Source organism: Campylobacter novaezeelandiae (assembly GCF_004323845.1).
In the GTDB taxonomy this organism is placed as follows: Bacteria; Campylobacterota; Campylobacteria; order Campylobacterales; family Campylobacteraceae; genus Campylobacter_D; species Campylobacter_D novaezeelandiae.
The window spans coordinates 1-115,343 of sequence record NZ_QPGR01000006.1; the positions used below are offsets into that span (position 1 = coordinate 1).

General features: G+C 26.6%; 120 protein-coding genes, 2 tRNA genes, 1 pseudogene and 1 riboswitch (1 of these 124 running past the window's edge). Of the genes and pseudogenes, 89 read left to right on the plus strand and 34 right to left on the minus strand.

All coding sequences use genetic code 11. The features are described 5' to 3' along the window. Window positions 1-228 precede the first annotated feature (228 nt). Window positions 229-317: riboswitch (TPP riboswitch) on the plus strand. Both pnuC and DU473_RS03700 read left to right on the plus strand, forming a co-directional pair. After that, complete coding sequence (gene pnuC / locus DU473_RS03695; RefSeq protein ID WP_166683078.1) at window positions 310-990, plus strand: nicotinamide riboside transporter PnuC; 681 nt, start codon at window positions 310-312, stop codon at window positions 988-990. Its footprint overlaps the riboswitch before it by 8 nt. After that, window positions 968-1,588: a thiamine diphosphokinase gene (locus tag DU473_RS03700; RefSeq protein ID WP_131186541.1), complete on the plus strand. Its 621-nt coding sequence runs from the start codon at window positions 968-970 to the stop codon at window positions 1,586-1,588. The genes pnuC and DU473_RS03700 overlap by 23 nt, the downstream gene beginning before the upstream one ends. An 8-nt stretch (window positions 1,589-1,596) precedes the next feature. Here the strand turns inward: DU473_RS03700 and DU473_RS03705 are convergent. Beyond that, window positions 1,597-1,682: transfer RNA gene (locus DU473_RS03705), tRNA-Leu, on the minus strand. A 45-nt stretch (window positions 1,683-1,727) separates the two neighbouring features. After that, window positions 1,728-2,063 (minus strand): F0F1 ATP synthase subunit C, encoded by a 336-nt coding sequence (locus DU473_RS03710; RefSeq protein WP_131162962.1) that lies wholly within the window; start codon window positions 2,061-2,063, stop codon window positions 1,728-1,730. Between the two features lie 211 nt (window positions 2,064-2,274). On the opposite strand from DU473_RS03710, the gene DU473_RS03715 reads away from it, so the two are divergent. The 4 genes from DU473_RS03715 to pckA are packed head-to-tail and all read left to right on the plus strand — an operon-like array spanning window position 2,275 to window position 8,350. Continuing rightward, on the plus strand, window positions 2,275-3,615 hold the full coding sequence (locus DU473_RS03715; protein ID WP_131162963.1) for a sodium-dependent transporter: 1,341 nt from the start codon (window positions 2,275-2,277) through the stop codon (window positions 3,613-3,615). A gap of 3 nt (window positions 3,616-3,618) precedes the next feature. Then, complete coding sequence (locus DU473_RS03720) at window positions 3,619-4,947, plus strand: sodium-dependent transporter (RefSeq protein WP_131162964.1); 1,329 nt, start codon at window positions 3,619-3,621, stop codon at window positions 4,945-4,947. 33 nt (window positions 4,948-4,980) lie between these two features. Then, window positions 4,981-6,759: a biotin/lipoyl-containing protein gene (locus DU473_RS03725; RefSeq protein ID WP_131162965.1), complete on the plus strand. Its 1,779-nt coding sequence runs from the start codon at window positions 4,981-4,983 to the stop codon at window positions 6,757-6,759. A gap of 19 nt (window positions 6,760-6,778) precedes the next feature. Then, the gene (gene pckA, locus DU473_RS03730) at window positions 6,779-8,350 is read left to right on the plus strand and encodes a phosphoenolpyruvate carboxykinase (ATP) (RefSeq protein ID WP_131162966.1); all 1,572 of its coding nucleotides are present in this window, start codon (window positions 6,779-6,781) and stop codon (window positions 8,348-8,350) included. A 33-nt stretch (window positions 8,351-8,383) separates the two neighbouring features. On the opposite strand, the gene DU473_RS03735 is transcribed toward pckA, so the two are convergent. Next, window positions 8,384-8,701 carry a histidine triad nucleotide-binding protein gene (locus tag DU473_RS03735; RefSeq protein ID WP_131186542.1) on the minus strand — a complete coding sequence of 106 codons (318 nt, stop codon included), beginning with the start codon at window positions 8,699-8,701 and terminating at the stop codon, window positions 8,384-8,386. A gap of 116 nt (window positions 8,702-8,817) precedes the next feature. Here DU473_RS03735 and pheS point away from each other — a divergent pair, with 116 nt between their 5' ends. From pheS to abc-f, 7 genes are all read left to right on the plus strand, one after another. Beyond that, window positions 8,818-9,810, plus strand: a complete 993-nt coding sequence (gene pheS / locus DU473_RS03740; RefSeq protein WP_131162968.1) for a phenylalanine--tRNA ligase subunit alpha — start codon at window positions 8,818-8,820, stop codon at window positions 9,808-9,810. Next, window positions 9,807-12,128 carry a phenylalanine--tRNA ligase subunit beta gene (gene pheT, locus DU473_RS03745; protein ID WP_131162969.1) on the plus strand — a complete coding sequence of 774 codons (2,322 nt, stop codon included), beginning with the start codon at window positions 9,807-9,809 and terminating at the stop codon, window positions 12,126-12,128. Before pheS ends, pheT begins: the two co-directional genes overlap by 4 nt. Then, on the plus strand, window positions 12,125-13,405 hold the full coding sequence (gene aroA, locus DU473_RS03750; RefSeq protein ID WP_131186543.1) for a 3-phosphoshikimate 1-carboxyvinyltransferase: 1,281 nt from the start codon (window positions 12,125-12,127) through the stop codon (window positions 13,403-13,405). Before pheT ends, aroA begins: the two co-directional genes overlap by 4 nt. After that, on the plus strand, window positions 13,395-14,228 hold the full coding sequence (locus DU473_RS03755; RefSeq protein WP_131162971.1) for a 4-hydroxy-3-methylbut-2-enyl diphosphate reductase: 834 nt from the start codon (window positions 13,395-13,397) through the stop codon (window positions 14,226-14,228). Before aroA ends, DU473_RS03755 begins: the two co-directional genes overlap by 11 nt. A 92-nt stretch (window positions 14,229-14,320) precedes the next feature. After that, entirely contained in the window at window positions 14,321-15,988 is a 1,668-nt protein-coding gene (locus tag DU473_RS03760; protein WP_131186544.1) for a 30S ribosomal protein S1, read from the plus strand. Beyond that, on the plus strand, window positions 15,988-16,470 hold the full coding sequence (locus DU473_RS03765; RefSeq protein ID WP_131162973.1) for a hypothetical protein: 483 nt from the start codon (window positions 15,988-15,990) through the stop codon (window positions 16,468-16,470). Before DU473_RS03760 ends, DU473_RS03765 begins: the two co-directional genes overlap by 1 nt. Before the next feature lie 21 nt (window positions 16,471-16,491). Then, window positions 16,492-18,408, plus strand: coding sequence for a ribosomal protection-like ABC-F family protein (gene abc-f / locus DU473_RS03770; RefSeq protein ID WP_131186545.1), 1,917 nt, complete (start codon window positions 16,492-16,494; stop codon window positions 18,406-18,408). Here the strand turns inward: abc-f and DU473_RS03775 are convergent. Then, window positions 18,405-18,572 (minus strand): molybdenum cofactor biosynthesis protein, encoded by a 168-nt coding sequence (locus DU473_RS03775; protein ID WP_131162975.1) that lies wholly within the window; start codon window positions 18,570-18,572, stop codon window positions 18,405-18,407. The two genes, abc-f and DU473_RS03775, sit on opposite strands and share 4 nt — an antisense overlap. An 80-nt stretch (window positions 18,573-18,652) precedes the next feature. On the opposite strand from DU473_RS03775, the gene DU473_RS03780 reads away from it, so the two are divergent. From DU473_RS03780 to DU473_RS03795, 4 genes are read left to right on the plus strand one after another with little or no spacing between them, the layout of a single operon-like run. Continuing rightward, window positions 18,653-19,840, plus strand: coding sequence for a M48 family metallopeptidase (locus DU473_RS03780; RefSeq protein ID WP_131162976.1), 1,188 nt, complete (start codon window positions 18,653-18,655; stop codon window positions 19,838-19,840). After that, entirely contained in the window at window positions 19,837-20,643 is an 807-nt protein-coding gene (prmC, locus tag DU473_RS03785; protein WP_131162977.1) for a peptide chain release factor N(5)-glutamine methyltransferase, read from the plus strand. The genes DU473_RS03780 and prmC overlap by 4 nt, the downstream gene beginning before the upstream one ends. After that, on the plus strand, window positions 20,640-21,116 hold the full coding sequence (locus tag DU473_RS03790) for a DUF4149 domain-containing protein (RefSeq protein ID WP_131165898.1): 477 nt from the start codon (window positions 20,640-20,642) through the stop codon (window positions 21,114-21,116). The genes prmC and DU473_RS03790 overlap by 4 nt, the downstream gene beginning before the upstream one ends. A 30-nt stretch (window positions 21,117-21,146) precedes the next feature. Continuing rightward, window positions 21,147-21,896, plus strand: coding sequence for a flagellin (locus DU473_RS03795; RefSeq protein WP_131186546.1), 750 nt, complete (start codon window positions 21,147-21,149; stop codon window positions 21,894-21,896). 18 nt (window positions 21,897-21,914) lie between these two features. Here DU473_RS03795 and DU473_RS03800 read toward each other — a convergent pair whose 3' ends face one another. Genes DU473_RS03800 through DU473_RS03810 form a run of 3 tightly spaced genes read right to left on the minus strand, consistent with a single transcriptional unit; the run spans window position 21,915 to window position 23,424 of the window. Next, entirely contained in the window at window positions 21,915-22,538 is a 624-nt protein-coding gene (locus tag DU473_RS03800) for a YggS family pyridoxal phosphate-dependent enzyme (RefSeq protein ID WP_131186547.1), read from the minus strand. After that, window positions 22,538-22,828, minus strand: coding sequence for a hypothetical protein (locus DU473_RS03805; protein ID WP_131165900.1), 291 nt, complete (start codon window positions 22,826-22,828; stop codon window positions 22,538-22,540). Before DU473_RS03805 ends, DU473_RS03800 begins: the two co-directional genes overlap by 1 nt. Then, entirely contained in the window at window positions 22,825-23,424 is a 600-nt protein-coding gene (locus tag DU473_RS03810) for an MBL fold metallo-hydrolase (RefSeq protein ID WP_131162982.1), read from the minus strand. The genes DU473_RS03805 and DU473_RS03810 overlap by 4 nt, the downstream gene beginning before the upstream one ends. A 61-nt stretch (window positions 23,425-23,485) precedes the next feature. Here DU473_RS03810 and DU473_RS03815 point away from each other — a divergent pair, with 61 nt between their 5' ends. The 7 genes from DU473_RS03815 to DU473_RS03845 are packed head-to-tail and all read left to right on the plus strand — an operon-like array spanning window position 23,486 to window position 28,816. Then, the gene (locus tag DU473_RS03815; protein ID WP_131162983.1) at window positions 23,486-24,232 is read left to right on the plus strand and encodes an NAD+ synthase; all 747 of its coding nucleotides are present in this window, start codon (window positions 23,486-23,488) and stop codon (window positions 24,230-24,232) included. After that, window positions 24,219-25,130: a tetraacyldisaccharide 4'-kinase gene (locus tag DU473_RS03820; protein WP_131186548.1), complete on the plus strand. Its 912-nt coding sequence runs from the start codon at window positions 24,219-24,221 to the stop codon at window positions 25,128-25,130. Before DU473_RS03815 ends, DU473_RS03820 begins: the two co-directional genes overlap by 14 nt. Then, window positions 25,117-26,520, plus strand: coding sequence for a threonine synthase (gene thrC, locus DU473_RS03825; RefSeq protein WP_131186549.1), 1,404 nt, complete (start codon window positions 25,117-25,119; stop codon window positions 26,518-26,520). The genes DU473_RS03820 and thrC overlap by 14 nt, the downstream gene beginning before the upstream one ends. Further along, window positions 26,517-27,236, plus strand: coding sequence for a 3-deoxy-manno-octulosonate cytidylyltransferase (gene kdsB / locus DU473_RS03830; RefSeq protein WP_131165905.1), 720 nt, complete (start codon window positions 26,517-26,519; stop codon window positions 27,234-27,236). The genes thrC and kdsB overlap by 4 nt, the downstream gene beginning before the upstream one ends. Further along, entirely contained in the window at window positions 27,226-27,666 is a 441-nt protein-coding gene (aac(6'), locus tag DU473_RS03835) for an aminoglycoside 6'-N-acetyltransferase (RefSeq protein WP_262867963.1), read from the plus strand. Before kdsB ends, aac(6') begins: the two co-directional genes overlap by 11 nt. Window positions 27,667-27,683: 17 nt before the next feature. Further along, complete coding sequence (locus DU473_RS03840; RefSeq protein WP_131165907.1) at window positions 27,684-28,394, plus strand: class I SAM-dependent methyltransferase; 711 nt, start codon at window positions 27,684-27,686, stop codon at window positions 28,392-28,394. A gap of 44 nt (window positions 28,395-28,438) precedes the next feature. Further along, window positions 28,439-28,816, plus strand: coding sequence for a TM2 domain-containing protein (locus tag DU473_RS03845; protein ID WP_131162989.1), 378 nt, complete (start codon window positions 28,439-28,441; stop codon window positions 28,814-28,816). Between the two features lie 17 nt (window positions 28,817-28,833). Here the strand turns inward: DU473_RS03845 and pyrC are convergent, their stop codons facing one another. The 4 genes from pyrC to DU473_RS03865 are packed head-to-tail and all read right to left on the minus strand — an operon-like array spanning window position 28,834 to window position 31,996. Further along, entirely contained in the window at window positions 28,834-29,841 is a 1,008-nt protein-coding gene (pyrC, locus tag DU473_RS03850; protein WP_131162990.1) for a dihydroorotase, read from the minus strand. Between the two features lie 48 nt (window positions 29,842-29,889). After that, window positions 29,890-30,123, minus strand: a complete 234-nt coding sequence (locus tag DU473_RS03855; RefSeq protein ID WP_131162991.1) for a replication/maintenance protein RepL — start codon at window positions 30,121-30,123, stop codon at window positions 29,890-29,892. After that, window positions 30,120-30,476 carry a diacylglycerol kinase gene (locus tag DU473_RS03860; protein ID WP_131162992.1) on the minus strand — a complete coding sequence of 119 codons (357 nt, stop codon included), beginning with the start codon at window positions 30,474-30,476 and terminating at the stop codon, window positions 30,120-30,122. Before DU473_RS03860 ends, DU473_RS03855 begins: the two co-directional genes overlap by 4 nt. Beyond that, window positions 30,473-31,996, minus strand: a complete 1,524-nt coding sequence (locus DU473_RS03865; protein WP_131186551.1) for a phosphoethanolamine transferase — start codon at window positions 31,994-31,996, stop codon at window positions 30,473-30,475. The genes DU473_RS03860 and DU473_RS03865 overlap by 4 nt, the downstream gene beginning before the upstream one ends. Window positions 31,997-32,100: 104 nt before the next feature. Here DU473_RS03865 and DU473_RS03870 point away from each other — a divergent pair, with 104 nt between their 5' ends. Then, entirely contained in the window at window positions 32,101-32,859 is a 759-nt protein-coding gene (locus DU473_RS03870; RefSeq protein ID WP_131162994.1) for an exodeoxyribonuclease III, read from the plus strand. On the opposite strand, the gene DU473_RS03875 is transcribed toward DU473_RS03870, so the two are convergent. Then, a complete protein-coding gene (locus tag DU473_RS03875) occupies window positions 32,856-33,419 on the minus strand; it encodes a manganese efflux pump MntP (RefSeq protein ID WP_131162995.1) in 564 nt (187 codons plus the stop codon). The two genes, DU473_RS03870 and DU473_RS03875, sit on opposite strands and share 4 nt — an antisense overlap. A gap of 125 nt (window positions 33,420-33,544) precedes the next feature. Here DU473_RS03875 and DU473_RS03880 point away from each other — a divergent pair. From DU473_RS03880 to DU473_RS03895, 4 genes are all read left to right on the plus strand, one after another. After that, window positions 33,545-33,619, plus strand: a tRNA-Glu gene (locus DU473_RS03880). 89 nt (window positions 33,620-33,708) lie between these two features. After that, window positions 33,709-34,533 (plus strand): UTP--glucose-1-phosphate uridylyltransferase GalU, encoded by an 825-nt coding sequence (gene galU / locus DU473_RS03885; protein ID WP_131165909.1) that lies wholly within the window; start codon window positions 33,709-33,711, stop codon window positions 34,531-34,533. After that, complete coding sequence (locus tag DU473_RS03890; protein WP_131165910.1) at window positions 34,527-35,750, plus strand: glucose-6-phosphate isomerase; 1,224 nt, start codon at window positions 34,527-34,529, stop codon at window positions 35,748-35,750. The genes galU and DU473_RS03890 overlap by 7 nt, the downstream gene beginning before the upstream one ends. A gap of 120 nt (window positions 35,751-35,870) precedes the next feature. Continuing rightward, the gene (locus DU473_RS03895) at window positions 35,871-36,338 is read left to right on the plus strand and encodes a Dps family protein (RefSeq protein ID WP_131162998.1); all 468 of its coding nucleotides are present in this window, start codon (window positions 35,871-35,873) and stop codon (window positions 36,336-36,338) included. A 32-nt stretch (window positions 36,339-36,370) separates the two neighbouring features. On the opposite strand, the gene DU473_RS03900 is transcribed toward DU473_RS03895, so the two are convergent. Both DU473_RS03900 and DU473_RS03905 read right to left on the minus strand, forming a co-directional pair. Continuing rightward, complete coding sequence (locus tag DU473_RS03900; RefSeq protein ID WP_131162999.1) at window positions 36,371-37,531, minus strand: tetrahydrodipicolinate N-succinyltransferase N-terminal domain-containing protein; 1,161 nt, start codon at window positions 37,529-37,531, stop codon at window positions 36,371-36,373. 18 nt (window positions 37,532-37,549) lie between these two features. Further along, window positions 37,550-38,653 carry an Mrp/NBP35 family ATP-binding protein gene (locus DU473_RS03905; RefSeq protein ID WP_131186552.1) on the minus strand — a complete coding sequence of 368 codons (1,104 nt, stop codon included), beginning with the start codon at window positions 38,651-38,653 and terminating at the stop codon, window positions 37,550-37,552. A gap of 119 nt (window positions 38,654-38,772) precedes the next feature. Between DU473_RS03905 and DU473_RS03910 the strand changes: the two genes are divergently transcribed. From DU473_RS03910 to DU473_RS03940, 7 genes are all read left to right on the plus strand, one after another. Then, window positions 38,773-39,885, plus strand: coding sequence for a bifunctional 2-C-methyl-D-erythritol 4-phosphate cytidylyltransferase/2-C-methyl-D-erythritol 2,4-cyclodiphosphate synthase (locus tag DU473_RS03910; protein ID WP_131165912.1), 1,113 nt, complete (start codon window positions 38,773-38,775; stop codon window positions 39,883-39,885). Further along, window positions 39,885-40,775, plus strand: a complete 891-nt coding sequence (locus DU473_RS03915) for a DNA-binding transcriptional response regulator (RefSeq protein WP_131186553.1) — start codon at window positions 39,885-39,887, stop codon at window positions 40,773-40,775. The genes DU473_RS03910 and DU473_RS03915 overlap by 1 nt, the downstream gene beginning before the upstream one ends. After that, window positions 40,753-41,919: a sulfate adenylyltransferase gene (locus DU473_RS03920; protein ID WP_131163003.1), complete on the plus strand. Its 1,167-nt coding sequence runs from the start codon at window positions 40,753-40,755 to the stop codon at window positions 41,917-41,919. Before DU473_RS03915 ends, DU473_RS03920 begins: the two co-directional genes overlap by 23 nt. Window positions 41,920-41,921: 2 nt before the next feature. After that, entirely contained in the window at window positions 41,922-42,413 is a 492-nt protein-coding gene (locus tag DU473_RS03925; RefSeq protein ID WP_131163004.1) for a phosphatidylglycerophosphatase A family protein, read from the plus strand. Window positions 42,414-42,496: 83 nt separating this feature from the next. Further along, entirely contained in the window at window positions 42,497-42,760 is a 264-nt protein-coding gene (rpsT, locus tag DU473_RS03930) for a 30S ribosomal protein S20 (RefSeq protein ID WP_131163005.1), read from the plus strand. Between the two features lie 6 nt (window positions 42,761-42,766). Continuing rightward, window positions 42,767-43,834, plus strand: coding sequence for a peptide chain release factor 1 (gene prfA, locus DU473_RS03935; RefSeq protein WP_131186554.1), 1,068 nt, complete (start codon window positions 42,767-42,769; stop codon window positions 43,832-43,834). Window positions 43,835-43,839: 5 nt separating this feature from the next. Further along, on the plus strand, window positions 43,840-44,868 hold the full coding sequence (locus DU473_RS03940) for an ATP-binding protein (RefSeq protein ID WP_131165916.1): 1,029 nt from the start codon (window positions 43,840-43,842) through the stop codon (window positions 44,866-44,868). On the opposite strand, the gene DU473_RS03945 is transcribed toward DU473_RS03940, so the two are convergent. From DU473_RS03945 to coaE, 3 genes are read right to left on the minus strand one after another with little or no spacing between them, the layout of a single operon-like run. Next, window positions 44,836-45,567 carry a glucosaminidase domain-containing protein gene (locus tag DU473_RS03945; protein WP_316328899.1) on the minus strand — a complete coding sequence of 244 codons (732 nt, stop codon included), beginning with the start codon at window positions 45,565-45,567 and terminating at the stop codon, window positions 44,836-44,838. The genes DU473_RS03940 and DU473_RS03945 overlap by 33 nt on opposite strands. Next, entirely contained in the window at window positions 45,542-46,291 is a 750-nt protein-coding gene (dapF, locus tag DU473_RS03950; protein WP_131163008.1) for a diaminopimelate epimerase, read from the minus strand. The genes DU473_RS03945 and dapF overlap by 26 nt, the downstream gene beginning before the upstream one ends. Then, window positions 46,278-46,895: a dephospho-CoA kinase gene (coaE, locus tag DU473_RS03955; protein ID WP_131163009.1), complete on the minus strand. Its 618-nt coding sequence runs from the start codon at window positions 46,893-46,895 to the stop codon at window positions 46,278-46,280. Before coaE ends, dapF begins: the two co-directional genes overlap by 14 nt. A 60-nt stretch (window positions 46,896-46,955) precedes the next feature. Here coaE and purM point away from each other — a divergent pair, with 60 nt between their 5' ends. After that, entirely contained in the window at window positions 46,956-47,945 is a 990-nt protein-coding gene (gene purM / locus DU473_RS03960) for a phosphoribosylformylglycinamidine cyclo-ligase (RefSeq protein ID WP_131163010.1), read from the plus strand. Between the two features lie 196 nt (window positions 47,946-48,141). Here purM and DU473_RS03965 read toward each other — a convergent pair whose 3' ends face one another. The 5 genes from DU473_RS03965 to moaC are packed head-to-tail and all read right to left on the minus strand — an operon-like array spanning window position 48,142 to window position 52,366. Then, window positions 48,142-49,323, minus strand: a complete 1,182-nt coding sequence (locus tag DU473_RS03965; protein ID WP_131186555.1) for a replication-associated recombination protein A — start codon at window positions 49,321-49,323, stop codon at window positions 48,142-48,144. Next, a complete protein-coding gene (locus tag DU473_RS03970) occupies window positions 49,320-50,489 on the minus strand; it encodes a DUF945 family protein (protein ID WP_131186556.1) in 1,170 nt (389 codons plus the stop codon). Before DU473_RS03970 ends, DU473_RS03965 begins: the two co-directional genes overlap by 4 nt. A gap of 12 nt (window positions 50,490-50,501) precedes the next feature. Next, complete coding sequence (locus DU473_RS03975; protein ID WP_131186557.1) at window positions 50,502-51,638, minus strand: hypothetical protein; 1,137 nt, start codon at window positions 51,636-51,638, stop codon at window positions 50,502-50,504. 13 nt (window positions 51,639-51,651) lie between these two features. Further along, a complete protein-coding gene (locus DU473_RS03980; protein WP_131186558.1) occupies window positions 51,652-51,915 on the minus strand; it encodes an HP0495 family protein in 264 nt (87 codons plus the stop codon). Next, window positions 51,893-52,366, minus strand: a complete 474-nt coding sequence (gene moaC / locus DU473_RS03985) for a cyclic pyranopterin monophosphate synthase MoaC (protein ID WP_131186559.1) — start codon at window positions 52,364-52,366, stop codon at window positions 51,893-51,895. The genes DU473_RS03980 and moaC overlap by 23 nt, the downstream gene beginning before the upstream one ends. An 89-nt stretch (window positions 52,367-52,455) precedes the next feature. On the opposite strand from moaC, the gene DU473_RS03990 reads away from it, so the two are divergent. After that, window positions 52,456-52,602: a highly acidic protein gene (locus DU473_RS03990; protein WP_131163016.1), complete on the plus strand. Its 147-nt coding sequence runs from the start codon at window positions 52,456-52,458 to the stop codon at window positions 52,600-52,602. Here the strand turns inward: DU473_RS03990 and cheQ are convergent. The 4 genes from cheQ to rpmI form a co-directional block, all read right to left on the minus strand. Next, window positions 52,599-53,078 carry a cheVAW transcriptional regulator CheQ gene (cheQ, locus tag DU473_RS03995; protein ID WP_131163017.1) on the minus strand — a complete coding sequence of 160 codons (480 nt, stop codon included), beginning with the start codon at window positions 53,076-53,078 and terminating at the stop codon, window positions 52,599-52,601. The genes DU473_RS03990 and cheQ overlap by 4 nt on opposite strands. 4 nt (window positions 53,079-53,082) lie before the next feature. After that, window positions 53,083-53,952, minus strand: a complete 870-nt coding sequence (gene cheP, locus DU473_RS04000; protein WP_131186560.1) for a cheVAW transcriptional regulator CheP — start codon at window positions 53,950-53,952, stop codon at window positions 53,083-53,085. 144 nt (window positions 53,953-54,096) lie between these two features. Then, complete coding sequence (rplT, locus tag DU473_RS04005) at window positions 54,097-54,453, minus strand: 50S ribosomal protein L20 (protein WP_131163019.1); 357 nt, start codon at window positions 54,451-54,453, stop codon at window positions 54,097-54,099. An 81-nt stretch (window positions 54,454-54,534) separates the two neighbouring features. Next, on the minus strand, window positions 54,535-54,726 hold the full coding sequence (gene rpmI, locus DU473_RS04010) for a 50S ribosomal protein L35 (protein ID WP_002862434.1): 192 nt from the start codon (window positions 54,724-54,726) through the stop codon (window positions 54,535-54,537). 136 nt (window positions 54,727-54,862) lie between these two features. On the opposite strand from rpmI, the gene DU473_RS04015 reads away from it, so the two are divergent. The 4 genes and pseudogenes from DU473_RS04015 to DU473_RS08530 form a co-directional block, all read left to right on the plus strand. Beyond that, window positions 54,863-56,017, plus strand: a complete 1,155-nt coding sequence (locus DU473_RS04015; protein ID WP_131163020.1) for a Cj0814-related protein — start codon at window positions 54,863-54,865, stop codon at window positions 56,015-56,017. Window positions 56,018-56,116: 99 nt separating this feature from the next. Next, window positions 56,117-57,298 (plus strand): NifS family cysteine desulfurase, encoded by a 1,182-nt coding sequence (locus DU473_RS04020; protein WP_131163021.1) that lies wholly within the window; start codon window positions 56,117-56,119, stop codon window positions 57,296-57,298. A gap of 12 nt (window positions 57,299-57,310) precedes the next feature. Beyond that, on the plus strand, window positions 57,311-58,282 hold the full coding sequence (locus tag DU473_RS04025; protein ID WP_131163022.1) for an iron-sulfur cluster assembly scaffold protein: 972 nt from the start codon (window positions 57,311-57,313) through the stop codon (window positions 58,280-58,282). Window positions 58,283-58,338: 56 nt separating this feature from the next. Next, window positions 58,339-59,270 (plus strand): annotated as a pseudogene (locus DU473_RS08530) (type I restriction endonuclease); the annotation flags it as partial. A gap of 35 nt (window positions 59,271-59,305) precedes the next feature. On the opposite strand, the gene DU473_RS04035 reads toward DU473_RS08530, so the two are convergent. The 3 genes from DU473_RS04035 to DU473_RS04045 are packed head-to-tail and all read right to left on the minus strand — an operon-like array spanning window position 59,306 to window position 61,418. Next, window positions 59,306-59,815, minus strand: a complete 510-nt coding sequence (locus DU473_RS04035; RefSeq protein ID WP_131163023.1) for a DUF2393 family protein — start codon at window positions 59,813-59,815, stop codon at window positions 59,306-59,308. After that, complete coding sequence (locus DU473_RS04040) at window positions 59,815-60,339, minus strand: DUF2393 family protein (RefSeq protein WP_131186561.1); 525 nt, start codon at window positions 60,337-60,339, stop codon at window positions 59,815-59,817. Before DU473_RS04040 ends, DU473_RS04035 begins: the two co-directional genes overlap by 1 nt. A 14-nt stretch (window positions 60,340-60,353) precedes the next feature. Then, complete coding sequence (locus tag DU473_RS04045; RefSeq protein WP_131163025.1) at window positions 60,354-61,418, minus strand: prohibitin family protein; 1,065 nt, start codon at window positions 61,416-61,418, stop codon at window positions 60,354-60,356. Between the two features lie 153 nt (window positions 61,419-61,571). On the opposite strand from DU473_RS04045, the gene DU473_RS04050 reads away from it, so the two are divergent. The 8 genes from DU473_RS04050 (at window position 61,572) to mreC (ending at window position 67,623) form a co-directional block, all read left to right on the plus strand. Beyond that, window positions 61,572-61,778, plus strand: a complete 207-nt coding sequence (locus DU473_RS04050) for a tautomerase family protein (RefSeq protein WP_131163026.1) — start codon at window positions 61,572-61,574, stop codon at window positions 61,776-61,778. Further along, entirely contained in the window at window positions 61,771-62,229 is a 459-nt protein-coding gene (bcp, locus tag DU473_RS04055) for a thioredoxin-dependent thiol peroxidase (protein WP_131163027.1), read from the plus strand. Before DU473_RS04050 ends, bcp begins: the two co-directional genes overlap by 8 nt. Window positions 62,230-62,231: 2 nt before the next feature. Further along, window positions 62,232-63,305 (plus strand): epoxyqueuosine reductase QueH, encoded by a 1,074-nt coding sequence (locus DU473_RS04060; RefSeq protein WP_131163028.1) that lies wholly within the window; start codon window positions 62,232-62,234, stop codon window positions 63,303-63,305. 82 nt (window positions 63,306-63,387) lie between these two features. Further along, entirely contained in the window at window positions 63,388-63,828 is a 441-nt protein-coding gene (gene fabZ, locus DU473_RS04065) for a 3-hydroxyacyl-ACP dehydratase FabZ (RefSeq protein WP_131163029.1), read from the plus strand. Next, entirely contained in the window at window positions 63,825-64,619 is a 795-nt protein-coding gene (gene lpxA, locus DU473_RS04070; protein ID WP_131163030.1) for an acyl-ACP--UDP-N-acetylglucosamine O-acyltransferase, read from the plus strand. The genes fabZ and lpxA overlap by 4 nt, the downstream gene beginning before the upstream one ends. Beyond that, window positions 64,612-65,847, plus strand: coding sequence for an ATP-dependent Clp protease ATP-binding subunit ClpX (gene clpX, locus DU473_RS04075; RefSeq protein WP_131165931.1), 1,236 nt, complete (start codon window positions 64,612-64,614; stop codon window positions 65,845-65,847). Before lpxA ends, clpX begins: the two co-directional genes overlap by 8 nt. Further along, a complete protein-coding gene (locus DU473_RS04080) occupies window positions 65,844-66,884 on the plus strand; it encodes a rod shape-determining protein (RefSeq protein ID WP_131163032.1) in 1,041 nt (346 codons plus the stop codon). Before clpX ends, DU473_RS04080 begins: the two co-directional genes overlap by 4 nt. Further along, window positions 66,874-67,623 (plus strand): rod shape-determining protein MreC, encoded by a 750-nt coding sequence (gene mreC / locus DU473_RS04085; protein WP_131186562.1) that lies wholly within the window; start codon window positions 66,874-66,876, stop codon window positions 67,621-67,623. Before DU473_RS04080 ends, mreC begins: the two co-directional genes overlap by 11 nt. Here the strand turns inward: mreC and prfB are convergent. Continuing rightward, window positions 67,618-68,718, minus strand: coding sequence for a peptide chain release factor 2 (prfB, locus tag DU473_RS04090; RefSeq protein WP_131163034.1), 1,101 nt, complete (start codon window positions 68,716-68,718; stop codon window positions 67,618-67,620). The genes mreC and prfB overlap by 6 nt on opposite strands. A gap of 136 nt (window positions 68,719-68,854) precedes the next feature. Beyond that, window positions 68,855-70,489: a DUF8374 domain-containing protein gene (locus DU473_RS08445; protein ID WP_131186563.1), complete on the minus strand. Its 1,635-nt coding sequence runs from the start codon at window positions 70,487-70,489 to the stop codon at window positions 68,855-68,857. Window positions 70,490-70,564: 75 nt separating this feature from the next. Here DU473_RS08445 and rimO point away from each other — a divergent pair, with 75 nt between their 5' ends. Together rimO and tilS are read left to right on the plus strand one after the other, a co-directional pair. Further along, window positions 70,565-71,881: a 30S ribosomal protein S12 methylthiotransferase RimO gene (gene rimO, locus DU473_RS04100; RefSeq protein ID WP_131186564.1), complete on the plus strand. Its 1,317-nt coding sequence runs from the start codon at window positions 70,565-70,567 to the stop codon at window positions 71,879-71,881. Next, window positions 71,871-72,842 carry a tRNA lysidine(34) synthetase TilS gene (tilS, locus tag DU473_RS04105; RefSeq protein ID WP_131186565.1) on the plus strand — a complete coding sequence of 324 codons (972 nt, stop codon included), beginning with the start codon at window positions 71,871-71,873 and terminating at the stop codon, window positions 72,840-72,842. The genes rimO and tilS overlap by 11 nt, the downstream gene beginning before the upstream one ends. Here the strand turns inward: tilS and DU473_RS04110 are convergent. After that, window positions 72,819-73,532, minus strand: coding sequence for an EI24 domain-containing protein (locus DU473_RS04110; protein WP_131186566.1), 714 nt, complete (start codon window positions 73,530-73,532; stop codon window positions 72,819-72,821). The genes tilS and DU473_RS04110 overlap by 24 nt on opposite strands. After that, window positions 73,532-74,218 carry a dUTPase gene (gene dut, locus DU473_RS04115; RefSeq protein WP_131163039.1) on the minus strand — a complete coding sequence of 229 codons (687 nt, stop codon included), beginning with the start codon at window positions 74,216-74,218 and terminating at the stop codon, window positions 73,532-73,534. The genes DU473_RS04110 and dut overlap by 1 nt, the downstream gene beginning before the upstream one ends. Before the next feature lie 67 nt (window positions 74,219-74,285). On the opposite strand from dut, the gene DU473_RS04120 reads away from it, so the two are divergent. Further along, entirely contained in the window at window positions 74,286-75,683 is a 1,398-nt protein-coding gene (locus DU473_RS04120; protein ID WP_131186567.1) for a hypothetical protein, read from the plus strand. An 11-nt stretch (window positions 75,684-75,694) separates the two neighbouring features. Further along, a complete protein-coding gene (locus tag DU473_RS04125; RefSeq protein WP_498365876.1) occupies window positions 75,695-76,045 on the plus strand; it encodes a DUF8374 domain-containing protein in 351 nt (116 codons plus the stop codon). 101 nt (window positions 76,046-76,146) lie between these two features. Here the strand turns inward: DU473_RS04125 and ciaI are convergent, their stop codons facing one another. Then, window positions 76,147-76,707, minus strand: coding sequence for an intracellular survival protein CiaI (gene ciaI / locus DU473_RS04130; RefSeq protein ID WP_131186569.1), 561 nt, complete (start codon window positions 76,705-76,707; stop codon window positions 76,147-76,149). Window positions 76,708-76,778: 71 nt separating this feature from the next. On the opposite strand from ciaI, the gene DU473_RS04135 reads away from it, so the two are divergent. The 35 genes from DU473_RS04135 to neuB form a co-directional block, all read left to right on the plus strand. Beyond that, window positions 76,779-77,186 (plus strand): hypothetical protein, encoded by a 408-nt coding sequence (locus DU473_RS04135; RefSeq protein WP_131186570.1) that lies wholly within the window; start codon window positions 76,779-76,781, stop codon window positions 77,184-77,186. A gap of 52 nt (window positions 77,187-77,238) precedes the next feature. Next, window positions 77,239-78,021 (plus strand): capsule polysaccharide transporter KpsM, encoded by a 783-nt coding sequence (gene kpsM, locus DU473_RS04140; protein ID WP_131163043.1) that lies wholly within the window; start codon window positions 77,239-77,241, stop codon window positions 78,019-78,021. Next, window positions 78,018-78,680 carry an ABC transporter ATP-binding protein gene (locus DU473_RS04145; RefSeq protein WP_131163044.1) on the plus strand — a complete coding sequence of 221 codons (663 nt, stop codon included), beginning with the start codon at window positions 78,018-78,020 and terminating at the stop codon, window positions 78,678-78,680. The genes kpsM and DU473_RS04145 overlap by 4 nt, the downstream gene beginning before the upstream one ends. Beyond that, window positions 78,680-79,798: a KpsE/RkpR family capsule polysaccharide export protein gene (locus DU473_RS04150; protein WP_131163045.1), complete on the plus strand. Its 1,119-nt coding sequence runs from the start codon at window positions 78,680-78,682 to the stop codon at window positions 79,796-79,798. The genes DU473_RS04145 and DU473_RS04150 overlap by 1 nt, the downstream gene beginning before the upstream one ends. 1 nt (window position 79,799) lies before the next feature. Further along, complete coding sequence (locus DU473_RS04155; protein WP_131186571.1) at window positions 79,800-81,461, plus strand: polysaccharide biosynthesis/export family protein; 1,662 nt, start codon at window positions 79,800-79,802, stop codon at window positions 81,459-81,461. Between the two features lie 8 nt (window positions 81,462-81,469). Beyond that, complete coding sequence (locus tag DU473_RS04160) at window positions 81,470-82,420, plus strand: KpsF/GutQ family sugar-phosphate isomerase (protein WP_131186572.1); 951 nt, start codon at window positions 81,470-81,472, stop codon at window positions 82,418-82,420. Next, window positions 82,420-84,042: a sugar transferase gene (locus DU473_RS04165; protein ID WP_131186573.1), complete on the plus strand. Its 1,623-nt coding sequence runs from the start codon at window positions 82,420-82,422 to the stop codon at window positions 84,040-84,042. Before DU473_RS04160 ends, DU473_RS04165 begins: the two co-directional genes overlap by 1 nt. Continuing rightward, the gene (locus DU473_RS04170; RefSeq protein WP_131186574.1) at window positions 84,039-85,217 is read left to right on the plus strand and encodes a nucleotide sugar dehydrogenase; all 1,179 of its coding nucleotides are present in this window, start codon (window positions 84,039-84,041) and stop codon (window positions 85,215-85,217) included. Before DU473_RS04165 ends, DU473_RS04170 begins: the two co-directional genes overlap by 4 nt. A 6-nt stretch (window positions 85,218-85,223) precedes the next feature. After that, entirely contained in the window at window positions 85,224-86,420 is a 1,197-nt protein-coding gene (locus DU473_RS04175) for a glycosyltransferase family 2 protein (protein ID WP_131163050.1), read from the plus strand. Window positions 86,421-86,457: 37 nt separating this feature from the next. After that, on the plus strand, window positions 86,458-87,555 hold the full coding sequence (gene glf, locus DU473_RS04180; protein ID WP_131163051.1) for a UDP-galactopyranose mutase: 1,098 nt from the start codon (window positions 86,458-86,460) through the stop codon (window positions 87,553-87,555). A gap of 1 nt (window position 87,556) precedes the next feature. After that, entirely contained in the window at window positions 87,557-89,830 is a 2,274-nt protein-coding gene (locus DU473_RS04185) for an ATP-grasp fold amidoligase family protein (RefSeq protein ID WP_131186575.1), read from the plus strand. After that, the gene (locus DU473_RS04190; RefSeq protein WP_131186576.1) at window positions 89,817-90,929 is read left to right on the plus strand and encodes a pyridoxal phosphate-dependent aminotransferase; all 1,113 of its coding nucleotides are present in this window, start codon (window positions 89,817-89,819) and stop codon (window positions 90,927-90,929) included. Before DU473_RS04185 ends, DU473_RS04190 begins: the two co-directional genes overlap by 14 nt. A 9-nt stretch (window positions 90,930-90,938) precedes the next feature. Beyond that, the gene (locus DU473_RS04195) at window positions 90,939-91,580 is read left to right on the plus strand and encodes an HAD-IB family hydrolase (protein ID WP_131163054.1); all 642 of its coding nucleotides are present in this window, start codon (window positions 90,939-90,941) and stop codon (window positions 91,578-91,580) included. Beyond that, window positions 91,577-92,941 carry a glycosyltransferase family 2 protein gene (locus DU473_RS04200; RefSeq protein WP_131186577.1) on the plus strand — a complete coding sequence of 455 codons (1,365 nt, stop codon included), beginning with the start codon at window positions 91,577-91,579 and terminating at the stop codon, window positions 92,939-92,941. The genes DU473_RS04195 and DU473_RS04200 overlap by 4 nt, the downstream gene beginning before the upstream one ends. Window positions 92,942-92,988: 47 nt before the next feature. After that, entirely contained in the window at window positions 92,989-93,795 is an 807-nt protein-coding gene (locus DU473_RS04205; RefSeq protein ID WP_131186578.1) for an ATP-grasp fold amidoligase family protein, read from the plus strand. Between the two features lie 56 nt (window positions 93,796-93,851). After that, window positions 93,852-94,898 (plus strand): radical SAM protein, encoded by a 1,047-nt coding sequence (locus DU473_RS04210; RefSeq protein WP_131186579.1) that lies wholly within the window; start codon window positions 93,852-93,854, stop codon window positions 94,896-94,898. Between the two features lie 2 nt (window positions 94,899-94,900). Continuing rightward, complete coding sequence (locus tag DU473_RS04215; RefSeq protein WP_131186580.1) at window positions 94,901-97,984, plus strand: HAD-IA family hydrolase; 3,084 nt, start codon at window positions 94,901-94,903, stop codon at window positions 97,982-97,984. A gap of 29 nt (window positions 97,985-98,013) precedes the next feature. Further along, the gene (locus tag DU473_RS04220) at window positions 98,014-99,744 is read left to right on the plus strand and encodes a DUF8374 domain-containing protein (protein ID WP_131186581.1); all 1,731 of its coding nucleotides are present in this window, start codon (window positions 98,014-98,016) and stop codon (window positions 99,742-99,744) included. Window positions 99,745-99,866: 122 nt separating this feature from the next. After that, window positions 99,867-100,415, plus strand: a complete 549-nt coding sequence (locus DU473_RS04225) for a dTDP-4-dehydrorhamnose 3,5-epimerase family protein (protein ID WP_131186582.1) — start codon at window positions 99,867-99,869, stop codon at window positions 100,413-100,415. Continuing rightward, complete coding sequence (locus DU473_RS04230) at window positions 100,415-101,338, plus strand: FkbM family methyltransferase (RefSeq protein WP_131186583.1); 924 nt, start codon at window positions 100,415-100,417, stop codon at window positions 101,336-101,338. The genes DU473_RS04225 and DU473_RS04230 overlap by 1 nt, the downstream gene beginning before the upstream one ends. A gap of 10 nt (window positions 101,339-101,348) precedes the next feature. After that, complete coding sequence (locus tag DU473_RS04235) at window positions 101,349-102,413, plus strand: GDP-L-fucose synthase family protein (RefSeq protein WP_131186584.1); 1,065 nt, start codon at window positions 101,349-101,351, stop codon at window positions 102,411-102,413. Window positions 102,414-102,484: 71 nt separating this feature from the next. Beyond that, a complete protein-coding gene (locus DU473_RS04240) occupies window positions 102,485-103,027 on the plus strand; it encodes a dTDP-4-dehydrorhamnose 3,5-epimerase family protein (RefSeq protein WP_131186585.1) in 543 nt (180 codons plus the stop codon). Beyond that, complete coding sequence (locus DU473_RS04245; RefSeq protein ID WP_131186586.1) at window positions 103,027-104,088, plus strand: GDP-L-fucose synthase family protein; 1,062 nt, start codon at window positions 103,027-103,029, stop codon at window positions 104,086-104,088. The genes DU473_RS04240 and DU473_RS04245 overlap by 1 nt, the downstream gene beginning before the upstream one ends. Window positions 104,089-104,223: 135 nt before the next feature. Further along, on the plus strand, window positions 104,224-105,258 hold the full coding sequence (locus DU473_RS04250) for a GDP-mannose 4,6-dehydratase (protein WP_131186587.1): 1,035 nt from the start codon (window positions 104,224-104,226) through the stop codon (window positions 105,256-105,258). A 23-nt stretch (window positions 105,259-105,281) separates the two neighbouring features. Continuing rightward, window positions 105,282-106,220, plus strand: a complete 939-nt coding sequence (locus DU473_RS04255) for a GDP-D-glycero-alpha-D-manno-heptose dehydrogenase (protein ID WP_131186588.1) — start codon at window positions 105,282-105,284, stop codon at window positions 106,218-106,220. A gap of 9 nt (window positions 106,221-106,229) precedes the next feature. Beyond that, window positions 106,230-107,060, plus strand: a complete 831-nt coding sequence (locus DU473_RS04260) for an FkbM family methyltransferase (RefSeq protein ID WP_131186589.1) — start codon at window positions 106,230-106,232, stop codon at window positions 107,058-107,060. 50 nt (window positions 107,061-107,110) lie between these two features. Further along, the gene (gene hddA, locus DU473_RS04265) at window positions 107,111-108,133 is read left to right on the plus strand and encodes a D-glycero-D-manno-heptose 7-phosphate kinase (RefSeq protein ID WP_131186590.1); all 1,023 of its coding nucleotides are present in this window, start codon (window positions 107,111-107,113) and stop codon (window positions 108,131-108,133) included. Beyond that, window positions 108,121-109,383: a class I SAM-dependent methyltransferase gene (locus DU473_RS04270; protein WP_131186591.1), complete on the plus strand. Its 1,263-nt coding sequence runs from the start codon at window positions 108,121-108,123 to the stop codon at window positions 109,381-109,383. The genes hddA and DU473_RS04270 overlap by 13 nt, the downstream gene beginning before the upstream one ends. Further along, entirely contained in the window at window positions 109,377-109,964 is a 588-nt protein-coding gene (gene gmhA2, locus DU473_RS04275) for a D-sedoheptulose 7-phosphate isomerase (protein ID WP_131186592.1), read from the plus strand. The genes DU473_RS04270 and gmhA2 overlap by 7 nt, the downstream gene beginning before the upstream one ends. Continuing rightward, a complete protein-coding gene (hddC, locus tag DU473_RS04280) occupies window positions 109,961-110,647 on the plus strand; it encodes a D-glycero-D-manno-heptose 1-phosphate guanosyltransferase (protein WP_131186593.1) in 687 nt (228 codons plus the stop codon). The genes gmhA2 and hddC overlap by 4 nt, the downstream gene beginning before the upstream one ends. A gap of 47 nt (window positions 110,648-110,694) precedes the next feature. Beyond that, on the plus strand, window positions 110,695-111,417 hold the full coding sequence (locus DU473_RS04285) for a class I SAM-dependent methyltransferase (RefSeq protein ID WP_131186594.1): 723 nt from the start codon (window positions 110,695-110,697) through the stop codon (window positions 111,415-111,417). Next, window positions 111,410-112,141, plus strand: a complete 732-nt coding sequence (locus tag DU473_RS04290; RefSeq protein WP_131186595.1) for a class I SAM-dependent methyltransferase — start codon at window positions 111,410-111,412, stop codon at window positions 112,139-112,141. Before DU473_RS04285 ends, DU473_RS04290 begins: the two co-directional genes overlap by 8 nt. Then, window positions 112,138-113,118 (plus strand): hypothetical protein, encoded by a 981-nt coding sequence (locus DU473_RS04295; protein WP_131186596.1) that lies wholly within the window; start codon window positions 112,138-112,140, stop codon window positions 113,116-113,118. The genes DU473_RS04290 and DU473_RS04295 overlap by 4 nt, the downstream gene beginning before the upstream one ends. Before the next feature lie 47 nt (window positions 113,119-113,165). Next, a complete protein-coding gene (locus DU473_RS04300; RefSeq protein ID WP_131186597.1) occupies window positions 113,166-114,287 on the plus strand; it encodes an N-acetyl sugar amidotransferase in 1,122 nt (373 codons plus the stop codon). A gap of 257 nt (window positions 114,288-114,544) precedes the next feature. After that, window positions 114,545-115,343, plus strand: the 5' portion of a protein-coding gene (gene neuB, locus DU473_RS04305) for an N-acetylneuraminate synthase (RefSeq protein ID WP_131186598.1). The gene runs 206 nt beyond the window's last position; 799 of the gene's 1,005 nt are visible here — the first part of the coding sequence; its start codon is at window positions 114,545-114,547; its stop codon lies off the right edge, out of view.

A 115,343-nucleotide genomic window follows, 5' to 3' on the forward strand; every position in this document is an offset into this window, starting at 1 on the left:
AGCATTTTATTTGATAATAAAGAGAGATATTTTGATTTTATGTTAATAAGTGGAGCTAGTGTTAATGATATTATTAAAATATTAGATGATTTTAAAATGATTAAAAGGGTGAAGGGGTGAAAATGGAGAATATTGTCTTTTGTTCAAGTTTAACTTTATAATTGAAATATTTTAATGTTTTATTAAAATATAATTTTTTACAATATTTTAAATTGTTAAAGTTATTTTGTTATATCCAAGGGGTGCTTTAGGGCTGAGATAATACCCTTAGAACTTGTAAGATAATGCTTACGCAAGGAAAGGATAATTTTGTTAAAAGCTCAATTACATAGTTTATCTTTTAAATTTTACTTCTCGTTATTAGTGACTTTAATTTTTGTTACTACGCTAAGTTTAATCATTAATGCAGACACTTTAAATATTTTTACTGCTATATGCGGGATTATTTATGCATTTTTTGCTGGTGCTAAAAAATTGATATGTTTTATTTTTGGCATTATGTATTCTATTTGTTATATTTATATAGCTTATAAAACTAATTTATATGGCGATGTTATGTTAAATCTTATTTATTTACCTATGAATGTATTGGGTATTATACATTGGAAAAATCATCAAAATAAAAATAATATTGTAAATATTAGAAGTTTAAATTTTAAAAATATGATCATTTGTTTAGCGATAGTTTTATTTTTAACAATTTTATATGGGATTTTTTTAGAAAAAATTAACACCATGTTTGCATATTTTAATAGTTTTGCCGTTATTGCTCAAATTGTTGCATTTTATTTGCAAGTAAAACGATATATTCAAAATTATTTATTAGTTACTTTGGCTAATATTACAAATGTTTTTATTTGGTTTTTAATTTTTGAACATTCTAAAGAAAATATTGCCCAACTTCTAAATATGATTATTTTTTTAATTATTGGTTTGTATTATTATTTTACATGGAAAAAGAGTTATAATGAAAGCTTATATAATTGCTAATGGTACTTTTCCCAAAAAGAAATTTTTAATTAATGAACTAAAAAATGCCCCTTTTGTTATAGTTTGCGATGGTGCAATAAAGCATATTGATCGTTTAAATATTAGAGTAGATGTAATTATAGGTGATTTAGATAGCATTGATAAAAAGTTAAAAGAAAAATATTTTAAAAAAATCGTTTATGTTCCAGATCAAATGAGCAATGACTTATCTAAAGCTTTTTATTATGGTTTAAATTTGGGTTTTGATGAATTTATAATTTTAGGTGCTACTGGCAAAAGAGAAGATCATACTTTAGGAAATATTTCTTTATTGCTTTTATATACTAAATCTTGTAAAAATATTATTATGAAAAGTGATTATGGCGAATTTGAAGTTGTTAAAACTCCTTGTAAGATTTCTAGCGTTAAAGGGCAGCAAATTTCTATATTTTGCTTTGATTCACGTATAAAAATTAGTTCAAAAAATCTTAAATATCCTCTTAAAGAATTATCGTTACCACTTTTAGCTAGTGCTACATTAAATGAAGCTTTAGAAGATAATTTTTACATTAGAACAAATAAGATTTGCGAGTTATTGATTTATAAAAAATATTTATAATTTTTAAATGGTGCGGTTAGCGAGATTTGAACTCGCACATGCAAGGCATACTACCCCCTCAAGATAGCGTGTCTACCAATTCCACCATAACCGCTTTAAGAATAAAAGCTTCTAAAAATCTAGAAGCTTAATTTTAATTTTATAGGAAAGGATTTCCGTAAAGAAGTAGCAAAGCAATTACTAAAGCATAAATAACTTGTGCTTCAATCATTGCGAGCGCAATAAACATTGTAGTCATTAATTTAGACCCAAGTCCAGGATTTCTAGCTGTTCCAGCTATTGTTGCTGCTGCTGTATTTCCCATACCTATGGCACCACCTAAAGCAGCAACCCCAACTCCTAAACCAGCTGCTAAAACTGAGAAAGCTTTAATCCATACATCCATAGTTGCCTGTATATTAAGTTGAGAAGTAGTGTTTGTTTCAGCAAAAGCCACTGCTGTTAAAGCACACAATAAAAAAACAGTTTTTTTCATAAGTGATTATCCTTATTTAAATTATTAAAAAATACTTAAATCATAATTTCGGCTTGCGTATCCCTACTTTTAAATGATAAAGCATATTTTAAACTGAAATTATATAATCATTTAACTTTATTTTTATTGAAAATTGACTATCTCAATAAAAATTAAACTTTTTTTTGCTTTAATACTTAAATAAAAATAAATATTAAACGAAGGTTGTATTTTGAGTTCTAAATTTTCAAAAATAGGTTTTATATTAGCTGTAGCAGGATCAGCTGTTGGTCTTGGAAATGCATGGAAATTCCCAACTTTGGTTGGACAAAATGGGGGTTCGGCTTTTGTTCTTTTGTATCTTATTTTAACTCTTGGGGTTGGTTTTGTTATTTTTCTTGCTGAATTGGCTCTTGGTAAACTAAGTGAAAAAGATCCAGTAAATGCTTATAGAACATTAGCCCCTAAACATAAAAAAGCATGGTCTTTTGCTGGTTTTACTATGATAGCTAATATTTTAATTGCTTCTTTTTACAGTGTGATTATTGGCTGGATTTTAAAATATGTTTTTTTAAGTATTACTTTTGAGTTACCTTTTGATATTAATTCTGCAAAAGATCAATTTAATGAATTATTGCATAAAGATTTTTTGAGTCAATTAATCTGTTTTACTCTGGTATTTTTTGTTATTTTTTATATAGTTTCTAAAGGTGTTAAAAATGGAATTGAGAAGTTAAATATTTGGATGATGCCAACTTTATTTATTTTGCTTATTATGATGCTAGTTTATACAATGAGTAAAGATGGTTTTTATATGGCAGCTAAATTTTTATTTGTTCCTGATTTTTCAAAAATTTCCGTTTCTGCTGTTTTGGAAGCTTTAGGAATGGCTTTTTTTAGTCTTTCTTTAGGAGTTGGAACTATAATCACTTATTCTGCTAGTTTACCCGATAAAACAAATTTTATTACTAGCACTTTAAATATTATTTTTATTAATATTTTAGTAGGTATTTTAATGGGGCTTATAGTTTTTACTTTTATTTTTGAATTCAGTGCAGATCCAGCCGCAAGTGGTCCTGGTTTGATTTTTATTTCTTTATCAACTTTGTTTTCTAAATTAGGCATTATAGGCTCTATTTTTGCTGTTGCTTTTTTTATATCTTTAATTTTTGCTGGAATAACTTCTGCAATTTCTATGATAGAACCTTTTGCTTTTTATCTTATCAATACTTATGAGATGAGTCGTAAAAAAGCTCTTATAATAATTGGATTTATTGTATATATTTTAGGTATTTTTTGTATCTTATCTTATCTTAGTTTTACTCATGGATATTTTAGCTTTTTTGGAATGAGTTTTTTTGATATATTGGATTCTTTATCAAGTAAGATTATTATGCCTCTTGGTGGAATTTTAGTAGCTATTTTTGTTGGCTTTATCATGAAGAAAGAGGGTTTAAAAATTCTTTTTAAACCTTATATGAGAGGAATTTATTTTGAGCTTTGGTATGTATTTTTGCGTTTTATTTCTCCTCTAGCTGTGATTATTATCATGATTAGTATATTTATTAGATAAATTATGAGAAATTATTTTAGCAAAATAGGTTTTGTTTTAGTAGTAGCTGGTGGTGCAATAGGTCTTGGAAATGCATGGAAATTTCCAACTTTGAGTGCAGAAAATGGGGGTTTTATTTTTGTACTTTTATATTTACTTTTCACTTTAACAATAGGTTTTAGTGTTTTTTTAGCAGAGATTGCTATGGGGAGGTTAAGCAAGAGTGATTTGGCAAATGCTTATTCAAGTCTTGCTATTAAATATCCTGAAAAATGGCGTTATGCTGGGTTGTTTATGCTTGGGGGAATTTTTGTTCTTTCTTTTTATCTTATGATTATGGGATGGGTTTTAAAATATACTGTGACAAGTATATTTTATTTACCTATGAATTTAGAAGAAGCAAAATTTGATTTTACATATTTAATTAGTGAAAATTTAAGTATTTCTGTATTATTTTATTCTTTGTCTTTTTTCTTAACTTTATTTATTGTTTCTAAAGGTTTAATAAAAGGGATTGAAAAGCTTAATATTATTATTATGCCTAGTCTTTTTTTGATGTTAATTTTGATGTTAATTTTTTGTATGAAATTTGATAATGGGTTTATTAAAGCTTTGAATTATCTTTTTTATCCTAATTTTTCTAATTTTAGTTTTCAGTCCGTTTTAAAGGCTTTAGGACTTGCTTTTTTTACTCTTTGTCTTGGTATTGGTTGTATTGTAACTTATTCAGCAGCTTTAAATGAGAAAACAAATTTTATTAAAAGTTCAATTTTAATTATATTAATAAATCTTTTAATTTCATTGATGATGGGGCTTATAGTCTTTACTTTTATTTTTGAATTTGGAGCAAATCCTCACTCTCAAGGTGCTAGTTTGGTTTTTATTTCCTTAATAAGCCTATTTAAGCAGCTTGGAATTTTTGGTTATTTTTTGGCTTTTGGATTTTTTTTAGCTTTATTTTTTGCTGGGATTACTTCAGCGGTTTCTATGATAGAGCCTCTTGTTTTTTATATAATAAATAATTACAAAATAACACGCGTAAAAGCATTAATCTTTGTAGGATTTATTGTTTATATTTTAGGAATACTTTGTATCTTATCTCTTAATAAAAATTTTTCTTTTTTAAAAGTTAATTTTTTTGAGGTTTTGGATAATTTTACTTCAAATTTTTTATTACCTTTAGGAGCAATAGCAAGTTCTATTTTTGTTGGTTTTTTTATGGATAAAAAAAGGATTTATAAAGTTTTTTGTAAATTTCTAAATAAAAAAGTTTTTTTATTTTGGTTATTTTTTATTTGTTTTATTTCGCCTTTGGCAATAATTTTTATCATGTGTTATCAAATTTTTGTATAATGCTTGAGAATTTAGACTTTTAGGAAAAAACGTATGGCTAAAAAATTTATAGATATAATGGATACAACTTTTAGAGACGGTTTTCAGTCAATTTATGGGGCAAGAGTTTTAATGAATGATTTTTTTCCGGCGTTAGAAGCTGCAAAAGAAGCGGGAATTACTCATTTTGAATTTGGCGGCGGAGCAAGATTTCAAAGTTTATATTTTTATTTAAATGAAGATGCTTTTTTAATGATGGATAAATTTAGAGAAATTGTTGGAAAAGAAGCAAATTTGCAAACTTTATCAAGAGGGGTTAATACTGTCGCTTTAGAAACAGCAAGTAGAGAAATAATTGATTTGCATGCTAAATTATTTGCCAAACATGGAACCACAACGATAAGAAATTTTGATGCTTTAAATGATGTTAATAATCTTAAATTTAGTGCAGAATGTATAAATAAATACGGATTAAAACATGAAGTAGCTATAACTTTAATGGATTTACCACCAGGTTGCAAAGGAACCCATGATGTTCCTTTTTATGAAAGAATTTTAAGAGAAATTTTAAAAGAACAAATTCCTTTTTCAAGTGTTTGCTTTAAAGATGCTAGCGGAACTTCAAATCCAAATAAAATTTATGAAACGATTAAAATGGCTAAAAAAATATTGCCACAAGGAACGCATATAAGATTTCATACTCACGAGAGTGCAGGAGTTAGTGTTGCTTGTTATTTAGCAGCTTTAGAAGCTGGTGTAGATGGCATAGATTTAGCAGCAGCACCAGTAAGTGGAGGAACTTCCCAGCCTGATATTTTAACCATGCTTCATGCTGTAAAAGGCAAGGATTATGATTTGGGTGGTTTAAATGAGGAAAAAGTTTTACAATATGAAGAAATTTTAAAAGATTGTTTAAGAGAATATTTTTTACCCCCTGAAGCTTCTATGACAAATCCTCTTATTTTATTTTCTCCTATGCCAGGAGGTGCATTAACGGCTAACACTCAAATGATGAGAGATAATAATGTTTTAAATAAACTTCCTGAGGTAATTAAATCAATGCAAGAGGTTGTAGAAAAAGGAGGATTTGGAACTTCTGTTACACCTGTTTCGCAATTTTATTTTCAACAAGCTTTTAATAATGTAATTTTTGGCCCTTGGAAAAAAATTGCTCCTGGTTATGGTAAAATGGTTCTTGGATATTTTGGAAAAACTCCAGTTAAACCAGATGATGAGATTGTAAAACTTGCTTCAGAGCAGCTAAATTTAGAACCAACTACAAAATTGGCCATTGATCTAGCTGATGAAGATGAAACAAAAAGCATAGCTTATATTAAAGAAATTTTAAAAGAACATAATATTGAGCAAAGCGAAGAAAATATTTTTATTGTAGCGGCTTGTAAAGAAAAAGGTATAGCTTTCTTAAAAGGTGAAGCTAAAGTTAATATTCGAAAAATACAAGATGAATTGCCTAAAAGTTTGTCATTAAAACAAAATAAATTTGAAGTTTTGGTTAATGGAAATAAATATGATGTTGAAATTAATCCAAAAGATGATAAAGATTTAATTGTTAAAGAAAAAAAAGAAGCTAATTTAAACACACAAAATAATTTTAATAGTGAAAAAGTAATATCTTCTGAAATTTCTGGAAATGTTTTTAAAATTTGCGTTAAAGAAGGAGAAGAAGTTAAAGCAGGGCAAAAGATAATGATTTTAGAAGCTATGAAAATGGAAATGGATATTAATTCTCCAAAAGATGGAATTATTGAGAAAATTTTTGTATCATTAGGTGATAGTGTGAGCGAAGGTCAAATTATTGTAAGTTTTAGATAAAAATTTTTAAGGAAAAGTCATGAAAAATTTTGATGCATTGGGTTTAGAAAATATAAAAGTGTTTTATAATTTAAGTTATGAAGAGTTAAATGAACATGAAAAAAACAATCAAGAAGGAGAAAGTTGTTTTAATGACACTTTTTGTGTTGATACGGGAATATTTACAGGACGTAGTCCTAAAGATAAATATTTTGTTAAACAAGATCCTTCTCAAAAATATATTTCTTGGGGAAAAATTAATCAGCCTATTAGCAAAGAATTATTTGAAAAACTTTTAAAAAAAGCTAAAAAACAATTAAGTGGAAAAAATGTTTATATTCAAGATGCTTATTGTGGGGCTTCTTTAAATTCTAGAAAAAGTGTTCGTTTTGTTACTGAATTTGCTTGGCAAGCGCACTTTGTAAAAAATATGTTTATAAGACCTACTAAAGAAGAATTAGAAAATTTTAATCCCGATTTTATTGTTTATAATGCTTGTAAGTGCATTAATGAAGATTTTAAAAAAGATGGTTTAAATTCAGAAGTTTTTGTTGTTTTCAATATAGAAGAAAACATAGCGATTATTGGAGGAACTTACTATGGCGGAGAAATGAAAAAAGGAATTTTTTCTATGATGAATTATTGGCTTCCGCTTGAAAATAAACTTTCTATGCATTGTAGTGCTAATGTAGGAAAAGATGGAGATGTGGCTTTATTTTTTGGATTAAGTGGTACAGGAAAAACCACACTTTCAACGGATCCTAATAGACAATTAATAGGTGATGATGAACACGGTTGGGATGATGAGGGAATTTTTAATTTTGAAGGCGGATGTTATGCTAAAACGATTAATCTAGATCCAAATAATGAGCCTGAAATTTATGCAGCTATTAAGAAAAATGCCCTTTTGGAGAATGTTGTCTTAAGAGATGATAAGAGTGTTGATTATGCAGATTCTTCAAAAACTGAAAATACTAGAGTTTCTTATCCAATTGAACATATTAAAAACCATAAAAAAGATTTAAAGGCTTCTCATCCTAAAAATATTATTTTCTTAACAGCTGATGCTTTTGGAGTTTTACCTCCTGTTAGCAAATTGAATAAAGAACAAGCTATGTATTATTTTTTAAGTGGTTATACAGCAAAAGTAGCAGGAACAGAGCGTGGAATTACTGAGCCACAAGCAACTTTTTCAGCTTGTTTTGGTGAACCTTTTATGCCTCTTCATCCAACTGTTTATGCAAGATTATTAGGAGAAAAGATAGATACACATAATGTTAATGTGTATTTAATAAACACTGGTTGGAGTGGTGGAAAATATGGAGTTGGTAAAAGAATGAGTATAAAAGCTACTAGAGCTTGTATTAATGCTATTTTAGATGGAAGTATTAATCAATGCGAATTTGAAAATTTTGATATTTTTAATTTATTGATACCCAAGTCTTTAAATGGTGTTGAAACTATGCTTTTAAATCCTATTAATACTTGGAGTAACAAAGAAGAATATATTGATATAAGAAATAAGCTGGCTATAATGTTTATAGAAAATTTTAAACGTTATGAAGATGTAAAAGAAGGGATAGAATATAGTAAATTCGGTCCTAAGTTATAATTTTTGCAAAAGTAATTTTACTTTTGCAAAAATTTAAAAACCACCCAACATATGAAAATGAAGATGAAAAACTTCTTGACCACTATTTTTTCCACAGTTTGTTAAAAGCTTATAACCTTTTTTATCAAGTTCTAACAGTATTGCTAATTCTTGTATAAAAGAAGTCATTTTTGCCATTAAATCAGGGTCAAATTCCTGAAAGTCTTTAAAATGTTTTTTAGGAATAATTAAAATATGTATAGGAGCTTTAGGGTTAATATCATGGAAAGCTAAAAAATTTTCATTTTCTAAGACTTTATTGCAAGGAAGTTCTCCATCAACAATTTTTTCAAAAATAGTTTTTTCGTGCATTTTTATCCTTTTTATTTTTCTACAAATTATATCTTAGAATTTTTATTGTGAATTTAAATTTATTTTTATAAAATAAATTTAAATTTTATAAATAATTATGAAAGTAAGGTAACAAATTGCAAGAAATTATTGAACAAATTAAAAAATGTGATAATTTAAATGATCTTGAAAATCTTAGAATTTCAGTTCTTGGAAAAAAAGGCATATTAACACAAAAATTTTCAGAGCTTAAGAATATCGAAGGTGAAGAAAAAAAGGAATTAGCAAGTATATTAAATAAACAAAAAGATGAATTTAATCATTTTTTCTCTTTAAAATTAAAAGAATTAGAAGATTTAGAATTAAATGAAAAAATGAAACAAGATGTTTTAAATTTTACTTATTTTGATGAAAGTGCTACATCAGGGGCATTACATCCAGTTCTTAGCACTATGGATAAGATTATAGAATATTTTTCAAATTTAAATTTTAGCATCGAAAAAGGTCCTTTGATTGAAGAAGATTTTTATAATTTTGAAGCTTTAAATTTGCCAAAATCTCATCCAGCAAGAGATATGCAAGATACTTTTTATTTTGATGATAAAAGACTTTTAAGAACTCAAACTTCTCCTGTGCAAATTAGAACCATGTTAAAGCAAAAACCACCTATTCGTATGATAGCACCTGGTGTTGTTTTTAGAAGAGATTTTGATATAACGCACACTCCTATGTTTCATCAAGTTGAAGCTCTTGTGGTAGAGGAAGGACAAAAAATAAGTTTTGCTCATTTAAAAGGTGTTTTAGAAGACTTTTTGCATTATATGTTTAAGGATATTAATATTAGATTTCGTCCAAGTTTTTTTCCTTTTACAGAGCCCTCTGCAGAAGTTGATATTTCTTGTGTTTTTTGTAAAGGTCAAGGATGTAGAGTTTGTAAAAATACAGGATGGCTTGAGGTTTTAGGTTGTGGTATTGTAGATCCTAATGTGTATAATTTTGTAAATTATAAGAATGTAAGTGGTTATGCTTTTGGGCTTGGTGTTGAAAGATTTGCTATGCTGCTTCATCAAATTCCTGATTTAAGGTCTTTATTTGAAGGAGATTTAAGACTATTGGAGCAATTTAGATGATAATTACAAGAAGTTGGTTAAGTGATTGGCTTGATATAGAAAATAAGAATTTAAGTGAATTGGTTAATACTTTAAATTCTATAGGGATTGAAGTTGCTAATGCTTATAGGCTAAGAGTTTCTGATAAAATTGTTGTAGGTTTTGTTAAAGAAAAAGTTAAACATGAAAATTCTGATAAATTAAGTATTTGTCAAGTTGATGTTGGCAATGAGGTTTTGCAAATCGTGTGTGGAGCTTCTAATGTAGCACAAGGACAATTTGTAGCTGTAGCTTTAATTGGGGCTATAATGCCAAATGGTATGACGATTAATAAAACAAAGCTTAGAGGGGTGGACTCTTATGGTATGCTTTGTTCTTCTGTTGAATTAGGTTTTGCTAAAATCAATGACGGAATTTTAATCTTAGACGAGAGTATAGGCAAATTAGAGTTAGGTCGAGCTTTGAATGAATATAGTGTCTTTAATGATGATTTGATTGAAGTTGAATTAACTCCTAATAGAGGAGATTGTTTAAGTGTTTATGGCATAGCAAGAGATCTAGCAACTGCTTGGGATTTGAATTTAAAAAAACTTCCTGTTTTTAAAGAGGAAGAAAATGTTTTAGGTATTGGTAGAATTTTAAGACTTCAGGCTGAAAAAAATCTTAATAGTTTATTTAATTATAGGGCAATTGAGATTAAGGAAAATATAAAACTTGGACTTTTATATGGTTTAAGATTGGCACAAATTGGGGCTTTAAAAACAAATACAATTGAAAATTTCCTTTTTTATACAACTTATTCTACCGGAGTGCTTTTTAATGCATATAACTTTAATGAATTAAGCAAAGAGAATGAGGATTTAACCTTTAATTTAAGCAAGGAAGCAAATGGCGCTACAAAAGTTTCTTGTAATAATCAAATATTAGGAATTAGCGGTATATATCAGGAAAAAAAGTTAAAATGTGATGTGGAAACAAAAATTATTATTATAGAAGCAAATTACACAGATCCTTTTACAATAGCTAATGCAAAAAATGTTTACAAAGAACAAGATAATGATATTTTTTATAGAAGTTTTAGAGGAAGTGAGCCAAAACTTAATCTAGGAATGGATTTTTTACTTAAGATTTTTAAAACTATTCCAAATATTATTATTTATAGCAGTTCTCAGCAAATTTCTGAAGAAAAAGAGATTCCTAGTATTTCTTTAAATATCGAAACTATAAATAACATTATAGGGCAAGTTGTTGATAAAGATGAGATTTTAAAGATTCTTAAAAAGTTAGGTTTTGAAATTATTTTTTTTGCAGAAGGTTTAGTAAATGTTAAACCTCCTATTCATAGGCCAGATATTAAAAATCTAGCTGATATCTGCGAAGAAGTTGTTAGAATTATAGGAATAGATAATATAAAATCTAAGAATTTAAATTTTGTTGAAAAAAATAGATTAAATTTGGTTTATAAAGATTATAAAAAACTTTTAGATTTCAGATTAAAAGCTGTTAACAATGGTTATTTTGAAAGTTTACATTTTATTTTAGATAATGAGGAAGAATTAAAAGATTTTAATTTTAAACCTATACAATTAACACTAGTAAATCCCATAAATCAAGAGTTAAATACTTTAAGAACTACGCTTTTAAATCATCTTATAAATGCAGCAAGTTTAAATATCAAAAATTCAAAAAAATTAGTTAAACTTTTTGAAAGTGGGGTAGTATTTGATCAAAATAATCAAGAATTAAATCATATGGCTTTTATACATTCAGGATATAAAGAGGAAAGCAAAATTTCTAATAAAGCAAAACCCAATTTAGTAAATTTTTATGATTTTTTACTTGATATTAAAAATATAATAGGAGAATTTAAGCTTATTGCTTCTAATTATACTTTTTTGAGTCCTTATGAACAAGCTGATTTATATGTTGATGGTATTAAAATTGGATTTATAGGAAGATTGCACTTAAAACTTGAAAATGCAAGATCTTTGCTTAAAACTTATGTGTGTGAGTTTGATTTAGATACTATTAATTTAAAAGATAAAAAAGCTAAAATTTATTCTAAATTTCCAAGTATTCATAGGGATTTAAGCATTTTAATTCCAAAGAATTTTTCTTATGATAAAATTAAAACTTATATAGAAAATTTTCATTTTGATATTTTAGAAAACTTTAGAATAGTTGATCTTTATACAGATGAAACTTTGCAAGATAAATATAGTCTTACTATATCTTTTACTTTTAGAGATCAAGAAAAAACTTTAGAAGATAGTGAAGTGGTTTCATGCATGGATAAAATCTTAGAAGGCTTAAAAGATTTGGGTTTAAATTTAAGATGAAAGTTTACCCTTTAGGGTTTTTTAATAAAAAGATAGATGATATTGCGGCTGATAAAAGTATTTCTCAGCGTTTTGCTATATTTTCTTTGCTTTGCAAAGAATCAAGCATAGCTAAAAATTATCTTTTGGCAGAGGATTCTTTGGGAACTTTGGTTATACTTAAAGCTTTGGGAGCTAAAGTTGAGATTGTAAATAATCAAGTTAAGATTATTCCACCTCGTGTTTTACTTACTCCTGATAATATTCTAAATTGTGGTAACTCTGGGACAACAATGCGTTTATTAATAGGATTGTTAAGCGGGGTATCTGGTTTTTTTATTTTAAATGGGGATAATTCTTTAAATAAACGTCCTATGGATAGAATTTGTAGTCCTCTTAAAGAAATAGGAGCAAAAATTTATGGGCGTGAAAATGCAAGTTTTGCTCCGCTTTGCATACAAGGAACAAAGTTAAAATCTTTTGATTTTAAGAGTGAAATTTCTTCAGCTCAGCTTAAAACAGCAATGATTTTAGCAGGATTTCATACAAAATCAACTTCTTTTTATAGGGAAAAAGAATTAAGTAGAAATCATAGTGAAAATATGCTAAAAGCCATGAATGCTCCAATTAGCATAAGTAATGATTGTTTAGAAATTGAAATTAATCCTTTAAAGAAACCTTTAAAAGCTTTAAATATTACCATACCTAATGATCCATCTTCTGCATTTTATTTTGCATTAGCAGCAGTTATATTGCCTAATTCTTCTATTTGTTTAAAGAATGTTTTGCTTAATAAAACCCGCATTGAAGCATATGAAGTTTTAAGAAACATGGGAGCTAAAATTACTTATAAAACTTATAAAAGAGATTTTGAAGATATTGGTGAGATTTATGTTGAAAGTAGTCGATTAAAATGTATAGAAATTAGAGAAAATATTTCTTGGCTTATTGATGAATTGCCAGCTCTTGCTATAGCTTTTATCTTTGCTAAAGGAAAGAGTATTGTAAGAAATGCTAAAGAATTAAGAGTAAAGGAAAGTGATCGCATTAAAAGTATAGTAATAAATTTAAAAAAATGTGGGATTGTAGCAAAAGAATTAGATGATGGTTTTGAAGTTATGTCAGGTTTTCCTAAAAAAGCTAAAATTGAAAGTTTTAATGATCATCGTATAGCAATGGCTTTTGCTATTTTGGGTTTAGTGTGTGGAATTGAAATTAAACAAAGCGAATGTATTAAAACTTCTTTTCCAAATTTCAAAGATATTTTAAAGAGTTTAGGAGCACAAGTTGAAGATTGAATTAGCTGAAAATTATGGTTTTTGTTTTGGAGTAAAAAGAGCAATTAAAAAAGCTGAGCAAATTAAAAATGCTGCAACAATTGGACCTTTAATTCATAACAATGAAGAAATCATGCGTCTTAAAAAAAAATTTAATGTTAAAACACTTAATGATGTTAAAGAGCTTAGCGATGAAAAAAGAGCTATTATAAGAACTCATGGTATTACCAAACAAGATTTAGAAAATTTAAAGCAAAAAGAAATTGAAATTTTTGATGCTACTTGTCCTTTTGTAACAAAGCCTCAGCAAATTTGTGAAAAAATGAGTAAAGATGGTTATGAAGTGGTAATTTTTGGAGATGAAAACCATCCAGAAGTAAAAGGAGTAAAAAGTTATGTAAGTACTAAAGCTTATGTAGTGCTTGATAAAAAAGAGTTGGAAAATATCAATTTTTCTAATAAAATAGCTGTAGTATCTCAAACAACTAAAAAAGTAAAAGATTTTATGGAAATTGTAAATTTTTTAATACTAAAAGTAAGAGAAGTAAGAGTTTTTAATACTATATGTGATGCTACTTTTAAAAATCAAGAAGCTATAGCTAAACTTTCTCAAAAAAGTGATATTGTAATTATAGTAGGAGGAAAAAATTCATCTAATACTAAACAACTTTTTTTGATTGCAAAAAATTATTGTAGTGAGAGTTATTTAATAGAAACTAAAAACGAGTTAGATCGAAGTTGGTTTCAAAATAAAAAATTGTGTGGCATTAGTGCTGGAGCAAGCACTCCTGATTGGATTATTCAAGAAGTTGTGAATGAGATTAGGTCTTTTAATATAGAATAAAAATGTAATTATTTTGTCAAAAAAGAAAAAAATTAGTATTAATTTATAAAAAATAAGATACAATTCATAAATTTAAATTAAAAAGGAACCCAATGACTGAGGCGGATAAAAAAGTTCAAAAAGATGACGAAATTTTTGATGACGAAGATTTTGGACAACTTTTAGAAGCATTTGATAAATCAAATAAAGAGACCATAACAGAAGGTATTATAGTTGGTATTAAAGATAATGAAGTCTTTATAGATATAGGAGAAAAATCAGAAGGAATTTTAGATCTTAGCGAAATTCAAGATGAGAATTCTAATTTATTATTCAAAATCGGCGATAAAATAAAAGTTGCTATCATTGGGTCACGCAATGGAAAATCTTTAATATCTCATAGTAAAGCTTTAAGAAAAGAAAAAGTAATTTGGTTTATTGAGAACTATAAAGAAGACCAAGAGGACATTTTTGAGGTTAAAATTATAGGAAAAAATAAAGGTGGTCTTATAGCTATAAATAAAGATAATGTTGAATTTTTTCTACCTAAATCCCAATATGGTTTCAAAGAAAATGGTAATGTTTTAAACAAAACTTTTAAAGTAAAAATTATCAAGATTGATAAAGAAAATCAAAGTATTGTTATTTCAAGAAAAAAGATTTTAGATGAAGAAAGAAGAAAGAGAAAAGAGACTATTTATAATATCACTCAAACACAAGATCTCATAGAAGGAGTTATTAAAAAAATAACAACTTATGGTATGTTTGTCGATGTTGGAGGAATTGATGGACTTGTTCATTATAGTGAAATTTCATATAAAGGTCCTGTAAATCCAAATCTTTTTTATAAAGAAGGCGATAAGGTTCCAGTTAAAGTGATTAAATATGATAAAGATAAAAAACATCTTTCTTTATCTATTAAAGCGGCTCTACCTGATCCTTGGATGGAAATAAAAGACACCTTGGAAGTTGGAGATACCATTAAAGTTGTAGTATCAAATATAGAATCATATGGAGCTTTTGTTGATTTAGGTAATGATATAGAAGGTTTTTTACATATTAGCGAGATTTCTTGGGATAAAAATATTAAAACCCCAAAAGATTATCTTAGTAAAGGGCAAGAAATTGATGTTGAAGTGATTGAAATAAATCCTGAAGAAAGACGCTTAAGGGTATCCTTAAGAAATTTATTAGCAAAACCTTTTGATAATTTTATCAAAATGCACAAGAGTGGCGATATTATAGAGGGTGAAGTTACTTCAATAACCTCATTTGGAGCTTTTGTTAAATTTGAGTCTATAGAGGGACTTTTACATAATGAAGATGCTTCTTGGAATAGAAATATCAAATGTAAAGATTTGTTTAAAAGTGGAGATAAAATAAAAGTTAAAATAATTAAGATAGATACAGAAAATCAAAAAATATCTTTAAGTACAAAAGAATTAATTCAAAGTCCTGTTCAAAATTATGCTAAAAAACATCAAATTGGAGATATAGTTAAAGGAATTGTTAGAGATGTTAAAGAATTTGGTGTTTTTGTGGAGCTTAGCGAAGAAGTTGATGCTTTAATTCATAAAGAAGATATTAGTATTTCGGATTTTGAGAGGTTGAAAATTGGTGATGAGATTGAAGCAAGTATTGCTTTTATCGATGAAAAAAAGAATAGAATTCGTTTAAGTGTAAAGAATTTATTAAAAATAAAAGAAAGAGAAACTTTAAACGAAATTAATAATAATGATAAAATTACTTTGGGTGATATTATAAAAGATCATTTATCATAATGAAACAGTATTTCCTTATAGGATTTTTAAGTTTTTTTTTAATTATTTTACTTGCTATTGTTTTCTTTTTATTGTGGAGTTTTAAGGCAAATGTCCAATTTATTCCGCAATTTATGCAAGATAATATGACTCAATCAGTCCCTACTAACAATAATCCCACTTGGCAAGAAGAAATTGCCAAGTGGACTTTGAAAGATTATACTCCAGCAGCAGAGCAGTTTAGTATGCATTTTGAAGCTGATACAAGTGATTTTAAAGAAAAAAGTAAATACTATCAGCTAGTGATTAACAAATACGATATTTATTCTATATTTTGTTTAAAGCAAACTTTGAATTTTTTTAATATTGATTATTTTTTGTTAAAGTCAAAAGATAATCCAGAGATTTTTCTAAATACAGACAATAAAACTTTAATTGAAAGTATTATTGAGAAATTAAAAGATTATAAAATTAATGCTAAAGCAAAAGAAATATGGTTATAAAAATTTATTTTAAGGATTTTTTTGGCACTCATAGATTTGATTGATGCATCAAAAAGATTTGATGAAAAAATTATTCTTAATGAAGCTAATTTTAGTATTCATGAGAGTGAAAAAATTGCTATAATTGGAAAAAATGGGCAAGGAAAATCTACTTTTTTAAAAATTATTTTTGGAAAATTACCTTTAGATAGCGGAAGAATTATAAGACAAAATGGAAAAACCATAGCAATGCTTTCTCAACAGGTTAATTTTGAAATTAATTTAAGTGTTAATGAGTTGATTCATAAAGAGCTTAAAGAAATTTATGATACTTTAAAAGAATATGAAAATTTACAAGATCAATTATCCAAAGATCCCTATAATAAAGTTTTATTAAAAAGAATTGATGAGCTTATGAATTTGATTGATAGTAAAGATGCTTGGAATATCGATCAAAAAATTTATGGAATATTAAATGAATTCAAACTTTTAGAATTTAAAGATCAAATGGTTTCATCTTTAAGTGGAGGTGAAATCCGAAGAGTTGGACTTTGTATTCTTTTGCTTAAAAATCCTGATATTCTTCTTTTAGATGAACCAACTAACCATTTAGATGTTTATATGACAAGCTTTTTAGAGGATATGCTTAAAAAATCTAAAATGTGTATTATTTTTATTTCCCATGATAGATATTTTATAGAAGAAATAGCCCATAAATGCGTTGAGGTAGAAAATGGTTGTATTAATGTTTTTGAAGGAGGATATACAAATTATTTAGAAAAAAAATCCCAAATTCTTCAAAGCCTTTCTAAGAGTTATGAAAATTTATTAAAACAACTTAAAAATGAAGAAGAGTGGTTAAAAAGGGGTGTTAAAGCAAGACTTAAGCGCAATCAAGGACGTAAAGAAAGAATTCTAAAAATGAGAGAAGAAGCAAAAAAGAATCCTGGTATTATAAATCGCCTTAAGCTTGAAATTAAAAGGGCAACTCAAATAAATTTAAATCAAAATTTAAACCGAAAAAAAATGCTTTTTGAACTTGATAATATCAGTAAAAGTATAGGAAAAAAGGTTCTTTTTAAGGACTTTAGTACAAGAATTTTGCAAAATGAACGTATAGCAATAGTAGGGAAAAATGGCTGTGGCAAATCAACATTTTTGAAAATTCTTTTAGATCAAGTTTCAAGTGATAGTGGCAAGATTAAAAGAGGAGATATAAAAATTGGATATTTTGACCAAGCAAGAACACTTTTAAATTCAGATAAAACTCTTATTGAAATTTTTTGTCCCAATGGAGGAGATAGAGTTTTGGTTAAAGACAAAAATATCCATATTTATGGTTATTTAAAACAATTTTTATTTCCGAAAGAATTTCTAGATAAACCCGTAAGTGTATTAAGCGGTGGAGAAAAAAACCGAGTTGCCTTAGCTTTACTTTTTACTAAAGAATACGATGTTTTGATTCTAGATGAACCAACAAATGACCTTGATATTTCAACAATTAATATTTTAGAAGAGTATCTTTTGGATTATAAAGGTGCGATTTTATTTGTTTCACATGATAGATATTTTGTTGATAAAATTGCTAATAAAATTTATGCTTTTGAAAAAAATGGCAAGATTAATATAGAGCATATAACTTATACAGAGTATTTAGATAATGAAAGAGAAATTAGCGAAATTGAACAATATGAAAATGAGTTAAAGAAAGAAAATTCAAATTCCAATAAAGAAAAAACAAGCAAAAAATTAAGCTATAAAGAAAATGAAATTTTAAAAACTTATCCTGATAAAATTGAAATTTTAGAAAAAGAAATCAATAGACTTCAAAATTCTTTATCAAATCCTGAATTTTATAAAGAAATAGGTATTGAGAAGCTTTCTAAAGAATTAATACAAGCACAAAATGAACTTAAAATTCTTGAAGAAGATTATTTTAGGGTATTGGAAAAAAGTTAAAATTTATGGTTTTTAATCAATTTACTAAGTGCTTTTGAAAGTAGAATAACGGAGTTTTTATTATGTGCTATGTTAATCATTTTTTGTTTAAAACAATATAATCTATCATCTAAGATGATATCTTTATCTTGTTTTGTTGGAATAATTTTTTTTCTGAAAAGCATATTTTTCCTAATTAACTTTTTTATATAATATTAACTTTTTAATAGTAAAACTGAAATAAAATTATTTAAGGAGTATATAAATGATTTTAATTGCGATTTTATGTTTTTATACTGCAATTTTTTCTTTGATTTCTTACATGCAAATTCAATTTTTAGAAAAGCAAAAATTAAAAAAAGCTTTCATTTTAGACGATGAAGCTTACAAAAATGCAGCAAATATAGCAATTGAAAATGAAAAATTTAAAATATTTTCTAATTTTTATACATTAATTATTAATATGCTTTGGATTGCATTTGGTTTTTTCTATCTTAAAAAAATTCTTATTCATTCTAATTCTATCTTAGAGAATACCTTGTTTTTACTTCTTTTTTTAATCATAACCAGTCTTTTGAATTTGCCACTTAGTTTATATGAAAATTTTGTTAAAAATAAAAAGCAGGGTTTTTCTAATATGACTTTAATGCTTTTTATTAAAGATGGTATAAAATCTTTAATTTTATTAGTAATTTTTGGTTTTTTAATTTTATATGCTTTATTGTTTTTTTATAATTATTTTGGAGCTTTTTGGTGGATAATAGCTTTTATATTTTCTTTTGTGGTTATTTTGATTATAAATGTTATTTATCCTATTTTAATCGCTCCTTTGTTTAATAAAATGCAAAAACTTAACGATGAAAATTTATTAAATCAGATTACAAGTTTAATGCACAAATGTGGTTTTAATGCTAATGGAATTTATGTGATTGATGCAAGTAAAAGGGATAAGCGTTTAAATGCTTATTTTGGAGGTCTTTTTAAAAGTAAAAGAGTTGTTTTATTTGATACGCTTTTAAAAGCTTTAAGTCAAAAAGAGTTATTGGCTGTTTTAGGTCATGAATTGGGACATTTTGTTCATAAAGATATAATCAAATTTTTATTTATTAATGCTTTGGTAATGTTTATTTTATTTTTTCTTTTTGCTAATTTACCAAATTTTGTTTACGAAGAAAGTCATTTAACAGATGTTGATGCTGGAGTATTTTTGCTTTTATTGATTTTTGGCAATGTTTTTAGCTTTATTGTTGCTCCTTTGGTTAATTTATTAAGTAGAAATAATGAATTTAATGCTGATCAATATGGTGCTAAAATGACTTCAAAAGATGATATGAAAAGTGCTTTAATTACTCTTGCAAAAGAAAATAAAGCCTTTGTAAAATCAAGTCGTATTTATACTTTTTTTCATTTAAGTCATCCAAGTATTAGCGATAGACTTAAGGCTTTAGATTGAGGATAAAACAAGCATTAAATTTAGCTAAAGAGTCTTTAAAAGACTATGAAAGTGAAGCTATTTTTATTTTATGTGAATATTTAAAAAAGGATAAAATTTGGCTTTTTTTAAATGAGGATTTAGAATTTGATGAAAAGCCTTATTTTGATTTAATTTCACGTTTTAAAAAAGGAGAGCCTTTTGAATATATTTTTAAAAAGGCTTATTTTTATAATTTAGAATTTTATGTTGAAAATGGAGTATTAATTCCAAGATATGATAGTGAAATTTTACTTACAAGACTCATTGAGCTATGTAAAAAGAATCATTTTGAAAATATCTTGGAAATAGGTTTTGGAAGTGGAATTTTGGGCATTGTTTTAGCCAAAGAATTAAACCTTAAAATCACTGCTTGTGATATTAGTGTTAAGGCTTTAGAGATTGCCAAGAAAAATGCAAAATTTCATAAAGTAGACCATTTAATCAATTTTATTTTATCTGATTTTAGAGATTTAAAAGATAAAAAATTTGATCTTATTTTTTCAAATCCTCCTTATATTAAAAATAATTATAAGCTTGATAAATGGGTTCTTAGTGAACCTAAAGAGGCTTTATTTGGCGGGGAAAAAGGATATGAAGTTTTAAAAGATATTATAGAATTTAGTTTTATTAATAATGTCAAATATTTAGCTTGTGAATTTGGCTATGATCAAAAAGAAATTTTACAGAAACTTTTAAGTAAAAATTTTTATCAAAGTCAGTTTTTTAAAGATGAAAGAGGTTTTAATAGAGCTTTTTTAGCAATTTTAAGGAGAGAACAATGAAAGCTATTAATCTTTTTTTACTCAGTGCGATCGTGGGTATTGAATTGATTCTTGGAGTCGTAGTTGCACCAATTATTTTTTATCCTAAGAATATTATAGGAGAAGGAGTTTTGAGTCATTTTCAAAGTGGATTAATGATGACTCAGATTTTTATACAATTTGGTTATATCTTACTTTTTGTATCATTTTTTAACTTTTTTTATGAATGTTATAGTTTTTTTAAATACAAAATAAAATTTCAAGTTAGATTTTCAAAATTAATACTTTCTTTATTAATTTTAATTTTAGGTTTGTTATTTGTTTTTTATTTTAGTAATTATATAACAGAACAGCAAAAAATTTTAGGCGAACAAGTAATACAAAATGAAGAATTTAAAAGTATGCATTCAGCAAGTGAGGTTGTATTAAAAATTATCATTATAATGCAAGTTATTTTGTTTTTTTTAAGCTTTAAGATAGATAAAAAATACTAAAATAGTATAAATTTAACTAAAGGAGGAACTATGAAAGTCAGTAATACAAATGTAATGCAGCAAAATCATTATTTAGATAGTGCTCAAAAAGCTTCTGAAAAAGCCTTAGGAAACATTGCTGCTGTTAGAGCTATTAGTGGAGTTGATAGTTCTAATTTAGCTATTGCCGATTCTTTAAGATCAAATGCTAGTACTATAGATCAAGGTATTGCTAATGCTTATGATGCTATAGGTGTTTTACAAATAGCTGATGCAAGTTTAAGTAGCATTTCTCAAAGTGCGGATAAATTAAGCGAGCTTTCTGTTAGAATGAATAATGCAGCTTTAAATGATAGTCAAAAATCAATCTTAAGGACTGAAGCATCACGCATTCAAGAATCAATTGAAGATTCTTTTAACAATGCAAGCTATAATGGCAAGAATGTATTTCAAAGTATGGATTTTGTAGTTGGAAGTGGAAGTGAAAATTTTAATTTAAATGCTTTAAATACAAAAAATTTAAGCATTGATGATCCTGAAAGTATTTCAAATTTTAAAGACCAACTTGGAACTTTAAGATCAGAAATTGGATCAGGTATAAATTCTTTAACTTCAAATATTAACTCTAGTGTTCAAAACAGCATTAATGCTAAATCTTCAGAAAGTAATTTATTAAACAATGATTTAGCAAAAAATGTGAATGATTTAAATCAGTCTTATTTAAAAGAAAACGCTTCTGCATTTATAGCAGCACAATCTAATATGATGTTACAAGCTAAACTAGCTAGTTTATTAGGTTAAATAGAGTCTTTTGGGACTCTATTTAAATAAAATACTCCCAAGCCTTACCATATTTGATCCACATTTAATAGCTATTTCAAAATCATTACTCATACCCATAGAGCAAATTGTAGCTTTGTATTTTTTTAAATTTTCATAAATTTTATAAGCTTGTTCAAAATCTTTAGCAATTTGTTTTTTGTCATCACTATGAGAGGCCATGCACATAATTCCGCATAAATTTAAGCGAGGACATTCTTCTTGAATTTGAAGATATTCTTCTAAGGCTTTATCAGGTTGTATTCCTTGTTTAGAGTCTTCTTTTGCTATATTGATTTCAAGTAGAGTATCTAAAGTATAATCTAATTTTTTATCAACTAATTTAGCTATTTTAATTCCATTGCAAGATTGCCATAAATGAGGTTTTTGACGGATTAAAAGATTGATTTTATTGCTTTGAAGATTTCCTATAAAATGCCATTTTATATTTAAATTTTCTTTATCGAGTTCTTCTTTTTTTGTTTTTAAAGCTTGAATACGATTTTCCCCAAATTCTTTAATACCTAGTTTGTAAAAATTTTTAATGGTCACACCATCAACATATTTGCTTGCACCAACTAAACGAATATTTTGTGTAAGTTTTAGTATATTTTCTAAATCCATCAATTCTCTTTTAGTCTCCATCCTAAATAAGCACACGAAAGTGAAAATAAAAAGATAAGATTAAGCTCTAAATTTTTAAAACCAATAAAACTAATAGAAGTAGCACTATATAAAAATCCACCCATAGCACTATACATACAAAGAGTGCTTAAGGTTCCATTTTCTGCCATTTTTTTACAAGGACAAATTTTATAGACTTTCTTCTTTGTTTTATTTTTTAATTTAAGTCCTAGCAATGCAAAACAATTTAAAAAAATAAAAATGTATAATAAAAGAGAATCCAAATTCAATGAAAATACCTTAACCAGCTTGGTAAATGAAGAATCTCTTCTTGTAAAGTACTCTCTTCTCCATGTCCAGGTAAAAGACGAAAATCTTCTTTATAAAGTAGAACTTTTTCTAAACTTTTTTTCATATTTTGAGCATTAGAATAAGGAAAATCCCATCTTCCTATACTCCTATAAAATAAAAAATCTCCACTAAACATTAAATTTTCGCCTTTTACTTCTATCATCGAGCAGCCTGGAGTATGACCAGGTAAAAAATGAAATTTAAAAGTTATGCCATTAATGTCAATGTCATTTTCATTTTCAACTAAAATATCGGCTTTACTTTTTTCAAAACCTTGATTGAAAGGATCTTCAAGAAAAAATGCGTCTAATTTATGAATGTAAATAGGAATATTGAATTTCTTTTTAACTTTGGCATTATCCCATACATGATCGTAATGTCCATGAGTATTTAAAATGGCTATAGGATTTTTAATATTTTTTTCTATAAATTCTAAAGCTCCCATACCAGGATCTATGATAAATTCGCCTTTGTTTGTATTTAAAATATAACAATTTGTTTCATAAGGACCACAAGCTTGTTTAATTATTTGCATTTTAATCCTTCTTGCTTTAAAATTTATTATAATTATACATTATTTTAAAGGTATAAAACTTATGGATTATGAAAAATTAACTCAAAGAATTTATGAATTTATAAAAACAAAGGTTAAAAGTGCGAATGCAAAAGGAGTAGTGCTTGGTTTAAGCGGAGGAATTGATTCAGCATTAGTAGCAACACTTTGCAAGAATGCTTTAAAAACTGATATTTTTGCTCTTTTGATGCCAAGTAAATACTCAAACGAACAAAATTTACAAGATGCTCTTAAACTTTGTAAAAAATTAAATATAGAATATAAAATTATTAAAATTGATAAAATTTTAGCTTCATTTTTAGAGCAAAGTCAGGATACAAACAAAATTAGAATGGGTAATTTATGCGCTAGAATTCGTATGAGCTTGCTTTATGATTATTCTGCATTAAAAGGATATTTGGTTGTTGGAACTTCAAATAAAAGCGAGTTGATGTTAGGCTATGGAACAATTTATGGAGATTTAGCTTGTGCTTTTAACCCTATAGGAAGTCTTTATAAAAGCGAAATTTATAATTTGGCTACATTTTTAAATTTAGATCAAGCCTTTATACAAAAAGCTCCAAGTGCTGATCTTTGGGTAGGGCAAAATGATCAAGAGGATTTAGGTTTTTCTTATGAGGAAATTGATCAAGGCTTAAAAGCTTTAGAATTTAATGATGAAAAGAAAATACTAAAATTGAATCCTGAGCTAATTTCCATGCTTAAAGAAAGAATGGCAAAGAACGCCTTTAAAAGATCTTTACCGGAAATATTTAATGACTTGGCTTGATAGGTATTTTTTTAAACCATCTTTTTGGCAAAAGTGTTTGGCTTTTATCTTGCTTCCTGTAAGTTTTTTATATTCTTTGATGGCTATTTTAAATTTATATTTTAGAAAAAACATAGATTTTAAAAAACCCATTATTAGTGTGGGAAATTTAAGTTTTGGTGGCAATGGAAAAACTCCAATATGCAAAGCTATTGCCAAAGAATTTGAAGGAGTTTTTATCGTGCTTAGAGGATATAAAAGAAAAAGTAAAGGACTTTTTGTTGTAAAAGCCAATAACCAAATTTTATGCGATGTAATGCAAAGTGGCGATGAAGCTATGGAATATGCTTATGAAGAAAATATAAGCGGAGTAATAGTAAGTGAAAATAGAGCAAAAGGTATACAAAAAGCTTTTGATTTAGGAGCTAAAATTATTTTACTTGATGATGCTTTTTCAAAATTTTATATCAAAAAGTTTGATATTTTATTAGAAAGCAAGATAGAGCCTTATTTTAATTTTACTTTGCCAAGTGGAGCTTATAGACTTCCTAAATTTTATAAAAAGAAGGCAAATTTTATTGCAAAAGAGGGTAAAGATTTTTATCGCTACTCTTTTGTAAAGGAAAATCCTAAAGCTATTTTAGTAACAGCTATTGCTAAGCCTTTTAGGCTTTATGAGCATTTTATAAAGGCTAGAGCTTGTTATTTTTTTAATGATCATTATGAATTTAAAAAAGAAGAACTTAAAAAATTACTTGATAAACATCATTGTGATACTTTAATGCTTACTTTTAAAGACTATGTGAAAGTAAAAGATTTTGGTTTTAAGTGTCAAATTATAGAATTAAATATAGAATTAGAAGATAGTTTTAAAAAAGTTTTACAAAACTATTTAAGGAGTTTTAATGCAACTTGTTAGCACAAGAGATGGAAAAAATAAAGTAGATTTTAAAGAAGCCTTAATTAATCCTAGTGCAAAAGATGGAGGACTTTATACTTTTGATGAGATTTTGCCTTTTAATGCTTATAATTTAAAAGATTTAAGTTATGAAGAATTTGCTTTAAAATTTATAGAACAATTTCATTTTGGTTATATTGATTTATTTAAAAAGGCCTTGCAAACCTATAAAGAATTTGATGATAAAACAGCTTTATTTTTAAGAAAAGTAAATGAAAATTTGTTTATCAATGAGCTTTATCATGGCCCAACTCGTGCTTTTAAAGATATGGCTTTGCAACCTTTTGGCGTACTTTTAAATGAATTAAATAAAAATGATAAAATTTTAATTATTTGTGCAACAAGTGGTGATACTGGACCAGCTACTTTAAAAAGTTTTGAAAAATTTCAAAATATTAAGGTTGTTTGCATTTATCCTAAAGATGGCACAAGTGAAATTCAAGCTTTGCAAATGCAAGCTTTAAATAAAAATCACTTAAGAGTTTTTGCAATAGAAGGAAATTTTGATGATGCTCAAAATACTTTAAAAAAGTTATTATTAAAAGATGATTTTAAAAGGATATTGAGCAATTTAGATTTTAAACTTTGTGTAGCAAATTCTATTAATTTTGGAAGAATTTTGTTTCAAATGATTTATCATTACTATGCTTGTGTGAAACTTGATAAAGTATTAGATGTTATAGTTCCAAGTGGTAATTTTGGCAATGCTTTAGCAGCATATTATGCCAAAAAAATGGGAGCTAAAATAGATCGTATTAAAATTGCTACTAATTCTAATGATGTTTTAAGTGATTTTTTCAATCAAGGTATTTATGATATAAGAGAAAGAAGTCTTAAAAAAACTATTTCTCCAGCTATGGATATATTAATTTCTTCAAATATAGAGCGTTTGCTTTTTGATAAATTTAAAGATTTAAGAACCAAAGAATTGATGAATGACTTAAAAGAAAAAAAATATTTTTATTTAAATAAAGATGAACTTGATAGTTTAAAGCAAGATTTTGATGCTTCTTCTTGTTCAGATTTAGAATGTATGAATTTTATTAAAAAATATTCTAAAGATTTTTTAATTGATCCACATACGGCAACTTGTTTTAAACTTTTAGATGAAGATAAAAGTACTCTTATAACTTCAACAGCAGAATGGACAAAATTTACCCCAAGTATATACAAAGCTTTATTTGATCAAGAGTTAAATAATGAAAAAGAAGCTATGCTTGAAATTGCTTTAAAATTTGATTATCAAATAAAACCAGATTTACTTGCTTTATTTGATATAAAAAATGAGAATTTAAAAGCTTATAAGTGTGATGAGCTTGAAAATGAAATTATAGATTGGATAAAACAATGATAATTATACCTGCTAGATTAAAATCAACAAGATTTCCTAAAAAAATTCTTTATAAAATTAATAATGTTCCAATGTTTATAGCAACAGCTCAAAAAATGTCAAAAATTGATGAGGTGATTATAGCTTTAGATGATGAAGAGGTTTTAAAAATTGCTAAAGATTTTGGTTTTAAGGCAGTTTTAACTTCAAAAGATCATGAAAGTGGCACAGATAGGATTAAAGAAGCAAGTGATATTTTAAATTTAAATGAAAATGAAATTATTATCAATGTGCAAGCTGATGAGCCTTTTATAGAGGAAGAAAATATAATTAAATTTAAAGAATTTTGTTCTATGAATTTAAATGAAGATGTTTTTATGGCAAGTTGTTATAAAAATATATCTAAAATTGAAGCTAGTGATCCAAATTTGGTCAAAGTTGTAATTGATAAATTTGATTTTGCCTTATATTTTTCAAGAGCTAAAATTCCTTTTGAAAGAGAAGATTATAATGATTTTAAAGGACACTTAGGAATTTATGGTTATAGGGTTAAATCATTAAAAGAATTTTGTGCATTTAAAAGTTCAAATTTAGAAAAAAGTGAAAAATTAGAACAATTAAGAGCATTAGAAAATGGTAAAAAAATTAAAATGCTTAAAATTGCTACTAAAAGTATAGGCATAGATACTTTAGAGGATTATGAAAAGGCATTAAAAATTTTTGATCATGCACATTAAAAAAGCAAATTTAAGTGATTTACCAATTTTATTACCATTGGCTTTTTTACTTTTTGGTGGTGATAAAAATACTTTAGAACAAGAACTTAAGAAGTTGCTTTGTTCTAAAAATCATATTTTTTTCTTATTGTATGTAGAAAATAAAGAGATTGCTTTTGCATCAGCTTCTTTAAGATTTGATTATGTAGAAGGATCTAAAACATCTCCTGTTGGTTATTTGGAGGCAATTTTTGTTAAAGAAGAATTTAGGAGAAAATCTTATGCAAGTTCTTTATTAAAAGCTTGCCAGTTATGGGCTTTAGAACAAGGAGCTTTAGAATTTGCAAGTGATTGTGAGTCTAAGAATCTTGATAGTATTAAATTTCATCAAGCTATGGGTTTTGATATTGCCAATCATCTTGTTTGTTTTATAAAAAAACTTAAAATTTAATTTTTGATAGGACTAAAATGAATTTATGGGATAAAAAAGCTAAAACTTACGCAAGATATAGTGAGACTTTAAATAAAATTCAGCAAGATAGTTTTGAAGAATTTAAAAAATTGAATATAGATTTTAAAGATAAATTGATGATTGATATAGGTTGTGGAACAGGAGTTTGGACTTTACATTTTGCAAAAGTAGCTAAAGAAATTTTAGCATTAGATAGTTCAAAAATCATGTTAGAAATTTTAAGTCAAGATGCTTTGAATTTGGGCATAAATAATATTAAATATCAGAATTTAAGTTTTGATCTTTTTTATAAAGAAAATCCTCATTTTAGATGTGATATAGCTTTTTTAAGCATGTCTCCTGCTTTGCAAAATGGAATAGATTATAAAAATTTTATGACTTTGGCTCCACTTAGAATTTATCTTGGATGGGCTGATTATAGAAAGAGTGATTTTTTAGATCCTATTTTTAGACATTTTAATACAGAATTTAAAGGATTTTATAAAAAAGATTTAGAAAATTTTTTAATTGAGAAAAATATTAAATTTCATAAGATAATTTTTAATGAGATGCGAGTAGTTCAAAGAAGTCGTGAGGAAGCTATTGAAAATGCTTTGTGGCATTTAGATATGAATGGAGTAAAAACAGATAAAAGGATATTAGAAAATTTTATAAAAGAAGAAGTAAAAGAGCAAATTGAATCAAAAATAAAACTTCTAATTTTTTGAATTTTTAGATATTATAACGCTTTTTATTTTTTAAGGAATGCTTAATGGATGCTAATATTGCTTTAATGATGATTTCTGATAAAATTCCATCACAAAGTTTACCTCTTGTTCAAGAAAAACTCAAAAATTCTAGTGAAGATAAAATTAATAACATTGCAACTTTAAATTTCAAAAGCCATATTGTTGGTTTAATTTTAGGTTTCTTTTTGGGTATTTTTGGAGCCGATCGTTTTTATAAAGGTGATATTAAATTAGGTCTTTTAAAACTTTTAACTTGGATTATAGGTGTGATTACGATTTGGATTTTTATAGGCAGTTTTATTTTGTTTGTATTATGGATTTGGTGTATTGTGGATTATTTTTTAGTGTGGAAAGGCATTAAAAAAGATAATCTTAAAAAAATTTTAACAGCATTAGAATAAATCCTAAATTATATAATTTAGGATTTTACTTGAAATCTTAAATTTTCTCCAGCCATAAAAGGAATAATTTTTTCATTTTCATTTTTATACTCGTTTGGAACCTGCCAATTTTCATTATCTAAAGTAATAATCTTATCCTCTTTAAAACTTAAATTATGGATTTTACAAGCGTTGTCTGATATAAATTTTTGTAAATTTTCTTGATTTGAGTGTTTTTGAAATAATTCAGCTAAAACGCTTAAGGCTATAGGAGCACTAAAAATTCCTGCTGCACAACCACAGCATTCTTTTTCATCTTTTGGATGAGGAGCACTATCGCTTCCAAACATTACTTTTTCATAAGCATTAAAGGCTAATTCACAAAGTGCAGTTTTATCTTCATAAGTTTTAGCAATAGGCTTACAAAAAAGATGAGGTTTCATTTTTCCACCAATGACATCATCTAAAGTAAGTATTAAATGATGCAAGGTGATGGTTGCATATAAATTTTCATAATCTTTTAGTAGTTTGCAAAGTGTCTTAGTGCTTATATGTTCCATTATAATTTTAAGATTTTTAAAATTTTTTGCCAATTTTTCATAAATTTTTGAAAAATTGCTTTCTCTATCCATTACAAAATCATTTGTTTCCCCGTGTACTAATAAAGGAATATTTAAAGCACTCATAGCTTCTAAAGTAGGTTTTAAAGTTTCAATTTCAAAATTTGAAATTCCATTTTCTGAATTTGTGGTGATTCCTGCTGGATAAAGTTTGATAGCAAAAATTTCATCTTTTGCATTTTCTAAAAATTTTTCATCATAATTTTTAAAAAAAAGTGTCATTAAAGGAGTAAAGTGGTTATCATTGCTTACCTTTAAAATACGCTCTTTATAAGCTTTTAATGATTTAATATCACAAAGTGGAGGAACTAAATTAGGCATAATGACAGCTGCACGAAAATCTTTTGTGCTTAAAGGTGCAACAAGTTTTAACATTGATTCATCTCTTAAATGTAAATGCATATCCAAAGGATTTTTAAGCTTCATTTTTACTCCTTGTTATAAATTTTTATAATTATATAAATGAATACATATTTATTCTTTAATATAAAGTTGATAAAAACCATTTTTGAGTTTTTTAAAAACTTTTTTTTCTTCTAAAAATTTAAAAGTTGCAATAATTGTAGGTTTGCTTTGATGAAGTTTTTTTTCAATATCACTTATTTTTATCATAATAAATCCATTATCATCAGCATTTTCACATAAAAATTTTAAAAGTTCATAACGCTTTTTTCCAAAAAGTTCTTTTATCAAATTTTCAAATTTCATAAATATAAATGTCCCAAAATAATTCCCCAAGTAAAAAGAGCCAAAACGATACTAAAAAATACAGCGCTTGAACCATAGTCTTTTGCCATTTTTGCTTTTTCGTGCCATTTGTCTGTTGTTAAATCAACGCAAGATTCAATTGCTGAATTTAATGCTTCTATAATTAAAATAAGCATTAGAACAAAAATTAAAATTAAATGTTCCAACAAAGAAATTGGGAGAAAAAAGCTTATAATAATAGCAGGAATAATAATACCAAGCTCTATACAAAAAGAAGTTTCATTTTTAATAAGACTCCAAATTCCTTCTATAGCATATTTAGTATTTTTAAAAAAATGATATTTTGGTTTCAAGGATTAGCCTTTAAGGAATTATTAAACAAATCATAATTACTTTGATAAACATTGCTTTTTACATTAAAATATCCCAAAAGAGAGCTAAAAAGATTATCTTGAGAAAGTTTTAAATTTTTGTATTTTTCTGCTAATTTTATTAAATTACTATCATTACTCCAAAAAATTAAAGGAATGTGTGTTTGATATTTTGGAGCAAAAGCATAAGGCATTCCATGAAGATATAAACCATTTTCTCCCAAGCTTTCTCCATGATCAGAAATATAAATTAATGAACTTTGAAAATCATTTTTTTCTTTTAAAAGTGTAATAATTTCACTTAAAATAAAGTCTGTATAAAGTAGGGTATTATCGTAAGTATTAATAAGTGCTTCTTGTGAACATTTATCAAGCGTATTGGTATCGCAAGTTGGTAAAAATTTTTTAAATTCTTTAGGATAACGTTTGTAATAAGTCGGTCCATGCGATCCTTGTAAATGCAATACTATAATATTTTGATTTTTGAGATTTTCTAGTTTTTCTTTGAGTGAGTCGAGTAAATTCCCATCATATTGATAAGAATATAATTCTGTTTGTTTAATGCGATCGCAAACTCCCTTGCAACCTCCTGAATTATTATCAATCCAAATAGTATTGATTCCAAGTTTTTGTAAAATATCTAAAGCATTTTCTTGAAATTCGTTGATTGAGAAATCTTCTCTTTTTGAAATGGAAAACATGCAAGGTAAACTTATAGCTGTAGCTGTTCCACACGAGCTTACATTATTAAAAAAGATTACCTTTTCTTTTTTAGTGTAAGCGTTTGTATCATTTATAGTATAACCTCCCAAAGAGTAATTTGCTGCTCTTGCGGTTTCGCCCACTACCAAAATAAGAAGTTTTTTGCTGGTATTATCTTCTATATAAGCATCATTTTCTATGATTTTAAATTTTTCTTTGGCTTTTATATTTTTACTATAGTAGCGCCATAAAGAGTAAATTTGATAAAAAGGGGTGTTATACATTCTAATTTCATTATAATTTCTAAAAAATGGAATATAAGTTTTAGTTAAAGGTAAAAATATACATAAAAATAAAATTAAAGCTAAAAATATACTCATTATTTTAGTAGGAAGTATTTTAGAATTAACTATTTTTAATTTAATAATAAAAATGATTAATATTAAAGAACCTAGAGTTAAAAGGATTAAACGCCAATTTAAGAGTTCTTTGACTTCTTTTATATCTGTTTGCATAGCATTTAAAATCATATCTGAGTCTATTAAAACTCCATAATAATAAATAAAATATATGCTTATTAAAGAACTTAAAATAAAAAATATAGAGAAAAATTTTGTAAGAAATTTAATAAACAATAAAGAAAAAATAGTATGTATCAATAAAAAATACATAACAATGAAAGCCAAAGTAAGCCAAGTATTTTGAATCTTTTCATATACAAAAATAAAAAGATTGAAATTTAAGCAAGTTATTAATAAAGAATTTAATAATACAAATTTAAACCATGAGATTTTTAGCATATTTTCCTTTCAAATTCAAAAATTTATTATAAAAATATTAAATTAACGCATGGCACAAATTGAAAAAATGTGTTATGATTGCACTTTTTATTTTAAGGATAGATATGAAGTTATTATCTTGGAATGTAAATGGTTTAAGAGCTATTTGTGATAAAAATGCATTAGATTGGATCAATGAAGAAAAAATTGATTTTATAGGTTTTCAAGAAATCAAAGCTCATGAAGATAAGTTTCCTAAAAAAATTTATGAATATCCTTTTAAATATATTTATTCTAATTCTGCAAAAAGGCCAGGATATTCTGGAGTTATGAGTCTTTGTAATTTTGAATGCGAAGTAAAAAAATGTGAATTTTTTGATGATGATGAAGGAAGGGTTTTAGAACATCGTTTTAATAATATAGTTCTTTTTAATATTTATTTTCCTAATGGACAAAAAGATGAAGAACGTTTAAATTTTAAAATGAAATTTTATAAAGATTTTTTAATATATCTTGAAAAACTTTTAAATGAAAAAAAAGAAATTATTATTTGTGGCGATGTAAATACTGCACATAAAGAAATAGATCTTACTCATCCAAAAGCAAATTCAAATACTTCAGGATTTTTACCTATAGAAAGAGCTTGGATTGATGATTTGCTTAATATGGGTTTTATTGATACATTTAGAGAAATCAATGGAGATGTCAAAGAAAGATATTCGTGGTGGAGTTATAGAATGAAAGCAAGAGAAAGAAATGTGGGTTGGAGAATTGATTATTTTTTTATTTCCGCTGGTTTAAAAAATAAATTAAAAAATGCTTTTATAAGAGATGATGTGTTTGGCTCAGATCATGCTCCTGTTGGTATTGAGATTGATATTTAATCAAAAAATAGATGCTGAATCAAAATTTTTACCCCAAGCAAGATTAAAACTCCACCTCCTAATAACTCTGCTTTAGAGCTTAGATAAACGCCAAATTGATTACCAATTTTAAGTGCAAAAATACAAAGTATAAAGGTAATAAAACCAATTAAAAAAAGTGCCAATAATAAATTGACTTGTAAAAAAGCAAAACTTACTCCTATGGCAAATGCATCAATACTTGTTGCAATGGCTAAGGAGAGCATGGTTTTAAAATTAAATTCGTTTGCTATATTTTCACAACTTTTATTTTCAAATGATTCTTTAATCATTTTTATGCCAATAAAAGCAAGCAGTATAAAAGCTATCCAATGATCAATTTCTCTAACAAAAGGTTCAAATTCTATCCCTATAATATATCCTAATAAAGGCATTAAAGCTTGAAAGCCACCAAAATAAACTCCTACCAAAAGATAATGTTTTATATTTAATTTTTTAACGCTAAAACCTTTGCATAAAGAGACAGCAAAAGCATCCATTGCCAAAGCAATAGATAGAAAAATTAAACTAAAAATATCCATATTTAACCTTTGTATGATTTGCAAAAATAATGAAATTATAATTTAAAAATATTAATTTATAATTTAATATAATATTAAGAATAATAAATGTATAATTCATTCTTTAAAACTCAATTAAACTGAAAGGCCCATTCGTCTAGCGGTTAGGACATCGCCCTTTCACGGCGGTAACACGAGTTCGAGTCTCGTATGGGTCACCACTTTTTTATAAAATCATACTTTGCTTTCTAAATTAATTTTTAATAAATTCTGTTATAATTTTTCTAATAAAATAAGATAAGGAAAATTTATGCTTCAAACTTGTATTTTTCCAGCAGCTGGTTATGGAACAAGATTTTTACCCGCAACAAAAACTCTTCCAAAAGAAATGTTACCAATTCTTAATAAGCCTCTTATTCATTATGGTGTTGATGAAGCTTTAGAGGCTGGTATGGATAATATGGGATTTGTAACAGGAAGAGGAAAGAGAGCTTTAGAGGATTATTTTGATATTTCATATGAACTCGAACATCAAATTTCAGGAACAAAAAAAGAGTATTTATTAAATGATATAAGATCTTTAATAGATCGTTGTACTTTTACATTTACAAGACAAAATCAAATGAAAGGCTTGGGTGATGCGATTTTAAAAAGCAAACCATTAGTTGGAGATGAGGCTTTTGGGGTGATATTAGCTGATGATTTGTGCGTTAATGAAGAAGGCTTTAATGTAATGTCTCAGATGGTTAAAATTTATGAAAAATATCGTTGCACCATTGTTGCAGTTATGGAAGTACCAAAAGATCAAGTTTCAAATTATGGAATAGTTACTGGAAATAATGTAGAAGATAATTTAGTTATGGTAAATTCTATGATAGAAAAACCAGATATTAATGAAGCTCCAAGTAATTTAGCAATAATAGGAAGATATATTTTAACTCCAGATATTTTTGGTATTTTAGAAAATACTAAAGCTGGAAAAAATGGAGAAATTCAACTTACTGATGCTTTATTAACTCAAGCTTTAAGTGGTATGGTTTTAGCTTATAAATTTCAAGGAAAACGTTTTGATTGTGGGAGTGTTGATGGCTTTGTTGAAGCAACTAATTTTTTCTATAAGAAAAGTTTATGCTAAAAAATACTTTATTTTTTAAGACGACAAAATTTGAGAATATTAGATCTTATGCTAATCGTATTAATGATGAATTTGAAAGTGGTGATATAGGGTATTATCATTTAATTGATACAAGTTTAAAACTTATTGATGAAAGTAAAGAATTTATCAAAGATAAAGAATATATTAAAAATATTATTTTAGTTGGAATGGGCGGATCAAGTTGTGGGGTGAAAGCTCTAAAAGATTTGCTTTTTAATCAAAGTACGAGTTTAAAAAATCTTTATATTATAGATAATACTTCATCTTCTATTTTGATGGAAATTTTAGAATGTATTGATATTAAAGAAAGTCTTTTTTTAATTACAAGTAAAACGGGTAATACTATTGAGGTTATTTCAATTTTTAAAATTATTATTGGATATTTTAATTTAAAATTGAATGAGTTGCAAGATTATTTTATTTTTATTACAGATAAAGATTCAAATCTGCATAAGCAAGCTAAAGATTTAAATATAAAAACTTTTTTTATTCCAAATAATGTTGGAGGACGTTTTAGTATACTTTCGGCTGTAGGTATAGTGCCGTTTTGTTTTTGTGGTTATGATGCAAAAGATCTTTTAAATGGAGCTAGAGCTTGTTTTGAAGATTTTTTTATCCATAAAAAAGATGAAATTTTGCAAAAAGCTTATCATTATTGTACGCATAAAAATGCCAATATTAATGTTTTATTTAGTTATAATGATATTTTTAGAGGTTTTAATGAATGGTATATACAGCTTATTGCTGAGAGTTTGGGCAAAAAACAAGGATACAAAAGAATAGGTTTAACTCCTATTGCTTTAATTGGAGCAAGAGATCAGCATAGTTTTTTGCAACTTATTATGGATGGTCCTAAAAATAAAACTATAACTTTTCTAAAAATAAAAAATCTTAAAAATTCTCCTATCATACCAGATATTAATTTTAAATTTTTAGATTCATCAAGTAATAATATAAAATTACAAGAACTTTTAAATGCTCAGTGTGATGCAACAATGCATGCATTAATTTCTGAAAATCTTAGTGTTGATTTGATTGAAATTGAATATCTTGATCCTTGGCATATAGGGTATTTAATGTATTATTATGAACTTTTTACTTCTGCTTGCGGGATTATGCTAGGAATAAACACTTATGATCAACCTGGTGTTGAAGTTGGAAAGCTTATTTTAAAAAATATATTAAATTCTCGTTAATTTTTTACAGAAAAAGAGTATAATAGAGTAAAGTAAAATTATAATAAAAAATTTTATTTAATAATAATTATTATTTAATAATTTTATGTTATAATTTTAAAAATTAAAAAAGGAGATAAAATGTCAGTAGTAAATCAATTATTACAAATTCAAGCAGATGCACATCATTTATGGATTAAATTTCATAATTATCATTGGAATGTTAAAGGACTTCAGTTTTTTGCAATCCACGAATATACAGAAAAAGCTTATGAAGAAATGGCTGAACTTTTTGATGATTGTGCTGAGAGAGTATTGCAACTTGGAGAAAAAGCTATAGTTTGCAGAAAGACTTTAGTAGAAAAAGCTAAAAGTCCAAAAGTAGATAAAGATTGCTTTACTCCTATTGAAGTGGTTGATCTTATTAAACAAGATTATGAATATCTTTTAGGAGAATTTAAAAAATTAAATGAAGAATCTGAAAAAGTCAATGATACAACTACAGCTGCTTTTGCACAAGAAAAAATTGCTAAATATGAAAAAGATCTTTGGATGTTAAGATCAACTTTACAAAGTTCTTGTCAAACAAGTTCTCAAAGCTGTTGTTAAATAAATAATTTTAAGCAGAGAAATTTCTCTGCTTAATGTAAATCTTCATTAAGTTTTATTGCTTTTTTATTAAATCCTACGATCATAGCCCCGCTAATAGAATCTTGTCTAAAATGAAGTCCATTTAAACCTTGAAGTTCTAATCCTTTATACATATCTTTTGAAAATTCAAAATCTTTATTTACTTTTTGAAGTTTGTCTTTATCCTTAAGCAAGAATTTAGTTCCTTCTAAAACAGCAATTCCAGCATCGACTATACAATTATCTCCTAAAGGTATGCCTGTGACTGAATTTGCCCCTAGAAGACAAGATTTGCCTATGCTAATAGCATTTCCACTTGTTCCACTTAATACACCCAAGATAGAAGCACCACCTCCTATATCAGTACCTTCTCCAACTATTACTGAGGAACTAATACGTCCTTCAACCATACAAGCACCTGTTGTGCCTGAATTAAAATTAACATAGCTTGCACCTGGCATTATAGTTGTTCCTGCTGCTAGATGCGCTCCCATTCTAACTTTAGAACTTTCAAGAATTCTTGTATTTTCTTCTGGGATAATATGAGATAAAAATCTTGGAAATTTATCAACAAAATCAATTTTTGGATATTGATTTTTCATCTTAAGTTTCATTTGATTGACTCTTAAATATTCTAATTCTATAGGTTTATCATCACTCCAAGCAACATTACTTAAAAGACCAAAAGCTCCATTTAAATTTAAAGATCTTAAAGGAACTTTCTTGGTTGAAATAAGATAAAGCTTTAAATAGACACTTTCAACGCTTAAAGGTTCTTTGTCTTCAAAAATACACACAAAAGCATATTCATCATCTTTAAAAGATTCTTTAATAATTTTGAGCAAATCAATATTTTGATGACCTTCTTCTTCTAAAAATGGCTTAAAACAAGAAAGAGCAAATTCAATATCCTCTAATTTTAAGACATTGACAAATTCACTTGCGTTAAAGTCAATCTCTACTCCTCTTTTATTAAAAGCTTCAAACATGATGGCAGCCGAAGCATAATTTTGTTCAAAATTTACAAAAGCAAAATTTGCTTGTAAAATTTTATTTTTATTAATTTGTCCGCGATCAAGTCTTGCGATACCAAAAGCTTTTGGACTTTTATATCCTTGTTTTTGTTCTATTTGTTTTACAAAAAGTAAAAAATCTTCTTTAGAATTTATCATTATTTTTCTCCTTATATTTTAAGAACAGGCATTTTTACCATTTGTTGTAGGTTGGATTTTAGAATTGTTAACTCCACCTTCTTGATTGATTTTTTCTATAAACTGCCAGATTTTTTCAGCTGCTATCATATAGCGTTTTGCACTTAGACTTTCAGGGTGATAGAAACTTATAGGTTTTCCCTCATCTCCTCCTTCTCTAACTATCATTTCTATAGGAATTTGAGCTAAGACCTCGCTATTATAAATTTTTGCTATATTTTCTGCTGTGCCTTTACCAAAAATATCATATTCTTTTCCATTATCAGGGCATAAAAATCCACTCATATTTTCAATAATCCCTGCTATAGGAATGTAAAGTTTATTAAACATATCTAATGCCCTTTTGCTATCATCAAGCGAGACAATTTGAGGAGTGCTTACACAAACTCCAGCAGTTATTGGAATGCTTTGTGCTGAGGTAATTTGAGCATCCCCTGTTCCAGGAGGCATATCAAGAAGAAGCACATCAAGTTCTGGCCAAATAACATCAGATAGAAGTTGTTCTACAGCTTTCATAATCATAGCTCCACGCCACATAAGCCCTTGTCCTTCTTCAATTAAAACACCCATGCTCATCATATAAATTCCATGTGTTAAGATAGGTTTTAATTTTTGCCCAATAACTTCTGGTTGAGTTCCAGTTTCTCCAAGCATTCTTGGAATGTTTGGTCCATAAATATCTGCGTCTAAAAGTCCTACTTTTTTACCCATTTTTGCCATAGAGATAGCTAAATTAACAGCAGTAGTACTTTTGCCTACCCCTCCTTTACCGCTAGAAATCATAATGAAGTTTTTAATTTGAGGAGCTATGTTTTTTCCACTTCTAGAATTACTTTTTTCTTCAGGAATTTTAGGTTGTATGATATTAATTTTTAGCTCTTTTAAATTTAGTTCTTTAAGATGTGTTTCAATATTATCTTTAAGTTCTTTTGCAATTTGAGGGTTTGCAGATACTATTTCAATATCGATGAAAGCTATTTCATCTTCAAAACGTATATTTTTTACAAAACCAAAACTAACAATATCTCTTTCAAAACCAGGATATTTGATGTTTTTAAGTTTTTCTTCAATTTTTTTTAACATTAATTCTCCTTATATTAAAATATTATTCTACTAACAAAAAAATAAAATTTAGCTTTTTATAAGTGTTTAATATGGTAACATATATTAAATTATAATTCTCGCTTAAAAAAGGGAAAGGTATGCTTGATATAAGTTTAATAATACTTGCAGCCGGAGATTCTAGTAGGTTTAATTTAGATGTAAAAAAACAATTTATTCGTTTAAAAAATGACCCTCTTTGGTTGTATGTGACTAAAAATTTAAGTTCTTTATATCATTTCAAAAAAGTTGTTGTTACTTCTGGTAATACTTCTTATATGAAAAAATTTACTTCTCATTATGAAATTGTTGAAGGTGCTAAATCAAGATCTCAATCTTTAAAAAATGCCCTTAAGAAAATTGATAGTGAATTTGTTATGGTTAGTGATGCTGCTAGAGCATTTATTTCTAAGGAATTATTTGAAAGATTGATTAATAATATTAATCATGCAGATTGTATAACTCCTATTTTAAAAGTTGTTGATACTACTTTATTTGATGAAGAAATCTTGCCAAGAGAAAAAATTAAGCTTGTTCAAACTCCTCAAATTTCACGCACTTCTTTGCTTAAAAAAGCTTTAGAAATGGATAAAGAATTTAGCGATGATAGTAGTGCTATTGCTTCAGTGGGTGGAAAAATTTGGTATGTTGAAGGAGAAGAGAGTGCAAGAAAAATCACTTTTAAAGAAGATTTAAAAAAATTAAATTTACCAAAACCAAGTAGCGAAATTTTTTGTGGTAATGGTTTTGATGTGCATGAATTTGGAGAAAATCGCCCTTTACTTTTAGGAGGAGTTAAAATTCATCCTAGCAAGGGTTTAAAAGCTCATAGTGATGGCGATGTTTTAGCACATTCTTTAACTGATGCTTTACTTGGTGCTGCAGCACTTGGAGATATAGGTGAGCTTTTTCCTGATACAAATATGAAATTTAAAGATGCTAATTCTATGGAACTTTTAAAGCAAGCCTATAAAAAGGTTAAAGAAGTAGGATTTGAAATTATAAATACTGATATAACTGTTATAGCACAGGTTCCAAAATTGTTAGATTTTAAACAAGATATTGCAAAAAATATAGCTAAAGTTTTGGAAATAGATGAATTTAGGGTTAATGTAAAAGCTACTACGACAGAAAAGTTGGGTTTTATAGGTAGAGAAGAGGGTATTGCTGTTTTATCTTGTGTAAATTTGAAATATTTTGATTGGACAATATAATGAGAGTTTTAATTGTAGAAAATGAAATTTACTTAGCGCAGAGTATAAGTATGAAATTAAGTGAAATTGGGTATTGGTGTGAAATTATTAATTCTTTTGATGAGTTAAAAGATGAAAAAACTTATGATGTTGTTCTTCTTTCTACAAATACTAGTAATTTTATTAATGCGGTTGAAAAATTTAAATCAAGTATTATAGTTCTTCTTATTTCATATATAAGTACGGATACTGTTTCTGATCCGTTAAAAATGGGAGCTAGTGATTATATTCAAAAACCTTTTATGATGGAGGAATTATTAAGAAAGATTAAACATCATCAAGATTTTAGGAAGCTTCTTGTTTTAAATAATACCTATGAGAGTTATTTTAAATCTCATTTTAAAAATCTAAAAGCCGTTGAATATAATTATAAAAAAATTAAATTTCCTCTCATACTTCAAGCAAATAATCAAAATAATGCTGATTTTTTTGTTTTTAATTATATGAAAAAGTATGATTTAATCTTTTCATATGTTGATCTTTCAGAACTAAGCTCATTAGAAAAAATTTTTAAGCTTATTTCTTATAATAATATTGTGTATATAAGTAATTTTCAAGTTTTAAAAAATACAGACAAAGAAAGGGTTTTAAATTTTATTAAAGATAAAATGGTGATTTTGCATACAAGTACTACACTAGAAAAACCTATGAATTTTGATTATATTGATTTAAAAAATGATGAAAAAAATATTAATAATAATGAAATTTTAACTATTGATGAATATGTAAAATATATAATACTTACTTATCAAAATATTTTTCCAGATACGGATTTATCTAAAAAATTAGGGATTTCGAGAAAGTCTTTATGGGAAAAAAGGAAAAAATATGAAATCAGTAAAAGAAAATAAAAATATAGTTATTAATGCTAACGAATTTAAAATTCTTGCACTCATTAAAGAAGGGATGCTTGGTCCTTATAAATATTTAATGAATGAAGAAGAAAGTGAGGAAATTTCTCGCACAAAAAAATTTAAGGGTCATACTTTTCTTTATCCATTAACCTTTGTTTGCAAATATGATAAAGTTAAGGAAATTTTAAAAAACATTGAATTTGGAGATAAAATTGATCTTATTTTAAATAATCAAATAGTTGGACATATAGTTTTTCATTCCCAATTTAAATATAAAAGTCATTTTACAAGCATTTTTAATTTTAATGAATGTTTTTTAGATGATAAGACCAATGTATGTATTAGCGGAGAATTTGAAATTTACAATTCTCCTATTAAAAGCATTAAGGAGAAATTTTTAAGCATTAAAAATAACCTTAATGCAAAAAAAATCACAGCGATTGTTTCAAGTTTTGATCCTTTGCATAGAGCCCATGAAAGAATTTTTAGGTGGAGTATTGATAAGGCTGATTTAGTAGTGGTTTTTTTGATAGAGTCTTATGAAGAAAATGGACTTGATTTTTCTCTTAAAGAAAAATATTTAAACCAGTTTATAAAAGATTATTTGCCACCTGAACGCATTTTTGTATTTCCTTTGCAAGATACTTATATATTTCATGCCCATTTAAATCCTGGACTTGAAGGAACTATTGCTAAGAATTTAGGTTGTACGAAATTGATTGTAGGACAAAATCATACAGGGCTTGGAATGTTTTATGATTGCAATCAACCTAAAACTATTTTAGATGAATTTGCTAAAGATTACGGTATTGAAGTGATTGTTTTGCCTGAGTTTGTTTTTTGTGATAAGTGTGCTATTATAGTAAGTACAAAATCATGTCCTCATGGTCATCATCATCATATGCATTTTAATAGTAACTCTTTAAAAGAATTATTAAGAGCAGGAATCATTCCACCAGCTATTTTTATGAGAAAGGAAATTTCAAGCATGATTTTAAGTAAACTCTTTCCAAATCGTTTTAAAAATATGCAAAAAATTTATAATGATCTCTTTCCTACTAATGGAATTTTAGAATACAAAAAAGATGAAGAGTTTTATCAAAAACTTTTAGAAGTCCATCAAATGTCTTACATGGTGTAAACATGCAAAAGCTATATTTAACTTTTTTTTACTCTGGTTGTGTCAAAAAAGCTTCTGGAACTTCTGGAACTTTAGCTGCTTTAATTCCTGCGTTTTTTATTTTAAAATATTTAGGAATGCAAACTTTGTTTTTGCTTTCTATACTTATTTTTATTGCTTCAATTCGCATAATTGATGATTATGAAAAACAAAGCGGAATTCATGATGATAAACATATAGTTATTGATGAGGTTGCTGGAGTATTTTTAGCTTTGGCAATTTTTGGAAATACGGTTTTTGCTTTTTTGCTTTCTTTTGTGTTATTTAGGGTGTTTGATATCTTAAAGCCTTCTATTATAGGAGTAGTTGATAAAAAATTTAAAGGAGGCTTAGGAGTAATGCTAGATGATATGTTAGCAGGATTGTTTGCAGGATTATTAAGTGCTGTTATTTATGGAATTTTAAATCATTTTAATTTATTACAATGGGATATTGGTTTAAAAAACTTATTTTAAATTAATTTTAACTTAAATTAATATATTTTTAAATTTATTCTTATATAATTTAAGTTTTAATTTCAAAAAAGGAAGAAAAGCTTATGGCAAACCATAAATCAGCTGAAAAAAGAGCAAGACAAACAATTAAAAAGACAGAAAGAAATAGATTTTACCGCACAAGACTTAAAAACATTACCAAAGCTGTTAGAGTAGCTGTTGAAAATAATGACAAAAATGCTGCAAATGAAGCTTTAAAAGTAGCCAATAAAAGCATACATGCTATGGTTAGTCGTGGTTTTTTAAAAAAACAAACCGCTTCACGTCGCGTAAGTCGTTTGGCACTTTTGGTGAATAAAATTGCATAGATTTTAATGTTAGCTGAGAAATTAGAACCTTTTTTAAAACGCTATGAAGAGCTTAATTCTCTTCTGAGTGATACTGATGTTTTAAAAGATATTAGCAAAATGACACTGCTCTCTAAAGAGCAAAAGAATTTAGAACCTATTGTTGCTAAAATAAAAGAATATTTTAAAATTTTGCAAAATATTGAAGAGAATAAAAAATTATTAAGTGATATAGATTTAGGTGAACTTGCTAAAGAGGAGCTTAAAAATCTAGAAGACTTAAGGCCAAAATTCGAAGAAGAGATAAAAATTCTGCTTTTACCAAAAGATCCCAATGATGAGAGAAATATTTTTCTAGAAATTCGTGCTGGAACAGGCGGAGATGAGGCTTCTTTATTTGTAGGAGATCTTGTTAAAGCTTATGCAAGATATGCTGAAACTCGTGATTATAAACTTGAAATTGTAAGTTCAAGCGAAGGCAGCGTTGGAGGATTTAAAGAAATTATAATGCTTGTTAAAGGCAATGGTGCTTATTCTAGATTAAAATATGAAGGCGGAACCCATCGCGTTCAAAGAGTTCCTCAAACTGAATCACAAGGTAGAGTCCATACTTCAGCAATAACCGTTGCTGTTATGCCCGAAGTTGATGATATAGAAATTGAAATTAATCCTAATGATTTAAAAATTGATGTAATGCGTTCAAGTGGTCATGGCGGGCAAAGTGTTAATACTACTGATAGTGCTGTGCGTATAACTCATATTCCAAGTGGAATAGTTGTAGTAAACCAAGATGGTAAGAGTCAGCATAAAAATAAAGAAAGTGCAATGAAAGTTTTAAAAGCAAGACTTTATGAAATGCAAGAAAATGAACGTTTAGTTAAGGAAAGTGAAGCAAGAAAGTCTCAAGTGGGAAGCGGAGATAGAAGTGAGCGTATTAGAACTTATAATTTTCCGCAAAATAGAATTAGTGATCATCGTATCAACTTAACGCTTTATCGTTTAGATGCAATTATGCAAGATGGACTTTTTGATGAAATAATAGAACCATTAATTGCTCATTATCAGTCTTTATCTTTGCAAGAACAAAATCTTTAATTTTTATGAGGATTTTAAATTTTTTTTATGAAAATCCTCATAAATTTGAGCTAGCCTATGAAAGAAAAGTAAAAATTACTTCTGCATACACACTTCTTAAGGGACCAAAATATTGCGGTAAAAAAACTTTAATTTTTAATTATCTTTCTCAGTTTAAAAGTGATGAAATTTTATTTTTAGATTTAAAAGATTTAAGATTTGAGGAGGAAAGTTTAAATAATTTGCCTTCTTTTTTGCAAAAAAATATAAAAATTAAAATTCTTTGCTTATACAATTTAGAAAATCATATATCTTTAAAAAATATAAATATACCTATTATTTTAAGTACAAATAAAAAAGATTTAAAAATAGAAGGCTTTCAGGAATTGGAGCTTGATTATTTTGATTTTGAAGAATTTCTTAGTATGAGTAAAAATATAACTTCTAATCATTCTTTGGGACTTTTTTTAAATTATGGAAGATCTAATTTAAACAATCAAATGTTAAGGGATAATTTTACGGCATTAGAGCTTGAAATTTTAAAATATCTTGCTTATAATCTTGGAAATCAAATTAGCATTACTAAACTTTTTCAAAATTTAAAAAATAAAATTAAAACTTCAAAAGATAGTGTATATAAAAGTATTAAAAAGCTAGAAAATGAGTATGTTATTTATAAGGTGGAACATGATAGTAAAGCTTTAAAAAAAATTTATTTTCAAGATTTTGCTTTTAAAAATTCTTTTTGTATAGAAAAAGATTTTAAAAAACTTTTTGAAAATCTTATTTTAAATGAATTATTTAAATTTAAAGAAGATATTTATTTTAATAAATTTTTTACTTTTTATTTAAAAAAATCCAAAATAGCCTTTATAGCAAGTCCTACTTTAGATATAGATTTATTAAAACTTAAGGCCAAGAAAATATTGCCAAAGGCACTAGAACTTGACATATTTCATATATTTTTTATTACTCTTTCTAATGAGGAAAATTTTTTTGAGCAAGGAGTTAAATTTGAGATTTTACCTTTTGATAAATGGGCTTTGAGTTTTTAAAGTGTCATATTTTTCAAGCTCATATTTTTCTATGATTTTTTTAATAATCTCTATATAAGCATTTTTATTTTCTGAGTAAGAGTGTAAATTTTCAATAGCTTTGATTCCTGTAATGTTTTTGCCTTGAATGAAACAACTTTGTCTTAACGATCTAAAATCTTCATAGGCAAAATGGCGATTTAAATTAAGAATATAAGAATCAACACTTTCTTGCAAAGAATCAAAAATTCTTATTTTATGTTTTTTTCCTTCTTGTCTTTCATTGGGAATCAAACCTTTTTCTCCCCAGGTCCATTCTCCAAATAAATTATTTGCTTCTCTTGCAAAACGGCTAGTTGCAGTTGCACTTTCAACTAAGGCTTGTGCTATTCCCATGGATTTTGGAATGAGATTAATTTTCTTTTCGTATTCATCTAAATTAAATAAATTATTTATACGATATTTATTTTTAAGTTCAATAAGTTTTTTTAAACCATTTATATCAAGGTTTCTAAAACCTGTTTTAGCCCCTTCATTGATAAAATTCTGAGCAAATTCTCTTTCTTTTAATATATTCTCAAATGAATTATCAAACATTTCATTCATTTTATTGAAAAATATTTCTCTTTGTTCTTCAGGACTTAATTTATAATAGTTTTTTTCAAAACTATCAAATCCATAAAGAAAAATAAAACTAAAGCAAATAATAATTAGCTTCAAAGCAACACCTCACTTTACCTTGAAAAAATATTTCATCATCTTTAAAACTAAAAATTAATTCTTCATTGCTTTTTGGTATTATTTTTACTTCATTATATACTAAAGATTTTAGAAAAGCTAAATAAAAACAAGCTCCCATTCCTGTTCCACAAGCTAAGGTTTCGTTTTCAACTCCTCGTTCAAAGGTTCGCACTTTTATAGTTGATTTATCAATGATTTGAGCATAATTTACATTAGCATTATATTTATCTCTTAAAAATTTAGCTTTTTGAATATCAAATTGATTAATATCATCACAAAAATGCACTAAATGTGGCACACCACTATCACACTCTTGCCAAAGTTTATTTTCAAAAATAAAGGGTTCTTTTATGTATTTTATTTTTCCTAAATTAATACTAACAAGATCATTTTTAATTTGTGCTTTTATAATGCCAGCGCCTGTTAAAAAGTTAATATTTTCTTTTTGATGATTAAAATGATGTGCAAAATGTGCCGCTGCTCTAGCTCCATTACCACACATATCAGCTTTACTGCCATCATTGTTATAAAATTCCCATTCAAAGTCAAGTTTATCATGCTTTAATATGGCTATCATTCCATCTGCACCTATGCCTTCATAACGGTTGCAAAGAGTTTTAGCAAGCATGCTTTTATCTCCTTTTTGATTGGCATTAAATATAATAAAATCATTTCCACTGGCGTAATATTTATAAAATTTCATTTGTTTCCTTAGAAAGTTTTTCAATAAATTTTATACTTTTTTTTTGAAAAATCTCATAAGAGCTTTCATTGGTGATTACAAAATCGGCCAAAGAGACTTTTTTTTCTATGTCCATTAAAGCATTAATTCTTTTTAAAGCTTCTTCTTTGTTTAAATTATCTCTTTGCATGAGTCTTTTTAAACTTAATTCTTTGGAGGTATAAATTAAAATTACTTTACCTAAATTTTTATAAGCCCCGCTTTCAAAAAAAAGCGGAATTTCTATAAAAAAGGGTTTATTTTCTTGTTCTAGAATTTGCATTTGTTCTAAAATTTTAATTCTTATTTTAGGATGAGTAAAATCTTCTAAGATTTTTTTTGCTTGTGGATTTGAAAAGATTATTTTGCCAAGATTTTTTCTATCTATTTTATGATCGTTAATCAAATTTAATTTATCTGTATTAAATGGACTAAAAATTTCTATAAGTTCTTTAGAAAAACTGTCTAAAATTTGATGAGCAATTTTGTCTGCGCTAATGCTTTTAAATCCCATAGAATTAGCAATTTTGATAAAGGAACTTTTTCCACAGGCTATAGAAGCAGTTACAAAAAAAGCATTTTTCATCTTATGCCTTATTAAAATTTATTTCGTTAAAATATCTTTTTCATTCTTAAAGGAAAATAAATGAAAATTTCATATGAAGATGCAGGTGTAAGCGTAGATAAAGGAAATGCTTTTGTAAAGGCAATTAAGCCTTTGGTGAAAGAGACTTTTAATGATAATGTTGTAGGGGATATTGGATCTTTTGCCGGGGCTTTTAGAATGCCAAATGGTTTTAATAAGCCTATTATACTAGGAGCTACAGATGGAGTTGGAACAAAACTACGTCTTGCTATAGAGAGTAAAAGATATGATTTTATAGGTCAAGATTTAGTTGCTATGTGTGTAAATGATCTAATTTGCAATTTTGCCACCCCTTTATTTTTTTTGGATTATTATGCTAGTGCTAAACTTGAAATTGAAGTTGCAAAGGCTGTTATAGCAAGTATTGTTAAAGGATGTAAAGAAGCAAATTGTGCTTTAATAGGCGGAGAGACAGCTGAAATGCCTGGAATGTATGCAAAAAATGATTTTGATTTAGCTGGTTTTGCTGTAGGCATAGCTGAAGAGGATGAGTTAGATAGAATGAAATTTGTTAAAAATGGGGATATTTTATTGGCTTTGCCAAGTTCTGGGCTTCATTCTAATGGGTATTCTTTGGCTAGAAAAGTATTATTTGAAGAATTAAGAATGAATTTTGATGATAAAATAGATGGTAAAAAATTAATTGATATATTATTAGAACCTACGCGTATTTATGTAAAAGATTTTTTAAAATTAAAACCTTTTATCAATGCTTTAGCTCATATAACAGGTGGTGGAATTATAGAAAATTTACCACGAGTTCTGCCAAGAGGTATGGGTGCAGTGATTAGAAAACATTATTTAAAAACCCCTGAAATTTTTTATACCATAGCAGAAGCAGTTGAGGAAGATGAAATGTATAGAAGTTTTAATATGGGAGTAGGTTTAATAATGATTATAGATCCTAAAAATGTAAGCAAAGTATTAGAAAATTCAGATGCTTTTATTATAGGGGAAGTGGTGATTAATGAAGGAGTTATTTTAGAATAAGAAGTATTATTTTAAAACATTAGATAAAATATCGGCCGAGTTTTTAAGGTTTGTAGAAGATTTTTAAAATCATTGTTTGATAGATTAATGAAAATTTTTATTACTATTACCAAAAAATAAGTGAAAATTTGCAATGAAGGTAAAAATTAATTTTTTAAAATCACCATATGAAGTGGTTTATTAATACTAAAAAGTTTTAATTTTTATTTTTTATATTTTTTAAATTTTGCAAAAGTCTTGCCTCATCGCCAAAACCCTTACTTTCATAAAATTTTATATCTTTACTAAGGTATTTTTGTTTAACCCAGCCTCCAAAATCATGAGGATAAAGATAGTTCTTTTTATCCTCATGATTGTTATTTAAAAAATTTGGAATTTCTAAAGCTTTGTTATTTTTTACATAGGTTAAAGCTTGATTGATAGCTTTATAACTTGAATTTGATTTTATGGCACTTGCTAAATATACTACACATTGCGATAAAATGATTCTAGCTTCTGGATAGCCTATATTTTTAACTGCTTGTAAAGTTGAAACTGCTAAATTTAAGGCATTAGGATCAGCATTGCCTATGTCTTCACTTGCAAAAATTACAAGACGTCTTGCTATAAAATCTGCATTTTCTCCACTTTGTATCAATCTAGCCAGATAATAAAGACTAGCATCTACATCACTTCCTCTTAAGCTTTTAATTAAGGCGCTAATTAAAATAAAATGTGTATCTTTTGAATTTGCTCCTTCATTGGAAATGTTATTTTTAAGTTTTTTAAGATTTGTTAAACTAATATGCTTTTCATTTAAAACAAGTGCAAATTCAAGCCAATTTAACATCGATCTTGTATCTGAACTTTGGAGTAATAGTTTTTTTGCGTCCTCATCTATATTAAATTCTAATTCTTTTTGTATTTTTGAAAATAATATATCAAGATCTTTGGCTTTTAAACTTTGAAATTCAAAAAGCATAGAACGACTTCTAATACCTTCACTTAATACAAAATAAGGATTTTCTGTACTTGCTCCTATTATAATACAACGATAATTTTCCATAGGAATTAAAAGTATTTCTTGTTGAATTTTATTAAGACGATGAATTTCATCTATAAAAATAAATGGTTTATAAAGGCTATTTTTATAATTTTCCAATATTTTTCTAAGTTCTTCAAGTTTAAAATTGCCCCCATCAAATTCATAAAAATCAAGTCCAAATTCTTTGGCTACTACTCTTGCAAAACTTGTTTTTCCACAACCTGCTGGACCAAAAAAAATGCTATGAGGAAGTTTTTGCATAGCAATAAATCTTTTAAAGATTTCTACAAGCTCATATTGTCCTAAAACTTCGTCTAAACTTTTAGGACGAAATTTTAAACTTAAATTATTCAATCTAAAGAAATTCCTAAATTTAAATCATTTCCATTAATTTTCATATGAAAATCATTTTCTGTATTATTTAAACTAAAATCCATAACATACTTCCCATTTTTTTGTACAAAATATTCATCAAATCCGCCTATAAAAATAGTGCTAGGAAATAGTTTTGAAATTTTTTCATCACTGGTAATTGTTGCTTTAACTTGATAATCTGTATTATAAGTTTGTATATTTGCATTCATTTTGATTTCTTTCTTATCTTTAAAAAAACTAAATTCTTGCATATTTAAACTAGGATTAAATTTTAAAAATTCTTTTAAATAAATTTCAAGATTTGGTTTTTCTCCTTGATTAAGTTCTTTATTTAAATTTTCTAAAGTTTCTTTTGATATTTGATCTAAAGATAGATTTAATTTAAGATTTTTAATCTCTTCTTTAGAGTTTGGTGTAATTTCATTGGAAATATTGTCAATATTTAAAAATATATTAAAATTTAAGGTATTGTTATCATTTAAATTGATATCCATTCTAGAAATAATATTTGTAAAATTAATTTTATCTATATCAAGATTAGAGATTTTAATTTCTTGTTCGCTTTCATAAAAAGTATTTAAGAATTCATTGATATGAAGAGCGGTATTTATATGATTATTGAAACTTATATTGTCTATTTTAATATGTTCATAAAATGAATCTACAATAATTTGGTCTATATCAAGACTAGTGTTTTTGATTTTGATTTGTTTATCAAATAAGATATTTGCTTTAAGACCTTTAAAAATAAAATTTTCTTTTTTATGATTTAAATTTATATCATTAAAATAAATATTAAAATTTGCATCATTAAATGTTATTTTTGTATTAAATTTGCCAAGAATTTCATCTGAATCAAAAAAAGGATTACTAAAATTACCTTCTATATTTTTAGAAGTGAAAAAATTATTATACATATTTAATTCAACTTTGCTTTTTAAATTCTTATTTAAATTTGTAAATACAATATCATATGTTGCATGAGATTTAAAGAAACCTTGATTAAAATTAATATTTTCAATTTTATAAAATTCTGTATTTTGGGTAATAAGATTAAAAATTTTTTGATTTAACTTGCTTATATAAAAAATATGCGCAAAGTAAGCTATTGTAAGTATCGCTAAAATGCTAATAATTTTTTTCATCTTTCATCCTGGTTATTTTTTTATTAATTTTTTTGCTTTTTCCCAAAGTCTTATACCTAGTTTTTTTGCTTTTTTAGAATTTAAATCATTGTATTTCTCATTGCTTATTTTTTCAAGTTCAAAAATTTCTTGTTTAAATTCATAAATTTTCTTTTGGGCAAGCTTATTAAAATCATTAATTTTTGGATTATTTCTAAGTTCATGAAGATTAAAAATAAGCTGTTCTCTGCTTTCTGAAGCAAAGCGTTTAAGCTTTGCAAATATATTATCTAATTCATTTTCTAGTAAACTTTCAACAATTTTTTTAGAAGGATTATTTTGTTTTTTACTTTCAACTTTTAAAAGATCAATAAAATCATCTTCTATTCGTATCAATTCTTTGCTTTTTATATAAATATCTTCTTTAAAATTTGTATAAGCAAGAGAATTTTTAAATTTCTCTATACTCAAAGCAATGCCTTCTTGGGTTCCTTTAATGCTTCCTAGACATAAATCTTTAGCATAAGCTATAGATTCATTAGCTATTTCAAAAGCAGTGTTTAGTATTATGCTTGATATTTTAAGCATTCTTTCTTTTTCAAAATTCGTTTCACAAATAGCATTATATACAAGATTTTTAGCAATCTCGCTACTTGTTAGTTCTATATCTTCACCTTTTTCAAGTGTGGTTAAAAATGCACTTTCTGCAGTTTCTTTTAAAATTCCTAACATTTCAATATCAAATAAAATTGCATCATTTATATTGCCAAGCAAATCATCTTTATAAGGTGATTGAAGTAAGGTTTTTTCGAATTCTAAAAAATTATTACTAATTTGATTTTTTAGCATATTTTTTTGATTTTCGACCTTTCTTTTGAAAATGGTTAACTTATCAATATAATTATAAAGAATTTTTTCTTCCTCATAAATACTTGCTTTAATAAGAGTTCTTATAAGCAAGGTTACATTTTCATCGTTTAATAGGTTAATTTTTTTAAGAGAATTTAAAAATTCAACTAGAAGTTGGTTAAGAATTTCTTGAGAATTATTTTTATTTCTATCTATTTGCTCTTTTGCTAGATTAAAAACTAATTTTTCAATTAAATTTTCAATATTTTCTTTAGGGGAATTTAAAAGTGAATTTTCAAAAATAATTATAGTATTTTTCATATTAATATTCTTTCTATAAAACAAATTGGGCTTTATTTTTTAATTTTTCAAAAATATTTAAACGGTCCATTTTGCTATCTACATAAACAGAAAGCAAATAACTTTGATATTTTCCATTTTTGCTTGAATTTGTATGTTTAAATTTAAAATCTCTTTGTTTTAGAATATCTATAAAAATTTCTTCTGCTTTTATTTCTGTACGAAAAATAACTTTATAATCCCAATAGGTAGGATAATTTATAATGGGTTCTTGGTTAAGATCTATTATATTCTCCACTTTTACCTCCTTGTTTATGTTCTAAGATAATATTATTAATACACATGGTTTTATCAATAGCTTTAACCATATCATAAATAGTAAGCAAACCAATGCTTACGGCTGTAAGTGCTTCCATTTCAACACCTGTTTTTCCTTCGCACTTTATGCTTACTGATAATTTGAAAGAATATTCTTTTTCATTTTCTACTATATCTGTTTGAATTTTGCTAAGCATTAATGGATGGCACATAGGTATAAGTTCGCTTGTTTTTTTAGCTCCCATAATTGCTGCTATAACTGCGGTTTGCAAAACAGGTCCTTTTTTGACCGCATTTTGTTTTATGGCATTAAAAGCTTCTTTACTCATGGAAATAACTCCACTTGCTATAGCAATTCTTTGAGTAATATCTTTTGCACTTATATCAACCATTTGAGGTTGATTGTTTTTATCTAAATGTGTAATTTTCATAAATATGCCTTAATAAAAATATTAAATTATAACAAAGTGATTAAAAATTTAAGCTAAAATAGCCTATATAATTTATAAGGAGAGAAAAAATGGCTTACGATGAAGAAGAATATTTAGATTATGATGAATTTGAAGAAAGTCAAGATTATGAAGAGCATCAAAAAAATTATAATTATGATGAGGATGATTATGAATACAGCGATGAGGATAAAGATGATTTTTATGAAATGGACTAATAATATCCAACACACATACTCTCAGTGATCTTAATACGCTTTTCAAAAGGGGCTGGGCTAAAAAAATGACATTTTTCTATATAGATAAATTGATGGTAGTCTAGCCCTAAAAAATCATAAAATGCTTTTAAATTAACAAATTTGATTCCATAAATTTCTTTAATTTCTAAAAGTTTATAAATAGAAGAATTATTTTTTTTAACTAGATGTGAAGGGGCTAAAGTTGTAAAAGAACAAAAAGAGCTTGCAAGAACAAAACCGCTTAAGTCGCTACATTGTTTTACAATATGTCTATATTTTTTTAAAATGCAATTTTTATGTAAAAAAATTGTTCTTGTCCCTTGATATTTGGCTATATTAATATTTTTCCAAAATTTATAAGCATTTTTTGAAATATTTGCAATTTTATGAAATTCGGCATTTAAAATATAATCATCTAAGAATTCATTTGGAGGCAAGATGATAGTTTTCATCAATACTTCAATTTTTATTTAAATTTTCTTTTGCTTTAGGGGGTAATTTTGCTAGAAAATTATGCATATTAAAAGAAATTCCTTGAGAATTAGCCTCCTCAAGAAGTGATATAGCAGTTTTAACATTAAAAGGGGAGCTACCATTATATGGGGTAAAAAGATGGTCGATAACTGATAAAGCATAGGATGATTTTTTAACTTTTTCAGAAGCAGAATGCGGAGTGTGAATATAACAGATAGTTTCAACTAAGCTTTCATCGAAATTCCAGCGATGAAGTAAGAAGCCCAAAAATGATATATGATCAACCCCTAAATATTTATTTTCAGCTTCTTTTATGTCGCTTAATCCTGTTTTTTTAAGATATTCTAAAAATTCTTTATCTTTATTATTTTGTATTAAAAAATTAGCAAATATAATCATTCCAAGTCTCAATAATAGAGCACATGGAGCAAGAAGATAAGAGAGTTGTCTGTCTTCTTCATTAAGCCAATTTGCAATAAAAAATATTTCTTCTCTACAAGAATTTAAAAATACTGAAGTATCTAAACCATAAGGAGAAAGGTCAACTTTAAAACTATCTTTAATAGAATCAGCAGTAATAAGATTTTTAATATTTCCAATGCCTAATAAAGTAATAACTTGATTAATAGTTGTGATTTCTCTTGAAAAACCATAATAAGGAGAATTAGCAAGTTTTAAAAGTTTAGCTGTTATTAAAGGATCACTAGAGATTATTTCGGCTACTTTGTTTGTTTCTATGTTAGATCCTGATTTTTCTATATAATTATTAAGCTTTACAATTGTATCTGGTAAAGGAGGAAGAATTTCTACGCTTTTAAGTAAAATCTCATTTATATCTTCATTGCTTGATTGCATTTTTATTCCTTTTCTATGGTTTATAGTTGTAAGTTTTTATTATATCTAAATTTTAATTTACTATTTAGCTATAAATAAATTTATTTTTTAATGAAGATATCTTGTAGTAAAGTTAGAGTCAAATATAAAATTGACTCTAAAAGATTATTTTAAATGTTCTTTGACGTTTTGAACTATTTTTGAAAAAGCATCAGCATCATTCATAGCCAAATTAGCTAGAATTTTTCTATCAAGCTCTATATTTGCCTTTTTTAAGCCGTTAATAAATCTAGAGTAGCTGATATTGTTCAACCTACAAGCAGCGTTAATACGTATAATCCATAAACGACGGAAATCTCTTTTTTTACGACGTCTATCACGATAAGCATAAACTAGACTTCTTTCTAGTTGCTCTTTTGCTTTTCTAAAATGCTTGCGACGACCGCTATAAAAGCCTCTCGCTAGTTTTAAGATTTTTTTATGTCTGCGGCGTCTTACTACACCTGTTTTTACTCTTGCCATATTTATTCCTTTTTACAAATTGGCGTCCAAAATGGATCTTTCCCTTATCTTAGGGGAGTTTAAATGACTTTTGTCAAAAACTTAAATTCCTAACATTTTTTCAACAGCTTTTATATTCGTACTATGAACATATTTTGCTGTTCTAAGATCACGCATTCTTTTTGCAGGTTTTTTTGTCAAAATATGACTTCTAAAAGCAGAGCCTCTTTTGATCTTATTTTTACCTACTTTAAAGCGTTTAACAGCGCTTTTAACGCTTTTCATTTTTGGCATATTTTTCCTTTAAATTTTAAGAATAATGTATGAAATACTAGTGAAAATTTGCTTTTTTTATGCTGAATTTAAAGCTATTAAATTTGGCACAATTTTTGCTTATAAATTTTAGCAATATTTTTGAAAAGAGATTTTTATGTTAGTAGGTTTAGCTAATCCATATCAAAATTTGGCTTTAACTCATTATGAAAAAAGTACATTGTTAAATTTAAATAATAAACAAGAGACTATTGATGTAAATAATGAGTTAAATCCATTTCTTGATTATAAGTTTACTCAGACAACTTATCCAAGTGAATTTGGCTTTAGAATAAATGAGCAGGGTTTTTTTAGCGAAGATTTAAATAGAATTTCTCGTATTCCAGAAGCATATCAAATTCATATTAAAAGTGCAAGAAGTATAGCTAAAGAGATGGTTAGACAAGATGAAAATTTAAATTATAATCAAATAGACTTACCTTATATACTCAATAGCTATTATAGCTCCTTAAAGGCTGTAAATCAAAATTTTGGAGAAAATGACAATAATAGCTTAAGTCGTGATGAAATTTCTAAGCTTATGCAAGGATTTTCAACTGATAATGGGAATTTGCTAGGGCAAGTTAATCGTATATATGAAAATCAAGAAGTATTAAATTTAACCTTAGATAAAAATAAAAATTTAAATACCTTAATGCTTGATAATAAAATCATTAATTTTCATTTTGATAAAGCAATAAATAATACTTCATCAAATGACATTATTAAACCGTATTTAAGCAAGAATTCAGAAGTTTCAAAATCCGGTCTTTTGGTTAATTTTATTTATCAAGATATAAAAAGTAAAAATGAAGAAGAAATAAATTTTTTTATGAAACCTATAAGTCTTGATCTTAACTCTCATAAAAATTTATATAAAATTTTAGAAGGAAAAGAATCCATTGAAGATTATATTAAAGAAAATAATGAGAAAAAAATGAGTTTTGATCTTTATCTTTATGTAAATGGTGTTGATAAAAATACAATCTCTAAAGAAAAGCTTTCTGTATTTTTTCAACAATATATCAACTATCAAAAAGATATGGATTTAAGAGAATTTGCAAATTCTAGTTCTATTTTTAAAATTTATACAGATTCTTTAGTTAAAGAATTTGATACCTTAAAACAAGAGTATCAAAATCAAAATAATAATAAAAATTTATCTCAGATCAATCAAGAAAAAACTCAAAGTTTTAATTATTTTTTAAAGCATAGAGAAAGGCAAGCAAATTTAAATAAAATTTTATATTCTTATATTAATGTAATGTCTTAAATATCTCTATAATTTAAACTAAATTTTATAAAATTGTGTTATTATCAGTTTAAAAGATTAACAGGATAAAAAATATCCTAATTATTTATGAGGAAAAAAATGAAAGTATATTTAGATAATAATGCAACTACTATGCTTGATCCTAATGCTTATGAATTAATGTTGCCGTTTTTTAAGGATATGTATGGCAACCCAAATAGTCTTCATCAATGGGGCTCACAGACTCATCCAGCCTTAAGAGAAGCTATGGATAAGCTTTATGCTGGGCTTGGTGCCAGTGATTTAGATGATATAGTTATCACTTCTTGTGCAACAGAAAGTATTAATTGGGTTTTAAAAAGTGTTTATTTTGATTATATTTTGCATAAAGATCGTAATGAAGTAATTATTTCAAGCGTTGAACATCCAGCTGTTATAGGTGCTGCTATGTTTTTAAAATCTTTAGGAGTAAAAGTAATAGAACTTCCTGTAAATGATGAGGGTGTTTCTACTCTTGAGGACTTAAAAAGTGTTATTAGTGATAAAACCGCATTAGTAAGTGTTATGTGGGCAAATAATGAAACAGGTATGATTTTTCCTATTAAAGAAATGGCCGAGCTTTCTCATCAATATGGAGCTTTATTCCATACAGATGCTACGCAAGCTGTAGGAAAAATTAAAGTAAATTTAAGAGATGTAAATGTTGATTTTGCTTCTTTTTCGGCTCATAAGTTTCATGGTCCTAAAGGAGTTGGCGGACTTTTTATTAAAAAAGGTTTAAAATTAACTCCTTTGTTACACGGAGGAGAGCATATGGGAGGACGTAGAAGCGGAACATTAAATGTAGCTTTTATCGTTGCCATGGCAGAAGCTTTGCGTATTGCAAATACAATGTTGGATTTTGAAAATTCTCATATTAGACGCTTAAGGGATAAATTAGAAGATAAAATTTTATCCATTAAGGATACTTCAGTTATTGGAAGAAGAGAATATAGAGTACCTAATACAATTTTAGCAAGTATAAAAGGAGTTGAAGGAGAAGCAATGCTTTGGGATCTTAATAAAAACGGTATTGCAGCTAGCACAGGATCAGCTTGTGCCAGTGAGGCGCTTGAAAGTAATCCTATAATGGAAGCTATTGGAGCAGAAAATGATTTAGCTCATACAGCCTTAAGACTTTCTTTATCACGTTTTAATACAGAAGAAGAGATTGATTATGTTGCAAGACAAATTGAAAATGCAACACAAAGATTAAGAGCTATCTCTTCTACATACGCTTACAATCCAAATAATTATAAATAGAAGGAAGATATTATGGGAAAAAATAGTTTAATTGGTGGATCAATTTGGGAGGAGTATTCTCAAAAAGTTCAAGATAGAATGAATAATCCAAAACATATGGGTGAATTTAACGAAGAAGATGCCAAAGCTCGTAATGCAAAATTAATTGTTGCAGATTTTGGAGCAGAAAGTTGTGGCGATGCTGTAAGACTTTATTGGCTTGTTGATGAGAAAACAGATATTATTATAGATGCTAAATTTAAAAGTTTTGGTTGTGGGACGGCTATTGCAAGTAGTGATACTATGGTTGAACTTTGTATAGGAAAAAAAGTTGATGAAGCTGTTAAAATTACTAATTTAGATGTTGAATTTGCAATGCGTGATAATCCAGAAACCCCAGCTGTTCCACCGCAAAAAATGCATTGTTCTGTAATGGCTTATGATGTCATTAAACAAGCAGCAGCTCAGTATAAAGGAGTAAATCCAGAAGATTTTGAAGATCAAATTATAGTTTGTGAATGTGCTAGGGTGAGCCTTGGAACAATTAAAGAAGTGATTAAACTTAATGATTTGCATTCTGTTGAAGAAATTACTCAGTTTACAAAAGCAGGAGCATTTTGCAAATCTTGCGTAAAACCAGGTGGACATGAGAGTAGAGAGTATTATTTGGTCGATATTTTGGCACAAACTAGGGCCGAAATGGAAAAAGAAAAACTTCAAGGAAATTTGAAAGATGACATTTCTTTTAATGATATGACTGTCGTAAAACAATTAAAAGCAGTAGAGACTGTTTTAGATAGTGAAATTCGTCCAATGCTACATGGCGATGGTGGAGATTTAGAAGTAATTGATATACAAAAATCAGAAAATGCAACGATCGATGTATATATACGTTATCTTGGTGCTTGTAGTGGATGTTCTAGTGGCAGCGGATCGACACTTTATGCTATAGAAAATATTTTACAAGAAGAATTAAGTCCAAATATACGCGTATTGCCTGTTTGATTTATTTGATTAAAGCTTATATTATAAGCTTTAATTTTTATAAAACTTAAATTTTAAGTTTAGGTTATGATGTTTTTACCCTAGTGTTGTAGTACCAGAATACACTGCAGATATAGGTACAAAAAAAGGTGAAAAGGTTGATTATGCAATTTTTAAAGACTCAAAACCTTTTATTCTTATCGAAGCTAAAAATCATACTGAAAATTTAGATAATCACAATAATCAGCTTATAAGATATTTTAATGCTAGTCCAAGTATAAAATTCGCTATTCTTACTAATGGAATTGAGTATAGATTTTTCACTGATATGGATCAGGTTAATTTAATGGATAAAACTCCTTTTTTTGTAATAAATCTTGAAAAATTAAAGCCTAGAGATATTAAAGATTTAAAACGTTTTATTTGCACAGATTTAAATTTGGATGAAATTTTAAGTATTGCCATGGAAAAAAAGCATTACAGAGGTATACAAGAAATATTTAAAAATGAAATAGAAAATCCAAGTGATGAGTTTACAAGCTTTTTTGCTAAACAAATGACAGAAAAAAGAATGACTAGTGCTGTTTTAGATGAATTTAGAAATTATATAAAAAAATCTTTTAAAGAAATCATTAATGATTTAGCTTATGAGAAAATTACAAGTATTAAAAATAATTTATAAAGTATTAATGATGATGAAAATGAAGAACAAATTGATGAAAATAAAGATATAGTTACTACTGAAGAAGAATTGCAAGGTTTTTATATAGTAAAGTCGATACTAGCACAAGCTAATGTGAGTCTTGATGATATAAGCTATAAAGATACTTTAAGTTATTTTGGAATTTTATATCAAGGTAAGGTTACAAAATGGATATGTAGATTGTATTTTAATACATCTAAAAAATCAATAACTTTTCCAGATGGAATAAATGTTGGCATAGAAAAATTAGAAGATTTATATAATTTAAAAGACGAAATTATTAAAGCTTATGAAAGTAGAAAATAAATGAAAAATCTAAGTTTTAATTTCTTACTTAAAACTTAGATACATTTTAAAGTATTGTAAATTTCTGGATTAGAGAAACTTGGAGGAAAAGGAACAGTCGCTGAAAACTCTTTATAAGTATTGCCTGGCAATTTATCAATAATTTCTATAATATATGATACGGAATCGCTTTTCATTTTTGCTTTTTTCAGATTTTCTTCATAAAAAATGTCTTTATTTGCTTTTTTTCTATCGACCATATTAAGGTAAAGATAGCATTTTTTGATGTCAAATTTGGTTAAATTTTTAACCTTTCCTTTGATGATTAAATTTTCATTTCTTAAATCTCTTGTATAGTTTAATTTTTCAATACTTGCTTTGACAGTAAATTGATTAATTGTAAGAAAAGTTGAGTAAATTAAAAGAGAGCTAAAAATTGTATTAATAGTGTAAAATAATAAAGCACTTTCTTTTTGTTTAACCTTTAAAAAAATAATAATACAAATAAGTATAAAACATAAAAATAAAATGATAAAAGCCAATAAATGAAAAATAGTAAAATGCATTAAAAACACTTTGAATCTAATTTTATAGTATGATTTTCATCATTAAAATTTTCAAAAGTTATTCTTTGAGTCTGAGTTGTATTTTTTTTGAGATTTTTGATTTCTATACTCTTTTTTCTATAAGGTATAAGTTGATTTTTATAATAAAATACTAGATTGCTTTTATCAGAATTTTTATAAATCTTAGCAGTAATTTTGCAAATTTTAAAATTAGTTTTAGCAGTATTGCTAATATCAAAATCAACAACTAAAGAATTAGAACTTTGAATTTTTAATTCTTGAATGATATGTGTTTTGCGGTTTCTTACCTCTAAATCTACAAATTTATAACTATATATGTAAAGGAAAAAACAAACAATAATATCAAAAGCAATAATGACTAAGGCGGTAATAGGTCTATGTTTTAAAAAAAAGCATAAAAGCAATATGCAAATAAAAAGAAAAAATATAAATACAATCAGCATATAATCAACCAAATAAAAATGGTTGATATAAAATAATAAATTTTCTCTTAAGCTTTGCATTTTGCTTTCAATATTTAATTATTAATAGAACTTTGCCTTTTGGCATCTTTTGTATCAACCCAAATATTTGGAACCGCGCCTCCAGGAGTCAAGAAAATTTTGGCATCTTTATTGATTTTTAAAGCCTCATTAAATTCTTTTTGAGTTTCTATTTGTTTAAGTGTTAATAAAGGATTATTTAAGCTATTGGCAATTTCTTTGTTTGAATATGCTTGTGCATCTGCTTCAATTTTAACAGCCATTGCTTTACCTTTAGCACTGATAATAGTTGCATTGGCTTCACCCTCGGCTAAAGCTGCTTTTTTCAAAGCTTCCTGATTAGCTCTTTCTACCTCGTATTTTGTTCTTTCAGCTTCTTGTTTAGCAATTTGAACGCGTTCGATTTGTTCTTTCACTTTAGAAGGAAGTATGATTTCTCTTAGTTGAACTGCACGAAGTTCTACGGGTTCGTTAGGTTGTGCCTCTATAGTCTTTCTAATACCTTCTTCGATTTGAGTAGCTATAGCATTACGATTAGTTGGAAGTTCTTCTGCTGTGTATTTACCTACTACGCTTCTTACCACATCACGTACTACAGGATCGATAATTTTATTTTCCCAGTTTAAGCTCCAAGTAGCAATAGTTTGAGGAACTTGTAAAGGATTTAAGCGATATTGAACAGTTACATCTATAGAAACTGGAAGTCCTCTTGAGTCTAAAACAGAAATACTGTTTTTGTTAATGACACCAGATCCCAAATTTAAATTTTCATTAGTTCCTTCTATGGAGGCATAGTTGATTTGCCTTACTCTAGTATCGATAATGGTAATTTTTTGTATAAAAGGCAAGAAAAAGTGAAGTCCTGGTTCTAAAGGATTAGGATTATATTTACCAGTTGTTGATTTAATCCCCATTTCACCGGAATTTACTATAGCAAAAGGTTTTGCAACGATAATTAGTAATATAATTGCAAGAATGATATAAATTATAGGTGAAAATTTTCCAAAACCTTTAAAATTAAAATCTGGAGTTTTAAAATTTAAGTTTTGTTTATTGTTCTGATTTTTTTTATTGAAATAATCATTTAAATCAGCCGGCATTTTTTTCCTTTCGTAATGTTCTTAAAAATAACTTATCAATCATTAATTTTTATTTTTTTAATGATTTTATAATTTTATCAAAAATATACTAATGAAATTAAAAATTGTAAAATAATTATAATTTTGAGTATTTCAAATTTTTAAGGAGTTTATATGCCTTTAGTTACTATAAAACTTGCAAAACCTGCACTAAGTAAAGAGCAAAAATCTAATTTAATTTCTGATATAACAGAGCTTTTAAGCACTAAATATAACAAGAACAAAGAAAGAGTTGTTGTTGTTTTAGAAGATATTGAAAATTATGATATTGCTTTTGGTGGAAAAAGCGTAGAACAAATTAAAAAGGAAGAAAATGAGTGAATTAAAAATAGGAGATTATGCACCTGCTTTTGAGTTGTTAAATCAAGATGGTATTAAAATTTCTTTAAAAGACTTTATTGGAAAAAAGGTAATTTTATATTTTTATCCAAAGGATAATACTCCAGGTTGCACGATAGAAGCTTGTGATTTTAGTGAGGATTATGAAAAATTTAGTGAAAAAAATGCAGTGATTATCGGTATAAGTCCAGATAGTGTTAAGTCTCATACGAATTTTATACAAAAATATAACTTAAAGCATATTTTATTAAGTGATAGTGAAAAGGAAATTTCAAGAATATATGGAGCATGGGGAATTAAAAAAAATTATGGCAAAGAATATGAGGGAATTATACGATCAACTTTTGTTATAGATGAAAAAGGTAAAATTATTAAAATTTATAAAAATGTTAAAGCCAAAAATCATGCACAAAAAGTTCTTGAAGAGCTTTAATAATGCTTGTTCATATTTGTTGTAGCGTTGATTCTCATTTTTTTTTACAAGAATTAAAAAAATGCTATCCTGATGAAAAGTTGATAACCTTTTTTTATGATCCAAATATCCATCCATATAGTGAATATGAATTAAGATATTTAGATGTAAAAAGGAGTTGCAATAAGCTTAAAATAAAACTTTACAAAGGTAATTATGATTATATTACTTGGCTTAATGCAGTTCGTGGCTATGAAGATGAGCCAGAAAAAGGGGCAAGATGCTCTATTTGTTTTGATTTGAGAATTTTAAAAAGCGTAGAGTTTGCTAAAAAGCTTGGCGAAACAAAATTAACAACAACTCTTCTTACAAGCCCTAAAAAAGATCTAAAACAACTTGAAGAGGCTTTAAATAAACAATGCACGTCTTATGGTATTAAATTTATAGCTCCTGATTTTAGAAAAAATGGTGGAACACAAAGACAATTTGCTTTAGCTAAAAAAGATATGCTTTATCATCAAAATTATTGCGGTTGTATTTATGGACTTAAAAAGCAAAAAGAAAATAAAAATTTTATTGATGAGTTAATGTGTCCTATTACTAAGCAAATTCTTCCTTCTAGTATAGAAGAGAGAATTTCATTGTATAAAAAAGTTTTTAAATTGGAACAAAAAGAAATTGCTTTTAAACTTTCAAGGGAAAAATTTTTAAACTATAGACTTTTAAAAGCTTTAATAAAAATTGATAAAAAAGTTGTTAAAAGTTATATTTTATTTTATTCTCATTTTAAAAATTCTTATACCAAATTTAGTTTGGAAAAAGATTATGAACAAGTTTATATGAGCTTTAAGGATGAAATAAATTTTTGGGATTTTAATTATTTTAATGCCTTATTGAAAAATAAATTTAAAGATTTTAATGAATTGTTAAATAAGCCATTAAAAATTAAACAAGAAATTTCTTTGCGTCAAAGATTATTAGGTACTTATAATCTTTCTCCTATTGTTATTTTAGATAAAATTACCAAAGGACGTTATGAAATTTTAGCTCAAAGTGAAATTTATTTTGATACAAGAGAAAAAATTATTTTAATTTAATATCATTTAAATTTTTATGCTTTTATTAGTATTTTTTTTGTAAAATTCAGTTTTTTTGTAATAAATGTATTGAAGGCTTTTAATGATAAATGTATCACAAATTCAAGAAATTTTACCTCATCGTTACCCTTTTTTATTAGTAGATAAAATTACTGATCTTCAAAAGTCGCAAGTAGTTAAAGGTTATAAAAATATTAGCATTAGCGATCCAGTTTTTTTAGGACATTTTCCAGATCATCCTATTTATCCAGGAGTGCTAATTTTAGAAGGTATGGCACAAACTGGAGGGGTTTTAGCTTTTGAAAGTATGGAAGATAAAGTTGATCCTAAAAGTAAAGTGGTGTATTTTACTGGTATAGACGGAGCTAAATTTAGAAATCCAGTGCGACCTGGAGATAGGCTTGATTATGAAATGAGCGTTGTGAAAAATCGTGGAAATTTATGGATTTTTCAAGGAAAAGCTTTTGTAGATGGTATATTGGTTGCAGAAGCAGAACTTAAAGCAATGATAATTGATAAATGAAAAATATTCATCCAAGCGCAGTTATTGAACAAGGGGCTATTTTAGGTGAAAATGTTATTATAGAACCTTATGCTTATATAGGAAAAAATGTAAAGTTAGGCAATAATGTTACTATAAAACAAGGAGCAAGAGTTTTAGCTCATACTAGTATAGGAGATAACTCTACCATTTTTTCTTATGCTATTGTAGGAGATATTCCTCAAGATATTTCTTACAAAAAAGATGAAATTATAAGCGGTGTTAATATAGGTAAAAATTCAGTTATTAGAGAATTTGTAACAATAAATTCAGGAACGCAAAAAGCAAATGGGTTTACAACTATAGGAGATAACGCTTTTATTATGGCATATTGTCATGTTGCACACGATTGTGTTTTAGGAAATAATATTATTTTGGCTAATAATGCAACTTTAGCAGGACACGTTGAATTAGGGGATTATGTTATTGTTGGTGGTTTAACTCCTATTCATCAATTTGTTAAGGTAGGAGAAGGTTGCATGATAGCCGGCGCGTCTGCACTTTCTCAAGATATAGTTCCTTTTTGTTTAGCTGAAGGAAATCGTGCGAGCATTAGAAGTCTTAATTTGGTAGGAATTAGAAGACGTTTTGATAAAGATGAGGTCGAAAGGTTAAATAGGGCTTATAAATTCTTATTTAATAAAGGCAATATTAAAGAAAATGCACAAGAATTATTAGAAAAAAATTTAAGTGAAAATGTAAATAAAATGTGTCAATTTATTTTAGAAACAAAGCGAGGAATACCTATTTATAAAAGGAAAAATAATGGCTAAGAAATGTAGCTTTTGCGATGAAATAGAGAGTTCACAAAGAAGAATACTCTCAAATGAGCATGATGATGCTTTTATTTGCGAGTATTGTGTTGAGGGAGCCTATAGTTTAATCTTTGGCGAAGAGAAGAATTTAAAAGAGGTAAATCAAAAAGAGGATAATTATTTTAAAGATTTAACTCCAAAAGAATTAAAAGCTTATCTTGATCGTTATGTTATAGGACAAGAAAGAGCCAAAAAAGTTTTTAGTGTTGGAGTTTATAATCATTACAAAAGACTTTTTAAAACACATTTAAGTGAGGATGATACAGAGTTATTTAAATCAAATATTTTATTGATAGGTCCTACAGGAAGTGGTAAAACTCTTCTTGCGCAAACTTTAGCAAAATTCTTAGATGTTCCTATAGCTATTTGTGATGCTACTTCTTTAACTGAAGCAGGATATGTAGGGGAGGATGTTGAAAATATTTTAACAAGATTATTACAAGCTGCTGATGGTGATGTAGAGCGTGCTCAAAAAGGAATAGTTTTTATTGACGAAATTGATAAAATTGCAAGAATGAGTGAAAACAGATCAATTACGCGTGATGTAAGTGGAGAAGGGGTGCAACAAGCTTTGCTTAAAATTATTGAGGGTTCTTTGGTTAATATTCCTCCAAAGGGTGGCAGGAAACATCCAAATCAAGATTTTATCCAAATAGATACTTCTAATATCTTATTTGTTTGCGGTGGTGCTTTTGATGGTATCGAAACAATATTAAAAAGAAAATTAGGCGATAATGTTGTTGGCTTTTTTGATGATAAAAAAGAGAAAAATAAAAATTTAATGGAAAAAATTGAGCCTGATGATCTTGTGCATTTTGGACTTATACCTGAACTTATAGGACGTTTGCATATAATTACTTCCTTAAATGAATTAGACGAGGAAGATATGATAAGGATTTTAACTGAGCCTAAAAATGCTATTATTAAACAATATCAAAAACTTTTTGCCATTGATGGAGTAAGATTAAAATTTGAAGATGATGCTATAAGAGCAATAGCGCATTTAGCCTTAGAAAGAAAAACGGGAGCAAGAGGACTTAGAAGTATTATAGAGGAAATGATGACTGATTTAATGTTTGAACTTCCTGAATATAAAAATTATGATATTATCATCACAAAAGGCGTAGTTTGTGATAATGAAAAAGCTTTGCTAATTAAAAAAACAGATAATAAAGGAAAAGAATGATACTTGATCAACTTATAGGATTTTTTTCTAGCGATATGGGAATAGATCTTGGCACGGCTAATACTTTAGTATTGGTTAAGGATAAAGGTATAGTAATCAATGAGCCTTCCGTGGTAGCAGTTGAGCGTGAAAGATATGGAAGTAAGGCTAAAATTTTAGCTGTAGGAAAAGAAGCTAAAGATATGGTAGGAAAAACCCCAGGTAACATAGAAGCCATTCGTCCTATGAAAGATGGAGTAATAGCTGATTTTGATATGACGGAAAAAATGATTCGTTATTTTATAGAAAAAACTCATCGTAGAAAATCTTTTTTGCGTCCTAGAATTATTATTTCTGTTCCTTATGGTCTAACTCAAGTTGAAAGAAAAGCTGTTAGAGAGAGTGCTTTAAGTGCTGGTGCTAGAGAGGTATTTTTGATAGAAGAACCGATGGCAGCAGCTATTGGAGCAAATTTACCTATACAAGAACCAAAAGGAAACTTAGTTGTAGATATAGGCGGAGGAACTACTGAAATAGGTGTTATTTCTTTAGGTGGTCTGGTTATTTCAAAATCTATTCGCACTGCTGGAGATAAGCTAGATATGAGTATAGTTAATTATGTAAAAGAAAAATATAATTTAATTATAGGTGAAAGAACTGGAGAAGAGATTAAAATCACTATAGGATCAGCTATTCAGCTCATGAAAGAATTATCAATGGTTGTTAAAGGGCGTGATCAAGTAAGCGGATTGTTAAGTCGTATAGAACTTACAAGCGAAGATGTAAGAGAGGCCATAAAAGAACAGCTTAAAGAAATAGCAGATGCTTTAAAAATGGTACTTGAAATGATGCCACCTGATTTAGCTTCAGATATTGTAGAAAATGGAGTTGTTTTAACAGGAGGTGGGGCACTTATTCGAGGACTTGACAAGTATCTAAGTGAGATTGTTCGCCTTCCAGTTTATATAGCTGATGAACCTCTTTTAGCTGTAGCAAAGGGAACAGGTAAAGCTTTGGAGGAAATTTCATTATTACAACAGCTAACTAATGAAGAGTAGAATACGTTATATTTTAATTTTAGCATTTTTAGTTTTTATCTCTTTTTATTATGGAGGAGTTATAAAAAAAAATATTCTTTGGATTAATGATGTAATAATTGGAAATTTTTACAATCTTAAAGAATACATTTATAATAATATTTCAAAACATTTTAATCAAGCAGAACAGATTTCTTACTTAAAAAAAAGAAATCAAGAGCTTGAAAATTCGAGTATATTGGCTACTACTTTTGCCAATGAGCTAAACCGTCTTTTAGAAGATAGAAATTCAACTCAATATTTTCCAAGAATTTCTTTAGTAAGAGCTATATCTTATGTGCAGATTAATGACTATAAAAGAGTATGGCTTGATTTGGTAAAAAATCATGAAAATAAAAATAGAGGCCTTATCTACAAGGGATTTACTGCAGGTATTTCTATAAATAAAGATGGACGCGTTATGGCTTTATTGCAAGGAGATGATCAATGCGTTTTTTCTATTTATATTGGAAAAGATAAAGCTCCTGGATTGATTCAGGGTCGTAATGGAAAAATATATGTTAATTTTATTCCTAAATGGGCCAAAATTAAAATAGGAGATGAAATTCTCACAAGTGGTCTTGATGGGATATTTTTTGCAGGAATTCCAGTTGGAGTGATTACAAAAATTAATGATGAAGATATGTATCAAAGTGCAGAGATAGATCCATATGCTAAGATAAATATCCCGGCATATTTTTATATAGTAGATAATTTATGATTTATTTTTTAAAGCAATTAAAACACCTTCAATTATTTTTTTAATATCTCCATCTAATATATTATCAACTTGGGAAAAAGCTTCATTGGATCGGTTGTCTTTAACTTGTTGATAAGGAAAAAGTACATAAGATCTAATTTGATGTCCCCATCCTATTTCACTTTTTTCGTTTGAATTATTAGCATCTTGTTGTTTCATAAGTTCTAATTCATAGAGCCTTGATTTTAGCATTTTAAAAGCAGTAGCTTTATTTTTATGTTGGCTTCTATCGTTTTGACACTGCACTACAATTCCACTTGGCATATGAGTTATTCTAACAGCTGATTCTGTTTTATTAACATGCTGACCTCCAGCTCCACTTGCTCTATAATAATCAATTCTTATATCTTTTTCTTCAATTTCAATCTCAATATCATCATCAAGTTCTGGACTTACCATAACGCTTGAAAAACTCGTATGACGACGTCCAGCACTATCAAAAGGAGAGGTTCTAACCAGACGATGAATTCCATTTTCAGCTTTTAAATAACCATAAGCATTTTCACCCTTAACTAGAAAACTAACATCTTTAAGTCCTGCCTCATCACCTTCTTGAAAATCCAAAGTTTCAACCTTAAAACCTTCTCTTTCACAAAATCTTAAATACATTCTATAAAGCATACTTGCCCAATCATTACTTTCTGTTCCACCAGCCCCTGGATGAATAGAGACTATGGCGTTTTTATTGTCATTTTCTCCGCTTAAAAGCATAGAAATTTCAAGACTTGTGATAGTATCTTCTAATTTTGAGGCATCATCAAATAAAGATTTTAAAATTTGTTCATCATTTTCGTCATTAGCTAAATCAAAAAGTTCGCTAGCATCATTAACTGCATTGAAAGCATTTTCATAGTTTTTTAACAGATTAGAAATTTTTGTTTTTTCTTTGCCTATAACACCTGCTTGTTTAACATCGCTCCAAAAACTTGGAGAATTTTCTAATTTTTCTATTTCTTCAAGACGTTTTTTTATATCATCTGGTTTTATAATAGAGGCGATATTATTAACTTTATTTTTAAGAGTTTTAATAAGTTCATTAAATTCATAATTATCCATAAAATTCTTTCTTGATATTTATAAAATTTTTATAATTTTATCAAAAAATTAAAAATTTTATTTTAAGTTTTAAATATTTAGTTATTAAATAATACTTGGCAATCGATTTTTTTTAGATAAATAAAATTATCTAAAATTATAATTTATTCTTTTTAAATTCTCTCTTCAACCTAGGCACATCTTTGAATATAAATTTGATATACCCCCCCCCATACCAATTTTTATTAGCCTGTATTAAAGCCTCTCCTAATTTATAAGTAAAACATTCTTTTTCTTTTAAGGCTTCATTGTAATCAGGATAAGTTTCTAAACTAGGCAAGGCTAAGTTTGGATCTTGTTTTATTTTTTCTTCATAGATTTTTTGTTCAAATTTATGTTTATCTTTTATATAAGATAATACATAAGGCATTCTTATGAAGCCAAATATACTTTTTGAATTTTCTATTAAAGCTTGTCCTAATTTATAAGATAAGTGATTATGAATTCTTGCTTTTGCTGAATTTGGATTTATCATAGTAAGTTTAGGCATTATTGCATTTATTTTTATACCCATTTGTTTGGCTAGTTTTTTATTTTGTAATTTTTTAAAGATTAAATCTTGCTCTAGGTTTGCTAATTCTAAGTTCGTTTTTTGGTTAATTTTTAAATTTTGCTGACTTAGATCAGAAATTTGTTTTTGCAAAGGAGCTAATTTTCTTGAATCCATTATGGCGCAATACTCATCAATAATTTCTTTATAAAATTTTATAGGTGGGATTAAATGATTAAAATCATATTCTTTTTTTATTGTTATTTTTTCATAAGCTAGAATTTCAAAATTTGTAGTTTGAGAATAAGGAATATAATCATTTTTAACAAGAAAAAAACTAATAAAATTCATACTAGAATTTAAAAGTGGTTTAAATTTCATATTAGGTTTTATGCTTAAATCATCAAAGTGAGTAAAATTAGTAAAACCAAGATGAGAAAAGTTAATTCCCCATTCTATCTCTTTTTTATTTATAAATTTAAATTTGCCTTTAGAATCCCAAAAATGAATTCCTATAATTTTATAATCATTATATTTTTGATCAATTTCTAATTCATCATTGTGATCTATAAATAAACATTCTTCTTTAAAACTTGAATTTTCTTTGGTGAAGCACTCTTTAGAAAGTTTTTTACTAAAATATTTAGCTTTAATAATTTTAAAAGTAGGATTATCATAAGAAAAATTAATTTTTTTAGGTTTTAAAAACTTATGAAAATTATTTGCTATATTTTCTCCTAAAGTTCTCATAACAAAATCAAAATCATGAGCACCATCTCTTAGGGCTTGAAAAGTATAAAGTAAATTGGTTTTGATATAAAATTCTTGTAAATCTATAACATTGAAACCATATTTATTAGCTAGTTTTTTATGAAAATTATTAATACTTTTTATACATACTTCATTCATCCAAGTTTGAGGAGTGGGAGTTATAAAAACTATAATTTTTTTATTTAAATGAAAAAGCTCTTTATAAAACCAATCAATAATTTCAAAAGAATATTTTAAACTGTTTATATTATTATACATTCCTATATCATGGACATTGGAAGAAGTTATGATTAAATCAGAATTTTTTAAAATTTCATAATTCCTTTTTAATTCATAAAGGTTTTGTAAAGCTGAGGTTCCTCCAAGAGCAAGATTACTTACTTTAAATCCTTTTTTTCTTAAACCTACTTGAATGCCATTAACCATTACAAAAGCACTGCCACCAAGTAAAACTATATTTTTATTTAACATTAAATTTCTCACTAATCTTTGATATAATTTTGGCGTCGGATTATATCAAAAAAAAAAAAAATAAAAGTAGGGAAAATGCCAAAACTTTATCTTTTATCTTTGGGTTGTAATAAAAATTTAGTTGATAGTGAAATTATGCTAGGTCGTTTAAGTGAGTATGAAATTTGTGATGAACCAAATAAAGCAGATGTGATTATTGTTAATACTTGTGGGTTTATTGAAAGTGCTAAAAAAGAAAGTATAGAAGCGATTTTAAATTTACATGAACAAAGAAAGAAAAATTCCCTTTTAGTAGTTACAGGTTGTTTGATGCAACGTTACCGCGAAGAGCTTATGAAAGAACTTCCAGAAGTTGATCTTTTTACAGGCGTAGGTGATTATGAAAGAATTGATGAGATGATACTTAAAAAAACAAATTTATTTTCAAGTTCAACTTATTTGCAAAGTGAAAATTCTAAACGCATTATCACAGGATCAAATTCCCATGCTTTCATAAAAATCGCCGAAGGATGTAATCAAAATTGTTCTTTTTGTGCTATCCCAACTTTTAAGGGCAAACTAAAATCACGTGAAATTTCAAGCATAGTAAAAGAAGTTAAAGATTTAGTAAAAAAAGGTTACAAGGATTTTTCTTTTATCGCTCAGGATACAAGCTCGTATTTATATGATAAAGGGCAAAAAGATGGACTTATTTATTTGATCGAAGAGATAGAAAAGATAGAAGGCATAAAAGCAGCTAGAATTTTATATCTTTATCCTACAAGTGTGAGTAAAACTTTAATACAACGCATTATTGACTCTAAGATTTTTGTGAATTATTTTGATATGCCTTTGCAACATATTAGTGATAATATGCTTAAAGTTATGAGAAGAGGAATGAATTCTGAAAAACTTAAAGAAATATTAACTTTAATGAGAAATGCTAAAGATAGCTTTTTAAGAACAGGTTTTATTGTAGGACATCCTGGCGAAAGTGATGAAGATTTTAATGAGCTTTGTGAATTTGTAAAAGATTTTGATTTTGATAGAATAAGTGTTTTTGCTTATTCTAAAGAAGAGGATACTGCTGCTTTTAATATGGAGCAAATTCCTTTTAAAACTATAAATTCAAGACTTAAAAAAATAGAAAAAATTGTAGATAAAGTGATAAATGAGAGTTTTAAAAAAGAAGTAGGTAAGAGACGCTTAGTGGTTTGCACAGGAGAAAGTAGCGAGGGTGAATTTTTTATTGCTGGAAAAGATTTAAGATGGGATAGGGAAATTGATGGAGAAATCCTTATCAATGAAAGCGAATGTGGAAATTTAGAAATGGGACAAATTTATGAGTGTGAAATTTTACAAAGCGTTGATAAAAAACTTATTGCAAAAGCTTTGAAAAAATATGCAGATTAAAGAGGAAATTTTAGAATTTTTAAGAAAAGGTAAAAATTTATTAGCTTTTTCTTATGGAAGTGATTCTACCGCACTTTTTTATTTTTTGATGCAAGAAAAAATTGAATTTGATCTTGCTATGATCAATTATAAAACAAGAAAAAATAGCGATTTAGAAGAAGATGAAGCTAAAAAACTTGCTTTTAAATTTAATAAACAAATTTTTACTATTTCAGCTCCTTTTTTTAAAAATAATTTCGAGCAAAATGCAAGAGCTTTTCGTTATGATTTTTTTGAAAAGATTTGTTTTAAATATCATTATAATAATCTCATTTTAGCTCATCATTTAAACGATCAACTAGAATGGTTTTTAATGCAGCTTTCGCGTGGAGCAGGGGTGATAGAGCTTTTAGGAATGAGTGAATTTGAAAAATGTAAAAATTATAATCTCTTACGCCCTTTACTCTTTACTTCTAAAAATAAAATTTTAAGCTTTCTAAATAAAGAAAATATCAAATACTTTAATGATGAAAGCAATGAAAATGAAAAATATTTTAGGAATTATATTAGAAAGCATTTTTCAAATGATTTTGTAAAGGAATTTGAAGAAGGTTTAAAAAAAAGTTTTAAATATATTCAAAAAGATAAAGAAAAACTTTTTGATATAGAAAAAATAAAAGAATTTAAAGATCTTTTAATTTGCCCAAGAGATGAAGGCTATATTGCAAAGGCTGTAAAAATTCAAGGAATTGTTTTAAGTGCAGCCCAAAGAAAAGAGGCTTTAAAGGGTGATTGTATTTTAGGTGGAAAAATAGGTGTGGTTTATAAAGATAAAAGTGCTATTGTATTTAAGCACGAAATTTGTGAAAAATTACCTAAAAAATTTAAAGAAGAATGTAGAATTTTTAAAATTCCAAGGCTTTTAAGAGCTTATTTATATAATCATCATATAAGCCCTTCAGATTTTATTTTGCAATTTTAAAATTCTTTGATAACTTAGATGAGTAAGAAAAATTATAAAAAAAACTTGTAAAAATATACCCAAAAGCGGTAAAGTTGAAAGCAAATAAAAACAAAGTGTGCTGAATTTAAACTCTAAAGGAGAGAATTTATTTTGAAAAAAATTAAAATTTTCCCTGTCTAAAACAGAGCTTGTAACATCTAATATTAAAAGTTTATGAAATAGATAATAAAATACAAGATAATAAATAAAAAGATTTATAAAAGGTAAAAATAAAAAAAGAGTACATAGCACAAAAAATGCTATAAATTTTAGAAATATTTTTAAAAATTCAAAAATGATTTTTATAAAAGAAATTTCATTTTTTATTTCATAATGATAATATTTTGAGTTGATTTCTTTAACAATAAAAGGTGTTAAAAAAGATGTGATAAAAAGTGCTAAAAAAACAGAAGCAAAAATAATAACAAGACTAGAAAATAAAATACTTATAATCGCTATAATAACCTGCATAAAATGAAAAGCATAAAGCCATGCCCAAAAAGAATTTTCATCTATACTAAATAAGGTATTAAAATAATTAAATAAGAATGAAAATCCAAAAATAACTAAAATACTTACAAATAAAAAACTAAAAAGAAGTGGAATAAAAGCATATTTTAAAAATTTAATACTTAAAAAATCTTTTAAGGCAAGTTTAAAAATGAGCATTATTTGACTTTTTTATAGTATTCTTCAAGACTTTGATAGATTTCTTTATAATCAAATTTATTCTCTAAAATTTCATTTAAAATTTCGTTATCTTCTTTACCATTCCAATTTTTTTTATAACTTCCTTCTTTATAACCATGTTCTTGTCTAAAGATATTTAAAATGTTTTTACCTATATAAGTTTTATAAAGACTTTCTAAATTTAAACCACACTTAATAGCTAAAGCAAAATAATTTGATAAAAGAGTATATAAGCGTAGATTAAAACCACTACACTCATGAATTAGTAATTCAATGTCATTTAAAATATTATAAGTATCGCTCTCATTAGGCTTCATTTTTTCTTTAGAAAAGTCTTGAAAAATACTTATAGAGCTAATTTCCATAGCAATATTGTTATAATTTTTGTCGTTTTTATACTTTTCAAGTAAAAGACTAAGAATAAAATGCCAAATATCTACTAGTTCAATATGGACATTATTCCAGTCAGTTGATGAGGCGATATTTTTCCAATGCTTCCAAGCAAAGGAGTCTATAAGCTCTGCACATTCCATATAAATACAACGTCTCCAACTTATAAGCTTGCCTTCTTTAGTATAACCATTTTCCCATCCAATACCATTTGTTTCATCATTTAGTTTTTGTTGAAGTTCTAACATATTTTTTAGTATTTCTATTGTCTGCATAATTTTCTTTCTTAAATTTTTATATAATTATACTAAAAAATATATTTTAAATTTTTGAAAGTAAATAATGCAAAAAGAGTTAATTTTAGCCTCAAGAGATGATGGGTTAGGAGAAAGATTAAGAGCTATTTTGAATGCACTTTATATTGCTAAGCGTTTGAATTTTGATTTTGGTTTTATATGGCACCCTTTAAATGCTAGTGAAACTGAAGTAGCTAAAAATAAATTAGCTCCTGTTGTTGTTCCTTGTGTAGACGAAATTTTTTCTAAAGAATTTATACAAAAGTATTCTTATAATGGTATTTTTGAAAATCGTATGGATGAATTTGGCAAATTTAAGAGAAAAAGCATAAATTCTTTAAAAGATACAAAAGTTTTAAATTTCCCAATTCACGCTACACAAAAGCGTCTTGATACAATTTTTAATGATTTAGATACTAAAGAATATAAATTAAATTTGATTAAAATCTGGCAAGAGCTTGATTTTGCTCCTAAAATAAAAGAAATTTTAAAAGAAGCTGAAGAAAAAATTATTAATTTAAAGAAAAATATTGATAATAAGCAGCTTTGTTCTTTGCATATAAGAGTAGGAGATGCTATTTTTTTAAATAAATTTCAAAAACAAATTATAAGACCTAATATTTTTGCAAGAGCTCTTAATTTTACACTTGCTATAGAAATTATTAATAAAGAATTAAAAAATAATAATGCTATTATAGTTTTTAGTGATGATTTATCTTTGCTTGAATGTTTTAAAAATGAACTTCCAAATTTATTAAATCTTAATGAAATACAAAAAAAGAAATTATTTTTTTCTATAGATTTATGTGATAAAAAAGATTATGTTTATAAGGCTTTATATGAAAATGCTTTAATGTCTTGGTCTGATAAAATTTATTATACCAAAACATCAGGTTATGCAAATTTAGCTGTTTTAACTGGTAAATATAAAGAAGATATTGGAATTTATGAGTATTTTAGTGATGAAGAGCAATATAAAATTATTCAAAAATATTTAGATCGAATCAATGTTCATTCTTTTCATAAATCTTTTATTTGTTTTCATGGCTTTAGACTTGCTAAAATTTTAAAAAAATCTTTAGAAGAGATAAAATTTTGGCTTAAAAAAGCCCATTTTTATAATCCAAATAACGATGCCTTTCATCTTTTATGGATAGAAATTCTATTTAAAGAAAAGCAAATTAAAGAAGTAAATGAGTGTATTGAAAATTTACTTATGCAAAGAAAAAATGCCTTTTTAGAGACCTTATTTTGTGGCAATACAAGATATTATTGTGATTTTATATTTGATTATTTTTTTAAGTATGCTAAAAAAGGTTTTGAAAATATTGATTACATTGCAAGCTCAATTGCTTTGAATTTAGGATGCAATGAACTTTTTGAATTTTATTTTAAAGAAATTAAAGATAAATTTCAAACTCCTTTTAATTTTGAAAAAAAATAGGTGCTGAGTTTTTGATGAAAAATCATTTAAACTATAAATTAGGTGAGGCTATGGTAAAAAATTCTTTTACTTTGAAAACTTTACTTAAAAATCCTTTGGATTTATTGATAATATATTTACAGTTTAAAAAAGATAAATTTAAGCATATTAGATCTTTATCTTCTTATAAAGATCATGAAAAGGCTTTAAAATTTGTAAAAGATCATCTTTATTATAAAATAGGTTATGCTTTAATCAAGGCTCAAAAAACTTGGCATAAGGGTGGATATTTTATTTTTATAAAAGAGCTTAAAAAAATTGCGAAAGAATATAAATATAAAAAAGAGGAACGAAAGAATTTAAAGAAAATTTATAATATTTAAGTTATCGTTAATTAAATTTAGAAATTTTTACAAATTTAGATATAGGATTAAAAAATATTTAATATTTTAAACTATAATACTCTTGCCTTAAGGCAAGAGTATTAAGCATAAAGATTAAGATTATTTTCTGTGTTATTTTTATTTTCTTTGGCTATTTCTTGTTGTTTTTCAAGTTGTTTTTTCATTTGTTCTAAAACTTCATCTAAAAGCTTTTTACTATCTTCAAGCATTGAAGTATTTGTTTCTGTGCTTGGAGTTTGATTTTTATTAAGTAAATTTTGCAATTTGTTGGTAAAATTGTTCATAATAGCATTTTGATGATTCTCATCATTTGGAGTTGGTAAGACATTTGCTATTTGCATTGCACTAGTAATAAGTTCTTTTGGGTTTAACTCTCCTACTTTACTTTTGCTTAAGAAATCTTGTATCATTGGTTCAACTTCTTTCATAGCATCTTTGATTTCATTTAAATCATTTTGAGTAAGTTTTGAACCTTCAAAGCTAAAACTAAAACCATATTGACGTTTTAAATTTAAATTTTTACCTTCTTCGTTATTATAGTTTATACTTTGGTTATCATACATAGAAAAAGTAAGATGCTTACCGCTTTTTGTCGTATAATCCATAGAAAAATTTTGACTTTTACTTGCACTAAGTTCCATTTTGAACTCCTTTTATAGTGGACTTTAATTTTAGATCGGATTTTTTTAAATTTATTTTAGTATAATTTTTTATGGATCAAAGAATTATAGATTTTTTACAAAATAATGAAATTTTAAGTTTTGCAATGCAAGATAGCGAAGAAGTTTATATTGCTAATGCTTTTTATGTTTTTGATACTTTTGATTTTTCTTTTATCATCGCTTCTGATCAAAACACCAAACATATAAAACTTTCTATTATTAACCCTTGTGTGGCAGTGAATGTTTATCAAGGTAAAAAAATTGCTTTATTAAAAGGAGTTCAAATAAAGGCTAAATTCATAAATGCTACCAAAGAACAAGAAAAGCTTTATTATCAAAAATTTCCTTTTGCAAAATTTCAAAAAGGTATAAGAATTTATGCTTTATATATTTTATGGACTAAATTCACTGATAATACCTTAATGTTAAATAAAAAAATTGAATTTCAAAGAAATTGATTAACAAAAAATGTATTATAATTTTTTAAAATTTATAAAATAGAGAAAATAGATGTTAAATGTTATTTATGCTCTTTTTTTTAGAGAGTTAAAAACAAGATTTGGTGCAAACAGACATTTGGGATATATTTGGGTTGTAGGGGAGCCCATGTCTGTTATTTTGGTTATTACTATAATTGGAACTCTTATTAGAGAGTATCATCATCAAGTAATGCCAGAAGGAATTTCTATTTTTATGTTTTTAATTTCTGGTATTATGCCCTTTTTTATGTTTAGAAGTATAGCCAATCAACTTATGAATGGCGTAGGGGCAAATTTAGCTTTATTTGCTTATAAACCTGTAAAACCAATTCATGTATTTATTGCTAGGACTTTACTTGAATTTTGTATTTATTTTGTGATTTTTATCGTTATTTTATTTTTTGCGGGTTGGTTTTTTCATTTAAATGTTTTACCAAGACATTTATTAGATGTTGCTTTTTGTATTTTTTTATTGATGTGCTCAGGTTTTGCACTGGGGGTTTGTTTTGCAATTATTCATCATTTTTTTGAACCTTTAAGAACTTTACTTGCTTATTTTAGCATTGTTTTTTATTGGACCTCGGGTATTATTTTCCCTACTTGGCTTATACCTAAACCTTTGCTTGATGTATTTTATTATAATCCTTTGCTTCATATTATGGAGCTTTTAAGGTATAATTTTTTTGATAATTATCCTTTATATGAGGATTGTAATTATGAGTATCCTATTTTTTGTATAGCCATTGTACTTTTTATAGGATTATTTTTTTATTATTACAATAGACAAGCCCTAACAGCAACGAAAAGACAATGATAAAGCTTATAAATTTAACTAAATCTTATCCTTTATTTAATGGTCAAAGGCATTATATTTTTAGAGATTTTACTTTTGAATTTCCTGAAAATTGTAGTATTGGTTTAATGGGCTATAATGGAGCTGGAAAATCAACACTTATGAGACTTTTAAGTGGTGCTGAGCTTCCAGATAGTGGAAAAATTATAACTAATAAAAAGTTATCTTGGCCTTTAGGATTAAATGGTGCTTTTCAGGGTTCTTTAACTGCTAGAGATAATGTTAAATTTGTAGCAAGGGTTTATGGTTATAAAGGAGAAAAACTTAAAGAAAAAATTAAATTTGTAGAAGAATTTGCAGAACTTGGAAAATTCTTTAATGAGCCTATGAAAACTTATTCTTCAGGTATGCAAGCTAGAATTGCTTTTGGACTTAGTATGGCATTTGACTTTGATTATTATTTAATTGATGAAGCTGGAGCAGTTGGAGATCCTAAATTTAGAGAAAAAAGTATAAAACTTTATAGAGAGAAATTAAGCCAATCTAAAGTTATTATGGTTTCTCATAATATTGCCGAAATTAAACAATGGTGTGATAAAATTATTTTTATGGAAAATGGAAAAATTACAGTTTATGATGATATCGAAGAAGGTATAGCTGTTTATCAAGGAAAAGCTTAATGGAAGAAAAGAAAAGTTTATTAGAAAAAATTAAAGATTTAAGTATATTTGATTCTTTTAAAATCGTTTGGTTTTTAATGATTTTTGTTGTGATTTATTATATTTTAATAGCAGCTAATCGTTATGTAACAACTATGAGTTTTGATGTAAGATCAACAAGTAGTGGTAGTATTCAAACAAGTGGAATTTTATCTTTGCTTTCTAGTGCTTCCGTGTCAAATGAGGATATCAAATATTTAAAAGGTTATATTTATTCTTCTGATATGCTTAATTTATTGGAACAAAAAATTAAAATAAAAGAACTCTATGCAGATCAAAATATAGATTTATTTTATAAATTATGGGAATCAAGTTCCAATGAAGCCTTTTTAAGATATTATCAAAATCGTATAAAGATCCATACAGATGATAAAACAGGTCTTTTAAATATCGAAGTAGAAGGTTTTACTCCAGAATCCTCATATTTGATTGCAAAAACAATTATGGAAGAGAGCGAAAAATTTGTAAATGAAGTTTCTCATAAGGCAGCAAGAGATCAAATGATATTTGCAGAAAATGAGGTGGTTAAATTTAAAGAAAGACTTCAAAAGGCACAGAATAATTTAATTTCTTTTCAAAATAAATATGGAGTTTTTGATCCTTTAAAACAGGCTGAAAGTAAGGCGAATTTAATTGCACAAATAGAAGCTAATTTAGCACAAAAAGAAGCTAGACTTTTAACTTTGCAAAGCTATATGAATGATAGTGCCCCAGAAATTATTACTTTAAAGGCTGAAATTGTAGCAATTAAGAAACAACTTAATAAAGAGCAGGCTAAAATTTCATCTAATACCTCAAGTAAAAAGTTAAATGATTTAGCAGCTAAATTTCAAGATCTAACTATAGAAGTAGGCTTTGCAGAAGAAGCTTATAAAACAGCTTTGAAAGCTTATGAGAGTGCTAGAATAGAAGCTCTAAGAAAGATAAAACAATTAGTTGTGATACAAAATCCAAGTAAACCCCAAAGTGCAAAGTATCCAGAAAGGATTTATGACATTGTTACAGCATTTATAGTTTTATCTTTAGCATATGGGATTCTTAAATTTATTAAAATGATTATAGAGGAGCACAAATACTAAAATGAAAAAAATATTTATATTACTTATTTCATTTATTTTTTCTTTTGCAGCAGTAGATATATCTCAAATTGTTGCAAGTGAGAATAATACTCCAGTTTTTGAACAGAATGTATCTTCGGTATATCCTAGGGATATAGAAAATAATTCAAGTACTATTTTAATGGGACAAACAGCTATTCCTCTTGTTTTTGGAGCAGAACTTTTTAATGGAAATTTTAAAAATTTTACTCAAAGGGTTTATAATCCTGATTATAAAATTGCAGTCGGAGATCAAATAAGCTTAAAAATTTGGGGAGCTGTTGAATTTTCTCAAATTTTAGTAGTGGATTCTCAAGGTAATATTTTTATTCCAAAAGTAGGGGCTATTAATTTATTGGGAGTAAAAAATAGTGCTTTAGTTTCTGTGATTAAATCTAAGGTAAGTCGTATTTATAAAAATAATGTTTTTGTTTATGCGGATATGAATGCTTATCAGAATGTTTCTGTTTTTGTTACAGGAAGCGTTAATGCTCCAGGTCTTTATCAAGGATTAAGCTCTGATTCAATTATTCAGTATTTAGATAAAGCACAAGGTATCAATTTAGAATATGGAAGTTTTAGAAATGTGCAAATTTTAAGAAATAATGAAGTAATTAAAAATATAGATTTATATGATTTTCTTCTAAAAGGAAAAATGGAACTTTTTCCTTTTAGAAGTGGAGATGTAATTTTAGTTGGAAATGTTCAAAAATATGCTTTTGTAAGCGGAGATGTTCAAAAACCTTTTCGTTTTGAGCTTGGAGATGATATTAAAACTTTAAGTGATTTAGCTAAAATTGCTGGAGCCAAACCTATAGTAACAAATGCTATTGTAAAAACATACGCAGATGATCACAAGCTTGATGTTCATTCTTATAATAAAATGCAATTTGAAAAAGTTATTTTAAGAACGGGTGATGAGGTTGAATTTCAGCCAGAATATGTTTCGCAAAATATTAGTATATCCATAAAAGGGGAACATGATGGTTTAAGTACTTTGGTGATACGAAGAGGGACTACATTAAAAGATGTTTCAAGGCTTATAAAAGTAAATAGTCAATCAGATATAAACTCTTTGCAAATTTTTAGAAAAAGTGTTGCTAGAACGCAAAAAGAGCTTATCAAGGCACAACTTAAAGAACTTGAAACCTTAGCTTTAACTAGTACTTCTGTTACTCCACAAGGTGCAGCTATACGTGCTCAACAATCAAGAACTATTTTAGAATTTATACAAAGAGCAAAACAGGTAGAACCTAGAGGACAAATTGTTATAGATGATGTGAAAGCTTATGATACTATTACTTTAGAAGATGGAGACATTGTAAATGTCCCAAGTAAAAACAATCTTATTATAGTTCAAGGAGAAGTATCTTTGCCAGGTGCATTTGTTTATACTAAAAAAGAGGATTTAAAATTTTATATAGATCAAGCAGGAGGTTATGGAGATAGGGCAGATACTTCTAAAGTTCTGGTTATAAGAATCAATGGCAAAGCTGAAAAATATCACAATGGCATGAAAATAGAAGCAGGAGATTCTATTTTGGTATTGCCAAAAATAGAAAGTGAAAATTTGCAAATCTTTAGTATGCTTACTCAAATTCTTTATCAAATTGCTATTGCAACTAATGTTGTATTAAAAATATAGGAATAAAAATGTTAAATAGTATTGAAATTGCTAAAGAGGTTTTTAAAACAGAAGCAGAAGCCATTAGACATTTGTCTAAAAATTTAGATGATAATTTTACCAAGGCAATTGTTCTTATATTAAATACTAAGGGTCGTTGCGTTGTTAGTGGAATGGGTAAATCAGGTCATATAGGAGCAAAAATAGCTGCAACTTTAGCAAGTACTGGAACACCTAGTTTTTTTATCCATCCTGGAGAAGCTTTGCATGGTGATTTAGGTATGCTTACTTGTGATGATGTTTTAATTGCTATTTCAAATTCTGGGGAAACTGAAGAGCTTTTGAAAATTGTTCCTGTGATAAAAAGAAGAAAAATTCCTCTTATAGTAATGAGCGGAAATTTAAAATCAACCTTAGCAAAACAAGGAGATATTTGTTTAAATATTTCTATCACCAAAGAAGCTTGTCCTTTAAATCTTGCTCCTATGTCCTCAACAACTGCAACTTTGGTTATGGGAGATGCTTTAGCAGCAGCTTTAATGAAAGCTAGAAATTTTAAACCAGATGATTTTGCACTTTTTCATCCAGGTGGAAGTTTAGGACGTAAGCTTTTAACAAAAGTTAAAGATCTTATGGTTTCAGAGAATCTTCCAATAGTTCATCCTGAAACTGAATTTAATGATCTTGTTAATGTAATGACATCTGGAAAATTAGGGCTTTGTATAGTATTAGAAGATGAAAAGCTTGTTGGTATTATCACTGATGGAGATTTGCGTCGTGCTTTAAAAGCTAGTGATAAACCAAGGTTTGATTTTAGGGCTAAGGAAATTATGAGCACTAATCCTAAATTAGTAGATGCAGATGCTATGGCAAGCGAAGCAGAAGAGATCATGTTAAAATATAAAATTAAAGAAATTATAGTTGGAAAAAAAGAAAAAGTTGTAGGAATTATTCAGCTTTATGCTATAGGAAATGTTTAGTGACCCTTTTGTCTGTTATTATTCCTTTTGGATTAAGCAAAGAGCGTCTTTATATTCAAGATAGAATTTTTGAAAAAATAGAGGATTTTAAAGATTTAAAAGAGATAGAATTTATTTTTGTAGAAGGTTATTCTTCTTTAAAAAATAATTTAAAAGAAAAAATAATTCAAAATAATTACATTTATTTAAAAGATGATTCTCAAATTAATTTTTTTTCACAAGGAAAATGCAGAAATTTGGGCGCTTCTTTTGCTAGCTCTTCTGTTATAATGTTTTTAGATGTAGATTGCTATCTTTCTAAAGAAAGCTTTTTAAAAATTCTTAATTTAATTAAAATAAAAAATATTTCCTTAAATTTAAATGCTTTACTTGTTTTACCTGTTGTTTATCTTACGCAAGAAGCAAGTAACTCCTTAAAAAAACAAGATCAAAGTTTATGGGATAGTTTAATACAAAATGATCTAATAAGCGGAAAAAATACTTATGTTAAATTTTTTGCTCCAAGTTCTACTTCAAGTATAGTAATAAATAAACATACTTTTTTAAAGCTTGGTGGAAATGATGAAAGATTTATAGGTCATAGTTACGAAGATTTTGATCTTTTTGCTAGAATTTTAAAGTCTTGTATTGAATTTGAAAAGATGCCCTCTAATTTAAATTATGATTCTAGAAATTGGAATTTTTATAATTTTGAAGGTTTTAGATCTTGGTTTTCATTGCTTGGTTATGAAGCTTGTTTTTATGGAATTTATATGTATCATTTTTGGCACATAGAACCAAATCAAAATGGTTACATGGATAGAAGACATAGAAATCATAAACTTTTTTATAAGAATTTAAAAAATATGCAAACACATAGTTTAAAACCTTTACAAGTTTTTCAAGCTAAAAATGAAAAAGTTTTAATACTTTTTAAAGATAAAAATTATGATTTTAAAGATGTTAGTATTTATATAGGGGAAATCATTTATAAGAATATAAATGATTTTATAGATAAAGAATTAAAATATGAGCTTTTATTAGATTTTTTACAACAAGAAAAAATTACTAAAGTATTTTTAGATGCAAATATAGAATATAAAATGACTAATATAAAACATTTAGATGTATTTTATTTTCAAAAAGGGATTTTGCCAGATTCTTGGTATTTTTATAAAGACTTACAAAAACACTATGAAAAAAGAGAATGGGATAGAAAATTAAGCAATGAAGAGAAATTGCAAATTTATAATTATTTGCTTACTTTAAGTCATAATGATAAGAAAAATATTAAACAAACAATAGAAAAATTGAATATTGATATGGAAAAAGATTTATTAAATTTTGTTTTTTATCTTAAAAATAAGCTTTATAGTTTTACATATAGAAATGATTTTTTTCAAATTATCTTAGATAAAGAAAGATACTTGATAGCAGAAAAAAATGATAAAAGTTTTTATTGTTTACATTCTTTTATATATAAACCTTATTTATTTGAGTTAAAAAATATACAGTTATTTAGTTTTGTTTATAAAATATTAGGTTTATCTTATTTAAAAGCTAAAATTTCGCAAACCAAATTTTATCGTTTATTGAGAAAATGGTTATTTAATTTTAACTATAAGAAAAAAGGAGTTTTATGAAAATTTTGGTAGTAGGAATAGGTTATGTTGGTCTTGCTAATGCTATACTTTTATCAAGACAATATGATGTTTTATTAGCAGATATAGATGAAAACAAAGTAAAATGCGTCAATAATAATAAATCTCCTATAAATGATGAATTAATTGAAAAATTTTTTAGAGAAAATCCCGATAAATTAAAGGCGGTTTTAGCAGATACTTCACAAGTTTATAAAGATTTTGACTATATAATTATTGCTGTTTCAACAAATTATAATGATACTATTGATTTTTTTGATACAAAGAATATAGAAGATATTTTAAAGAAAATTAAGAACATTAATTCTAATGCTATAGTTATTATTAAAAGTACTATTCCTATAGGATATACAAAAAGAATTAAAAAAGAATTTAAATTTGATAATATAGTTTTTTCACCGGAGTTTTTACGCGAAGGAAGTGCTCTTTATGATTGTCTAAATCCAAGCAGAATGATTATAGGCGATAAAGGGAATTTAGGCAAACAAGTTGCTGAATTATTTTATAAAAGTATTCAAAAAAAGAATCTTAAGACTTTTTTTATGGATTCTGATGAAGCAGAAAGTGTTAAACTCTTCTCAAATACTTACTTAGCTATGCGTATCAGTTTTTTTAATGAAATTGATACTTATGCAAAAAACTATAATTTAAATGTATTAGATATTATTAATGGTGTATGCGCAGATCCTAGAATAGGAGATTATTATAATAATCCAAGTTTTGGTTATGGCGATTATTGTTTACCTAAAGATACGAAACAACTTTTGGCAAATTTTAAAAATATCCCAAATAGTCTAATTAAAGCTATTGTGGAATCAAATGAAGTTAGAAAGAAATTTATAAGCAATTCGATCTTGTCTCGGAATGTAAAAAATATAGGTATTTTTAGACTTATAATGAAGAATAATTCTGATAATTTTAGAAATTCTGTTATCCTAGATATAATTAACTATTTAAAGAAATATAACAATGATTTAAATTTCATTATACATGAACCCTTATTGAAAGATGATAAATTTCAAGGTATTAAAATTGAAAATAATCTTAATAGTTTTATTGAAAAATCAGATTTAATTGTAGCTAATCGTATTAGTCGTGAACTTATAAAAGTAAAATCTAAAATTTTTTCTAGTGACTTATTTTTAACAGATTTGTAATTAAAGATGAAAACTGTTGGTGTGGTTATACCGATATATAACGTAGAAAAATATTTAAGAGAATGTTTAAATAGTGTTATAAATCAGACTTATAAAAAATTAGAAATTATTTTGGTAAATGATGGAAGCACTGATAAGAACTCATTTAATATAGCAAAAGAGTATACTCTTACAGATACAAGAATAACTCTCTTTAATAAAGAGAATGGAGGGCAGAGTACAGCTAGAAATATTGGTATAAAATATTTTAATGGAGAATATAGTTTTAAAAATAGAACTAAAATATTAAAAGAAAATTCTCTAATAGAATTTAATGTGGAAGGTGATAATTCTTATAAAGTATATTCTATGTATAAAAGTCATAAAGCTTTTAAGAATGAAAAAGAACTGAAAGAATTTAAAAATCCAAATATTGATTATATAATTTTTTTAGATTCTGATGATTACTGGAAGGTTAATTGTATTGAAGAATGTATTAAGAGAATGAATGGGGTAGAAATAGTATGGTTTAAAAGTGAACCATACTTTGAAGGGCATTTTAGAAAAAAATGGAGTTCGCTTTTAGAGTTGTACAATTATCAAGAAAGAATTATTACTCCTATTGAATGGTTAAAAAGAAGTATTGAATATAATATAACTAGTTTTTATTTTATTTGGTCTGGAATGATTGATTTTGACTTTTTGAAAAGTTTAAGATTAAAATTTATTGATCGTATTATTCATGAAGACCATCATTTTGGAATGTTATTATTTTTTCAGAGTAATTTAATTTATGTTTTTCCTAGAGAGATGCATATTTATAGAATTAGGCAAAATAGTACAATAAATATATCTAAAGGTTTTAAATATCCCAATCATTTAAAAGATCTTGTAAAAGCTTTTGATAATTATGATACAATTAAGCAATACTATTCTTCTGCAAGTATATTTTTTGTTTTAAATTTAAGTATAATTTTTTTATCTTCTCAAAATAAAAAAGGTGCTGATTTATTTAAAGAAGCTTTTTTTGATCATATGATTGAAAATGCCTTTAAAATATTTTTTATAGACAATGATCCTTGGAAGTTGAAGCCAAGGTTGTCTATTGTTTTGAATAATTATTTTATTTTTTGGAAATTTTTTAAAAATAAAAAACTTTTTTTATTATATAAATACTTTAGAAAAATTACTAAGTTTTTAACAAGAGTATTAATAAAAAAATGATATCATTAAAAATTAAATTCAAAAATTTGGTGTTTTTATGTATGATTATTTAATAGTTGGTAGCGGTTTATTTGGTAGTATTTTTGCATATGAGGCTTCAAAAAAGAATTTAAAGTGTTTAGTTGTAGAAAAAAGATCTCATATAGGCGGGAACTGCTACACTCAAAATTTAGAAGATATTAATGTTCATAAATATGGAGCCCATATTTTCAGAACTTCCAATATTAATATTTGGAATTATATGGAACAGTTTTGCGAGTTTAATCATTTTATAAATTCTCCTATAGCTAATTATAAAGGTTCAATTTATAATTTACCTTTTAATATGAATACTTTTAGTAAATTATGGAATATAAAAACTCCAGACGAAGCAAAACAAATTATTGATAAGCAAAGAGCTATTATTAAGAATAAACCTAAAAATTTAGAAGAGCAAGCTATTTCTTTAGTGGGAACAGATATTTATGAGATTCTTATAAAAGGTTACACCGAAAAACAATGGGGGAGATCTTGCTTGGAACTACCTCCTTCTATTATAAGAAGACTCCCGGTAAGGTATATTTATGATAATAATTATTTTAATGATCCTTACCAAGGTATTCCAAAAGGCGGTTATACGAGAATTTTTAATAAAATGCTAGAAAAGTGTGAAGTTTTGCTTAATACAGACTTTTTAGAAAATAGACAAGAGCTAAAAAGTAAGGCTAAAAAAATTATATTTACCGGAGCAATTGATTCTTATTTTGATTATAGATTTGGAAATTTAGAATATAGAAGTTTAGAATTTAAACATAAAGTTTTAAATATCGAAAATTTTCAAGGAGTTGCTGTTGTTAATTATACAGATAAAAAAACTCCATTTACAAGGATTATAGAGCATAAACATTTTGAATTTTTAACTTGTCCTAAGAGTGTAATTAGTGAAGAATATCCATTAGAATGGCATAAAGGTATGGAGCCTTATTATCCGATTAATGATGAAAAAAATCAGGTTTTATATCAAAAATATCAAGAATTAGCCAAACAAGAAAAAAATATTTATTTTGGTGGAAGACTTGGAGAATATAAATACTATGATATGCAAGATGTGATAAATTCTGCACTTGAATTTTGCAAAAAAGAATTAAAGGACTGAAATGAATTATATTCCCAAAGTTTCTATTATTGTTCCTTCTTTAAATTCTATAGCTTATATTAAAGAATGTATAGACAGTATATTAAATCAAACTTTAAAAGATATAGAAATTCTTTGTATTGATGCCAACTCAACTGATGGAACTTTAGAATTATTGAAAGACTATGAAAAGCAAGATAAAAGACTAAAAGTAATAATATCAGATAAAAAAAGTTATGGTTATCAAATGAATCTTGGCATAAAAGAGGCCAAAGGAGAATATTTAGGAATAGTTGAAAGTGATGATTATATTAAAGAAAATATGTATGAAAGACTCTATGAAGTAGCTAAAGCTCAAGATTTAGAAGTCGTAAAAAGTGATTATTATGTGGTAAAAGATGGAGAGAAAATTTATACAAGATTAACTCATTTATATTATTTATATAATAAATTTCTTTGTTCTGATAATAAATTAATATTCCATTCTCAAAGCATTAATCAAATAGGAATTTATAGCCTAGATTTTATAAAGAAATATCAAATTAAACTTAATGAATCTTTGGGTGCTTCATATCAAGATAATGGACTATGGTTTCAAATTTACACTCAAGTTAATAAAATGTATTTTTTAAATGAAGCATTTTATATGCTAAGAAGAGATAATCCAAATTCTTCTATTTATAGCAAAGAAAAAGTTTATGCTATATGTGAGGAATATGATTATATACGTAACTTTTTAAATGAAAAACCAGAGTTGAATTCATTTTTACCTTATGCGACTTTTTTTCGTTACAGAAACTATATATTTACATTAGATAGAATTGATGATAAATATAAATTAGATTTTATAAAAAGGTTTGCAAAAGATTTTAAAGAAATATTAGAAAAAAATGAGTTAGATTTTACGCTTTTTGAAGAAAGTGATATTCAAAAAATTAAATTTATTATTAAAGATCCGCAAGCATATTACTTAAATTTAAATAATGTATTTGCAGAAAATACCATTTATTTTGGTGCAGCACAAAGGATTAAATCTCAACTTTCTTATAGAATTGGAAGCTTCCTTTTAAGTAAAAGTTTAACTAAGATTGTTAAAATACCTTATGAAGTGGTAAAATATAAATTTGAAAAAAAAGTTTATGATACTTTAGTAAAATTTTATCCCCATTTAAAATTACCTCGACTTGAAGAGTATTTAGATTACAATGAAGCATTAAAAACCAAAGAGCATTTAAGTTATAGGCTTGGAAATGCACTTATAAAAAATCCATTTACTTTTATATTTAAAATAAAAAAAATTTATCGTCAATATAAAAATAGATTTAATTTTTTAAATATTAGATTAGAAGATAATGAATTTTTATTACAGAGACATAGAGATATTTTTGGATATACGCCTGATTTCAAAAATCCAAAAACTTTTAATGAAAAGTTAATTTATAGAATCTTATATGATAGAAGTCCTATATATTCTTTCCTTGCTGATAAACTTAAAATGCGAATTTATGTTAATGAGATTTTAAATAGAGAAAAGAGTAATTATAGTATTTTAGATAAGGATTCGATTTTATTTAAAAAAATCGATGAATTACAAGAAGAACTTTTTAAAACAAATTCTTGTAAATATCTACCAAAACTTTATGCAATATATAAAGATTTATATGAAATTGATTTTTCGAAATTGCCAAATTCTTTTGTTCTAAAAACGAATCATGATTGCGGTGGTTATGTAATAGTAGAGAATAAGCAAAAATTTTTAAGAGATACCAAGGTTTTTTCAGAAGCTATGGAGAAGTTAAAAAAACATTTAAATTGGAATTATTATGATGTGTTTAGAGAATGGCACTATAAAAATATAGAGCCAAGAATTTTTGCTGAAGAACTCTTGTTAGCAGAAAATAAAAAACCTGCAGATACTTATAAATTTCATATTTTTGATAAAAGGAATATGTTAAATAATTATATACAAGTAACAACTGATAGGTTTGATGATTATCAAAGAGTTATATATGATTACAATTGGAAGTTGGCTCCTTTTAATTTTATGTATGAGTTAGAAAATGTAAATGAAATTGCTAAACCAGAATTATTTGATTTAATGATGGATATCTCTTTAAAGCTTTCTTATCCTTTTGATTACGTGCGAGTTGACTTATATCAACCCAATAAGCAGATTTATATCGGAGAGCTTACTTTTACACATGGTGCAGCAGGAGAAAAACTTGTTCCAAACAAATGGGATAAAAAGCTTGGTGATTTATGGAAATTGAAAAGGTTGAGCGATGCTACCAAATAAAAATATACAACAATTATCCCCCTACATTTCAATTCCTCATAAAATATGGAATTTATCTAATAAAAAAAATATATTAAAACTCGATTGGAATGAGGCTAGTATTCCGCCATCTCCTTATGTTATTAAAGCCATTAACAATTTCTTGTCTAATGGACATTTAAATTGGTATCCCAATACTAAAAATCTTGTTTTACTCGATGAATTGGCTAATTATTGTAATCAGAAGGATAGTTCTTATATAGAAATTTTTCCAAGTTCAGATGCAGCACATGAATGTATTCTTGATGTTTTTCTGGAAAAGAATGATAAAGTTTGTATTGTTGCACCTACTTATGATAACTTTAGAGCTAGAGCCAATGATGTAGGAATTCAAACGGTTATTTATCCATTAGATGAAAATTTTGATCTAGATTTTAATAAACTTGAATATTTTATTAAGGATAAAAATATCAAATTATTGTATCTTTGCAATCCAAACAATCCTACAGGAAAAGCTTATAATATAGAAAAGATTAAAGATTTAATTATTAACAATGACAATACAATATTTTTAATTGATGAGGCTTACTATGAATTTTGCAATAAGAGTGTTGAAGATATAGTTTGGCAATGTAAGAATTTAATAATAACAAGGACTTTTTCTAAAGCTTTTGCTTTGGCAAGTTTTAGAATCGGTTATGTTATTTCTCATTATGAAAATATTAAAGCTTTAAATAAATTACGTAATCCTAAAAATATTTCTATGTTATCACAAGTTGCAGCCTTTGCCGCTTTAAAAGACTTAGCTTATACAAAATCTTATGTGAATGAAGTTACTTTAGCAAGAGAAGAATTTTTGTCTTTTCTAAAGCATTTTTCAATAGCTAATAGTGGTGGCGGTGGGTATGAAATGGATTATTATCCCTCTATGGCAAATTTTATACTTATTAAAATAAAAAATGTTTCATTATTTTGTAATTTTTTACAAGAAAGAGATATTTTTATTAGATCTTATTCTCATATTATAAAGGATCATTGTAGAATTAGTATTGGAACAAGGGAGCAAATGAAAATAGTAGCTAAAAATATGCAAGAATTTAATAAGGTGAATAATCATTAAAGGAATATTATGTCTAAAGAAATTTTAGCTTTATTTGATTTTTGCGAAACTATAACAAATTTTCAAACCCTTGATAAATTTTTACCTTTAGCTGGAAAACATAATCCAAATTATGAATACAATAAAAATTTAGAAAGAAGAAATCAATACAAGAAATTAAATTTACCATATCCAAGATATGAGTGGTTAATAGATCTTCCTGTGTCAGTAGCTCAAAGAGTTGCAAAGGAATTTGTATACGATGAGATAATTAAAAATCTTAATCAAAACGTGATGGATAGACTTTTTTATCATCAAGATCAAGGACATACTATAGCTATAGTATCTGGAGGACTTGAACTTTATATAAAAGAGTTTGCTAAGATTTATAATATTAAAAATATTATTGCAGTATCTTTAGAAGAAAAATACACAAAGCTTACTGGCGATATAGCAGGTATTCATACCATGCAAGAAAGAAAACTATATAAACTTTCTTATATGTTGAATTTAAATAATTATGATTTAAAGAATTCTTATGCATATAGCGACTGTGTTAGTGATATACCTCTTTTATCATTAGTTGGAAATCCTTATGTCATTGAATGTGGAAAAGATTTAACATGGGCTAAGATTTTAAATTTTAATATTATTTATAAAGGACTGAAATGAATTATATTCCCAAAGTTTCTATTATTGTTCCTTCTTTAAATTCTATAGCTTATATTAAAGAATGTATAGACAGTATATTAAATCAAACTTTAAAAGATATAGAAATTCTTTGTATTGATGCCAACTCAACTGATGGAACTTTAGAATTATTGAAAGACTATGAAAAGCAAGATAAAAGACTAAAAGTAATAATATCAGATAAAAAAAGTTATGGTTATCAAATGAATCTTGGCATAAAAGAGGCCAAAGGAGAATATTTAGGAATAGTTGAAAGTGATGATTATATTAAAGAAAATATGTATGAAAGACTCTATGAAGTAGCTAAAGCTCAAGATTTAGAAGTCGTAAAAAGTGATTATTATGTGGTAAAAGATGGAGAGAAAATTTATAATAATGTAGTTAATTTAGCTTGCAAAGATCTTTATAATAGTGTAACTAATTGGCAAAAAGACTTTAGAATTTTTTTAGCAACTGATGGAATAAATCAAATCGGTATTTACCGATTGGATTTATTAAGAACAAATCAAATTAAACTTAATGAATCTTTGGGTGCTTCATATCAAGATAATGGACTATGGTTTCAAATTTTTTCTTTTGCAAAGAGTATATATTTTTTAAATGAAGCATTTTATATGCTAAGAAGAGATAATCCAAATTCTTCTGTTTATAGCAAAGAAAAAGTTTATGCTATATGTGAGGAATATGATTATATACGTAACTTTTTAAGAAAATATCCTTTTATAGAAAAAAGTATAGCTCCTGTTTGTGCTTTACATCGTTATGGAAACTATATATGGACTTTAGATAGAATTGATGATAAATATAAATTAGATTTTATAAAAAGGTTTGCAAAAGATTTTAAAGAAATATTAGAAAATAAAGAAGTTGATCATAGGATATTTAGTTTGCATAAAATTGAAGTTATAAATTATATCATTAAGAATCCTAAGATGTTTTATTATGGCTTAATAAACTTACAATCACGGTTTAAAAATCATTTAGTATATAAAATTGGAGACTGTTATTTTAAGGCTAATACTTTTATAAAGCGTTTAAAATTTCCTTTTTCATTGCTCAAAATTTGCCTTTGGCATAATTTTGAGCAAAAAATTTATAAAGGTTTTATTTCTTTTAGACCTGATTTGAAACTTCCTTCTCTTAGTCTGTATAACGAATTTTTAGATCTTATTAAAATACGAGATGAAGCTACTTATCAAATAGGACGCATTATTTTTAAATCTTTAAAACAATGGTATAAAGGAAAACTTTTTATTTTACCTTTTGTTCTTTATAAAAATTCTACAAAAAATAATAAAAAAGAGAATATAGGGGGGGGGGATATGAATATTATAAAAAGCTAAAATCCTCGCAATATCCAAAAGAGTTAAAAAAATGGTTTAAAAGTGTTATGTGTTATGAACTTGATTTAAAAAATCCAAAAACTTTAAATGAAAAAATTCAATGGCTTAAAATTTATGATTCTACCTCTTTAAAAACTAAATATGCAGATAAATATTTAGTAAGAAAGCATATAAAAGAAACAATAGGAGAAAAATATCTTATTCCATTAATAGCGGTTTATGATAAAGCAGATGATATAAATTTTGATATTTTGCCTGATCAATTTGTTATAAAATGCAATCATGGATCTGGTTATGTGATTATTGTAAGAAATAAAGAAGAATTAAATAAAGAAGAAACTATCCAAAAGCTTAATTCTTGGATGAATATTAATTACGCTTTTACTTATGGCTTAGAACTTCATTATAAAAATATAAAGCCAAAAATTTTAATTGAAGAATACATAGAAAATGAAAAACAAGAAAAAATAAATGATTTAGCAAAAAATAGCGGTCTTTATAGTTACTCTTTTTATTGTTTTAACTATAAAGTTAATTTTATATATATTTATAAAGGTGCAGGGAATGAGATAAAAGCAAATTGTTATGATATAAATTTAAATCTTTTGCCTTTTCGTATTAAAAGAGAGAATTTAGAAAAAGATTATAACCCTCCAAAAGAAGAAATTAAAAAAATGATAAAACTTAGCGAAAAACTTGCAAAGGATTTTATCTTTGTTAGAGTGGATTGGTTTTTGCTTAATAATAAAGATATTAAATTTAGTGAATTAACTTTTACTCCTTTTTCTGGGGTTATAGAATTCATTCCAAAAGAATGGGATTTAAAATTAGGAGAAGTATTAAAACTTAACTAATTTATTTAATTTTTTGTTTTAATTTTATATAATCTATCTTTTTAAAGGTAGATTATATGCAAAGATTTAAACAATGGTTTCTTTCTATTATAAAAAATTATAAGAGACAAGAGATAATAAGAGAACGCGCAAACCAACTTGAAACTCGCGCAAACCAACTTGAAACTCGCGCAAACCAACTTGAAACTCGCGCAAACCAACTTGAAACTCGCGCAAACCAACTTGAAACTCGCGCAAACCAACTTGAAACTCGCGCAAACCAAGTATTAGACTTTCATTTAAGAAAGATTACCCCACAAGCATTTTTAGAAGTTGTTGAAATTCATTTAGCAGAGCATTGTAATTTAAATTGTTTTGGTTGTAATCACTTTTCGCAACTTGCTAATGAGGAATTTCCAGATATTTTAAAGTTTGAAGAAGATATGAAAACCCTCGCTAGAATTAGTGAAGGTTTTATTAAAACCTTTAGATTGATGGGAGGAGAGCCTCTTTTAAATCCACAATGTAAAGAATTTATTGAAATTACAAGAAAATATTTTCCAAAAAGTGCCATTTGGCTTGTAACTAATGGAATTTTACTTAATAAACAAAAGGAAGATTTTTGGCTTTCGTGTCAGAAAAATAACGTTGAAATTAGGCCTACAAAATATCCTCTTAATATCAAATGGGAGGAAATTAAAAATTTATGTCAAAAATATCAAGTGTCCTTGGTATTTTTTAATGATGAAAAAACTATAAAAACTTCTTGGAAATTTAGTTTAGATTCTTTAGGAAAATGTGACAATTATAATAGTTTTATAAATTGCTCAATGGCGAATCATTGTATTCAATTTAAAGATGGTAAATTATTTACTTGTCCAATTTCTGCTCATATTGAACATTTTAATAAAAAATTTGTAGGAAAAGATGAAGTAAAAACAATGTTTAAGATTTCTAAATTCGATTATATTGATATTTATGGAGCTAAAAATTATCAAGAAATTTTAACTTTTTTAGCTAAACCTATACCATTTTGTAGATATTGTAAAGTTTTAGAGTGGAAGGAAGTTGGAATTTGGAGAAAAAGTTCTAAAAATATAAATGAATATTTAATGGATAGGTAAAAATGAAAAGAGTTTTATTGATTACACCAGAACTTGAATACACAGGAGCTTTAAATAGTTTTAAAGGAAATTGTAAAGTTTTATTAAATAATGGTTATTTGGTAGATATTTGGAGTTATGTAGAAGGTCCTTATATAAAAGAATTTGATGAGCTTGGTGTTTATGTTGAAATTATAGATGAAGAAATTATTGATGAAAATTTTGTTTTTCAAAGAATTTTTAAATATCAATTAGTGATTGCAAATACTATAGTTGTTTATAAGGCTGTTGAATTAATAAATAATCATGTTCCTTTAGTTTGGTATATTAGAGAGGGTGAAAATTTGCCTGATTTTTTTTGGAAAAAAGGAAGAAAAGAAGCTTTAGAAAATGCTAAAAAACTTTATGTTGTGAGTGAGTATGCTAAGGATTTTATAGTAAAAAATTATAATAAAAATGTTGAAGTTTTGCATGATTATGTTGATGATGTTTTTGATGAATTTAAAGATATTAAAAAGGATAATTCAAAATTAAAATTTTTAACACTTGGCACCATAGAAAAAAGGAAAGGTTACGATGTTTTGCTTGATGCTTTCATTGCTTTGCCTAAAGAGATAAGAGAAAAATGTGAACTTCATTTTGCTGGAAGGTTTTGGGATGGCGGTAAAGAGATTTATCACAAAGTTATAAATCAGGCTAAAAAATATCCTAATATTTTTTATCATAAAGAATTAAGAGATAGACAAAAAATACATACTTTAATTGCAAATTGCGATGTAGTGGTTGTTCCATCAAGGGATGAATCTTGCTCTCTTGTTGCTTTAGAGGGTGCTATGATGGCAAAACCTTTAATACTTACTCAAAATATCGGAGCTAAATATATTTTAAATGAAAATAATGGATATTTGATTAAAACAGGAGATGTTATAGCTTTAAAAGAAGCGTTTATTCAAGCATTTAATGAAAAAGATAGCCTCTATGAAAAGGGTAAAAAAGCAAGAGAGAGTTATCTCCAAACTTCTACATATGAAATTTATGAAAAAAATATTTTAAAAATGATAAAAGATAATATATGTGAAAATTCTTATCTGTATAAAATTAAGCAAAATGATTACTCTCTTTTTTCCTTCGATGTTTTTGATACTTTAATTTCAAGAAAATTTGCTAAACCTGAAGCAGTATTTTTAGTTATGAAGGAAAAATTACAAAAAACGAATTTTCCTAAAATTCTAGTAAAAAATTTTGAAGAAATAAGAATTAAAACTGAGCAATATTTTTATGAATATATTTGTAATACTAAATCTCAAGATGTGAATTTTGAGGAAATTTATAATTTAATAGCATTAAATTTTTCTCTAAACGAAGAACAAAAACAATTTTTAATGAATTTAGAAATTCAAATAGAGTCTGAATGTTTATATCCTATAGATAAAAATATAAATTTAATCAAGTTTTTATTGAAAGAAAATAAAAGAGTTATTTTAATTTCTGATATGTATTTTAATTCTAATACAATTAGACAATTTTTAATACAATTTGATGATATTTTTAAAGATATTCCAATTTATGTTTCTTCGGAATATAAAAGGAAAAAAAATAATGGTAAATTATTTAAAGTAGTATTTGCAAAAGAAAAAATTAGCCCTAAAAAATGGTTGCATTTTGGAGATAATTTTAATGCAGACATTTTGCAAGCTAGAAAATTAGGCATACAAACGTATTTTTATTTTAATAATCTATTGCCTTATGAAGAGTATGCTCTGAATTTAGAACCTAATCATTTAGCCTTACAAGAAATAATTTCTATTGCTAAGAAATTAAGAACACAAAGTGCTTTTAGTAATTTAGAGGAAATAGGAGCTTGTTTTGGAGCACCTATGCTTCTTCCTTATATATTTTGGGTATTAAAAAAAGCAGTTATAAATAAGGTTGAAGTTTTATACTTTATTGCAAGAGATGGTTTTGTTTTGCAAAAAATTGCTGATATTATCATAGATAAAGAGAATTTAAATATACAAACAAAATATTTATATGGTTCAAGAGAATCTTTTAGAGAGCCTTTTGAAAACAATAATAAAGAAAAGATCGAATTAATTTTTAAATACTTAAATCAAGAATTAAATTTAGATAAAAAATTTGCATTTGTAGAGCTTTGCGGTACAGGAAAAACACTTGATTATATTGTTTCATTTGTAGAAGATATGCCAAATTATAAGGATAAAATTTTTGGAAGTTTTTATCTTTTTAGATCCAAATTAGCAAAGACTAAAGCCCCTTCTTTTTTTATGATTCCTTTGAATCAGGTGGGTTCTTTTTATATAGAACTTTTTGCAAGATCTTTGGAAGGACAGGTGATCGGTTTTAAGGAGGAAAATGAATATATAAAACCTATTTGTGATGATTTAGAAGGTAATGCTTTAAAAGCATTTGGTTATGAAGATTATATTAATGGGGTTATTAAATATACAGAATATTTTACAAGCTTTAAAGATTATCAAAATTTATTAACTTCTATGAAATTAACTAAAATTTATCTTGTTTATATTAATAGTAATACTATTGATAAAAAAATAGTTGAAATTTTGGGTAGCACCCCTTTCTTGCTTGATGGAGTTTCAAGTGAAAGAACTATTTTCGCTCCTAGAATAACTAATGAAAATACCAAAAATAAAACTGCTAGTTTTTTATGGTCCGTTTTAAGAAGTGAAAATAAAATCAAGATGCAGTATAGCTTAGAAAATAATTTAAATATAATAGGTGCTGTAAGTATTATAAAATCACATCTTTCTTATAAATTGGGCAATGCTATTTTATTAAATGTCAAAAAACCTTTGGGTATTATAAAATTAATTTTTATTATACCCGTACTTATTATTTCACATAAGGTTGAAAGAAAAATTTATGCTAAAGAACTTGATAAAAAAATGGATCTTGCCATTTATAAGGATTACAATGAAGCTATTTGGGTTAAAAATTTTTTTTCTTATCGACTTGGAGAAACTATATTAAAAACATTTAGAAAGCACAAAATTTTAGCTATTTTTGTTCTGCCTAGTAGTATAATTAAGCTTTATAAAACTAAAATAAAAAAGGATAAAAATGAATAATAACAATCTCTTTTATCGGGGGGGGGGGGATGAAAAAACCTTTAATTATTGCAGGAAGGGATGAGGGTTTTGGCGAGAGAATGAGAGCTTTTTTAAATGCTCTTTATATCTCAAAAAGATTTAATTTGGAATTTGGCTTCGTTTGGCGTGATATTATTGATGCTAACAATGTTTTAGATGATAAAGTAATGATCCCTTATGCAAATCTTCCAACTAAAGAATTTTTATTTAGTAAAGAATTTATTGAAAAATATCATAAATCTAATATGACTTATGTTTATACTACGCCTGTATTTTGGAGTTTATATAAAAAAAGTATCAATAGACTTTTAGAAGAACCTTATGAATATGATTGGGGTTGGTATTCAACTTATGATGATTTATCTTTATTTTTTAATGATGTAAAAGAAGATGAGTATAGACAAGCTTTAAGTTTATGTTGGAAAGAGATAGGATTTTCTGACTCAGTAAAAAAAGTTTTTGATCAAGTTGAAGAAATCGTTAAAGATTTAGGAGATTTTATAGCCGTGCATGTTAGAGCTGGAGATGGTATATATCTTAAAAATTTAAGGGATATTACTTGGGCTATAAGATACAAATGCGTATCTTATGCTTTTGCTATTGATTTAAGTTTGAAATTTTTAAGAGAGGGTAAGAAAGTTTTACTTTTTAGCGATGATTTTAATTTATTAGACACGCTTAAAAAATATATCAAAGGAAATATTGATTGTAAAGAAAATCTTTTAATCGTTTTTGATTTGATAAAAGGTCTATGCAAATATGAGCAAATTATATTTGAAATGTTTTTAATGTCAAAAGCTAAAGAAATATTTGCTTCAGGAACAACTGGGTTTGCAAGGTGTGCAAGTTTTATAGGTGGAAATTTTTTAACTGATATTTATCGGTTTTTTTCAATCAATGAGCAATATGAAACTATTTCAAAATATATAGAGATTAACGATATTCATCCTTTGCAGAAGTCTTTTAGTTATTTTCATTTATATTTACTTGCAGATGAACTTAAAATCTCTTTTAAAATCAAGAAGGAATTCCTAGTAAAAGCCTTGGAAAACGATCCTCAAAATACAAACTCTAAGATCTTTTTAATTAACCTTCTTTTAAAACATCAATATTATGACGAGGCAAATGAGCAATTAAAAATTTATCTTAAAAATGATGAGTTTTTACATGTATTGCTTGATAATCATTTTAATCCAAATTTGCCAAGTGAAATATTTTTAAACTACTTAAAAAAAGATATTTTGAATTATCCTTTTATAGCTAAGGTAGCTTTAATGATCTTTTATAGTTTTTTTAATAAAGAAAGTGTAATAAATAAACATTATCAAAATCTAAGAACTATTATTTTGGAACATTTTTATCAAGTATTTTATGAAAGCAAAAAATTACAACCAATTGGAGCAGTTAAAATTATCCATAATCATCTATCATATAAACTTGGAAAAGCTATGATAGAGAATTCTAAATCGTTTCTTGGATATATAAGGATGCCTTATGTGCTATCTTATATCAAAGAAATGCATAAGCAAGAAAAATTATCGAAGGATTTTCCGCTAGAATACTATTTAGATTATGAACAAGCTTGTAAAGAAAAAAATAGTTTTACTTATAAGTTGGGCGAAATACTTATAAAAGCTGATAAAAATTGGCATAAGGGAGGATATATCAAGTTATATTTTGATATTAAAAATTTAAAAAAAAATTTTAGGTTAAAAGATAAATATTTCAAAAAGACGTAATCTAAAAGCTAAATCATAATTTTTATAGAAAGTTTAAAAATTATGAATATTGTAATATAAATATTTGTTTTAAGGGATTATTGATTTGACTAAAAAGATTAAAGAAAATACAAGGTTTTTTAATGGCAATAGAATTTGATATACAAGAATCAAAAGTTTTAAAAGGGGTGTATATTATTACTCCAAATAAATTTAAAGATTTACGCGGTGAAATTTGGACAGCTTTTACAAGTGAGACCATAGATAAACTTTTGCCAAATGGATTAAAATTTATACACGATAAATTTATACATTCTAAATATAATGTTATTCGTGGTATCCATGGTGATGTAAAAACTTATAAGTTGGCTACTTGTGTTAGCGGAGAAGTTCATCAAGTAGTGGTTGATTGTAGAAAAGATTCTCCAACTTATTTAAAGTATGAAAAATTTATTATCAATCAAGATAATCAACAAATTATCCTTGTTCCAGCAGGATTTGGTAATGCTCATTATGTAAGCTCTAAAGAAGGCGCAGTGTATTATTATAAGTGTGCTTATTTAGGGGAATATGTAGATGCACCCGATCAATTTACTTATGCTTGGAATGATGAGAGAATAAATATTGATTGGCCTACATCTAATCCTATTTTATCAGAACGTGACATTTTAGCAATGAAAAAGGATAAATAATGCAAAATTTAGAAAAACTCTTAGAAAAATTAAATCAAAAACTAGAATATAACAATCAATTAAACTATCAAATTTTAATGTCAAATATAATTACAAATTTGGATATTGATAAAAAAGATAAACAAATTTTACTTTTACTTTTGCAAAATAGAGATAGAAATTTTATCCGTATTAATGATAATGAAGAGATTTATGAAAATATTACTTCATATCTAAAACTTTTTAAACCCCTTGCGCTACCTTTAGAAAAGCTTATTAGAGTAGGTGGAAAAAATGATGGTGGTTATGTAATGCATCAATTTAATGGGGGGGGGGATTGTGTGAAAGCTTTATCTTTAGGTGTTTCTGATTATTCTCCTTGGGATTTAGAAATGGCACAAAAAGGTTTTAAAGTGATAGAGTATGATGGTTCTATAGAAAAAGGTCCTTATAATCATCCAAATATTACCTTTTATAAAAAATTTATAGGTACCAATGATGATGAAAATACCATTACTTTACTACAAGTTTTAAAAGATAATAATCTAGATGAAAAATTACCTAATATTTTGCAGTGTGATATAGAAAATCACGAGTGGGATATGCTTGAAAGTGTTGATATTTCATTGTTATCTAAATATTTTTCACAAATTATTTTTGAATTTCATGGTTTAAATCCTGAAGAAAAAGATGGGGCTCAAAAAAGATTAAGATTGCTTCAAAAAATTAATGAATATTTTGTCCCTATACACACTCATCTTAATAATCATGGAAAAATTTTTTATTCTAAGGGGCTGTTTTGGAGTACTACAGCAGAGGTAAGCTATCTTAGGAAAAACGATGCAAAAGATTATGAAAACACTTATAGAAAAAGTGGGAATTTAATAAAGCTAGATAGTGTAACTTTTTTAAGCAATCCTGAAATACCACTTAGATTTATATAAAGGATAATTAATGCAAAAAGACTCTAAAATTTATATAGCAGGGCATAACGGTCTTGTTGGAAGCGCTATTTTGGATGAGCTAAAATCAGAAAATTTTACAAATTTAATCTACAAAACGCATTCTGAGCTTGATTTAACTGACCAAAAATCGGTGAATGAGTTTTTTGAAAAAGAAAAACCAGAATTTGTTATATTAGCAGCCGCAAAAGCAGGAGGTATAGCTGCTAATAATACTTATCGTGCAGATTTTATTTATGAAAATTTAATGATTGAGACCAATGTAATCCACGCAAGTTTTAAATACAAGGTAAAAAAACTTCTTTTTATCGCTTCTACTACTATTTATCCTAAAAATGCAAATACGCCAACTAATGAAAAACAAATGCTTAGTGGAGATTTGGAATATACTAATAAGCCTTATGCTATAGCCAAAATCGCAGGTCTTATGCTATGCGAGTCTTATAATATCCAATATAATACAAATTTTATTGCCATCACCCCTATAAATCTTTACGGAAATAATGACAAATTTGATCTTGAAAAAGCTCATGTAATGCCTGCTTTACTTAGAAAATTTCATTTAGCAAAACTGCTTGAAAATAACAATGAAAAAGCTCTTTTAAGAGATTTAAATTTAAATTCACTTTCAGAAGCTAAAGCTTATCTTGCAAAATATGGTGTTAATGAAAAAAGCGTTGAAATTTGGGGCGATGGAACTCCAACACGTGAATTTTTACATAGCGAAGATTTGGCTAAAGCAGTAATGTTTGTAATGCAAAATGTTGATTTTAAAGATTTAAAAATAAAAGACAAAGAGATTACAAACACTCATTTAAATGTGGGAGTGAATGAGAATATAAGCATTAAAGAACTAGCTTTTTTAATTAAAGATATTGTGGGATTTAATGGAGATATAGTTTTTAACAAAGATCGTCCAAATGGAGTAATGAATAAACTAACAGATTGTTCTAAAATTAATGCTTTGGGCTGGAAGCATAAAATTAATCTAAAAGAAGGAATAACAATGATGTATGAATGGTATAAAAATACTTATAGCGGGGGGGGGGGATTATAAAAAATTAACTTCTCTTAGTAGACAAAACAATTTAACATTCCAAGCTTCTAAATTCTTAAAAGGAGCTTGAAATGATAGAATTTGAAATCAAAGAATCAAGCATCTTAAAAGGAGTATATATTATTACTCCAAATAAATTTAAAGATTTACGTGGTGAAATTTGGACAGCTTTTACAGAGGAAGATTTGGGAGATATTATTCCAAAAAATATAAAGTTTAAGCATGATAAATTTATCAATTCTTATTTTAATGTATTGCGTGGAATTCATGGTGATGTTAAAACCTATAAACTTGTGACTTGTGTTTATGGAGAGGTGTATCAGGTTGTAGTTGACTGTAGAAAAGATTCTCCAACTTATTTAAAATGGGAAAAATTTATCATCAATCAAGAAAATCAAAAACTTATTTTAATTCCGCCAAATATGGGAAATTCTCATTATGTTAGTTCTAAAAATGCAGTGTATTATTATAAACTTGCTTATGATGGAGAGTATCTTGATGCACCCGATCAATTTACTTATGCTTGGAATGATGAGAGAATAAATATTGATTGGCCTACATCTAATCCTATTTTATCAGAGCGTGATATTTTAGCAATGAAAAAGGATAAATAATGCAAAAAGATTCTAAAATTTATATAGCAGGACATAGAGGAACAGCTGGAAGTGCTTTAGTTGAAAATTTGCAAAAAAGAGGTTTTGATAATCTAATTTTAAAGACAAGAACTGAGCTTGATTTAACCAATCAAAAAGCAGTAAATGAATTTTTTGAAAGAGAAAAACCCGAATTTGTATTTTTATGCGCAGTTTTGCCTTGTGGGGCGGCAAATGTAGCACAAAGGGCAGATTTTATTTATGAAAATTTAATGATACAAAATAATATCATTCATAGTTCTTATTTAAATAAGGTTAAAAAATTGATATTTTTTGGCTCGGGTTATATGTATCCAGAATTTTGTCAAAATCCTTTAAAGGAAGAATATTTATTTAAAGGTGATTTAGAGTATGGAGCTTGTTCTTTTGGCGTGGCAAAAATAGCAGGAGCTATAATGTGCGAATCTTATAATATTCAATATGGTACCAATTTTATTACTTTAGCTTTAAATAATCTTTATGGAACAAGAGCTAATTTTGATTTTGAAAAGTCTAGAGTTTTGCCCGCTTTGCTTAGAAAATTTCATTTGGCGAAGTTATTAGAAATTGGTAATGAAAAAGAACTTTTAAAAGATTTAAATTTAAAAACATTAGATGAAGCTAAGACTTATCTTAGTCGTTATGGAGTGGAAAAAGAAAGTGTTGAAATTTGGGGAAGTGGAAAGGTAAGACGTGAATTTATTCATAGTGATGACTTGGCTGATGCAGCAATTTATGTAATGCAAAATATTGATTTTAAAGATTTATGTAAACATGATGAAAAAAATATCAAGAATACACATATTAATATAGGTACAGGTATTGACTATACAATAAAAGAAGTAGCTTTAATCATAAAAGATATTGTTGGCTTTAAGGGCAATCTAGTTTTCAATACAAATAGACCAGATAGTTCTATGGATAGGCTTATGGATTGTTCTAAAATTAATGCTTTGGGCTGGAAGCATAAAATCGATTTAAAAGAAGGAATAGCAATGATGTATGAATGGTATAAAAATAATTATAAAGAAAATTTATCTTAATGTAGATTTTATATTTTTAAACTTTAAAATTTATATAACAAAATAATTTTTATTGGAATTTGTAAAATTATTTAGATATAAGCAAAATGCAAGTAAAATAAGCTAAAATACTGAGTCGATATTTTTGGAGCGAGCATGAGAAAAACGGCTTTAATAACGGGTTTTACAGGGCAAGTTGGTTCTCAAATGGCAGATTTTTTACTGGCAAATACAGATTATGATGTTCTAGGTATGATGCGTTGGCAAGAACCTATGGACAATATCTATCATTTAAGTGATAGAATTAATAAAAAAGATAGAATTTCCATTTTTTATGCAGATTTAAATGACTATTCTAGTATTCAAAAACTTTTTGAAAGCAGGCGTCCTGATTTTATCTTTCATCTAGCAGCTCAATCTTATCCTAAAACTTCTTTTGAAATTCCTATTGAAACCTTGCAAACCAATATAATAGGTACAGCTAATATTTTAGAAAATATAAGATTATTAAGACAAAAAGATGGATACGATCCAGTAGTACATATTTGTTCTTCAAGTGAAGTTTATGGTAAAGCAAAAGTAGGCATAAAACTTAACGAAGAAACAGCCTTTCATGGAGCAAGTCCTTATAGCATAAGTAAAATCGGGACTGATTATTTGGGAAGATTTTATGGCGAAGCTTATGGAATTCGCACCTTTGTTACCAGAATGGGAACGCATAGTGGCCCAAGAAGAAGTGATGTTTTCTTTGAAAGTACTGTGGCAAAGCAAATTGCTCTTATTGAAGCGGGCTATCAAGAACCAGTCATTAAGGTGGGAAATTTATCTAGTGTAAGAACTTTTCAAGATTGCCGCGATGCTATAAGAGCTTATTATCTACTTTCTCTTGAAAGCGAAAAAGGAAATATTCCTTGCGGTGAAGCTTTTAATATAGCAGGTGAAGAAGCTTTTAAACTTCCTGAAATTATAGATATATTACTAAATTTTAGTGATATGGGGGGGGGTATCGAAATAAAACAAGATGAAGATAGGATGCGCCCTATTGATGCAGACTATCAAATGTTTGATAATAGTAAAATAAAGAGTTTTATCGATTGGAAGGCTGAAATTCCAGTTAAACAAATGTTGAAAGATTTGTTAAATCATTGGAGAGATGAAATAAAAAAAGGCAGAATTCCTTTAAATCGATAAAACCGTCGATTTAAAGGAAAAATATGTTAAAAAAAGTTTTAATTACAGGTGGTGCAGGTTATATAGGTTCGGTTTTAACACCGATTTTACTTCAAAAAGGCTATGAAGTTTGTGTAATTGATAATTTGATGTTTAATCAGATTTCTCTTTTGCCTTGTTTTTATAATAAAAATTTTACTTTTATAAATGGTGATGCTATGGATGAAAATCTTATTAAGCGTGAGGTTGCAAAAGCTGATATCATCATTCCTTTGGCTGCTTTAGTTGGAGCTCCACTTTGCAAAAGAAATCCAAAATTAGCTAAAATGATTAATTATGAAGCTATAAAAATGATAAGTGATTTTGCAAGTCCTTCTCAAATATTTATTTATCCAAATACAAATAGTGGTTATGGTATAGGAGAAAAAGATGCAATGTGCACCGAGGAATCTCCTTTACGCCCTATTTCAGAATACGGAATTGATAAAGTGCATGCAGAACAATATTTACTTGATAAAGGGAATTGTGTAACTTTTCGCTTGGCTACTGTTTTTGGAATTTCACCTAGAATGAGACTTGATTTACTCGTTAATGATTTTACCTATCGTGCGTATAAAGATAAATTCATAGTACTTTTTGAAGAGCATTTTAGACGAAATTATATTCATGTTCGTGATGTAGTTAAAGGATTTATTCATGGAATTGAAAACTACGATAAGATGAAAGGTCAAGCTTATAATATGGGTTTAAGTTCTGCAAATTTGACCAAAAGACAGCTTGCTGAAACAATTAAAAAGTATGTTCCTGATTTTTATATCCATTCAGCTAGCATAGGTGAAGATCCGGATAAAAGGGATTATTTGGTTTCAAATGCAAAACTGGAATCTACTGGTTGGAAACCAGATAATACTTTAGAAGATGGTATTGAAGAGCTTTTAAGGGCATTTAAAATGATGAAAGTCAATCGTTTTGCAAACGTGTAAGGAGAAAAAATGACAAAAGAAAATCTTTTAAATTTACAGGATAAATTAAATAAACTTATATATCAAATTGATAATCATCAACAATCACGTAATGTGGTTGCTGATGTGGAAAGTTTGCTTTCAAATTTACATAATATGAATAAATTTAGCAAGCAAGAAAGTATTTATAATTCTTTGGGTTTAATAAAAGGCGCAATAGCCGATCCTTTTGGACTTGGTAAATTAAATCTTTTACTTGATAATGCTAGAATTCCAAAAAAATACTATGATATTTTTTATAACATGCTTCTTAGGATAGGGGGGGGCACTGTTTGTATTGATTGTGGAGCTCATGCTGGATTAATTAGTGATATTATTTTGCATTGTGGCGGGAAAAGCTATATTTTTGAGCCTAATTTACATTTAAATTTCTTTTTAAATAAAAAATATGAAAATAATAAAAATGCAATTTTATATCAAAAAGCTGTTGGAGTTAAAAATTACATAACAAAATTTTTAATCTTTGAAGACAGAATCTTGTCTCAAGGAAACCGTATTATCTCTAGTAAACAGGATAATAAAACTTCTAAGTCTTATGATGTTCATGTTATAGATCTTTGTGAATTCATAGAAGAACTTTTAAAAAAGAATGAGAGAATTTATTTTTTAAAACTTGATGTTGAAGGATCTGAGTTTGAAATTTTAGAAAAACTTATTCAAAAAAAACTTTATAAGAAAATTACTTATATCGCTTGCGAAATGCATCATTATATGTTTGATGATGGAGAAAAGAAGATGTCAAGGTTGAAAACTTTAATAAAAGAATTTGATGTTAAAAATATTTTAATTGACTGGGTGTGATTAGCTTATTATTTTCTGTTATAATTTTTTAATTTTATATGGGGAAAATTATGAAAAAAATTATTCGATCTCAAACCCCTCTAAGATTAGGTCTTGCAGGGGGTGGAACTGATATAAATTTATATTGTGATAAATATACAGGTTATGTTTTAAATGCTACGATTTCTCTTTATATACATTGCACTCTTATAGAAAGAGATGATAAAAAAATTATTTTTGATTCTCCTGATACTAATGCTTATGCAGAATATGAAAGCAAAGAGAAATTAGACAATGATGAAAATTTAGATATTTTTAAGGCTATTTATAATCGCCTAGTGAAAGATTTTATTAAAAAACCTTTAAGTTTTTCTCTTCATACTTATTCTGATGTGCCAAGTGGAAGCGGTTTAGGCGGAAGTTCAACTTTAGTTGTTGGAGTTATAAAAGCTTTTGCAGAATGGCTTAATTTGCCTTTAGGGGATTATGAAGTAGCAAAACTTGCATATGAAATAGAACGTGAAGATATGGGCATAGTAGGAGGAGCTCAAGATCAATATGCGGCTACTTTTGGCGGCTTTAATTTTATGGAATTTTATGATCAAAAAAAAGTCATAGTTAATCCTTTACGCATTAGAAATTGGATAGTTAGTGAGCTTGAAGCTAGAATGGTGCTTTATTTTACAAATATTACAAGAGAAGCAAAGGATATAGAGGAACATAAAAAAGGAAAATTAGGCAATGAAAAGTCTCTTAAAGCAATGCACAGTATAAAGCAAGATGCTATTGATATGAAAGAGGCTTTATTTAAAGCAGATTTTGAAACTTTAGGATCTATATTGGGTAAATCTTGGAAAAGTAAAAAAATCATTTCAGAAATTGTTAGCAATGATGAGCTTGAGAGAATTTATAATTTAGCCACTCAAAATGGCGCTTATAGTGGCAAAACAAGTGGAGCAGGTGCAGGTGGGTTTATGTTTTTCTTGGTAGATCCTATTAAAAAATATAAGCTTATTGAAGTTTTAAATAAAGAACAAGGTTATGTTCAAGATTTTTCATTTACAAAAGAAGGAGTTAAAACATGGAGAATATAAGATTTAATAGCAGTAACAACGGGGGGGGGGATTGTCCTTTATGTAAAGAAAAGGCAGAATTTAAGCAAATTTTAATGCTAAAAAATGTTTTTTCATCAGGAGATATTTTTGAGTTTGAGGCTATGAAAAAAATAGGTGAAAAGGGTTATGCAAGGGGTGATTGCATTATGGATTTAAGACAGTGTAATCAATGTGGAGTCTTGTATAATTTTGCCTTTGATGTATCAAAAATGCTTAAAGCTTATTCAAATAAGGCTTATTATCAGCAAAAAAATTTTACATCTCGTTTAAATAAAACTCTAATACAAATTAAAGATAAAATCATAAGTCACGCTAAAAAAGATAGTATATTTTTAGAGATAGCTCCAGGGCTTTGTGATTTGCTTTTTGCTCTAGCCAAGGAGGTTAAATTTATTTATAGTGTAGATCCAAGTCATACTTCTTTGATAGCAAAAGATCTTAAAAATGTAATGCATATACAAAGTTTTTTTGAAGCTAAAAAGATAAGGAGTATTTTAAAAGATGAGAAAGTAGATTTTATTGTTTTTAGGCATTTGCTAGAGCATATAGAAAAGCCAAACGAATTTCTAAAAGAAGTGGTAGATTTTTTGGATTTTGGGGGTAAAATTTATTTAGAAGTGCCAAATACTTTAGAAATTTTTAAGCATAAGAAATTTTACGAGTTTTTTCATGATCATGTAAGTTTTTTTGAAGAAAATACTTTAGTCAATGTGCTTTCAAAATTAAACTGTGTATTAATTGATAAGCATTATTTATATGATGAGCAATGGATGGGACTTATTTTTGAAAAAAGATTTGATGTTAAAGAATTAAATTTGGAAGTTAAATTTTTCAATGAAAAAAATTATTTTCAAAGAGAAGTTAAAATGCTAAATGATTTTTTAAAGTCTTTTGAAAATGTAGCTTTTATGGGTGCAGGGATACATTCAAATACGATGCTCGGTTTTATAGATGAAAAAAATTTAGTAAAATTGAAGTATTGTTTTGATTTAAATCCTGAAAAAATAGGAAGATTTTTACAAAATAGCTCTATAAAAATCATTAATGCTTCTAAAGAAAGCTTAAAAGATATAGAGTGTATAATAATGACTATGGCTTTACATGAAAAAGTAGTTTTTGAAAATGAAATTTTAAATTTTAAAAAGCAAGGTTTAGCCCCAAAGCTTAAAGCAGTGATTTTAAGTGCTAAAGAATTAAGGCTTGTAAATTTAAAGGAGAATGGATGTTAGCTTATATAAAAAATCATTTTAAAGAAAGCATAGATACAAAAGAACAAATTTTAAAAGATGAAAATTTATTAGACCTTATTAAAAAAGTAGCTTTAGAAATTATAAAAGCTTATAAAAATGGTAATAAAACTTTATTAGCAGGTAATGGTGGAAGTGCAGCTGATGCACAGCATATTGCAGGAGAGCTTGTAAGTAGATTTTATTTTGATAGACCTGGGCTTGCAAGCATAGCATTAACTACAGATACTAGCATACTTACAGCTATTGGAAATGACTATGGTTATGAGAAAGTTTTTTCAAGACAGCTTGAAGCACAAGGAACAAAAGGGGATATTTTTATAGGAATTTCAACCAGTGGAAATAGTGCAAATATCTTAAAAGCCTTAGAAATTTGTAAAGAAAAAAGAATTATTAGCATTGGCTTAACAGGACAAAGCGGAGGAAAGATGAATGAACTTTGTGATTATTGTATTAAAGTGCCTTCAAGTTGCACCCCACGCATACAAGAATCTCATATTTTAATAGGACATATACTTTGTGCCATAGTAGAAGAGGAGCTTTTTGGAAAAGGTTTTCATTGAAAGCTATTATTCTTTGTGGAGGTTTTGGCACAAGACTTAAGAGTATAGTTAAAGATGTGCCAAAACCAATGGCCCTAATCAATACCAAACCTTTTTTAGAATTTATATTTGAATATCTTAAAACCCAAAATATCAAAGAAGTTATCCTAGCTGTTTCTTACAAATATGAAGTAATAAAAAATCATTTTAAATATAATTTTTTAGATCTAAAAATAGAATATAGCATAGAAGAGGAGCCTTTAGGCACAGGTGGAGCTATTAAACAAGCCTTAAATTTGGCAAATGAAAATTCTTTAGTATTAAATGGTGATACCTTTTTTAATATAGATTTATCTTGTTTAAATTTGGAAGAAAGCAAAATTTGTCTTGCCTTAAAATCAATGCAGGATTTTGATAGATATGGGGCCGTAGAACTTGATAAAGATAATTTTGTAAGTTCTTTTAGAGAAAAACAATTTTTCAAACAAGGACTTATTAATGCAGGAATTTATCTAGTATCTAAGGATATTTTTAAGGATTTTTCTTTAGAGGATAAATTTTCTTTTGAAAATTTTTTACAAGAAAATTTTAAAACTCTAAAAGCTAGAGCTTGTATTTTTGATGATTATTTTATAGATATTGGTGTGCCCGAGGATTATAAAAAATTTTTAGAGGATAGCAAGAGTTTTAAATTTGGTCATTGAACTTATTAATTTATCTAAGATACAATAAAAATTTTTGAAAGGTTGAAATGAAAAAATATGTTTTAAATTCTGAAATCATTCAAGATAAAAGTTTGGGAATGGATATTTGGGAAAACATTTTCTCCAATAAAGAATGGGGAAAATATCCTAGTGAAAATCTAATCCGTTTTATTGCAAGAAATTTTTATAACGTTCAAGATAGAAGTAAAATTAATATTTTAGAATTAGGACTTGGAACAGGTGCTAATCTTTGGTTTTGTGCAAGAGAAGGTTTTAGTGTTAGTGGTATAGAATGGAGTAAAACAGGAGTTGAGCGTTTTAAAAAACGTTTAGAAGATGAAAATTTAAGCAAACAAATCAAAGAAATCAAAATAGGTGATTATGCTCAAAAACTTGATGAATTTGAAAATGAAAGTTTTGATGCTTGGATTGATAGTTATTCTTTAGCTTATAATGATTTTGAAAAAACTAAAAATATCATTGAAAAAGCCATTTCGAAGCTAAAAATTGGAGGTAAATTCTTTTCCATTACCCCTAGTTTTAATAACGAAGGTTTTTATGAGGATGTAAATTTAGCTTATCATACTTGTTTTCCATCTTCTGGGAGTGATGCTTTTACTGGAAATATCAGATATTGTGATGATTTGGATATAGAAAAACTTTATAATGGAAAAAATTATAAAGTGATTAATACTCAAATTTATTCTTTAAAAGAGGAAGGGAAAATAAAAAATGAACTTTTTGTTATAGAGGGTGAAAGATATGGATAATTCAAATTTTTGGGAAAACATTTTCTCCAATAAAGAATGGGGAAAATATCCTAGTGAAAATCTAATCCGTTTTATTGCAAGAAATTTTTATAACGTTCAAGATAGAAGTAAAATTAATATTTTAGAATTAGGACTTGGAACAGGTGCTAATCTTTGGTTTTGTGCAAGAGAAGGTTTTAGTGTTAGTGGTATAGAATGGAGTAAAACAGGAGTTGAGCGTTTTAAAAAACGTTTAGAAGATGAAAATTTAAGCAAACAAATCAAAGAAATCAAAATAGGTGATTATGCTCAAAAACTTGATGAATTTGAAAATGAAAGTTTTGATGCGATTATTGATATAGCCTCTTTGTGTTGTAATGATTTTGAAAAAACTAAAAGTATTTTTGATAAAGCCATTTCGAAGCTAAAGCCTTGTGGAAAATTTCTTTCTATGACCTTGGCTACTGGACTTTTTGGCTATGAAAAAGAAAAAGGTTTAGAGCAGACTCCTGGATATGGCATTTATAAGGGCAATGGAAAGCTTCGTTTTAGCACTTTAAATGAAATAAAAAGCCTTTATAAGCATAAAGATTTTAAAAGAACAAATTTAAGTATGCTTACTTTAGAAGATGTTTTAGAAGATAAAGAGACAAGGATTATTGATAAAATTTTTATTATCGAAGGTGAAAAATACCCTAATGGCGGGGGGGGGGATTTAGATCTTCTAAAGAGGAATGGAAAATGAGCAAGGTAAGTCTTGAAGCTTATCTTGCTTCCAATTTTAATACTCTTAGTTTTAAAGATGATATTTATTTTAGTTTTGATTATGCAAAATTGTATGGAGAAGTTTTTGAATTTGAGTATAAAAAAGACGGATTTGTCTTTAAAACTTTAGGAGTTAAGCAAGAAATTTTAAATTCAGGCTTTTTTGATTTACAAAGTCCTTATGGATATAATGGAATTTATACCAATACTAAAGATGAGGATTTTTTAAACGAAGCCTTTGAAAATTTAAAGCAAAAAGCTTTAAAAGAAAAGATTATAGCTTTTTTTATACGTTTTCATCCTTTTGATGATCATATAAATGCTTATAAAAATAATTTAAATTTTATAAATAAAAATAAAAAAATCATTATAGTTCCCACTGAACAAGATATCACTCTTATACGTAAAAATTACAATCCTCGTATTAAAGCTTATGTGAAAAAAGCGAGAGAAAATTTAAAAATAGATTTTATTAAAATAGATGAAAATAAAGATTTTAAAATACTTTATGAAAAAACAATGCAAAGAAATGACGCAGAAAATTTTTATTTTTTTGATAAAAAATATTTTAATAAATTATATAATTTTAAAGAATATATTGTCTTAAAAGCAAGTTTAAATGAAGAGGTTTTAGCTTTTGCTTCTTTTTTTCTTTGTAAAGATTTTTCTTATTATCATTTAAGTGCCAATTCTTTAAAGGCTAATGCCAATGCTGCGCTTTTGGATTTTTTCTTCGAATATGCAAATAAAAAAGGTTCGAAATTTTGCATACTAGGAGGTGGTGTTAAAGATGATGATACACTTTTTAATTATAAGCAAAAATTTTCTATAGTGGATTCTTATTTTTATATAGGTGGAATTATTTTTAATGTGCCACAATATGAGTATTTTTGTCAAAATTCTAAGAGTGAAAAATTTTTAAAATATCGTTTTATTAACGATTCCCCCCCCCATTAACTCATTTATCCTATGATTATATTTTTTAAATAAAATCAAGGAATATTATGATTTATTGTGATCATTGTGTAATGCCAAATACAAGACCAGGTATTAAATTTTTTAAAGATGCAGAAGGTAAAAATATCTGTTCTGCTTGTATCAATCATAAAAATAAAGAAAAGATTGATTATAAAAAAAGATTTAAAGAGTTAGAAGAATTATGTGATAAATATCGTAGAATGAATGGAAAATTTGAGTATGATTGTGCTATTGCTGTAAGTGGAGGAAAAGACTCTCACTTTCAAGTGCATATCATGAAAGAAAAGTTAGGAATGAATCCTATTTTATTTAGTGTTGAAGATAATTTTACGACTACAAAGGCTGGAAGAAAAAATTTAAGAAATTTAAGTGAGACTTTTGGCTGTCATATTATCAGTTTAAAACCTGATTTAAAAACTCAAAGAAAAATTACTTTAAAAACTTTTGAAAAATATGGAAAACCAACGTGGTTTATTGATAGGCTTATTTATACCTATCCTTTTGCCATGGCTTTGAAATTTAATACGCCTTTATTAGTTTATGGTGAAAATGTAAGTTATGAGTATGGGGGGGGGTATGACCTAGAAACTCCTAGTGCTAAAGATATTTTTTTAAATGGGGTGGCAGAAGATTTGGATTTGAGCGAATTCATAGATGATGAAATCAAAGAGGAAAATCTTCAACTTTTTTTCAAGCCTAATGAAAATGATCTTGCTAAATTAGATCCTATTTATCTTAGTTATTTTATTAAATGGAATTCTTATTCAAATTATATTTTTGCAAAAAGTAGAGGCTTTACAGATTTACAAAATGAATGGGATAGAACTCATTGTGTTGAGAATTTTGATCAAATTGATAGCATAGGTTATATTATTCATGCTTGGATGAAATACCCAAAATTTGGGCATGCTATGGCTAGTGATTATGCGGCTAGACTCATAAGATATGGACTTTTAGATAGAGAAAAAGCTATTAAAATCGTTAAAGAAAGAGATCATAAACTAGATGATAAATGTATAGAAGATTTTTGTTCTTTTGTTGGCATCAATAAAGATCGTTTTTACCGCATTGTTGAGAAGCATTATAATATGGATTTATTTTATAAAAATGAATTTGGAGAATTTAAACTTAAAAACGAAATTTCTTAATAAACTAAAAATAAATAGATTTAAATATATAAATAAATTTAGTTTAAATTTTAAGTTGAAAGTTTTTATATATTAAATCTTTATAAATTTAAAAAAAGAGTGGAATATTTTTTGCTACAATAAAATATTATTTACAAAATAAATATATAAATGAATAAGATAAATTCTTTATAGTGGGTTTAGTTTTTTTTAAAAAAAATGTATTTGTATTTACAATAATAAAAACTAAAATTTATCTTTAGTAATAAAGGCACAAAATGAAAAAAACTCTTATCATTGCAGAAGCAGGGGTAAATCATAACGGAGATTTGAATCTAGCTAAAAAAATGATAGAAATTGCAGCCAAATGCGGAGCTGATTTTGTCAAATTTCAAACTTTTAAAGCCAAAGATTGCGTAAGCATTAATGCAAAAAAAGCCAAATATCAACTTCAAACAACAAATCAAAACGAGAGCCAGTTTGAAATGATAAAAAAATTGGAGCTTGATTTAAAAGCACATCAAATTCTTATAGCTCATGCTAAAGCTCATAATATTTCTTTTCTTTCAACCCCTTTTGATTTAGATAGTATAGAACTTTTGCATTGTCTTGGGCTTGAAATTTTTAAAATTCCAAGTGGAGAAATCACAAATCTTCCTTATCTTAAAGCTATTGCAAGATTAAATAAAAAAATCATACTTTCAACAGGAATGTCAAATTTAGGTGAAATTGAAGCTTGTTTAGACGCACTTTGTAAAAATGGTCAAAAAAGGAACAATATCACTTTAATGCATTGCACAACCGAATATCCCGCTCCCTTTAATGAAGTCAATTTAAAAGCCATGCAAACTTTAAAAAATGCTTTTAATTTAAATGTGGGTTATTCTGATCATACCAAAGGTATAAGTGTAGCTTTAGGTGCTGTAGCTTTAGGTGCTTGTATTATTGAAAAGCATTTTACCTTAGATAAATCAATGAGTGGTCCTGATCATAAAGCAAGTTTAGAACCAAGCGAACTTAAACTCATGTGTCAAAGCATAAAAGAGCTTGATTTAGCTTTAGGCGATGGCATTAAAA

What these genes read in the sequence shown, in the direction of transcription:
- DU473_RS03700 (WP_131186541.1), top strand. Translation starts at nt 968, where the DNA reads ATGAAAGCTTATATAATTGCTAATGGTACTTTTCCCAAAAAGAAATTT.
- DU473_RS03710 (WP_131162962.1), bottom strand. Translation starts at nt 2,063, where the DNA reads ATGAAAAAAACTGTTTTTTTATTGTGTGCTTTAACAGCAGTGGCTTTT.
- DU473_RS03720 (WP_131162964.1), top strand. Translation starts at nt 3,619, where the DNA reads ATGAGAAATTATTTTAGCAAAATAGGTTTTGTTTTAGTAGTAGCTGGT.
- DU473_RS03725 (WP_131162965.1), top strand. Translation starts at nt 4,981, where the DNA reads ATGGCTAAAAAATTTATAGATATAATGGATACAACTTTTAGAGACGGT.
- pckA (WP_131162966.1), top strand. Translation starts at nt 6,779, where the DNA reads ATGAAAAATTTTGATGCATTGGGTTTAGAAAATATAAAAGTGTTTTAT.
- DU473_RS03735 (WP_131186542.1), bottom strand. Translation starts at nt 8,701, where the DNA reads ATGCACGAAAAAACTATTTTTGAAAAAATTGTTGATGGAGAACTTCCT.
- pheT (WP_131162969.1), top strand. Translation starts at nt 9,807, where the DNA reads ATGATAATTACAAGAAGTTGGTTAAGTGATTGGCTTGATATAGAAAAT.
- aroA (WP_131186543.1), top strand. Translation starts at nt 12,125, where the DNA reads ATGAAAGTTTACCCTTTAGGGTTTTTTAATAAAAAGATAGATGATATT.
- DU473_RS03760 (WP_131186544.1), top strand. Translation starts at nt 14,321, where the DNA reads ATGACTGAGGCGGATAAAAAAGTTCAAAAAGATGACGAAATTTTTGAT.
- DU473_RS03765 (WP_131162973.1), top strand. Translation starts at nt 15,988, where the DNA reads ATGAAACAGTATTTCCTTATAGGATTTTTAAGTTTTTTTTTAATTATT.
- DU473_RS03775 (WP_131162975.1), bottom strand. Translation starts at nt 18,572, where the DNA reads ATGCTTTTCAGAAAAAAAATTATTCCAACAAAACAAGATAAAGATATC.
- DU473_RS03780 (WP_131162976.1), top strand. Translation starts at nt 18,653, where the DNA reads ATGATTTTAATTGCGATTTTATGTTTTTATACTGCAATTTTTTCTTTG.
- DU473_RS03790 (WP_131165898.1), top strand. Translation starts at nt 20,640, where the DNA reads ATGAAAGCTATTAATCTTTTTTTACTCAGTGCGATCGTGGGTATTGAA.
- DU473_RS03795 (WP_131186546.1), top strand. Translation starts at nt 21,147, where the DNA reads ATGAAAGTCAGTAATACAAATGTAATGCAGCAAAATCATTATTTAGAT.
- DU473_RS03800 (WP_131186547.1), bottom strand. Translation starts at nt 22,538, where the DNA reads ATGGATTTAGAAAATATACTAAAACTTACACAAAATATTCGTTTAGTT.
- DU473_RS03810 (WP_131162982.1), bottom strand. Translation starts at nt 23,424, where the DNA reads ATGCAAATAATTAAACAAGCTTGTGGTCCTTATGAAACAAATTGTTAT.
- DU473_RS03815 (WP_131162983.1), top strand. Translation starts at nt 23,486, where the DNA reads ATGGATTATGAAAAATTAACTCAAAGAATTTATGAATTTATAAAAACA.
- DU473_RS03820 (WP_131186548.1), top strand. Translation starts at nt 24,219, where the DNA reads ATGACTTGGCTTGATAGGTATTTTTTTAAACCATCTTTTTGGCAAAAG.
- thrC (WP_131186549.1), top strand. Translation starts at nt 25,117, where the DNA reads ATGCAACTTGTTAGCACAAGAGATGGAAAAAATAAAGTAGATTTTAAA.
- kdsB (WP_131165905.1), top strand. Translation starts at nt 26,517, where the DNA reads ATGATAATTATACCTGCTAGATTAAAATCAACAAGATTTCCTAAAAAA.
- DU473_RS03840 (WP_131165907.1), top strand. Translation starts at nt 27,684, where the DNA reads ATGAATTTATGGGATAAAAAAGCTAAAACTTACGCAAGATATAGTGAG.
- DU473_RS03845 (WP_131162989.1), top strand. Translation starts at nt 28,439, where the DNA reads ATGGATGCTAATATTGCTTTAATGATGATTTCTGATAAAATTCCATCA.
- pyrC (WP_131162990.1), bottom strand. Translation starts at nt 29,841, where the DNA reads ATGAAGCTTAAAAATCCTTTGGATATGCATTTACATTTAAGAGATGAA.
- DU473_RS03855 (WP_131162991.1), bottom strand. Translation starts at nt 30,123, where the DNA reads ATGAAATTTGAAAATTTGATAAAAGAACTTTTTGGAAAAAAGCGTTAT.
- DU473_RS03865 (WP_131186551.1), bottom strand. Translation starts at nt 31,996, where the DNA reads ATGCTAAAAATCTCATGGTTTAAATTTGTATTATTAAATTCTTTATTA.
- DU473_RS03870 (WP_131162994.1), top strand. Translation starts at nt 32,101, where the DNA reads ATGAAGTTATTATCTTGGAATGTAAATGGTTTAAGAGCTATTTGTGAT.
- DU473_RS03875 (WP_131162995.1), bottom strand. Translation starts at nt 33,419, where the DNA reads ATGGATATTTTTAGTTTAATTTTTCTATCTATTGCTTTGGCAATGGAT.
- galU (WP_131165909.1), top strand. Translation starts at nt 33,709, where the DNA reads ATGCTTCAAACTTGTATTTTTCCAGCAGCTGGTTATGGAACAAGATTT.
- DU473_RS03890 (WP_131165910.1), top strand. Translation starts at nt 34,527, where the DNA reads ATGCTAAAAAATACTTTATTTTTTAAGACGACAAAATTTGAGAATATT.
- DU473_RS03895 (WP_131162998.1), top strand. Translation starts at nt 35,871, where the DNA reads ATGTCAGTAGTAAATCAATTATTACAAATTCAAGCAGATGCACATCAT.
- DU473_RS03900 (WP_131162999.1), bottom strand. Translation starts at nt 37,531, where the DNA reads ATGATAAATTCTAAAGAAGATTTTTTACTTTTTGTAAAACAAATAGAA.
- DU473_RS03905 (WP_131186552.1), bottom strand. Translation starts at nt 38,653, where the DNA reads ATGTTAAAAAAAATTGAAGAAAAACTTAAAAACATCAAATATCCTGGT.
- DU473_RS03910 (WP_131165912.1), top strand. Translation starts at nt 38,773, where the DNA reads ATGCTTGATATAAGTTTAATAATACTTGCAGCCGGAGATTCTAGTAGG.
- DU473_RS03915 (WP_131186553.1), top strand. Translation starts at nt 39,885, where the DNA reads ATGAGAGTTTTAATTGTAGAAAATGAAATTTACTTAGCGCAGAGTATA.
- DU473_RS03920 (WP_131163003.1), top strand. Translation starts at nt 40,753, where the DNA reads ATGAAATCAGTAAAAGAAAATAAAAATATAGTTATTAATGCTAACGAA.
- DU473_RS03925 (WP_131163004.1), top strand. Translation starts at nt 41,922, where the DNA reads ATGCAAAAGCTATATTTAACTTTTTTTTACTCTGGTTGTGTCAAAAAA.
- rpsT (WP_131163005.1), top strand. Translation starts at nt 42,497, where the DNA reads ATGGCAAACCATAAATCAGCTGAAAAAAGAGCAAGACAAACAATTAAA.
- prfA (WP_131186554.1), top strand. Translation starts at nt 42,767, where the DNA reads ATGTTAGCTGAGAAATTAGAACCTTTTTTAAAACGCTATGAAGAGCTT.
- DU473_RS03940 (WP_131165916.1), top strand. Translation starts at nt 43,840, where the DNA reads ATGAGGATTTTAAATTTTTTTTATGAAAATCCTCATAAATTTGAGCTA.
- dapF (WP_131163008.1), bottom strand. Translation starts at nt 46,291, where the DNA reads ATGAAATTTTATAAATATTACGCCAGTGGAAATGATTTTATTATATTT.
- coaE (WP_131163009.1), bottom strand. Translation starts at nt 46,895, where the DNA reads ATGAAAAATGCTTTTTTTGTAACTGCTTCTATAGCCTGTGGAAAAAGT.
- purM (WP_131163010.1), top strand. Translation starts at nt 46,956, where the DNA reads ATGAAAATTTCATATGAAGATGCAGGTGTAAGCGTAGATAAAGGAAAT.
- DU473_RS03970 (WP_131186556.1), bottom strand. Translation starts at nt 50,489, where the DNA reads ATGAAAAAAATTATTAGCATTTTAGCGATACTTACAATAGCTTACTTT.
- DU473_RS03975 (WP_131186557.1), bottom strand. Translation starts at nt 51,638, where the DNA reads ATGAAAAATACTATAATTATTTTTGAAAATTCACTTTTAAATTCCCCT.
- moaC (WP_131186559.1), bottom strand. Translation starts at nt 52,366, where the DNA reads ATGAAAATTACACATTTAGATAAAAACAATCAACCTCAAATGGTTGAT.
- DU473_RS03990 (WP_131163016.1), top strand. Translation starts at nt 52,456, where the DNA reads ATGGCTTACGATGAAGAAGAATATTTAGATTATGATGAATTTGAAGAA.
- cheP (WP_131186560.1), bottom strand. Translation starts at nt 53,952, where the DNA reads ATGCAATCAAGCAATGAAGATATAAATGAGATTTTACTTAAAAGCGTA.
- rplT (WP_131163019.1), bottom strand. Translation starts at nt 54,453, where the DNA reads ATGGCAAGAGTAAAAACAGGTGTAGTAAGACGCCGCAGACATAAAAAA.
- rpmI (WP_002862434.1), bottom strand. Translation starts at nt 54,726, where the DNA reads ATGCCAAAAATGAAAAGCGTTAAAAGCGCTGTTAAACGCTTTAAAGTA.
- DU473_RS04015 (WP_131163020.1), top strand. Translation starts at nt 54,863, where the DNA reads ATGTTAGTAGGTTTAGCTAATCCATATCAAAATTTGGCTTTAACTCAT.
- DU473_RS04020 (WP_131163021.1), top strand. Translation starts at nt 56,117, where the DNA reads ATGAAAGTATATTTAGATAATAATGCAACTACTATGCTTGATCCTAAT.
- DU473_RS04025 (WP_131163022.1), top strand. Translation starts at nt 57,311, where the DNA reads ATGGGAAAAAATAGTTTAATTGGTGGATCAATTTGGGAGGAGTATTCT.
- DU473_RS04035 (WP_131163023.1), bottom strand. Translation starts at nt 59,815, where the DNA reads ATGCATTTTACTATTTTTCATTTATTGGCTTTTATCATTTTATTTTTA.
- DU473_RS04040 (WP_131186561.1), bottom strand. Translation starts at nt 60,339, where the DNA reads ATGCAAAGCTTAAGAGAAAATTTATTATTTTATATCAACCATTTTTAT.
- DU473_RS04045 (WP_131163025.1), bottom strand. Translation starts at nt 61,418, where the DNA reads ATGCCGGCTGATTTAAATGATTATTTCAATAAAAAAAATCAGAACAAT.
- DU473_RS04050 (WP_131163026.1), top strand. Translation starts at nt 61,572, where the DNA reads ATGCCTTTAGTTACTATAAAACTTGCAAAACCTGCACTAAGTAAAGAG.
- bcp (WP_131163027.1), top strand. Translation starts at nt 61,771, where the DNA reads ATGAGTGAATTAAAAATAGGAGATTATGCACCTGCTTTTGAGTTGTTA.
- DU473_RS04060 (WP_131163028.1), top strand. Translation starts at nt 62,232, where the DNA reads ATGCTTGTTCATATTTGTTGTAGCGTTGATTCTCATTTTTTTTTACAA.
- fabZ (WP_131163029.1), top strand. Translation starts at nt 63,388, where the DNA reads ATGATAAATGTATCACAAATTCAAGAAATTTTACCTCATCGTTACCCT.
- lpxA (WP_131163030.1), top strand. Translation starts at nt 63,825, where the DNA reads ATGAAAAATATTCATCCAAGCGCAGTTATTGAACAAGGGGCTATTTTA.
- clpX (WP_131165931.1), top strand. Translation starts at nt 64,612, where the DNA reads ATGGCTAAGAAATGTAGCTTTTGCGATGAAATAGAGAGTTCACAAAGA.
- DU473_RS04080 (WP_131163032.1), top strand. Translation starts at nt 65,844, where the DNA reads ATGATACTTGATCAACTTATAGGATTTTTTTCTAGCGATATGGGAATA.
- mreC (WP_131186562.1), top strand. Translation starts at nt 66,874, where the DNA reads ATGAAGAGTAGAATACGTTATATTTTAATTTTAGCATTTTTAGTTTTT.
- prfB (WP_131163034.1), bottom strand. Translation starts at nt 68,718, where the DNA reads ATGGATAATTATGAATTTAATGAACTTATTAAAACTCTTAAAAATAAA.
- DU473_RS08445 (WP_131186563.1), bottom strand. Translation starts at nt 70,489, where the DNA reads ATGTTAAATAAAAATATAGTTTTACTTGGTGGCAGTGCTTTTGTAATG.
- rimO (WP_131186564.1), top strand. Translation starts at nt 70,565, where the DNA reads ATGCCAAAACTTTATCTTTTATCTTTGGGTTGTAATAAAAATTTAGTT.
- tilS (WP_131186565.1), top strand. Translation starts at nt 71,871, where the DNA reads ATGCAGATTAAAGAGGAAATTTTAGAATTTTTAAGAAAAGGTAAAAAT.
- DU473_RS04110 (WP_131186566.1), bottom strand. Translation starts at nt 73,532, where the DNA reads ATGCTCATTTTTAAACTTGCCTTAAAAGATTTTTTAAGTATTAAATTT.
- dut (WP_131163039.1), bottom strand. Translation starts at nt 74,218, where the DNA reads ATGCAGACAATAGAAATACTAAAAAATATGTTAGAACTTCAACAAAAA.
- DU473_RS04120 (WP_131186567.1), top strand. Translation starts at nt 74,286, where the DNA reads ATGCAAAAAGAGTTAATTTTAGCCTCAAGAGATGATGGGTTAGGAGAA.
- ciaI (WP_131186569.1), bottom strand. Translation starts at nt 76,707, where the DNA reads ATGGAACTTAGTGCAAGTAAAAGTCAAAATTTTTCTATGGATTATACG.
- DU473_RS04135 (WP_131186570.1), top strand. Translation starts at nt 76,779, where the DNA reads ATGGATCAAAGAATTATAGATTTTTTACAAAATAATGAAATTTTAAGT.
- kpsM (WP_131163043.1), top strand. Translation starts at nt 77,239, where the DNA reads ATGTTAAATGTTATTTATGCTCTTTTTTTTAGAGAGTTAAAAACAAGA.
- DU473_RS04145 (WP_131163044.1), top strand. Translation starts at nt 78,018, where the DNA reads ATGATAAAGCTTATAAATTTAACTAAATCTTATCCTTTATTTAATGGT.
- DU473_RS04150 (WP_131163045.1), top strand. Translation starts at nt 78,680, where the DNA reads ATGGAAGAAAAGAAAAGTTTATTAGAAAAAATTAAAGATTTAAGTATA.
- DU473_RS04155 (WP_131186571.1), top strand. Translation starts at nt 79,800, where the DNA reads ATGAAAAAAATATTTATATTACTTATTTCATTTATTTTTTCTTTTGCA.
- DU473_RS04160 (WP_131186572.1), top strand. Translation starts at nt 81,470, where the DNA reads ATGTTAAATAGTATTGAAATTGCTAAAGAGGTTTTTAAAACAGAAGCA.
- DU473_RS04170 (WP_131186574.1), top strand. Translation starts at nt 84,039, where the DNA reads ATGAAAATTTTGGTAGTAGGAATAGGTTATGTTGGTCTTGCTAATGCT.
- DU473_RS04175 (WP_131163050.1), top strand. Translation starts at nt 85,224, where the DNA reads ATGAAAACTGTTGGTGTGGTTATACCGATATATAACGTAGAAAAATAT.
- glf (WP_131163051.1), top strand. Translation starts at nt 86,458, where the DNA reads ATGTATGATTATTTAATAGTTGGTAGCGGTTTATTTGGTAGTATTTTT.
- DU473_RS04185 (WP_131186575.1), top strand. Translation starts at nt 87,557, where the DNA reads ATGAATTATATTCCCAAAGTTTCTATTATTGTTCCTTCTTTAAATTCT.
- DU473_RS04190 (WP_131186576.1), top strand. Translation starts at nt 89,817, where the DNA reads ATGCTACCAAATAAAAATATACAACAATTATCCCCCTACATTTCAATT.
- DU473_RS04195 (WP_131163054.1), top strand. Translation starts at nt 90,939, where the DNA reads ATGTCTAAAGAAATTTTAGCTTTATTTGATTTTTGCGAAACTATAACA.
- DU473_RS04200 (WP_131186577.1), top strand. Translation starts at nt 91,577, where the DNA reads ATGAATTATATTCCCAAAGTTTCTATTATTGTTCCTTCTTTAAATTCT.
- DU473_RS04205 (WP_131186578.1), top strand. Translation starts at nt 92,989, where the DNA reads ATGTGTTATGAACTTGATTTAAAAAATCCAAAAACTTTAAATGAAAAA.
- DU473_RS04210 (WP_131186579.1), top strand. Translation starts at nt 93,852, where the DNA reads ATGCAAAGATTTAAACAATGGTTTCTTTCTATTATAAAAAATTATAAG.
- DU473_RS04215 (WP_131186580.1), top strand. Translation starts at nt 94,901, where the DNA reads ATGAAAAGAGTTTTATTGATTACACCAGAACTTGAATACACAGGAGCT.
- DU473_RS04220 (WP_131186581.1), top strand. Translation starts at nt 98,014, where the DNA reads ATGAAAAAACCTTTAATTATTGCAGGAAGGGATGAGGGTTTTGGCGAG.
- DU473_RS04225 (WP_131186582.1), top strand. Translation starts at nt 99,867, where the DNA reads ATGGCAATAGAATTTGATATACAAGAATCAAAAGTTTTAAAAGGGGTG.
- DU473_RS04230 (WP_131186583.1), top strand. Translation starts at nt 100,415, where the DNA reads ATGCAAAATTTAGAAAAACTCTTAGAAAAATTAAATCAAAAACTAGAA.
- DU473_RS04235 (WP_131186584.1), top strand. Translation starts at nt 101,349, where the DNA reads ATGCAAAAAGACTCTAAAATTTATATAGCAGGGCATAACGGTCTTGTT.
- DU473_RS04240 (WP_131186585.1), top strand. Translation starts at nt 102,485, where the DNA reads ATGATAGAATTTGAAATCAAAGAATCAAGCATCTTAAAAGGAGTATAT.
- DU473_RS04245 (WP_131186586.1), top strand. Translation starts at nt 103,027, where the DNA reads ATGCAAAAAGATTCTAAAATTTATATAGCAGGACATAGAGGAACAGCT.
- DU473_RS04250 (WP_131186587.1), top strand. Translation starts at nt 104,224, where the DNA reads ATGAGAAAAACGGCTTTAATAACGGGTTTTACAGGGCAAGTTGGTTCT.
- DU473_RS04255 (WP_131186588.1), top strand. Translation starts at nt 105,282, where the DNA reads ATGTTAAAAAAAGTTTTAATTACAGGTGGTGCAGGTTATATAGGTTCG.
- DU473_RS04260 (WP_131186589.1), top strand. Translation starts at nt 106,230, where the DNA reads ATGACAAAAGAAAATCTTTTAAATTTACAGGATAAATTAAATAAACTT.
- hddA (WP_131186590.1), top strand. Translation starts at nt 107,111, where the DNA reads ATGAAAAAAATTATTCGATCTCAAACCCCTCTAAGATTAGGTCTTGCA.
- DU473_RS04270 (WP_131186591.1), top strand. Translation starts at nt 108,121, where the DNA reads ATGGAGAATATAAGATTTAATAGCAGTAACAACGGGGGGGGGGATTGT.
- gmhA2 (WP_131186592.1), top strand. Translation starts at nt 109,377, where the DNA reads ATGTTAGCTTATATAAAAAATCATTTTAAAGAAAGCATAGATACAAAA.
- DU473_RS04285 (WP_131186594.1), top strand. Translation starts at nt 110,695, where the DNA reads ATGAAAAAATATGTTTTAAATTCTGAAATCATTCAAGATAAAAGTTTG.
- DU473_RS04290 (WP_131186595.1), top strand. Translation starts at nt 111,410, where the DNA reads ATGGATAATTCAAATTTTTGGGAAAACATTTTCTCCAATAAAGAATGG.
- DU473_RS04295 (WP_131186596.1), top strand. Translation starts at nt 112,138, where the DNA reads ATGAGCAAGGTAAGTCTTGAAGCTTATCTTGCTTCCAATTTTAATACT.
- DU473_RS04300 (WP_131186597.1), top strand. Translation starts at nt 113,166, where the DNA reads ATGATTTATTGTGATCATTGTGTAATGCCAAATACAAGACCAGGTATT.